Annotated in this window: 108 protein-coding genes, 1 tRNA gene and 2 pseudogenes (1 of these 111 cut by a window edge); 77 read left to right on the top strand and 34 right to left on the bottom strand. The window is 66.0% G+C overall.

Annotated elements, in window-relative coordinates; translation table 11 throughout:
- From DWA33_RS07570 to DWA33_RS07585, 4 genes and pseudogenes are all read left to right on the top strand, one after another.
- Positions 1–100, top strand: a pseudogene (locus DWA33_RS07570) (IS481 family transposase); the annotation flags it as partial.
- 552 nt (positions 101–652) lie between these two features.
- Positions 653–808: a DUF3096 domain-containing protein gene (locus DWA33_RS07575; protein ID WP_013500996.1), complete on the top strand. Its 156-nt coding sequence runs from the start codon at positions 653–655 to the stop codon at positions 806–808.
- A 91-nt stretch (positions 809–899) separates the two neighbouring features.
- Positions 900–3,914, top strand: coding sequence for a pyruvate, phosphate dikinase (gene ppdK / locus DWA33_RS07580; protein WP_167443148.1), 3,015 nt, complete (start codon positions 900–902; stop codon positions 3,912–3,914).
- A gap of 322 nt (positions 3,915–4,236) precedes the next feature.
- Positions 4,237–5,673: a cell wall hydrolase gene (locus tag DWA33_RS07585; RefSeq protein ID WP_114357497.1), complete on the top strand. Its 1,437-nt coding sequence runs from the start codon at positions 4,237–4,239 to the stop codon at positions 5,671–5,673.
- 187 nt (positions 5,674–5,860) lie between these two features.
- Here the strand turns inward: DWA33_RS07585 and nadC are convergent, their stop codons facing one another.
- From nadC to nadA, 3 genes are all read right to left on the bottom strand, one after another.
- Entirely contained in the window at positions 5,861–6,736 is an 876-nt protein-coding gene (nadC, locus tag DWA33_RS07590) for a carboxylating nicotinate-nucleotide diphosphorylase (RefSeq protein ID WP_114357498.1), read from the bottom strand.
- A 14-nt stretch (positions 6,737–6,750) separates the two neighbouring features.
- Positions 6,751–8,367, bottom strand: coding sequence for an L-aspartate oxidase (locus tag DWA33_RS07595; protein WP_114357499.1), 1,617 nt, complete (start codon positions 8,365–8,367; stop codon positions 6,751–6,753).
- Positions 8,368–8,460: 93 nt separating this feature from the next.
- On the bottom strand, positions 8,461–9,573 hold the full coding sequence (gene nadA, locus DWA33_RS07600; RefSeq protein WP_114357500.1) for a quinolinate synthase NadA: 1,113 nt from the start codon (positions 9,571–9,573) through the stop codon (positions 8,461–8,463).
- Positions 9,574–9,927: 354 nt separating this feature from the next.
- Between nadA and acuI the strand changes: the two genes are divergently transcribed.
- Together acuI and DWA33_RS07610 are read left to right on the top strand one after the other, a co-directional pair.
- Positions 9,928–10,914 carry an acrylyl-CoA reductase (NADPH) gene (gene acuI / locus DWA33_RS07605; protein ID WP_114357501.1) on the top strand — a complete coding sequence of 329 codons (987 nt, stop codon included), beginning with the start codon at positions 9,928–9,930 and terminating at the stop codon, positions 10,912–10,914.
- 114 nt (positions 10,915–11,028) lie between these two features.
- The gene (locus DWA33_RS07610) at positions 11,029–11,592 is read left to right on the top strand and encodes a hypothetical protein (RefSeq protein WP_114357502.1); all 564 of its coding nucleotides are present in this window, start codon (positions 11,029–11,031) and stop codon (positions 11,590–11,592) included.
- A 25-nt stretch (positions 11,593–11,617) separates the two neighbouring features.
- On the opposite strand, the gene DWA33_RS07615 is transcribed toward DWA33_RS07610, so the two are convergent.
- On the bottom strand, positions 11,618–12,988 hold the full coding sequence (locus DWA33_RS07615; protein ID WP_114357503.1) for an aminotransferase-like domain-containing protein: 1,371 nt from the start codon (positions 12,986–12,988) through the stop codon (positions 11,618–11,620).
- 438 nt (positions 12,989–13,426) lie between these two features.
- On the opposite strand from DWA33_RS07615, the gene DWA33_RS07620 reads away from it, so the two are divergent.
- Positions 13,427–14,359 carry a DMT family transporter gene (locus DWA33_RS07620; RefSeq protein ID WP_208639115.1) on the top strand — a complete coding sequence of 311 codons (933 nt, stop codon included), beginning with the start codon at positions 13,427–13,429 and terminating at the stop codon, positions 14,357–14,359.
- A gap of 143 nt (positions 14,360–14,502) precedes the next feature.
- Here the strand turns inward: DWA33_RS07620 and DWA33_RS07625 are convergent, their stop codons facing one another.
- From DWA33_RS07625 to DWA33_RS07650, 6 genes are all read right to left on the bottom strand, one after another.
- Positions 14,503–16,467, bottom strand: coding sequence for a TonB-dependent receptor (locus DWA33_RS07625; RefSeq protein WP_244601224.1), 1,965 nt, complete (start codon positions 16,465–16,467; stop codon positions 14,503–14,505).
- 462 nt (positions 16,468–16,929) lie between these two features.
- Positions 16,930–19,599 (bottom strand): DUF2339 domain-containing protein, encoded by a 2,670-nt coding sequence (locus DWA33_RS07630; RefSeq protein WP_114357506.1) that lies wholly within the window; start codon positions 19,597–19,599, stop codon positions 16,930–16,932.
- Positions 19,600–19,649: 50 nt separating this feature from the next.
- Positions 19,650–20,645 carry an NUDIX hydrolase gene (locus DWA33_RS07635; protein ID WP_114357507.1) on the bottom strand — a complete coding sequence of 332 codons (996 nt, stop codon included), beginning with the start codon at positions 20,643–20,645 and terminating at the stop codon, positions 19,650–19,652.
- Positions 20,642–21,148 (bottom strand): tyrosine phosphatase family protein, encoded by a 507-nt coding sequence (locus DWA33_RS07640; RefSeq protein WP_114357508.1) that lies wholly within the window; start codon positions 21,146–21,148, stop codon positions 20,642–20,644. Before DWA33_RS07640 ends, DWA33_RS07635 begins: the two co-directional genes overlap by 4 nt.
- Positions 21,149–21,215: 67 nt before the next feature.
- Entirely contained in the window at positions 21,216–21,833 is a 618-nt protein-coding gene (locus tag DWA33_RS07645; RefSeq protein ID WP_114357509.1) for a YfbR-like 5'-deoxynucleotidase, read from the bottom strand.
- A gap of 46 nt (positions 21,834–21,879) precedes the next feature.
- Entirely contained in the window at positions 21,880–22,737 is an 858-nt protein-coding gene (locus tag DWA33_RS07650) for a LysR substrate-binding domain-containing protein (RefSeq protein ID WP_114357510.1), read from the bottom strand.
- A gap of 124 nt (positions 22,738–22,861) precedes the next feature.
- Here DWA33_RS07650 and DWA33_RS07655 point away from each other — a divergent pair, with 124 nt between their 5' ends.
- From DWA33_RS07655 to DWA33_RS07675, 4 genes are all read left to right on the top strand, one after another.
- Positions 22,862–23,839 carry a sodium-dependent bicarbonate transport family permease gene (locus DWA33_RS07655; protein ID WP_114357511.1) on the top strand — a complete coding sequence of 326 codons (978 nt, stop codon included), beginning with the start codon at positions 22,862–22,864 and terminating at the stop codon, positions 23,837–23,839.
- Positions 23,840–23,850: 11 nt separating this feature from the next.
- Positions 23,851–24,030: a hypothetical protein gene (locus DWA33_RS07660; RefSeq protein WP_147270228.1), complete on the top strand. Its 180-nt coding sequence runs from the start codon at positions 23,851–23,853 to the stop codon at positions 24,028–24,030.
- Positions 24,031–24,436: 406 nt separating this feature from the next.
- Positions 24,437–24,652: a hypothetical protein gene (locus DWA33_RS07670; protein WP_114357513.1), complete on the top strand. Its 216-nt coding sequence runs from the start codon at positions 24,437–24,439 to the stop codon at positions 24,650–24,652.
- Positions 24,653–24,739: 87 nt separating this feature from the next.
- Entirely contained in the window at positions 24,740–24,949 is a 210-nt protein-coding gene (locus tag DWA33_RS07675; protein WP_114357514.1) for a hypothetical protein, read from the top strand.
- Here DWA33_RS07675 and DWA33_RS07680 read toward each other — a convergent pair.
- Complete coding sequence (locus DWA33_RS07680; RefSeq protein ID WP_114357515.1) at positions 24,946–25,584, bottom strand: DNA-3-methyladenine glycosylase I; 639 nt, start codon at positions 25,582–25,584, stop codon at positions 24,946–24,948. The genes DWA33_RS07675 and DWA33_RS07680 overlap by 4 nt on opposite strands.
- A complete protein-coding gene (ygfZ, locus tag DWA33_RS07685; RefSeq protein ID WP_114357516.1) occupies positions 25,581–26,462 on the bottom strand; it encodes a CAF17-like 4Fe-4S cluster assembly/insertion protein YgfZ in 882 nt (293 codons plus the stop codon). Before ygfZ ends, DWA33_RS07680 begins: the two co-directional genes overlap by 4 nt.
- Before the next feature lie 147 nt (positions 26,463–26,609).
- Between ygfZ and DWA33_RS07690 the strand changes: the two genes are divergently transcribed.
- Both DWA33_RS07690 and DWA33_RS25120 read left to right on the top strand, forming a co-directional pair.
- Positions 26,610–27,944 (top strand): dihydroorotase, encoded by a 1,335-nt coding sequence (locus DWA33_RS07690; protein WP_114357517.1) that lies wholly within the window; start codon positions 26,610–26,612, stop codon positions 27,942–27,944.
- 290 nt (positions 27,945–28,234) lie between these two features.
- Positions 28,235–28,390, top strand: a complete 156-nt coding sequence (locus DWA33_RS25120) for a hypothetical protein (protein ID WP_167443149.1) — start codon at positions 28,235–28,237, stop codon at positions 28,388–28,390.
- Between the two features lie 21 nt (positions 28,391–28,411).
- Here the strand turns inward: DWA33_RS25120 and DWA33_RS07695 are convergent, their stop codons facing one another.
- The 4 genes from DWA33_RS07695 to DWA33_RS07710 all read right to left on the bottom strand — a co-directional run bounded on the left by DWA33_RS07695 (position 28,412) and on the right by DWA33_RS07710 (position 30,186).
- Positions 28,412–28,675: a hypothetical protein gene (locus tag DWA33_RS07695; protein WP_114357697.1), complete on the bottom strand. Its 264-nt coding sequence runs from the start codon at positions 28,673–28,675 to the stop codon at positions 28,412–28,414.
- Positions 28,676–28,805: 130 nt separating this feature from the next.
- On the bottom strand, positions 28,806–29,183 hold the full coding sequence (locus DWA33_RS07700; RefSeq protein WP_114357698.1) for a TIGR02301 family protein: 378 nt from the start codon (positions 29,181–29,183) through the stop codon (positions 28,806–28,808).
- A 56-nt stretch (positions 29,184–29,239) separates the two neighbouring features.
- Complete coding sequence (locus tag DWA33_RS07705; protein ID WP_430707865.1) at positions 29,240–29,674, bottom strand: NUDIX hydrolase; 435 nt, start codon at positions 29,672–29,674, stop codon at positions 29,240–29,242.
- 5 nt (positions 29,675–29,679) lie between these two features.
- Positions 29,680–30,186, bottom strand: coding sequence for a hypothetical protein (locus DWA33_RS07710; RefSeq protein ID WP_114357519.1), 507 nt, complete (start codon positions 30,184–30,186; stop codon positions 29,680–29,682).
- Positions 30,187–30,238: 52 nt separating this feature from the next.
- Here DWA33_RS07710 and DWA33_RS07715 point away from each other — a divergent pair, with 52 nt between their 5' ends.
- The 3 genes from DWA33_RS07715 to DWA33_RS25680 are packed head-to-tail and all read left to right on the top strand — an operon-like array spanning position 30,239 to position 31,558.
- The gene (locus DWA33_RS07715) at positions 30,239–31,009 is read left to right on the top strand and encodes an SOS response-associated peptidase (protein ID WP_114357520.1); all 771 of its coding nucleotides are present in this window, start codon (positions 30,239–30,241) and stop codon (positions 31,007–31,009) included.
- A gap of 25 nt (positions 31,010–31,034) precedes the next feature.
- On the top strand, positions 31,035–31,265 hold the full coding sequence (locus tag DWA33_RS07720; RefSeq protein ID WP_114357521.1) for a hypothetical protein: 231 nt from the start codon (positions 31,035–31,037) through the stop codon (positions 31,263–31,265).
- The gene (locus DWA33_RS25680) at positions 31,262–31,558 is read left to right on the top strand and encodes a type II toxin-antitoxin system RelE/ParE family toxin (RefSeq protein ID WP_167443150.1); all 297 of its coding nucleotides are present in this window, start codon (positions 31,262–31,264) and stop codon (positions 31,556–31,558) included. The genes DWA33_RS07720 and DWA33_RS25680 overlap by 4 nt, the downstream gene beginning before the upstream one ends.
- Before the next feature lie 2 nt (positions 31,559–31,560).
- Here the strand turns inward: DWA33_RS25680 and DWA33_RS07730 are convergent, their stop codons facing one another.
- Together DWA33_RS07730 and DWA33_RS07735 are read right to left on the bottom strand one after the other, a co-directional pair.
- Positions 31,561–32,988, bottom strand: a complete 1,428-nt coding sequence (locus tag DWA33_RS07730) for an FAD-binding oxidoreductase (RefSeq protein ID WP_114357523.1) — start codon at positions 32,986–32,988, stop codon at positions 31,561–31,563.
- Positions 32,989–33,107: 119 nt separating this feature from the next.
- Positions 33,108–34,094 (bottom strand): L-threonylcarbamoyladenylate synthase, encoded by a 987-nt coding sequence (locus DWA33_RS07735; RefSeq protein WP_167443158.1) that lies wholly within the window; start codon positions 34,092–34,094, stop codon positions 33,108–33,110.
- Positions 34,095–34,335: 241 nt separating this feature from the next.
- On the opposite strand from DWA33_RS07735, the gene DWA33_RS07740 reads away from it, so the two are divergent.
- The 7 genes from DWA33_RS07740 (at position 34,336) to DWA33_RS07770 (ending at position 40,177) form a co-directional block, all read left to right on the top strand.
- Entirely contained in the window at positions 34,336–35,238 is a 903-nt protein-coding gene (locus DWA33_RS07740) for a helix-turn-helix domain-containing protein (RefSeq protein WP_114357525.1), read from the top strand.
- A 125-nt stretch (positions 35,239–35,363) separates the two neighbouring features.
- A complete protein-coding gene (locus DWA33_RS07745; RefSeq protein WP_114357526.1) occupies positions 35,364–36,650 on the top strand; it encodes an MFS transporter in 1,287 nt (428 codons plus the stop codon).
- Positions 36,643–37,545 carry an amidohydrolase family protein gene (locus DWA33_RS07750; protein WP_114357527.1) on the top strand — a complete coding sequence of 301 codons (903 nt, stop codon included), beginning with the start codon at positions 36,643–36,645 and terminating at the stop codon, positions 37,543–37,545. Before DWA33_RS07745 ends, DWA33_RS07750 begins: the two co-directional genes overlap by 8 nt.
- A gap of 123 nt (positions 37,546–37,668) precedes the next feature.
- Positions 37,669–37,745: transfer RNA gene (locus tag DWA33_RS07755), tRNA-Pro, on the top strand.
- A gap of 399 nt (positions 37,746–38,144) precedes the next feature.
- Positions 38,145–39,053: an LAPAL motif-containing putative phage structural protein gene (locus tag DWA33_RS07760; protein ID WP_114357528.1), complete on the top strand. Its 909-nt coding sequence runs from the start codon at positions 38,145–38,147 to the stop codon at positions 39,051–39,053.
- Positions 39,054–39,104: 51 nt separating this feature from the next.
- Entirely contained in the window at positions 39,105–39,602 is a 498-nt protein-coding gene (locus DWA33_RS07765) for a hypothetical protein (protein WP_114357529.1), read from the top strand.
- A gap of 338 nt (positions 39,603–39,940) precedes the next feature.
- Positions 39,941–40,177 carry a hypothetical protein gene (locus tag DWA33_RS07770; RefSeq protein WP_114357530.1) on the top strand — a complete coding sequence of 79 codons (237 nt, stop codon included), beginning with the start codon at positions 39,941–39,943 and terminating at the stop codon, positions 40,175–40,177.
- A 146-nt stretch (positions 40,178–40,323) separates the two neighbouring features.
- On the opposite strand, the gene DWA33_RS07775 is transcribed toward DWA33_RS07770, so the two are convergent.
- A complete protein-coding gene (locus DWA33_RS07775) occupies positions 40,324–41,382 on the bottom strand; it encodes a hypothetical protein (protein WP_147270229.1) in 1,059 nt (352 codons plus the stop codon).
- A gap of 453 nt (positions 41,383–41,835) precedes the next feature.
- On the opposite strand from DWA33_RS07775, the gene DWA33_RS07780 reads away from it, so the two are divergent.
- From DWA33_RS07780 to DWA33_RS07815, 8 genes are all read left to right on the top strand, one after another.
- Positions 41,836–42,375: a hypothetical protein gene (locus DWA33_RS07780; protein ID WP_114357532.1), complete on the top strand. Its 540-nt coding sequence runs from the start codon at positions 41,836–41,838 to the stop codon at positions 42,373–42,375.
- A 93-nt stretch (positions 42,376–42,468) separates the two neighbouring features.
- On the top strand, positions 42,469–42,729 hold the full coding sequence (locus tag DWA33_RS07785) for a hypothetical protein (RefSeq protein ID WP_114357533.1): 261 nt from the start codon (positions 42,469–42,471) through the stop codon (positions 42,727–42,729).
- Positions 42,730–42,912: 183 nt separating this feature from the next.
- A complete protein-coding gene (locus DWA33_RS07790; protein ID WP_114357534.1) occupies positions 42,913–43,587 on the top strand; it encodes a Crp/Fnr family transcriptional regulator in 675 nt (224 codons plus the stop codon).
- A gap of 101 nt (positions 43,588–43,688) precedes the next feature.
- Positions 43,689–43,877 carry a YgaP family membrane protein gene (locus DWA33_RS07795; RefSeq protein ID WP_114357535.1) on the top strand — a complete coding sequence of 63 codons (189 nt, stop codon included), beginning with the start codon at positions 43,689–43,691 and terminating at the stop codon, positions 43,875–43,877.
- A 78-nt stretch (positions 43,878–43,955) separates the two neighbouring features.
- Positions 43,956–44,333 carry a carboxymuconolactone decarboxylase family protein gene (locus DWA33_RS07800; RefSeq protein WP_114357536.1) on the top strand — a complete coding sequence of 126 codons (378 nt, stop codon included), beginning with the start codon at positions 43,956–43,958 and terminating at the stop codon, positions 44,331–44,333.
- Between the two features lie 131 nt (positions 44,334–44,464).
- On the top strand, positions 44,465–45,544 hold the full coding sequence (gene ribB, locus DWA33_RS07805) for a 3,4-dihydroxy-2-butanone-4-phosphate synthase (RefSeq protein WP_114357537.1): 1,080 nt from the start codon (positions 44,465–44,467) through the stop codon (positions 45,542–45,544).
- Positions 45,545–45,604: 60 nt separating this feature from the next.
- Positions 45,605–46,819 (top strand): acyl-CoA dehydrogenase, encoded by a 1,215-nt coding sequence (locus DWA33_RS07810; protein ID WP_114357538.1) that lies wholly within the window; start codon positions 45,605–45,607, stop codon positions 46,817–46,819.
- 185 nt (positions 46,820–47,004) lie between these two features.
- Entirely contained in the window at positions 47,005–47,940 is a 936-nt protein-coding gene (locus DWA33_RS07815) for an MBL fold metallo-hydrolase (RefSeq protein ID WP_114357539.1), read from the top strand.
- A 112-nt stretch (positions 47,941–48,052) separates the two neighbouring features.
- Here the strand turns inward: DWA33_RS07815 and DWA33_RS07820 are convergent, their stop codons facing one another.
- Together DWA33_RS07820 and DWA33_RS07825 are read right to left on the bottom strand one after the other, a co-directional pair.
- Complete coding sequence (locus DWA33_RS07820) at positions 48,053–49,648, bottom strand: DUF4142 domain-containing protein (protein WP_114357540.1); 1,596 nt, start codon at positions 49,646–49,648, stop codon at positions 48,053–48,055.
- Between the two features lie 403 nt (positions 49,649–50,051).
- Positions 50,052–51,803 (bottom strand): methyl-accepting chemotaxis protein, encoded by a 1,752-nt coding sequence (locus DWA33_RS07825; RefSeq protein ID WP_114357541.1) that lies wholly within the window; start codon positions 51,801–51,803, stop codon positions 50,052–50,054.
- Positions 51,804–52,000: 197 nt separating this feature from the next.
- Between DWA33_RS07825 and DWA33_RS07830 the strand changes: the two genes are divergently transcribed.
- The 15 genes from DWA33_RS07830 (at position 52,001) to DWA33_RS07900 (ending at position 64,084) form a co-directional block, all read left to right on the top strand.
- Positions 52,001–52,747, top strand: coding sequence for a YebC/PmpR family DNA-binding transcriptional regulator (locus DWA33_RS07830; RefSeq protein ID WP_114357542.1), 747 nt, complete (start codon positions 52,001–52,003; stop codon positions 52,745–52,747).
- 274 nt (positions 52,748–53,021) lie between these two features.
- Entirely contained in the window at positions 53,022–53,543 is a 522-nt protein-coding gene (gene ruvC / locus DWA33_RS07835) for a crossover junction endodeoxyribonuclease RuvC (protein ID WP_114357543.1), read from the top strand.
- A gap of 316 nt (positions 53,544–53,859) precedes the next feature.
- Positions 53,860–54,477, top strand: a complete 618-nt coding sequence (gene ruvA, locus DWA33_RS07840; protein ID WP_114357544.1) for a Holliday junction branch migration protein RuvA — start codon at positions 53,860–53,862, stop codon at positions 54,475–54,477.
- Positions 54,474–54,899, top strand: coding sequence for a cytidine deaminase (locus tag DWA33_RS07845; RefSeq protein WP_114357545.1), 426 nt, complete (start codon positions 54,474–54,476; stop codon positions 54,897–54,899). The genes ruvA and DWA33_RS07845 overlap by 4 nt, the downstream gene beginning before the upstream one ends.
- A gap of 180 nt (positions 54,900–55,079) precedes the next feature.
- On the top strand, positions 55,080–56,120 hold the full coding sequence (ruvB, locus tag DWA33_RS07850; protein ID WP_114357546.1) for a Holliday junction branch migration DNA helicase RuvB: 1,041 nt from the start codon (positions 55,080–55,082) through the stop codon (positions 56,118–56,120).
- Between the two features lie 58 nt (positions 56,121–56,178).
- On the top strand, positions 56,179–56,385 hold the full coding sequence (locus tag DWA33_RS07855) for a type II toxin-antitoxin system VapB family antitoxin (protein WP_047308980.1): 207 nt from the start codon (positions 56,179–56,181) through the stop codon (positions 56,383–56,385).
- Positions 56,385–56,753 (top strand): type II toxin-antitoxin system VapC family toxin, encoded by a 369-nt coding sequence (locus DWA33_RS07860; RefSeq protein ID WP_114357547.1) that lies wholly within the window; start codon positions 56,385–56,387, stop codon positions 56,751–56,753. Before DWA33_RS07855 ends, DWA33_RS07860 begins: the two co-directional genes overlap by 1 nt.
- 49 nt (positions 56,754–56,802) lie before the next feature.
- Positions 56,803–57,204, top strand: coding sequence for a tol-pal system-associated acyl-CoA thioesterase (gene ybgC / locus DWA33_RS07865; RefSeq protein ID WP_114357699.1), 402 nt, complete (start codon positions 56,803–56,805; stop codon positions 57,202–57,204).
- A gap of 76 nt (positions 57,205–57,280) precedes the next feature.
- Positions 57,281–58,198 carry a metallophosphoesterase gene (locus DWA33_RS07870; RefSeq protein ID WP_114357548.1) on the top strand — a complete coding sequence of 306 codons (918 nt, stop codon included), beginning with the start codon at positions 57,281–57,283 and terminating at the stop codon, positions 58,196–58,198.
- A 142-nt stretch (positions 58,199–58,340) separates the two neighbouring features.
- Positions 58,341–59,660, top strand: a complete 1,320-nt coding sequence (locus DWA33_RS07875) for an NAD(P)/FAD-dependent oxidoreductase (RefSeq protein ID WP_114357700.1) — start codon at positions 58,341–58,343, stop codon at positions 59,658–59,660.
- Positions 59,661–59,805: 145 nt separating this feature from the next.
- The gene (locus DWA33_RS07880; protein ID WP_430707866.1) at positions 59,806–61,002 is read left to right on the top strand and encodes an OpgC domain-containing protein; all 1,197 of its coding nucleotides are present in this window, start codon (positions 59,806–59,808) and stop codon (positions 61,000–61,002) included.
- Positions 61,003–61,081: 79 nt separating this feature from the next.
- Entirely contained in the window at positions 61,082–61,549 is a 468-nt protein-coding gene (locus tag DWA33_RS07885; RefSeq protein ID WP_114357701.1) for a nuclear transport factor 2 family protein, read from the top strand.
- A gap of 165 nt (positions 61,550–61,714) precedes the next feature.
- Complete coding sequence (locus tag DWA33_RS07890; protein ID WP_114357549.1) at positions 61,715–62,296, top strand: TetR/AcrR family transcriptional regulator; 582 nt, start codon at positions 61,715–61,717, stop codon at positions 62,294–62,296.
- A gap of 151 nt (positions 62,297–62,447) precedes the next feature.
- Positions 62,448–62,819 (top strand): YciI family protein, encoded by a 372-nt coding sequence (locus DWA33_RS07895; RefSeq protein ID WP_114357550.1) that lies wholly within the window; start codon positions 62,448–62,450, stop codon positions 62,817–62,819.
- Positions 62,816–64,084: an RNA polymerase sigma factor gene (locus tag DWA33_RS07900; protein WP_114357551.1), complete on the top strand. Its 1,269-nt coding sequence runs from the start codon at positions 62,816–62,818 to the stop codon at positions 64,082–64,084. The genes DWA33_RS07895 and DWA33_RS07900 overlap by 4 nt, the downstream gene beginning before the upstream one ends.
- A 125-nt stretch (positions 64,085–64,209) precedes the next feature.
- Here the strand turns inward: DWA33_RS07900 and DWA33_RS07905 are convergent, their stop codons facing one another.
- Positions 64,210–64,998 carry an SDR family NAD(P)-dependent oxidoreductase gene (locus DWA33_RS07905; protein WP_114357552.1) on the bottom strand — a complete coding sequence of 263 codons (789 nt, stop codon included), beginning with the start codon at positions 64,996–64,998 and terminating at the stop codon, positions 64,210–64,212.
- 207 nt (positions 64,999–65,205) lie between these two features.
- On the opposite strand from DWA33_RS07905, the gene DWA33_RS07910 reads away from it, so the two are divergent.
- From DWA33_RS07910 to DWA33_RS08030, 25 genes and pseudogenes are all read left to right on the top strand, one after another.
- Positions 65,206–65,382, top strand: coding sequence for a DUF2934 domain-containing protein (locus DWA33_RS07910; protein WP_114357702.1), 177 nt, complete (start codon positions 65,206–65,208; stop codon positions 65,380–65,382).
- A gap of 507 nt (positions 65,383–65,889) precedes the next feature.
- The gene (locus DWA33_RS07915; protein ID WP_114357553.1) at positions 65,890–66,306 is read left to right on the top strand and encodes a YciI family protein; all 417 of its coding nucleotides are present in this window, start codon (positions 65,890–65,892) and stop codon (positions 66,304–66,306) included.
- Positions 66,307–66,431: 125 nt separating this feature from the next.
- Positions 66,432–67,136, top strand: a complete 705-nt coding sequence (locus DWA33_RS07920) for a TetR/AcrR family transcriptional regulator (protein WP_114357554.1) — start codon at positions 66,432–66,434, stop codon at positions 67,134–67,136.
- Between the two features lie 142 nt (positions 67,137–67,278).
- Positions 67,279–67,746 (top strand): DUF2852 domain-containing protein, encoded by a 468-nt coding sequence (locus tag DWA33_RS07925; protein WP_114357703.1) that lies wholly within the window; start codon positions 67,279–67,281, stop codon positions 67,744–67,746.
- Between the two features lie 143 nt (positions 67,747–67,889).
- The gene (locus DWA33_RS07930; protein ID WP_114357555.1) at positions 67,890–68,357 is read left to right on the top strand and encodes a carboxymuconolactone decarboxylase family protein; all 468 of its coding nucleotides are present in this window, start codon (positions 67,890–67,892) and stop codon (positions 68,355–68,357) included.
- Positions 68,341–69,246, top strand: a complete 906-nt coding sequence (locus tag DWA33_RS07935; protein WP_114357556.1) for a sigma-70 family RNA polymerase sigma factor — start codon at positions 68,341–68,343, stop codon at positions 69,244–69,246. The genes DWA33_RS07930 and DWA33_RS07935 overlap by 17 nt, the downstream gene beginning before the upstream one ends.
- Before the next feature lie 303 nt (positions 69,247–69,549).
- Positions 69,550–70,260, top strand: coding sequence for a protein TolQ (gene tolQ, locus DWA33_RS07940; protein ID WP_011156681.1), 711 nt, complete (start codon positions 69,550–69,552; stop codon positions 70,258–70,260).
- A gap of 34 nt (positions 70,261–70,294) precedes the next feature.
- Positions 70,295–70,765, top strand: a complete 471-nt coding sequence (locus tag DWA33_RS07945; protein ID WP_011156682.1) for a biopolymer transporter ExbD — start codon at positions 70,295–70,297, stop codon at positions 70,763–70,765.
- Between the two features lie 50 nt (positions 70,766–70,815).
- A complete protein-coding gene (locus DWA33_RS07950; protein WP_114357704.1) occupies positions 70,816–71,799 on the top strand; it encodes a protein TolA in 984 nt (327 codons plus the stop codon).
- A gap of 57 nt (positions 71,800–71,856) precedes the next feature.
- The gene (gene tolB, locus DWA33_RS07955) at positions 71,857–73,206 is read left to right on the top strand and encodes a Tol-Pal system beta propeller repeat protein TolB (protein ID WP_114357557.1); all 1,350 of its coding nucleotides are present in this window, start codon (positions 71,857–71,859) and stop codon (positions 73,204–73,206) included.
- Between the two features lie 171 nt (positions 73,207–73,377).
- Positions 73,378–75,717: pseudogene (locus tag DWA33_RS07960) on the top strand (putative bifunctional diguanylate cyclase/phosphodiesterase).
- 154 nt (positions 75,718–75,871) lie between these two features.
- Positions 75,872–76,624 (top strand): N-acyl amino acid synthase FeeM domain-containing protein, encoded by a 753-nt coding sequence (locus DWA33_RS07965; protein WP_114357558.1) that lies wholly within the window; start codon positions 75,872–75,874, stop codon positions 76,622–76,624.
- 305 nt (positions 76,625–76,929) lie between these two features.
- Complete coding sequence (gene pal / locus DWA33_RS07970) at positions 76,930–77,427, top strand: peptidoglycan-associated lipoprotein Pal (RefSeq protein WP_114357559.1); 498 nt, start codon at positions 76,930–76,932, stop codon at positions 77,425–77,427.
- 156 nt (positions 77,428–77,583) lie between these two features.
- Entirely contained in the window at positions 77,584–78,615 is a 1,032-nt protein-coding gene (gene ybgF, locus DWA33_RS07975; protein ID WP_114357560.1) for a tol-pal system protein YbgF, read from the top strand.
- Positions 78,616–78,667: 52 nt separating this feature from the next.
- A complete protein-coding gene (gene tilS / locus DWA33_RS07980) occupies positions 78,668–79,705 on the top strand; it encodes a tRNA lysidine(34) synthetase TilS (protein WP_114357705.1) in 1,038 nt (345 codons plus the stop codon).
- 228 nt (positions 79,706–79,933) lie between these two features.
- Positions 79,934–81,850, top strand: coding sequence for an ATP-dependent zinc metalloprotease FtsH (ftsH, locus tag DWA33_RS07985; protein ID WP_114357561.1), 1,917 nt, complete (start codon positions 79,934–79,936; stop codon positions 81,848–81,850).
- Between the two features lie 71 nt (positions 81,851–81,921).
- Positions 81,922–83,181 (top strand): Acg family FMN-binding oxidoreductase, encoded by a 1,260-nt coding sequence (locus DWA33_RS07990; protein ID WP_244601226.1) that lies wholly within the window; start codon positions 81,922–81,924, stop codon positions 83,179–83,181.
- Between the two features lie 100 nt (positions 83,182–83,281).
- Positions 83,282–84,031: an AzlC family ABC transporter permease gene (locus tag DWA33_RS07995; protein WP_114357706.1), complete on the top strand. Its 750-nt coding sequence runs from the start codon at positions 83,282–83,284 to the stop codon at positions 84,029–84,031.
- Positions 84,028–84,345 carry an AzlD family protein gene (locus DWA33_RS08000; protein WP_114357563.1) on the top strand — a complete coding sequence of 106 codons (318 nt, stop codon included), beginning with the start codon at positions 84,028–84,030 and terminating at the stop codon, positions 84,343–84,345. Before DWA33_RS07995 ends, DWA33_RS08000 begins: the two co-directional genes overlap by 4 nt.
- A 184-nt stretch (positions 84,346–84,529) precedes the next feature.
- Positions 84,530–85,204 carry a TetR/AcrR family transcriptional regulator gene (locus tag DWA33_RS08005; protein WP_114357707.1) on the top strand — a complete coding sequence of 225 codons (675 nt, stop codon included), beginning with the start codon at positions 84,530–84,532 and terminating at the stop codon, positions 85,202–85,204.
- A gap of 124 nt (positions 85,205–85,328) precedes the next feature.
- Positions 85,329–86,822, top strand: coding sequence for an FAD-linked oxidase C-terminal domain-containing protein (locus tag DWA33_RS08010; protein WP_114357564.1), 1,494 nt, complete (start codon positions 85,329–85,331; stop codon positions 86,820–86,822).
- Between the two features lie 173 nt (positions 86,823–86,995).
- Positions 86,996–88,237: an FAD-binding protein gene (locus DWA33_RS08015; protein ID WP_114357565.1), complete on the top strand. Its 1,242-nt coding sequence runs from the start codon at positions 86,996–86,998 to the stop codon at positions 88,235–88,237.
- Positions 88,234–89,547 (top strand): glycolate oxidase subunit GlcF, encoded by a 1,314-nt coding sequence (gene glcF, locus DWA33_RS08020; RefSeq protein WP_114357566.1) that lies wholly within the window; start codon positions 88,234–88,236, stop codon positions 89,545–89,547. Before DWA33_RS08015 ends, glcF begins: the two co-directional genes overlap by 4 nt.
- On the top strand, positions 89,511–90,536 hold the full coding sequence (locus DWA33_RS08025) for a hypothetical protein (RefSeq protein ID WP_244601227.1): 1,026 nt from the start codon (positions 89,511–89,513) through the stop codon (positions 90,534–90,536). The genes glcF and DWA33_RS08025 overlap by 37 nt, the downstream gene beginning before the upstream one ends.
- A gap of 419 nt (positions 90,537–90,955) precedes the next feature.
- Positions 90,956–91,885 (top strand): TorF family putative porin, encoded by a 930-nt coding sequence (locus DWA33_RS08030; RefSeq protein WP_114357708.1) that lies wholly within the window; start codon positions 90,956–90,958, stop codon positions 91,883–91,885.
- Positions 91,886–92,184: 299 nt separating this feature from the next.
- Here the strand turns inward: DWA33_RS08030 and DWA33_RS08035 are convergent, their stop codons facing one another.
- Positions 92,185–93,948 (bottom strand): ABC transporter ATP-binding protein/permease, encoded by a 1,764-nt coding sequence (locus tag DWA33_RS08035; protein ID WP_114357568.1) that lies wholly within the window; start codon positions 93,946–93,948, stop codon positions 92,185–92,187.
- Positions 93,949–94,273: 325 nt separating this feature from the next.
- Between DWA33_RS08035 and DWA33_RS08040 the strand changes: the two genes are divergently transcribed.
- On the top strand, positions 94,274–94,687 hold the full coding sequence (locus tag DWA33_RS08040; RefSeq protein WP_114357569.1) for an META domain-containing protein: 414 nt from the start codon (positions 94,274–94,276) through the stop codon (positions 94,685–94,687).
- Here DWA33_RS08040 and DWA33_RS08045 read toward each other — a convergent pair.
- The 4 genes from DWA33_RS08045 to groES form a co-directional block, all read right to left on the bottom strand.
- Positions 94,684–96,195, bottom strand: a complete 1,512-nt coding sequence (locus tag DWA33_RS08045) for a phytoene desaturase family protein (protein WP_114357570.1) — start codon at positions 96,193–96,195, stop codon at positions 94,684–94,686. The two genes, DWA33_RS08040 and DWA33_RS08045, sit on opposite strands and share 4 nt — an antisense overlap.
- A 114-nt stretch (positions 96,196–96,309) precedes the next feature.
- Positions 96,310–97,500, bottom strand: coding sequence for a hypothetical protein (locus DWA33_RS08050; RefSeq protein WP_114357571.1), 1,191 nt, complete (start codon positions 97,498–97,500; stop codon positions 96,310–96,312).
- A 256-nt stretch (positions 97,501–97,756) separates the two neighbouring features.
- On the bottom strand, positions 97,757–99,400 hold the full coding sequence (groL, locus tag DWA33_RS08055; protein ID WP_114357572.1) for a chaperonin GroEL: 1,644 nt from the start codon (positions 99,398–99,400) through the stop codon (positions 97,757–97,759).
- Positions 99,401–99,439: 39 nt separating this feature from the next.
- A complete protein-coding gene (gene groES / locus DWA33_RS08060) occupies positions 99,440–99,736 on the bottom strand; it encodes a co-chaperone GroES (protein WP_013501087.1) in 297 nt (98 codons plus the stop codon).
- Between the two features lie 302 nt (positions 99,737–100,038).
- Between groES and DWA33_RS08065 the strand changes: the two genes are divergently transcribed.
- Entirely contained in the window at positions 100,039–100,557 is a 519-nt protein-coding gene (locus DWA33_RS08065; RefSeq protein ID WP_114357573.1) for a hypothetical protein, read from the top strand.
- A gap of 47 nt (positions 100,558–100,604) precedes the next feature.
- On the top strand, positions 100,605–101,813 hold the full coding sequence (locus tag DWA33_RS08070) for an MFS transporter (protein WP_114357574.1): 1,209 nt from the start codon (positions 100,605–100,607) through the stop codon (positions 101,811–101,813).
- Between the two features lie 12 nt (positions 101,814–101,825).
- Here DWA33_RS08070 and DWA33_RS08075 read toward each other — a convergent pair whose 3' ends face one another.
- The gene (locus DWA33_RS08075; protein ID WP_114357575.1) at positions 101,826–102,614 is read right to left on the bottom strand and encodes a protein phosphatase CheZ; all 789 of its coding nucleotides are present in this window, start codon (positions 102,612–102,614) and stop codon (positions 101,826–101,828) included.
- Positions 102,615–102,909: 295 nt separating this feature from the next.
- Between DWA33_RS08075 and DWA33_RS08080 the strand changes: the two genes are divergently transcribed.
- A complete protein-coding gene (locus tag DWA33_RS08080; protein WP_114357576.1) occupies positions 102,910–103,698 on the top strand; it encodes a L,D-transpeptidase family protein in 789 nt (262 codons plus the stop codon).
- Between the two features lie 78 nt (positions 103,699–103,776).
- On the opposite strand, the gene DWA33_RS08085 is transcribed toward DWA33_RS08080, so the two are convergent.
- From DWA33_RS08085 to DWA33_RS08110, 6 genes are all read right to left on the bottom strand, one after another.
- A complete protein-coding gene (locus DWA33_RS08085) occupies positions 103,777–104,616 on the bottom strand; it encodes a DUF2076 domain-containing protein (protein WP_114357577.1) in 840 nt (279 codons plus the stop codon).
- A gap of 115 nt (positions 104,617–104,731) precedes the next feature.
- Complete coding sequence (locus DWA33_RS08090) at positions 104,732–105,625, bottom strand: ChbG/HpnK family deacetylase (RefSeq protein WP_114357578.1); 894 nt, start codon at positions 105,623–105,625, stop codon at positions 104,732–104,734.
- Positions 105,622–106,668 carry a glycosyltransferase family 2 protein gene (locus DWA33_RS08095; RefSeq protein ID WP_114357579.1) on the bottom strand — a complete coding sequence of 349 codons (1,047 nt, stop codon included), beginning with the start codon at positions 106,666–106,668 and terminating at the stop codon, positions 105,622–105,624. The genes DWA33_RS08090 and DWA33_RS08095 overlap by 4 nt, the downstream gene beginning before the upstream one ends.
- A gap of 93 nt (positions 106,669–106,761) precedes the next feature.
- Entirely contained in the window at positions 106,762–107,739 is a 978-nt protein-coding gene (gene hisG, locus DWA33_RS08100) for an ATP phosphoribosyltransferase (protein ID WP_114357580.1), read from the bottom strand.
- Complete coding sequence (locus tag DWA33_RS08105) at positions 107,736–108,884, bottom strand: ATP phosphoribosyltransferase regulatory subunit (RefSeq protein WP_114357581.1); 1,149 nt, start codon at positions 108,882–108,884, stop codon at positions 107,736–107,738. The genes hisG and DWA33_RS08105 overlap by 4 nt, the downstream gene beginning before the upstream one ends.
- 125 nt (positions 108,885–109,009) lie before the next feature.
- A complete protein-coding gene (locus DWA33_RS08110; protein ID WP_114357582.1) occupies positions 109,010–109,783 on the bottom strand; it encodes a 16S rRNA (uracil(1498)-N(3))-methyltransferase in 774 nt (257 codons plus the stop codon).
- 192 nt (positions 109,784–109,975) lie between these two features.
- Here DWA33_RS08110 and DWA33_RS08115 point away from each other — a divergent pair, with 192 nt between their 5' ends.
- Positions 109,976–110,686 carry a hypothetical protein gene (locus DWA33_RS08115; RefSeq protein WP_114357583.1) on the top strand — a complete coding sequence of 237 codons (711 nt, stop codon included), beginning with the start codon at positions 109,976–109,978 and terminating at the stop codon, positions 110,684–110,686.
- Positions 110,683–111,325, top strand: partial view of a 4-hydroxybenzoate octaprenyltransferase gene (ubiA, locus tag DWA33_RS08120; RefSeq protein WP_114357584.1) — the 5' portion only. Its footprint extends 308 nt past the window's final position; 643 of the gene's 951 nt are visible here — the first part of the coding sequence; its start codon is at positions 110,683–110,685; the stop codon falls past the right edge of the window. Before DWA33_RS08115 ends, ubiA begins: the two co-directional genes overlap by 4 nt.

Raw genomic sequence — 111,325 nt, forward strand, 5'->3', positions numbered from 1 at the left:
TCGATACAATTGGCACCGGCCCCACGGCGGCATAAAGTCACAAATACCCATCAGCCGCCTCGGCCTGTCCGAGGACAACCTGTTGAGGCTCCACAGCTAGCTGCACAAAACGTCGCGGCGGGGAAAGCCGCGGACGACGGCACGCCAACCGCGCCGCAGCGGAACTCTAAAGCATTTCCGGGGCTGATAGAATCACAAGCGCAGCTCCCGATGCGCGCGTCGCGGCATTTTCCTCCGCAAACCGGCTTTTCTCGCAGCCCGAACAGGCTGGGGCAGACGGTTCGGGGACCAATGTGGCTGAGCAGGCGGCAGACGGAGAAGAGCCCCGCCCGGCGGGGGACGGGACGGGGCTCTCCGATCCGGTCGCGTCGGTAGCGCCCGGACCCACGTTCAAGCGACTTCGACGTCCACTCGAACGATCACGATCGGCGGCGGAATTGGCGAGGCGCTGCGCCGCACGTTCTGTGAAGGCAATGCCGCGGCGTCGGCGATGTTCCGTGCAAGGATGTCGCAGCGATCCGGATTTTTGCGCACAGGGAACCCCGGCGCGGGCCGCGGCGTCATCAGCCGCCGGTATCGCTACCCGCCCGTGTCGGTTACCAATCCTCATGCGATTCGATGTCGATCGCTTCCCCTCCGGAGACCGTCTGCCATGACAATCACCACTGCCCACATTCCCGCCATCGTTGCGCTGATCGCCGGTATCCTGATTCTGGTGATGCCGCGGCTCTTGAACTTCATCGTCGCGATCTACCTGATCTGCGTCGGACTGATCGGCCTCGGTGCGCTGCGTTTCCTGCATCTTTAGTCGTCTCGGGTTCCGCCGCCTTGCTTGCGACCGCCAAAACGTGGTCTAAAGCGCCCGTTTTCTGTTCCTCTTTCGCGGACCGTTGAGAGCCATGGCCAAAGCCGCTTCGAAGAAGAAGACCGCCCTGAAATCCAAGTCTGCCAAGACTGAGCGTGGAAAGGGCGCTGCCGCGTCGAGCGCACGCAAGGCAGTGGCGAAGAGCCCGCCGAAGCCGGCCAAGAAGGCAGTTAGCAAGCCGGCCGCCAAGTCCGCTGCAAAGCCTGCCGCGAAGTCCAAAGCCGTGACCAAGACGGTGAACAAGGCTGCGGCCAAGCCCGTCACCAAGGCGGCAGCGAAGCCAGCGACCAAGCCGGCCGCGAAGGCGGTGGCCAAGGCCGCTGCCAAGCCCGCCAAGAGGCCCGCCGCCAAGGCGGTCGCCGCGCCGAAGGCCGGCAAGTGGGTCTACACCTTCGGTGACGGCAAGGCCGAAGGCCGTGCCAACATGCGCGATCTGCTCGGCGGCAAGGGCGCCAACCTCGCCGAGATGGCCAATCTCGGCCTGCCGGTGCCGCCCGGCTTCACGATTCCGACCTCGGTCTGCACCTACTTCTATGCCAACGGCAAAACCTATCCGAAGGAGCTGCAGGCGCAGGTCGAGCGCGCGCTCGAACACGTCGGCAAGCTGACCGGCAAGAAGTTCGGCGACCCGAAGAATCCGCTGTTGGTGTCGGTGCGCTCCGGCGCCCGCGCCTCGATGCCGGGCATGATGGACACCGTGCTCAACCTCGGTCTCAACGACGAGACCGTCGAGGCGCTGGCCGAGAAGTCCGGCGACCGCCGCTTCGCCTATGACAGCTATCGCCGCTTCATCACGATGTATTCCGATGTGGTGCTCGGCTTCGAACACCACCACTTCGAGGAAATCCTCGACGCCTACAAGGATGCCAAGGGCTTCACGCTCGATACCGATCTCGACGCCGACGACTGGGTCGACCTGGTCGGCCAGTACAAGGACGCGGTGGCGCGCGAGACCGGCGAGGACTTCCCGCAAGACCCGCACGCCCAGCTCTGGGGTGCGATCGGCGCGGTGTTCTCGTCGTGGATGAACGCCCGCGCGATGACCTATCGCCGTCTGCACGACATTCCGGAATCCTGGGGCACCGCCGTCAACGTCCAGGCGATGGTGTTCGGCAACATGGGTGAGACCTCGGCGACCGGCGTCGCCTTCACCCGCAATCCGTCGACCGGCGAAAGCCGGCTGTACGGCGAATTCCTGATCAATGCCCAGGGCGAGGACGTCGTCGCCGGCATCCGCACTCCGCAGGACATCACCGAATACGCCCGCATCGAATCCGGCTCCGACAAGCCATCGATGGAAATGGCGATGCCGGACGCCTTCAAGGAGCTGACGCGGATCTACACCCTGCTGGAAAAGCACTACCGCGACATGCAGGACATGGAGTTCACGATCGAGCAGGGCAAGCTGTGGATGCTGCAGACCCGCGGCGGCAAGCGCACCGCCAAGGCGGCGCTGCGGATCGCGGTCGAGCTCGCCAACGAAGGCCTGATCAATCGCCAGGACGCGGTGACCCGGATCGAGCCGGGCTCGCTGGATCAGCTGCTGCATCCGACCATCGACCCGAACGCCAAGCGCGACGTCATTGCCACCGGCCTGCCGGCTTCGCCGGGCGCCGCCTCCGGCGAAATCGTGTTCTCGTCGGACGAGGCCGCCAAGCTGCACGCCGACGGCCGCAAGGTGATCCTGGTCCGGATCGAGACCAGCCCGGAAGACATCCACGGCATGCACGCTTCGGAAGGCATCCTCACCACCCGCGGCGGCATGACCTCGCACGCCGCGGTGGTGGCGCGCGGCATGGGCAAGCCCTGCGTTTCCGGCTGCGGCGCGATCCGCGTCGATTACGGCCGCGGCACCATGATGATCGGTTCGCGCACCTTCAAGGCCGGCGACATCATCACCATCGACGGCGGCACCGGCCAGGTGCTGGCCGGCAAGATGCCGATGATCGAGCCGGAACTGTCGGGCGACTTCAACACGCTGATGGGCTGGGCCGACGAGGTGCGCAAGCTCAAGGTCCGGGTCAACGCCGACACCCCGGTCGACGCCCGCACCGCGATCAAGTTCGGCGCCGAAGGCATCGGCCTGTGCCGCACCGAGCACATGTTCTTCGAGGACACCCGCATCCGCACGGTGCGCGAGATGATTTTGGCCGAGGACGAGCAGTCGCGCCGCGCCGCACTCGCCAAGCTGCTGCCGATGCAGCGCGCCGACTTCGTCGAGCTGTTCGAGATCATGAAGGGCCTGCCGGTGACGGTGCGCCTGCTCGATCCGCCGCTGCACGAGTTCCTGCCGCACAGCCAGGCCGAGATCGAGGAAGTGGCGCGGGCGATGAACGCCGATCCGCGCCGGCTCGCCGACCGCGCCCGCGAACTGGCCGAGTTCAATCCGATGCTCGGCTTCCGTGGCTGCCGGCTGGCGATCGCCTATCCGGAGATCGCCGAGATGCAGGCCCGCGCCATCTTCGAGGCGGCGGTCGAGGCCGAGAAGCGCACCGGTGAGCAGGTCGGTCTCGAAGTGATGGTGCCGCTGATCGCGACCCGCGCCGAATTCGACCTCGTCAAGGCGCGGATCGACGCCACCGCGCAGGCGGTGAACCGCGAGACCGGCAGCGATCTGAAGTATCAGGTCGGCACCATGATCGAACTGCCGCGCGCCTGCCTGATGGCCGGCGACGTCGCCGAGAGCGCCGAGTTCTTCTCGTTCGGCACCAACGATCTGACCCAGACGACATTCGGCATCAGCCGCGACGACGCCGCCAGCTTCCTCGGCACCTATATCGAGAAGGGCATCTTCACGGTCGATCCGTTCGTCTCGGTCGATCGCGACGGCGTCGGCGAATTGGTCAAGATCGGCGTCGATCGCGGCCGCAAGACCCGACCGAACCTGAAGGTCGGAATCTGCGGCGAACACGGCGGCGATCCGGCGTCGGTGGCGTTCTGCCACGAGGTCGGTCTCAACTACGTGTCGTGCTCGCCGTACCGCGTGCCGATCGCGCGGCTCGCCGCCGCGCAGGCCGCACTCGGCAAGGCGATCGCCAGCCAGGCGTAAGCCGCACTGCTCAAATCGGTCGAACTTCGAATGGCCGGGCATCGTCCCGGCCATTGGTATTTAGGGCTGCTCCCGATCCGTTCCCGGTTCCACGCGCAACGTGTCGTTAACGACGTTTCCCAACGCAATCTTTACCACCGCCGTGAAGCCGCGATTCACCATGCTGTCGCGTAGTTCCGCGAACTAACAGCTTGGCATTGCGTGTTGCGCGCGTGCATCGGCCATTAACGCACGGGCAACTTTAATCGGATAACAACGGAAACGATCAACTTGTCCGAAGCCCTCGGACTTGATCGCGAGTAAGCGTTGCGTGAGCGTATCGATGTCAGTCATGCGTAACCGGTCGAAGGGCGCGCGGATTGCGTCCTTCGGCCTCGGGGTCTGTGTCTTCGCGACGCTGCCCAACGAAATCGGACACCAGGATATCGCGTCGCTGCTGGTTCGGCAGACCGGCGTCACCGAGCGCTGGCAGAAGCGGATGTTCGCGTCCTCGCTCGGCTCGGTGCAGGTCGCGACATTCTCGTTCGGCCGGCCGATCGGAACCTGGATGCCGCAGCTCGGCGCCGCGCGCCTCGTCAGTATCGAGGGCCGCAGCGGCGGTCTCGGAGCCACCGGCAATCCGCTGCTACGGGCGCCGTCGCGCTACCAGGCGTCGGACTATCCCAAGGTCGACCGCACCCTGAAGGGCGACCGGCTCGCGCTCGCCAGGCCCGACCAGGCGCCACATCTCGAAGTCGCTCCCGCGTCCGACGAGACGGTGCCAACTCCTTCGAGTGTCGCCGGCGCCAAGACCGCCGAACAGGTCTCGGATGTCGATGTCCATGGCGCGGCAGCCTCGCCTGATGCTTCGCCGGCGCTCGATCCCGAGCTCGCCGAGGCGCTGCAGTCGGAGCCGCTGCCACAGTACGACGGCTCGCTGCCGCCGGATGCGCCGCACCAAGCAGCCACACCCACCACCGCTGCGCAGCCGCGCGATCCGTTTTCGTTCAAGACCGCCAGCCTGTTCTTCGGCACCGGGTCGCTCGGCGGCGCCGAGGAATCGCTGGAACAGTGGCAGCCCGGCGAAGAGCCGATCATCGTGTCGCCGAACGCCGCCGACCCGGACCTGAAATCGCCGGTGTCGCGATCGGCGTCGCTCGATCCATCGGCGCCGGGAGAGACGGTGGCGGGTAAGGGCCAGGTCAACACCGATCACCACGTCAAGACGCCGGCCGAACGGCTAGGCCTGGCCGCGGATGCCAAGCTGCGCGCCAAGCACGAGAAGTGCCTCGCCGAGGCGGTGTATTTCGAATCCCGCGGCGAGAAGGTGCGCGGCCAGATCGCGGTGGCGCAGGTGGTGCTCAACCGCGCGTTCTCCGGCTTCTATCCGACCAACGTCTGCGGCGTGGTTTATCAGAACAAGCACCGCCGCTACGCCTGCCAGTTCACCTTCGCCTGCGACAACGTCGCCGACGTGGTCCGCGAGCCGGAGATGTGGGACCGCGCCCGCAAGATCGCCCGTGCCATGCTCGACGGCAAGCTGTGGCTGCCCGAGGTCGGCAAGTCGACGCACTACCACGCCTATTGGGTGCGGCCGTCCTGGGTCCATGAGATGAAGAAGATGTACAAGACCGGCGTGCACACCTTCTATCGCCCGCGCGCCTGGGGCGACGGCAGCGACGCCCCGAGCTGGGGCACCGCCGCCGAAACCGCCTCGATCACCGCCCAACTCGCCGAAGCCGCCAGGAGCTCCGCGGAGATTCAGGCGAAGGGCAACTAACAGGACAATGGCGCGTGGGCATCGACCCCGCGGTCGGTGGTATCTTCCACATGTCCCAAGCAGTCATTCCGGGGCGCGCGTAGCGCGAACCCGGAATCTCGCGGTTTTGAAGGCGGCGCTTTGGGCGCAGCGCCTTCAGATAGTCGCTGTCTGGCTTTTGCCAAAAGCGTCTCGGCTAACCGTCTGCCTAAGCGTCGATGTCCAGCGCGACGTCGAAGTTGGGCGCCGAGTGCGTCAGCGCGCCGGAGGAGGCGTAGTCGACGCCGGTGGCGGCGATGCTGCTGATCGACTCGCGGGTGACGCCGCCGGAGGCTTCGAGCACGACGCGGCCGGCGCTGATCGCTACCGCCTGCTTCAGCGTGTCGAGATCCATGTTGTCGAGCAGCACGACGTCGGTGAGGCCGGTATCCAGCACCTCGCGGAGCTGATCGAGGGTGTCGACCTCGATCTCGATTTTGACCAGATGGCCGATCTTGGCCCGCGCGGCTTCCAGCACCGGCCGGATGCCGCCGGCGACCGCGATGTGGTTGTCCTTGATCAGGATGGCGTCGTCGAGACCGAAGCGGTGGTTGAAGCCGCCGCCGCAGCGCACGGCGTATTTCTCCAGCGCGCGCAGGCCGGGCGTGGTCTTGCGGGTGCAGCAGATCCGCATCTTGCTGCCGGCGGTGTGGCGGACGTAGTCCGCGGTCAGCGTCGCGATGCCCGACAGCCGGCCGACGAAATTCAGCGCGGTGCGTTCGCCGGTCAGCACGGCGCGGGCCGGGCCGGAGATCGTCAGCACCTGAATCCCCGCCGCGACCGTGTCGCCGTCGCGGGCATGCGCCGCAATGGTGATGTCCGGCGAGAGCTGGCGAAACGTCTCGACCGCCAGCGGCAGCCCGGCGATCACGCCGGCCTGACGCGCGACCAGAGTGGCGTGGGCCTGGGTTGCTTCCGGAATCGTCGCGATCGAGGTGACGTCGCCGGCGCGGCCGAGATCCTCGTCGAGCGCGCGGCGCACCGCGTCGGTGATCGCCAATGGCGACAGGAATGCATCGGGATGCAGCAAGGCAGACGGCAACATAAAGGTGGTCCTGATCAGGCGAGGGCGGATTGCGCAGAGGAGCGGGGCGCACGCGCGGCACCGCCGCCGAGCGCAGCGGCGCGCTCGTGGGCCTCGGCCAGCGAGGTGGTGGTGCGTTTCGCCAGCGCCGGGTTCTCGGCCGGGAAGTCGGCGCGGTAGTGCGCGCCGCGGCTTTCGCTGCGCGCCAGCGCCGCGGTGGCGACCAATAGCGCGCTGGTCGCCATGTTGGCGAGGGTGGTCGAGGAGGTCTCGGCTTCGAGCGCCGCGAACGTCCGCACCGCCTCGGTGAGCCCTTCACGATCCCGGATCACGCCGACCTTGCCGGCCATGGTCTGGCGCAACAGCTGCTCCTGCGCCGGATCGATCGGCGTGCTTGGCGTCTCGTGCACGTCGAGCCGCGACTTTGTGGTGACGAATTCGGTGTTGGCGATGTCCTCGGCAATCCGCGCCGCGTACACCACCGCTTCCAGCAGCGAGTTGGAAGCAAGCCGGTTGGCGCCGTGCGCGCCGGTGCAGGACACTTCGCCTGCCGCCCATAGCCCGCGCAGCGAGCTCCGGCCGTGCATGTCCACCGCGATGCCGCCCATATGGTAGTGCGCCGCCGGCGCGATCGGGATCGGCTGGGTCACCGGATCGATCCCGGCGGAGATGCAGCTCTCGTATACGGTCGGGAAATGCTCGGCGAAATGCGCGCCGAGCGCCTTGGTGGCGTCGAGATAGGCGCCGCGGCCGGAGGCGACTTCGGCGAATACGCCGCGGGCGACGATATCGCGCGGCGCCAGTTCGGCGAGTGGGTGCGCGGCGAGCATGAAGCGCTTGCCCTGGCGGTTGATCAAGATCGCGCCTTCGCCGCGCAGCGCCTCGGTGGCGAGCGGCGCCGGATCGCGGCCGACCATGATGGCCGTCGGATGAAACTGAACGAATTCCGGGTCGGCAATTCGCGCGCCGGCGCGGGCCGCGATCGCCAGCCCGACGCCGCGCGCTTCGATCGGATTGGTGGTGACGGCATAGAGATGGCCGATGCCGCCGGTGGCGAGCACCACGGCGCGCGCCGCGATGTGCATCGGCGCGCCGGCGGCGTTGCCGACCTTGCGCAGCCGCAGTCCGGCGACCGCATCGTCGTGCATCAGCAGCCCGTCGGCGAACCAGCCTTCGATCACCTTGATCGACGGTGTGGCGCGCACCGCTTCGGTCAGCGCGCTGATGATCGCCTGGCCCGCCATGTCGCCGCGGACGTGAACGATGCGCCGCGCCGAATGCGCCGCCTCGCGGGCGACCGCCAGCCGGCCTTCGAGGTCGCGGTCGAACGGTACGCCGTAGCTGAGCAGATCGTGGATGCGCGCGGCCGCTTCGCCGGCGAGGCGGTGCGCCACCGCCTCGTCGACCAGGCCGGCGCCGACCGCGATGGTGTCGGCCGCGTGCGATTCGGCGCTGTCGCCTTCGCCGACCGCGGCGGCGATGCCGCCCTGCGCCCAAGCGCTGGAGGCGCCTTCGCCGAGCGGCGCGGCGCTGATCACGGTCACCGGACGTGGTGCCAGTTTCAATGCACAGAACAGGCCGGCGAGACCGCCGCCGACGATGACGACGTCACCATGGACGCCAAGATGTGCGAACTCGGGCGTGGTGCTCATGCGGCGATCCAACTCTCACGCGATGTCCGCGAACGCCTTCGATGCACAGCGATGGCGGCACGGACGCCGTCATCGGTCACGAGCCGCGAGGGCTCAGTTGTTCAGGTTGATCATCCGTTCCACCGAGCGCCGGGCCGGCGCGACGATGGCGGGATCGACCGTGACCTCCTCGCGCAGATACACCAGGCTGTCGAGGATCTTCGCCAGCGTGATCCGCTTCATGTGCGGGCACAGATTGCACGGCCGCACCATCTCGACGTCGCGCAGCTCGGCCTGGACGTTGTCGGCCATCGAGCACTCGGTGATCATCACCACCCGCTTCGGGTGCTTGGTCTTCACCCAGTTGATCATGTGCGCGGTCGAACCGGTGAAGTCGGCTTCGGCCAGCACGTCCGGCGGGCATTCCGGATGCGCGATGATCTTCACGCTCGGATCGGCCTCGCGATAGAGGCGCAGCTCGTCGCCGGTGAAGCGCTCGTGCACTTCGCAGGCGCCCTTCCAGGCGATGATCTTCACCTTGGTCTGCGACGCGACGTACTTCGCCAGATACTGATCCGGCACCATGATCACGCGGTCGACGCCGAGGCTTTCGACCACCTGCACCGCGTTGGACGAGGTGCAGCAGATGTCGACCTCGGCCTTCACGTCGGCCGACGTGTTGACGTAGGCGACCACCGGCACGCCGGGGAACTTTTCGCGCAGCAGGCGGACGTCGGCACCGGTGATGCTGGAGGCGAGCGAGCAGCCGGCGCGGGAATCCGGGATCAGCACGCGCTTCTCCGGGTTGAGGATCTTCGAGGTCTCCGCCATGAAGTGCACGCCGCACTGCACGATGGTCGACGCCTTCACCTTGGTGGCTTCGATCGCGAGCTGCAGCGAATCGCCGACGATGTCGGAGACGCAGTGGAAGATTTCCGGCGTCTGATAGTTGTGCGCCAGGATCACGGCATCGCGCTCGCGCTTCAGCTCGTTGATCGCCTTGACGTAGGGCGCCATGAACGGCCACTCGACGGGCGGAATGACGTTCTGCACCTTGGCATAAAGATGCGCGGTCGCCGCCTCGACCTCCGGGGTCCAGTCGAGCGACGGCATCGGCAGTGCGCGCGCCTTCTCCGCAACGCTCAGCGGGGCGCGGGCCAGCGCACCCTGGCGTGCGTGCGGCGGCAGGCCGAAATTCTCCGGGCCATAGAGTTCAGCAAGCGGCATCGACGCCTCCCCTGGTACGCGATCCGAAATATACTCAATTTGAGCATATGTCGGATTTGAGAAATCCGGCCAGAACGGCCGGCACCTTTCAATGTGCTGCGTTGAACCGCTTCCCTGAGCCGTCTGCGTCGATCGCTTCCGCTGTCAGGAACTCAAGAGGACACGACTTATCCTCATTAAGAGCAAATCTAATATAACACGCGGCTCTTTGTTCCGCCAGAGGTCGAAAGGGCTAAATCGTCACAGCAGAGTCACGCAATTGCATCGCTGCAGTGCACCGTGACCTTTACAGCCGGCCCTCTGGTTCTCTAACTCAGGTCGGCACCGACAAGCACAATTCAAGGGGGGCGCGACATGGCGACGTTCAAGGCGATCAGGATCGACAAGGCCGAAAAGGGCACCGTTGCGGCGCTGACGCAATTCGACGACGCCGAGCTGATGGACGGCGACGTCACCGTCGCGGTGGAATGGTCGACCCTCAACTACAAAGATGGCCTCGCTCTCACCGGCAAGGCGCCGGTGGTGCGCCGCTTTCCGATGATCGCCGGGATCGATTTCGCCGGCACCGTGATCGAGTCCTCGCATCCCGACTGGAAGGCCGGCGACAAGGTGGTGTGCAACGGCTGGGGCATGGGCGAAACCCATCTCGGCGCCTACGCGGAAAAGGCCCGCGTCAAGGGCGACTGGCTGGTACGCCTGCCGGAGTCGCTCAGCGCGCGTGACGCGATGGCGATCGGCACCGCCGGCTACACCGCGATGCTCAGCGTGCTGGCGCTGGAGAAGCACGGCCTGACCCCGAAGGACGGCCCGGTGGTCGTCACAGGCGCGGCCGGCGGCGTAGGCTCGGTCGCGATCGCGCTGCTCTCCAAGCTCGGTTATCAGGTCATCGCCTCGACCGGCCGGGCGTCCGAAGAGGCTTACTTGCGCCAGCTCGGCGCCGCCGAGATCATCGACCGTAACGAGCTGTCCGGTCCAGCCAAGCCGCTGGCGAAGGAACGCTGGGCCGGCGGCATCGACAGCGTCGGCTCGACCACGTTGGCCAATCTGCTGTCGATGACCAAGTACCGCGGCGCGATCGCGGCCTGCGGCCTCGCCGCCGGCATGGATCTGCCCAGCTCGGTCGCCCCGTTCATTTTGCGCGGAGTGTGTCTTTACGGCATCGACTCGGTGATGTGCCCGCTGCCGGAGCGCAAGCGTGCCTGGGAACGGCTCGCAACCGACCTCGATCCGGCAAAACTGGCGGAAATCACGCAGGAAATCAGCCTGGACCAGGTCATCGACGCCGGCGCCAAGGTGCTGGCCGGCCAGGTCCGCGGCCGGATCGTGGTGAAAATTACGTAGGGGATCGGTTAGTTCGTTCAGACTTTACCAACCAAGCTGCGCCATTCTTGCCTCAGTTTGTATGGTAAGGATCGGGTTAAACGAGTTCCACCCGCTCCCAGTAGGAGTACAGGCATGTTTGCGCGCTTCGTATTCGGCGCCTTGGTTTCAGGTGCCGCGGTCCTTCCGGCGATGGCCGGTTCGATGAATGCGGACGAGGCACGCAGATTCGTCGCCAACAAGGTGTTCGCCTTCACCTGCTTCGACGGAACCCGCGGCGCAGGCCGCGTGTTCGACGACGGCGGTGCCGCCGGCCAGGTCCAGTTCTCCGGCTCCGGCCCCAACCGCTTCATGCGTCTGCCGGGCAATACGTTGCAGGTCCGCGGCGAGGCGATCTGCGCGTCGATCAAGGGCATTCCGTTCGAGCCCTGCTTCAATCTCACCAAGACCAGCGAGCGCAGCTTCCGCGGCTCGGTGTCCGGCATGGGCTTCGCGTATTGCGACTTCCGCCATTCCGGCCGGATCCAGCTCGCCCGTGCGATCTCGCATTCGCATTCCCGCCCGCGGTCGTTGCATCCGCCCGGCACCCAGCAGCGCGCCGAAGTCACCGCCAGCGTGCCGGTGCCGCGCGTCGAATCGGCCCGGCTCGATCCGCCCAAGGTCGAGGCCGCGCCCGAGCTGCGCCGCTCCACGGACTAAGTCGGATCGCGTCGCGCCGTCCACGTCAAGTTTCCGAATCCGCCGGCCATGTCACGCCGATGGCTGCGAGTCGCTGTAATGCGCGGCCGAGCTCGGCGCGCGTTTCCGCTGCTGTCAGGCTGATCCGGATCCGGGCAGGCGGCTCGCGGGTCACCGCGAAGGTCGCGGCCGAGACGATATCGACGCCGACTGCTCGGCATGCCGCGATCGGGTCCGCCATCTCCGGCGGCACGGCGAGCCACGCGTGCGGCGACGGCTTGGAAGGCCCCGTCCGAGCATTCGGCAACAGTCGGCAGGCGAGCCGGTGACGAACCGCCACCTCATCGCGCTGCCACTTCGCCCGGCGCGCGGCGGTGCCGTCTTCGATCCAGCGGCAGGCGATCTCCGCCATCAATGGCGCCAAAGGCCAGAGTGTCGTCTGCGGCTCGGCCGCGACGGCGCGTGCGACCGGTCCGGCCCCCGCAACTAATCCGAAGCGCAAGCCCGCGGCGACCGACTTCGAGAAACTCGTCACCAGCGTGCAGCGGTTCGGAATCAGCGCCGCGAGGGGCGGCGTCGCCGCCAGGGCGCCGTAGACGTCGTCCTCGATGATCTGCAGATCGCGCCGCTCGGCGACCGCGGCCACGGCGGCGCGCCGTGCTTCGCTCATCGTCGCGCCGGTCGGGTTCTGCAGCGCAGGAACCAGCACCACGACCCGCGCCGACGTCGCCCGCGCCGCACGGTCGAGCGCCTCTGGGACGATTCCCTGCGCGTCGATCGCGACGCCGTGTAGCGGCAGGCCGAGCTGGCGAGCCAACGCCTTGATACCCGGAAAGGTCAGCTCTTCGACCAGCACCGGCTCGCCGGTCGTACGGATCGCGAGCAGCACCGCCAGCAGCGCCTGCTGCGCGCCTGCCGTCGGTACGATGTCGGCGGGACGCAATGCGAGACCGCGCGCAGCGACCCAGCTCGCTGCGGTCGCGCGGGTGCGGGCAATCAGAGCCGGTGTCGGATGGTCGAGTGCGGCGGCGAGTCCTCCATCGCGCGCGATGTCCGCGAGGGCCAGATCCAGATCGGCACTCGACGGATCGATTGCCGGAACGTTGGTGGAGAGGTCGATGAAGCGGAGAGCGGAGTTATCGATCGGCTCCTTCAGCACGAACAGGACCGCTTCGCGGCTCTCGGACAACACATAGGTCCCGCGGCCGACCTCGCCGGAAACCAGATGTCTCCGGCTTGCCTCGGCATAAGCCCGGGACACGGTGCTGACGTTGACCTTGAGGCGCCAAGCCAGCTCACGATGGGTGGGGAGCTGGTCTCCCGGCCGCAACACGCCGGTCGCGATCGCCTCGGCCAAGGCTTCGACGATGGCGACGTAGCGAACGGGATTTCTGCCGGTAAGGTCGGGCGTCCACATTGTTTGCCAGACAATGTTTCGATTGACCCAAACAATGCGCCTGCAGATGATGCAAATCAACCTCTGGCCGCATTGTTAGTTCGGCCGAGAGGGATGCGTGGTGACGAGACCGATGAGCAGGAGGTCGCATGGCAACATCCTGGCCGTCTTCTGACGAGAAGACACTTACCACGCTCGAGCGGCGTTCGCGGGTAGTCCCGGTCTGACCCGCCACTGACACCAACGATCTGAGCACAACGAGATCCGGAGCAGGATTGCATCTCCGGCGGTGACCGCACTCTGCGCGATATCGCCAGAGCACGGCTGTCGCTTGCCTGGCGACCACGGCGCGGGTCGGTGAGCTGATCCTGTTGTCTCCGGCGGTAAGACCCGACTGCAACGAACCCGATGGTCCGCAACGCGGACGGTCCGACCTCAACCCACTTCGACGGTTCACCAATGACTCTGTTCGAGATCGCTTCTGCGACCATCACCAGTATTCGAATCGAGGCGACAAGATCCAGCGTCGCGCTCGCGTTCATCGGCATCATCGTGGCGGTCTGCTGTCTGGCGACCGGCGGAATATTCGTCAAGCTCAGCGCTCTTGATCCGATCGCGACCGGCGCCTGGCGCATCGGTCTCGCCTTGCCGATCGCCTATGCATGGCAGGCACTGGAACGGCGACGTGACCACGCTCCCGAGCACGCACGCGACGCCAGGCAGATCCTGCTGCTGTGGCTGGCGGGTGCCTGCCTCGGTCTCGATCTGGCGCTCTGGAATGTCTCTTTCCACTACACGACCGTGGCGAATGCCAATCTGCTTGCCAATCTGGTTCCGTTCGTCGTCGTGCCCGTGGCGTGGCTGGTCTATCGCGAGACCATCAGTCGGCTGTTCGTCGCCGGGTTCGCGATCGCTCTTTGCGGCGTCACCATCCTGCTGTCTCCCAAGTTAGGCGCCAGCAGCGGCGCGTTGTTCGGCGACGCGCTGGCTCTGATGACGGCGCTGTTCTACGGCTCCTATCTGCTGTTGGTGAGCGGCTTACGACGCACGATCTCGTCCGGCCGGATCATGTACCTGACGAGCTTCGGCAGCCTGTCGATCCTGGTGCCGCTGGCGCTGCTGTTCGAGCATCGCCTGTTTCCTGTCCGCCTCTCCGACCTCTGGCCTCTGATCGGGCTCGCACTACTGGCGCATCTCGGCGGGCAGGGACTGCTTGCAGCGTGCCTGCGCTACATTCCGGCCGGCCTGTCTTCGGTGCTGGTGTTGATGCAGCCGGTCGTCGCGGCGCTCTACGCCTGGATGCTGTTCGGCGAGTCCCTGGGACCTGTCGAGCTTCTGGGCGTCGCGGTCTGCCTGACCGGGATCTATGTGGCGAAGCTCGGCCAGCGATGACGTCGATCATGCGCCGGTCGCACGGGCCGCGTGCTCGTCCGCAGCCGAGGCGACACGACAGTCGTAGCTTCGGCCCCCTGGCGCGTCGACCGGATGTTGCCGCCCCGCGTGTCGGGGGGCGGTCACCCGTTGCGGGGCCCGATTCAGAAATCGGTCGTCATCGAGAATCGGAACGTCAGCGGTCTGCCCTGGGCGATGGTGCCGTAGCTCGCGACGCCGGACCAGTAGTCCTCGTTGAACACGTTCTGCACGGCTGCCCGGAAGGTGACCGGCCGTGCGTTGATCGTGGTGCGGTAGCGCGCGCCGAGATCGAGCCGTGTCCATGCCGGGATCATCTGCGTGTTCGCCGCATTGACGTATTGCTGGCCGGTATGGATGGCGGTGGCGGAGAGCGTGAGGCCCGTCGCGAACGGCGTATCCCATTCCGCACCGAGATTGGTCTGCACCGTCGGAACGCCGACCGGTCTGTTGCCCAGCGTCGCCGCGCTGTTGGTCTTGGTCAGTTCGCCGTCGATCAACGTCACGCCGCCGAGCACGCGAACGGTCTGGGTGACTTCCCCGAACACGCCCAGTTCCAGGCCGCGATTGCGCTGCTCGCCGCCTCTCGCGAACACCAGGTTGGTGCCGTTGCTTTCGAGTTGGCCGAACGGCCTTTCGATCTGGAAGGCGCTGAGCGTCAGGCCGATGCGGCCGAGATCGAACTTGGTGCCGACCTCATATTGCTTGGTCTTGTAGGGAGCCAGCGTCTCGCCGGCGTTGACGGCGTTCGCCGGAGCGGTCTCGCCGATGCTCAATCCTTCCGCGTAGTTGGCGTAGATCGACATCATGCTCCACGGCCGGATCACCAGGCCGACCAGCGGCGTGACTGCGGATTCGTCGGACGACGAGGTGCGGGCGCCGGTCGTGAAGTTGTAGTTCTTGGAATCGATCTGCTGGAACCGGCCGCCGACGGTGAGCTGCACGCGCTCGTTCAGCATCGACAACGTGTCGGACAGCGCGACGCCCGACAGGGTGTTTTCCGAGGCCCTGCCGATCAGCGTCGGGTCGGCGACCGACAGCTCGGGGCGATACGCCGGGTTGTAGATGTTGCTGAGCTGGGTCGTGCCCGCCACCGAGCCGCGATCCAGCGTCTGGTTCAGATAGCTCGATTGCAAGGTCATCGTGTGCGAGATCGCGCCGGTCTCGAACCGGGAGCGGACGCCGGTCTCGGCGGTCATGCGCCCGACGTCGAACAGCGCGTTCTCGGTGCGGATGCTGACGTCGCCGGACGAGTTGAGCAGAGTCGGCAGGCCGAACAGCCGATGCACGCGCGAATTGCCGCCGCCGACCGCGCCGAACCAGGTGACGTTGTCGGTCAGATCGTACTCGACCTTGCCGAGAACCGATTTGTCCTCGCTCTTCGACCACTCCCACGGAGCTTGCACGTTGCGCGCGCCGTTCGGTGCGGCGGGAACCGCGAAATTGCCCGACGACGGATAGAACGGCCGCTGCGGCGCGTCGAGGTTCTCCCGCTGACCGATGAAGTCGAGCGTGGCGCGCAGACGTTCGCCGCGATAGTCGAGCGCGAGCGAGCCGACGAAATTGCTCTGTTGCAGATTGTCGACTGGCGGTTGTCCGCCGTGAGCGCTGCCGTTGAAGCGGATGCCGAATTCCTTGTGGTCGCCGAAGCGGCGGGAAATATCCACGCTGGCTCCGCCCTGGGCCTTGGTGGCGAAGTCGGTGGTGAGACGTGTCAGATCGGTGTCCCCGGCCCGCTTCGGCACGATGTTGATGGTGCCGCCGACGCCGCTGTTGGGCGACAGCCCATAGAGAAACGCCGTTGGTCCCTTCAGCACTTCGATGCGTTCGGCGTAGTCGGTGAACACCTGATAGGTCGGGGCGATGCCGAAGATGCCGTCGAACGCGATCTCGCCGAAATTGCCTTCGCCGATCGGAAAGCCGCGGATGTAGAACGAATCCAGCAGTCCGCCTGACGAATGCGTACTACGCACCGATGGATCCGCATCGAGCACGTCGGCGACGGTCTGGGCGCCGCGATCACGGATCATCTGGGACGTATAGGCGGTCGCCGCGAACGGCGTGTCCATGAAGTTGCGATTTCCCAGCATGCCGATGCGCGCGCCCTGCGCGACCTGACCGCCCGGAAATGCGGCCGGCAGCGTCCCAATCGTCTGCGTCGCCGAGTTCGGCGCCGCAGTGACGGGTTGGGGCGGTGACGGCGGTTCGGCCGAGCGCCGCCGGACGGTGCGTGTGGATCGCTGCGGCGCGCTTTGCGACCGCGCGGCTTGCGCGGGCTTTGCGCGCTGACGCGGCTGATCGACCGAGATCGAAGGCAGCTCGTGAGGGTTTGCGTGCTGCGCGCGGCTTTCGGACGCGCCGGTCCCGACAAGAACCGCCGACAGCACGGTTGTGGCGACGCCGGCGAGTAGTCTGGTCCTGTCGGTGTGGTCGATACGCACGTCGTTCCCCCAGTCGTAACATTCGACTTTTGACTAGGGGGCGCCTGACGAGATGACAATCGAAGCGGATTAGAAAGTGTATAGATGCGTGCGCAAACGCGTAGAACCAATCTAACGATTCAAATCGACGGTTGCGTCGCTCGTCCGCGATGCGGGCGGCCGGAACAGAATGCGTTGATACAGCCAGCCGATCGTCACCAGCACGACGCCGAGGCCCATGAACGACAGCGCCCGGTACACGCCGGTCAGCGTCGACATGTCGATCAGGAAGGCCTTGCCGATGGTGAGGCCGATCACCACGGCGGAGGCGAGCCGTGCGCGCTGCGAGTTGAACAGCAGACCTGCGCCGAGCAGCAACACGCCGCAGATCAGCCACGCCACCGAATAGGTGTATTGTTCGGCATCGGTGGTCGGCCCGTACGCCAGGATCGGGCCGTGATACACGCGCTGCACCTGCAGCGTCACGTAGGCCAATCCCATGATCAGCGCCAATGCGGCGAAGCCGTTGCCGTAGGCCGGGCGCCGCATGCCCGCCACCGCGTAGGACAGCAGCAGCGCCAGCACGGCCGGCAGCGCGTAGCCGAGCAGCAGGCTATTGATCACGAGCCCGCCGACATCAGTGGCCCAGAACGTTGGATTCTCCCACAACAGCAGGCCGAACACGCTGCCCAGGCCTCCGAACACCGCCAGCAGGACCGCGGCGACGTTGTGCACCGGGCTGCGGCTGCGCAGCCGCAGCCGTTCGAGGCCGATCGCCATCGCCAGCGTGACGCAGACCTGCAGCGCGACTTCGGTAAGGCCGGCGCTGTCGCGATAGACGTCGCCGGCGTTGACGGCGTGGCGGATCTCCATGAAAGCCAGCAGCACAGTGAACAGGATCGCGGCGGATTCCATCATCCGCAACGGAACGTCGTCGCCGCGCTTGCGCATCCACCAGCTCGCCAGCCAAAACGAGGCCGCCGGCACGCCGTAGCCCCACAGCAGCCAGTTGAACACCGGCGTGGTGCCGACCGCGTCGCCGACGATCCGCGGCTCCCAGCCGATCCGCGCCACCACGATGCCGGCGAGGATCGCGGCGAGCCAGCGCAGGAACGGGATCGGCCGCTGCAGCGAGATCCATGCGGTGGCCGCGGCCATCAGCGCCAGCGCGATGGTGAGCCAGCCCTTCTCCAGCGCAAAGGTCAGCGCCAACGCCAGCGCGCCGAGCGTTCCGGTGGCGAACAGCGCGATCGAAATCTGCAGCCCGGGCCGGTTGTCGCGCTTGCCGAGACGTTCCGTCGCAAGGCCGAACGCAGCGGCCAGCACGACCGCGAGAATCGCGAACGGGATCGAGCGGTCGAGATGCGCGATCCGTGCATACAGCGCAATTAGCAGCGCCAGCGGCGTGAACACGCCGGCCGCCGCCCAGATCACAGGCACCGAGGCGCTGACCGCGCGGCCCTGCATCAGTACGCCACCGCCGGCGAAACCGATCGCGAACACCGCGGCGGCGATCAGATGGGTGGTCACCGGCCCGGCGAGCGGATCGGCGCCGATGCCGGGCAGTGCGCCGCCCGGCAGCACCAACAGGGCGGGATCGCTGCGGAGTACCCACGACAGGAACACCAGCGCGACCAGCACCGCGCCCGCACCGACGGCCGCGGTCGCCGCCGCCGCGCGCCAGGCGATCGCCAGCGTGGCGGCGATCAGCAGCGCGAACGCCGCCATCGCCGCGTCGGCATGCCAGCTTGCGATGACGATCAGCGCGGCGCCGAGCAGATAGGTGGCGAGTGCCGCCGACGACACCGGCTCGATCCGGCCCGGTTCGATCGGCGGCCCGAACAGCAGGCCGCAGACGACCAACAGGGCCGCGAGCACGAAGCCGGCGATGACGTGGAAGGCGTGCGGCGCCACCAGCGTCTGCGGCCCTTCGAGGCCCGGCAGCGTCCACAACAGCGCCAGCACCACCGTCGTCACCGCCAGCCATCGCCACAGCCGGATGCGCGCAAGCCCGAACGAGGCGGCAGTTACCACGGCAAGATAGATGTACAGCGCCCAGTAGTCGGGCTCGCCCGACGACACCAGCACCGGCGTCGCAAAGCCGGCGACGACACCGAGCCCGGCCAGCGCCGGGCCGTGCAGCAGTGCGGCGGCCAGCGTGCCGAGCGCGACCAGGCCGAGCAGAATGAATGCGGTCGCAGGGACGAGAAAATCGTACAGCGCGTAGGCCGCATAGACGGTCGCGAACGCCACCGCGGTGCCGGCCGCGGTAAGGATCGCCGGAATGTTGGCGATCGGCAGCGCGGCGAGCTGCGCGACGCTCTCCTTGCGACGCGTGGCTTCGCCGGCAATCAGCAGCGCCAGCGCGAAAAGCCCGCCGAGCAGCACCCGCACGCCGGGGCCGAGCAGGCCCTGCTCGATCGAATAGCGCACCATGAAGAAGCCGCCGAGCGCCAGCGTCAGGCCGCCGACCCACACCACCCAGCGGGTGCCGATCCGTTCCTCGAAGCCGGGCTTGGCGGCTTCCGGCGCCGCCTCGACGGCGGCGGCGGCGGTCGTTTCGGCGGCTGGTGCTTCGGCCGTAACTGTCGCCGCAATCTCCGGCACTGGCTCGGCCGCAGGAGCCAGCGGAGCTTCTTTGCTCGCGGTGGGCGGAGCCGTGGCGGCTTCGGGCGATGCGGGGAGGGGGGGGCCTACAGCCAGGGCGTCGAGCCGGGCCCGGAGCTCGGCGATCTGGGTCTGCCCCTTGCGCGCGATGATCAAGGCGACAACGGCGAGTGCGAAAGCGAGTAGCTCGAACATCCAACCTCCAGGCGAGCGGCCCGGATCGTGGGGCGTTTCGCTTTGACCAATTACCGCCGGCCGCGCACGCGCAGGCCGGGGGCGGGGCGTTCCTGCAGCACCTCGCGGCGGAAGCGGAACAGCGCGGCGGGGCGCCCGCCGGTTCGTGTCGACATCTCGCCGGTCGGTTCGACCAGCGCGCCGGCTTCCACCAGGCGGCGGAAATTCTGCTTGTGCAGATGCCGGCCGGAGATTGCCTCGACGGTGTGCTGCAATTCGGTGAGTGTGAACTCGGGGGGAAGAAGTTCGAACACCACCGGGCGGTATTTCAGCTTGGCGCGCAGCCGCGCGATCGCTGTGGCGAGGATGCGGCGGTGGTCGAACCGCATCGCCACGCCGAGCGCCGGCATCTTGCTGCGCGACAGCGCCGCCGGGCGGCCGTCGCGACGTGCCTCCTCGATCAGGCCGGCTTCGTACAGCAGCTCGTAGCGGTCGAGCACGCGCTCCTCGTCCCAAGGCGCGCCGTCGACCCCGAAGAACAGCCGCACCCGATCCCTGCGCGCCAGCGCCCGCGCCGTCCCCGGCTCCTCGGCCTGGACCGCCCAGGCGGTGAGTTCCGGGATGATGTCGCGGGCGATGATCGCGGGCTGCTGCTCGCGCCAGTCTTCCCAGGGGAAGAAGCGGTACCACGGCTCGAAGGTGGCGCCCGCGGCGCGGGCCGCGTTGTCGGCGGCGCGGGTCAGCGCCAGATAGCCGATCGAGGCGACGTGGACTTCGGTGTCGCCGAGCCGGGCGTGGCGGCCGCGATCGCCGAAGGTATAGAGCTGCTCGACATAGCCGAGCCGCAGCCCGGTCTGCTCTTCCACCCAGGCGCGCAGCCCGATTTCGAGCGTGCGGTGGGTGATGGCGTCGAACGGACCGTAGGGCAGGCCGGCGAGGCCGCCGCCGCCATCGCCCGAGGCGGTCAGGATCATCGGCTCGTTGGCCTCGATCGCGACGATCGCCGCGGTCAGGCCGATCTCGATCGGAACCTTCGCCTTGTCGCTCATCTCGGCAGCCAGGCTCATTCCAGGTCGACCCGGAACGGCACGCCCTCGATGCTGAGATCGCCGGGCCCGATCACGTCGAGCGCGCGCAGCATCCGGCCCTGCCGCCCCAGCGCCCGATCGGCCAGCGCCACGATCAGCCGATTCGGCGACGCGCAGGGCGAGGCCCGCCGGATCTGGCGGGCGATCGTCACCTCGTCGCGATGCGGATTGAGCGCGCAGGCGGCCGCGAAGGCGCTGGCGGTGGAGCGGCTGATCCCGGCGTAGCAATGCACCACCAGCGGGGCCGCGCGATCCCAGCTCCGGACGAAATCCAGCACCTGGCTGATATGCTGGAGGTTCGGCGCGTTGAAACCGTCCATCGCCTCGGTGATGTCGTCCATCTCAATCCGCAGGTGATTGGCTTCCCGCACGGTGGCCGGGCGCTGCACCTGGCGGACATTGGCCATCACCGAGAGCACATGGCTGGCCTCGGTCGCCGCAACGGTCGGATGCAAGGCTGCAAGCGAGCAGACGTGAATCATGGGCCTTTCCGAGGTTGGCACGATCTTAATCCTGCGCCGCGGGCGGTGAAAGCGCGATGACGGAGGCTCAATCCTGCAGGCTCTGGAATCGCGCAAGCAGCCGCTTTTCGGCCTTCCCGGCCGGCCACGGCGTCAGATAGTCCTCGACCATCGCCTCCGGCAGGCCCGGATCGCTGCCGAACAGCCGCTTGGCTTCGGCCTTGGTGAAACCGGCCAAATGGGTCGCTTCGAGGTAGGCGGAGCCGCGGTCGGCAGCCTTGATCTGGCGTTCGATCGCCTCGTCGAGCACCGCCGGCAGGCCGAACCGGATGTGGATCGCCCCGAGCAGGCGCTTTTCGACCCGCTTGTAGGATTCGCCGATCACCGCCTTGAACGGCGAGATCATGTCGCCGATCACATATTCCGGGGCGTCGTGCAGCAGCGCGGCGAGCCGCAGTCTGGCGTCGATCCGCGGGTTCTTCTCGCGCATCACCGCCTCGACCAGCAGGGTGTGCTGCGCCACCGAAAAAATGTGCGCGCCCGAGGTCTGTCCGTTCCACCGCGCCACCCGGGCGAGACCGTGGGCGATGTCGGCGAATTCGACGTCGAGCGGCGAGGGGTCGAGCAGATCGAGTCTGCGGCCGGACAGCATGCGCTGCCAGACGCGCGGGGAAGCTGAGAGCGTGGCGGAAGACGACTTCGTCATGGTTTCCTTGCAGCAGGTGGCGTGCCGTTCGCCGCTTCTTACGCTGTCAGCCGAGACAGCGCACGATGTGTTGGCTCAGCCGCTGCGCCGGCGGCGACAGATCGGGCGCATGCAGCAGCGCGATCTCGGTGTCTTTGAGATTCGGGAGCGGCGCGCCGTCGATCGTGTCGAGATCGGCCGGCACCATGTCCTTGGGCAATACGGTGACTCCGAGGCCGGCCTTGACGGCGGCCAGCGAACCGGCGAGCGAACCGCACGTATAGGCCACCCGCCACGGCCGCCGGGCGCGATCGAGCGCGTCGACGGCGCGCTTGCGGTAGACGCATGGCGTCGGTGACACCACCAGCGGCAGCGGCCGGTCGGTATCGATCGCCTGGCGATCGACCATGACCCAGACCAGCGGCTCGCGCCAGACGCGGATGCCGCCGCCGTTGCCCGTGCGCTCGCGCTTGACCAGCGCGAGGTCGAACGCGCCTTTGCCGAACTTGTCGAGCAGATTGAGCGTGAGGTCGCAGGTCACCTCGAGCGCCACTGCCGGATAGGCATGGGCGAACCGCGCCAGCACGTCCGGCAGATGGCGGGTGGCGAAATCCTCCGGTGCGCCGAGCCGGACCACGCCGCGCATCTGCGGCTCGACCACGCGCGCCACCACTTCGTCGTTCAGTTCGAGCATCCGCCGCGCGTAGCCGAGAAAGATCTCGCCCTCCGCGGTCAGTCGCACGCCCTGCGGGCTGCGCTCCATCAGCTTTTGGCCGAGCGCGTCCTCGAGCCGCTGCATCTGCAGCGACACGGTGGACTGCTGCAGGCGGAGCGACTGCGCGGCGCGGGTGAAATTTCCCATCCCTGCGATGGCCACGAAGGTGCGGACGAGGTCGAGGTCGAGATTGGTCAGTCGGCGGGGCATGGCTCATCATCAAATTCAACAATGGAACAAGTTTACAATATCAATTTCAAAAATCATAGCGCCGCCCTTAAGGACGCTCCGGTCGCGGCCTCCCGCCGTGCCGGACAACAAAGGGGATCGCCGCGTGCAAATCTTCGACCTCGCCTCCGCCAACCTGCTGTCGCCGATGGTGCTGTTCTTCGGGCTCGGCCTGATCGCCGCGCTGCTGCGCTCCGATCTCGGCCTGCCCGAGCAGATCACCAAATTTCTCGCCCTGTATCTGTTGATGTCGATCGGCTTTCGCGGCGGCGCCGAAGTCGCCCACCACGGCATGAGCTCGCAGCTCGTGCTCACCATGGCGGCGGGCGTGCTGCTGTCGGCCACGGTGCCGTTCATCGCCTACGCGATTCTGCGGCGGGTCTGCGGCATGAACCAGATCGACGCGGCCGCGGTCGCCGGACACTACGGCTCGATCTCGGCGGTGACGTTCCTCGCCGTCACAGGCGCGCTCACCCAGTTGTCGATCCCGTTCGACGGCTGGCTGGTGGCGGTCGCCGCCGCGATGGAGACCCCGGCGATCTTCACCGCGCTGATGATCGCGCACGGCCGCAACAAAGATGCCGGCGCCTCCGAGCAGCGCAACCTGTTCCGCGAGATCGCGCTGCACGGCTCGATCGTGATGCTGATCGGCGCTTTCGCGATCGGCGCCATCAGCGGTCCGAAAGGCATGACGCTGCTGAAGCCGTTCGTCGGTGATCTGTTCCCGGGCCTGCTTTGCCTGTTCCTGCTCGACCTCGGTCTCGTCGCCGGCCGGTGGCTGGCGCGGGGCTGGCGCGAGCTCTCGCCCGCCACCACGGCCTTCGGCTTGGTGATGCCGCTGATCGGTGCGGCGTTGGCGAGCGTGGTGGCGATGGCGCTGGGGCTGTCCAGCGGCAGCGCCGCGGTGCTGATCACGCTGACCGCGTCGGCGTCCTACATCGCAGCGCCGGCGGCGATGCGGCTGGCGCTGCCGCGCGCCAATCCGGCGATCGCGCTGACGCTGTCGCTCGGCATCACCTTTCCGTTCAACCTCATCGTCGGCATCCCGCTCTACATCGCGCTGGCGACTCATCTGACGAAGTGAAGGAGGCTGCGATGCAGACCCATCTGAAGAAGCGAGTCGAAATCTTCATCGAGGCGCCGCTGCTGCGGCGGGTCGTGGCGCGCTTCGACTCGCTGCGCGTCTCGGGCTACAGCGTATTGCCGGTGCTGGCAGGTAACGGTCACGAAGGCGCTGGGAGGCGAACGGCCTCGTGGGCGACGCCGGCAAGATGATGGCGGTGATTTGTATCCTCGATCCGCCGACCTGCCGCTGCTGCTCGACGGCATCTACCCGATCGTCCAGCGCCAGATCGGCATCCTGGCGATCAGCGACGTCGAAGTCGTGCGCAACGCGCATTTCTGAGGTCGTCTTTCGGACGAGCCGCGCGGGGCTGCCGGCGTGGCGGCGAATTCGACGTCGAGCGGCGGTGGGCGAGCAGATCGAGCCTGCGGCCGGACAGCATCCGCTGCCAGACGCCGGGAGAGGCTTGCGGCAATTTACTCGGCGAAGACTGCATGATTCGAACGAGATGAAGCTGAAGCGAGGGCCGCCAAGGCGGACGATGTGAGCGCCATATGGGCAGCCTTGCCCGAACTAAGCCACCGTCTCGGCCCAGTTCTGTACGATCTCGTGGGTACGATGAGCGACCTTGTGCTGGTGGGCGTGATGCAAGGGGGACGCGCGATGGGGATATCGGATCGTCGCAATGGCGAGCGGTTGCAGTGCGGTGATGCGGACGATCGAGCCGCCCCCGCGATGGCGCTGCAGGATCTGCAAAAGGAAAACGAATCGTTAAAGGAACTGGTCGTCAGCCTGTCCGCGCTGGTGATCAAACGTATCGCCGACCCGCGCTGACCTGGCAGGCTCGCGGGCGGAGGAATACCTTCTGATTGGGCGGTCGTACTAAGCCTTTGTTGGCGGTCCGGGTCTACCCTGTCGGCGATGTTCAATCTGCTTCCCAATGCAGACGCGCCGCTTGCCGGATGGGCGATCGAAAACGTCGGTCCGCTGCTGCTGATCGCAGCCGCAGTGCTGTTCGCCTGGTTCGTCTTCAGGCGCGGCGACGGCACACCGTTCATCGACTTCGGCAGCACCAACGAAAGTGACTCGGGCGATAGCTGCGGCGACGGCAGCGGAGGGGGTGGCGACTAAAGCTGCCGGCTCGGCTGCCTTCGCCGCGCCGGTTTCTTGATCTGCCCGCAGGTCGCGTGGCAGTGGCAGTCGACCAGATGGTCGTTGACCATCCCGACCGCCTGCATGAAGGCGTACACGATCGTCGGGCCGACGAACTTGAAGCCGCGTCCCGCCAGCTCCTTGGAGATCTTCACTGACAGGGGCGTCGACGCCGGCACGCCCGCGGTGGTATTGAAATTGTTCACCTTCGGCGCGCCGCCGACGAAGTCCCACAGCAGTTTCGAGAAGCCCGGGCCTTCTTCCTGAATCTTCAGCCACGCTTTGGCGCTGCCGATCGTGCCTTCGATCTTGGCGCGATTGCGGACGATGCCGACGTCGTTCATCAGCGCCGCAACTTTGCCGGCGTCGTAGCGCGCGATCTTGGCCGGATCGAAATCGTCGAAGGCGCGGCGGAAATTGTCGCGCTTGCGCAGGATGGTGATCCACGACAGCCCGGCCTGGAAACCGTCGAGGATCAGCTTCTCGTACAGCGCACGGTCGTCGTATTCCGGCACGCCCCATTCGGTGTCGTGATAGGCGACGTAAAGCGGATCGTCGCCCGGCCACGGGCAGCGCATCAGTCCGTCGGCACCGACGCGAGGTCCGCGGCTCATGTGCCGGTTTTCCGTTGCGTCGGGGTCAGCTCGTTCGGATCGGCGATCAGCAGCGGGACGCCGCCGGCACTGAGCGGTACCGACGCCTCGCGCGCCTCGGCGACGCGGTCGATGCGCAGCAGCGCCAACCCGCGGCCGGTCGCCGACGATCCCATCGTGCCGACGCTCTTTTCGCCGGCAGTGATCTCGCTGCCGGGCTGCGGCGCTGCACCGTCGAAGGTGACGCGCACGATCCGGGTGCGCGCTGTGCCGCGGTGGTGCATTCGCGACACCACTTCCTGGCCGATGTAGCAGCCTTTGTTGAAATCGACGCCGGACAGGCGATCCATGTTGGCTTCGTGCGGAAACGCGTCGGCATAACCGAAGTCGAGGCCGCCGGCCGGGACGCCGCAGGCGATGCGATGCGTCTCGTAGTCGTCCGCCGCGACCATCGTGGCACCGAGCGCCTCGGCGGTCGCGGTGGCCAGGATCTCCGGCACCAGGATGCGCCAGCCGAGCTGCTCGCCGCGCGGATCGCGGAAACCCATCTCCGGCGGCTGCGGCGGTTCGCCGCCCCACAGCGCCAGCACGCCGAGCCGGTCGGACAGGTTCTCGATCAGCACCTTGGCGCGCAGCTTGTAGAATTTCAGCTTGGTGGCGAGCGCTTCGGTGAGCGGTTTCGGACAATCCAGCAGGAAACCGCCGTCGTCTTCGGCCGGCAGCTCGGTGATCAGGAAATCGGTGACGATTTTGCCCTGCGGAGTCAGCAGGGCGCCGAATCGGCCGGCGCCGGGCTCGAGCCTGGTCAGATCGGTGGTGACCAGGCCGTTCAGCAGGTGCCGCGCATCCGGTCCGCTGATCTTGAGAACGCCACGGTCGGCGAGGAAGGCTGCCTTCATTGATCTCTCTCGTGACGCCGGCCGGAAACATCCTTGCGTTAACGGTCCGGCCGACTAAGACATCCCAAGTTAGGCGGCCGGGCGCTGGTCAACAAGGCTTTGCAAGACTCGCGCCGCTTCGCTCCAAAACGGGCACCCGAGGACGTCATGACCGGCACATTCGACACCATTCTGAAGGGCGGCACCATCGTCAACCAGGACGGCGAAGGCGTCGGTGATATCGGCATCAAGGACGGCCGCATCGCCGCGCTGGGCTCGCTCGGCGCCGAAAAAGCCGGCGAGACCATCGATTGCCGCGGCCTGCACGTGCTGCCGGGCGTGATCGACACCCAGGTGCATTTCCGTGAGCCCGGCCTGACCCACAAGGAAGATCTCGAAACCGGCTCGCGCAGTGCGGTGATGGGCGGCGTCACCGCGGTGTTCGAAATGCCGAACACCAATCCGCTGACGATCACCGAAGAGACCTTCACCGACAAGGTGAAGCGCGCCGAGCATCGTATGCACTGCGACTTCGCGTTCTTCATCGGCGGCACTCGCGACAATGTCGAGGACCTGCGGAAGCTCGAGCGCGCCCGTGGCTGCGCCGGCGTCAAAGTGTTCATCGGCTCGTCGACCGGCAGCCTGCTGGTCGAGGACGATCCGAGCCTCAAGCGCATCCTGTCGGTGATCCAGCGCCGCGCCGCGTTCCACGCTGAGGACGAGTACCGGCTCAACGACCGCAAGGGAGAGCGCATCGAGGGCGATCCGCGCTCGCATCCGGTGTGGCGCGACGACGTTGCCGCCCTGCAGGCGACGCAGCGGCTGGTGGCGATCGCGCGCGAGACCGGCAAGCGTATCCATGTGCTGCACGTCTCGACCCGGCAGGAGATGGAGTTTCTGCGTGAGCACAAGGATGTCGCGTCGGTCGAAGTGACGCCGCATCATCTGACGCTGGTGGCGCCGGAGTGCTACGAGCGGCTCGGCACGAGAGCGCAGATGAACCCGCCGGTGCGCGATGCCTGGCACCGCGACGGCATCTGGCACGGGCTGGCGCAGGGCGTGGTCGACGTGCTCGGTTCCGATCACGCGCCGCACACGCTGGAGGAAAAAGCCAAGACCTATCCGGCCTCGCCCTCGGGCATGACCGGCGTGCAGACCTTGGTGCCGACCATGCTGGACCACGTCAATGCCGGCCGTCTGTCGCTGGCGCGCTTCGTCGATCTCACCAGCGCCGGCCCGGCGCGCTTGTTCAATATCGCCTGCAAGGGCCGCATCGCCGCCGGCTACGACGCCGACTTCACGGTGGTGGATCTGAAGCGCAGCGAAACCATCACCAACGACTGGGTCGCCTCGCGCGCCGGCTGGACCCCCTATGACGGCGTCCGCGTCACCGGCTGGCCGGTCGGCACCTTCGTGCGCGGCGCCAAGGTGATGTGGCAGGGCGAACTGACCACACCGTCGCGCGGCGAGCCGGTGCGGTTTCTCGAGACGCTGAAGCCGTAACAGCGACGGACGCAACGTTTGCGCACCACCGCCGCACTGCTGCGCGCGCCGCATGCGGGCGACCTGCCGCACCTCTGCGACGTTTGTCCCGCCTCCGTGGAACTCCGGTGGGGTATTTCGCGTATCCCCTGCGCGATCATCCTTGGCGATGATGGCAGCCGAGCGATTCGGCTCGCCGGAGCCTGCGGCCGGCGGTGGTTAACAGGAAAGCAACCGAACAGGCGCAGCATTTCACGTCGCACGATCGCCGGGATCGTCGATTGACCGATACGCCGAAAAGGGGATTCCAGATGGAAGCTCAGAAGACTGCGGTCGAAGCGATCGTCGCGTTGACCGGCTACGACCGCGCCGTGGTGGCCGAATTCATCCGGCGGTTTTATCTCGCCGGCGTCCGCGATCCGAAGCGACTCACGTTCAAGGGACTGCAGGCATTCGCCCGCTCCTGAGTCGCAGTCGAGCGGTTCGCGTCACTGCTTTGCGAGGCCGACCGAAAACTCGCCGTTGAGCACGCGGCCGGGCAGGCCTTCGACGAATTTGGCGACCGCATCTTCGCCGTAGGTGGCGACCAACTCGGCGAAGGCGGTGAACAGGCTCGCCTGCGCCAGACAATCGCCGTCGACCCCGTCGTGCAGGGCCTCGGCCCATGCCTCGCTGAGATAGGTGAGCGCCGTTTGCTTTTGCTCGCGGTCGGATGGAACGTCGCAATCGATGGGGAACGTCGTCAGGCTCATGAACTTCAGCACGCTGGACGCGCTCCACAGCGAAGCGCGGTGAGCTAGTGTTAGCATGCGTCTGCCGATCGCCTAGGCAGTTCTTTAGGAAAGGTTAACGGCCTGGGATAAACCCGCAGCCGCCAAGCGCTCAGTTCGCGTATCGAGCGGTGAGATCGCGCGACAGCTTCGATCCCTCCTCCAGGTACCGGCGAATCGCCACGGTCGCGGCCGGGGTACAGGTCCGGTAGGTCTGCTGGAACCCGTTGTAGCCGCGGTTGAACGCCGCGATCAGCCGGGTCCGCCGCTCCCCCGACGGGGTTTCGGCGTCGATCAGCGCTTGCATCTCGTTGCGCCATTTGGGGCCGTCGTTGCCGCCGCAGATTCCGCGCAGATAGTGCAAGGTGCCGAGAATTTCGGCCAGCCGCTGCAACTCGGCGTCGAACGGGGCCGCACCGTCCTGCGCCCGCGCCGGGGCGAGCCCGCAGCAGGCGAGAATGATCAGAACGGCGATGGAGCGCTTCAGCATGGCCGGCCTGATAGGCCGTTTCAGAGGCTGCAGCAAGGCGGTGCCGGCTGCCGAGGTCAACGGTCGATCAGAGGGCGGGCGCCGGCGACCAACTCCGCCAGGCCCTCGGTGGTCGGGAAGTCGGACAACTCGTCCGGCGCGATCCAGCGGGCGTCGTCGAGTTCGTCGTTGAGCCGCGGCTCGCCGGCCGTCCAGCGGGCGGCGAACATCATGATCACGTAATGCCCGGCTGCGCTGGCGGCGGACGGCAGCACCTCGCGCCGGCCGGCAAAGCCGACGATCTCGATGGACAGCCCGGTTTCCTCGGCGACTTCCCGCGCCACCGCCTGCTCCAGCGTCTCCCCGTATTCGACCCGTCCGCCGGGCAACGAATACAGCCCCTTGGCCGGCGCCCGCGCCCGGCGGACGAGCAGCAGCCGGCCGTCGCGGAAGATCGCGGCGCTGACGGCGAGCTGTGGATGGTGCGGCTGCGCCGGTGCGGCTTCGGTCACGGCGATCAATGCGACATGATGTAGTCGACGTCGGCTTCGCTGCCCTGGCCGTTGATGATGCCGCCGGCGCGGCCGATCAGCGGCTTGATCCAGCCGACCGCGCTCTCCGCCAGCTTGGCCCTGGTGTCGTCCTGCGAGGCCTGGCGCATTGCCTCACCGATCGCGGTGAGAATCGTCGTCATGTTGTTGGTGATGTCGTCGAAATCCGATCTAATCCCCGGATCGGCCGTGTCATAGGCTTCGATCGCCAGATCGCGGGCCTTGAAATTCGACGCTCTGAAGTGTTCCGCGTAGGAGAGGGGATGCCACGACAGGAAGTCTTCCGAGCACTCGGGCATGTCCGGGATCATTTCGAGCAGCATCACGGCTTCGTTGAAATGATTCAGATAGTCGGTCGCGAGGCCGGTCTTCGGGTTGATATTGGCCGCGGCAAGCTGAGCGGCGCGCGCCTCGTCGTAACGGGAGGGCGCAGTTTGCGCAGCTGTGGATTCACTCGACGCCATCGGCGGCATTTTTGTTTACCGAAGTTAACAAGCACTGAACACGCCACCGGGTCCTGACAGCATGTGCGGACGCTTCGTGATCACCTCGGCTCCCGCCGCTATCCGACAGCTCTTTGGCTACGCCGATCAGCCTAATTTTCCGTCACGCTACAACATCGCCCCGACCCAGCCGATTCCCGTGGTGATCGTCGAGGAGGGCGCCCGCCGATTCCGGCTGATGCGCTGGGGGCTGATCCCGTCCTGGGTGAAGGACCCGCGGACGTTCTCGCTGCTGATCAACGCCCGCGCCGAAACGGTCCAGGACAAGCCGGCGTTCCGCAATGCGTTCAGGCGCCGGCGCTGTTTGGTGCCGGCCGATGGCTACTACGAATGGAAGGCACGGGGAGCCCGCAAGCAGCCGTATTTCATCCATCCGGCCGGCGGCGGGCCGATCGGATTCGCGGCGCTGTGGGAGACCTGGACCGGCCCAAACGGCGAGGAACTCGACACCGTGGCGATCGTCACCACCGCGGCGCGCGGCGGCCTCGCCGAGCTGCACGACCGCGTTCCGGTGACGATCGCGCCGCATCACTTCGCGCGCTGGTTGGATGCGGACGAAACCGATGCCGAAGCTGCGGCGGCGCTGCTGCGGCCACCGGCAGAGGGCGAGTTCGTCTGGCACCCGGTGTCGACCGCGGTCAACCGCACCGCCAACGACAATCCGCAACTGATCCTGCCGGTCGCCGCAGAAGAGGTCGAGGCTCCGTCGCCAGTTGCGAAGCCGGCGCCACCGAAGCGCGCGGCGCGGCCCAAGATTTCGGCGGATGACAGCGGGCAGGGCTCGTTGTTCTGAGCATCCAACATGGTAGAATAGGGCTATGACAGACGAGCAGGTCAAAGAAATTTTGAATCGCGTGCTCACTTGGCCCCGCGAACGCCGCGAGGATGCGGCGCAGTTGCTGCTCGCCTTGGAAGCGCGCGAGGGCGAGTTTTATCAGCCTGACGACGACGAGTGGGCCGCGATTGAAGAAGGATTGGCGCAAGCCAGCCGCGGCGAATTCGCTTCTGCCGACGAAATAGCGGCGCTGCTGTCGCCGCCCCGCCCGTGACCGTCCGGTTCACCCGGCGAGCAACCGAAGATCTTCGTGAAATTCTCGACTACTTGAATGCGCGCAATCCTGCTGCGGCCGATCGGGTTCGACAGTCCATTGCGGCGACGGTCCGATCGATCGCGGACCGTCCTCATATCGGACTACGCAACGCCAGAGCGCCGGCGCTGCGAAGCTGCCTCGTCGGTCGCTATCCCTACCGCGTTCACTATTCGGTCGAGAACGCGGAGGTTTGGATCATTCACATCAGGCATTCGGCGCGACGTCCATTTGACCCGGACCGTTCCGACTGAAGCTACACGACCTTGCCGGGATTCATGATGCCGTGCGGGTCGAGCAGCGCCTTGATCGACCGCATCAGCTCGATCGCGGTCTTGTCTTTCACTTCGGCAAGCTCGTCGCGCTTCATCACGCCGATGCCGTGTTCGGCCGAGATCGAACCGCCGAGCCGGAGCACTACGTCGAACACCACTTTGCTGACGTCGTGCCAGCGCGCCAAGAACTCGGCCTTATCGGCGCCGACCGGTTGGCTCACATTGTAGTGGATGTTGCCGTCGCCGAGATGACCGAACGGCACCGGCCGCGCACCCGGGATCAGGGCGACCACGGCGGCGTTGGCTTGTTCGATGAACTGCGGCACCGCGGCGACCGGCACCGAGATGTCGTGCTTGATCGAGCCGCCCTCCGGCTTCTGCGCCGGCGAGATCTCCTCGCGCAGCTTCCAGAACGCCTGCTGCTGCTGCACCGAGCTGGCGATCGCCGCGTCGACCACGATGCCGTCTTCGAAGCCGCGCTCGAGGATCGATTCCAGTGCGGCGCGGGCGTCGTCACGCGGCGACGACAATTCGATCAGCACGTACCACGGATAGCGCGCTTCGAGCGGGTCGCGGTTGTTGGCATGACGCACCGAGAAATCGAGCGGCGTCTCGGCGATCAGTTCGAAGCTGGTCAGATTGCCGGCCGCTTCGGCCTGCGCGATGCCGAGCAGTTTCAGCGCGTCCTCCGGCGACTGCAGGCCGACGAACGCGGTCTCGACCGCGCGCGGCTTCGGAAACAGCTTCAGCGTCGCTGCCGTGATGATGCCGAGCGTGCCTTCGGCGCCAATGAACAGATTGCGCAGGTCGTAGCCGGTGTTGTCCTTCTTCAGCTTCGACAGCAGGTTCAGCACCCGGCCGTCGGCGAGCACGACTTCGATCCCGAGCGCCATGTCGCGCGCAAGCCCATAGGCGAGCGCGGCGGTGCCGCCGGCATTGGTGGAGAGATTGCCGCCGATGGTGCAGCTTCCCTGGGCGCCGAGCGACAGCGGAAACAGCCGGTCGACCTCCGCGGCCTTCTCCTGCACCCGCTGCAGGATGGCGCCGGCCTCGACCGTCATGGTGTTCGACGAGGTGTCGATCTCGCGGATCTTGTCCATCCGCTTCAGCGAAATCACTACCTCGCCATTGTGCGGCGTCTGGCCGCCGACCAGGCCGGTGTTGCCGCCCTGCGGCACCAGCGCGACGCGCGCCTCGTTCGCCAGCTTGCAGATCGCAACCACCTCGTCGGTGGAACCCGGCCGCAGCACCAGCGGCGAGTTGCCGCGATACAGATTGCGTTCCTCGGTGATGTAGGCTTCGAGCTCCAGAGGATCGGTCAGCGCGTGCTTGTCGCCGACGATCGCGGTGAAGCGCGCGATCAGTTCGGGCGAGAGAGAGGCGGGCGAGAGCGGGCTGACGATGTTCATGGTGTTTCCTCTTCCCTGTCGTTGCGAGGAGCGAAGCGAACGAATCCGAAGCGCGTCTCAGACGCTTTTGGATTGGTTCGTTGCGCTGGCGACGACGTCGCTATCTGCTTGTTCGTTGGTCATGGGCGCGGCGCCGCTGCGCGGCGCAGGCGATCGTTGATCGCTTCGCCGAGCCCGTGATGCGGGATCGGCATCACGGCAATGCGATGCGCGCCGCAACCGTCGAGCGTGCGTAACGCGCCGAACAGATGCGCGGCGGCTTCGGTGAGATCGCCGCGCCGCGACAGATTGTGCACGGCGACCGCCGTTTCGGCGCCCGGCAGCGAATCCGGGCCGAATGCGAGCAGCGCTTCGCCCGGCTTCACCTCGGCCGCATTCAGCCGAACCAGCGCGCGCGGCGCGTAGTGCGACGCCAGCATCCCCGGAGCGACTGGCGCGTGATGGTCGGCTCTGTCGGTCGTCGCCGGCGCGCCCAGCTGGCCGCCGAGCACCCGTTCGATCGCTTCGCGCGGCACGCCGCCGGGCCGCAACAGCACAGGGTCGCCGAGGCAGCCGACGATCGTCGACTCGACCCCGACCGTCACTGCTCCGCCGTCGACGATCACATCGATCCGGCCGCCAAGATCGGTCGCGACATGTGCCGCAGTGGTCGGCGACACGTGGCCGGACCGGTTGGCGGACGGTGCTACCACGGGGCCGCCGAAGGCGCGCAGCAGCGCCTGCGCCACCGGATGCGCCGGGACCCGCAGCGCAACGCTGTCGAGTCCCGCGGTGGCGAGATCGCACACCGAACAGCTTGCCGCCTTCGGCAGCACCAGTGTCAGCGGCCCCGGCCAGAATGCCTCGGCGAGGCGCAGCGCGACCGAGTCGAACCGCGCGATCGCGCGCGCCGCGTCCAGATCCGCAACATGCGCAATCAGTGGGTTGAACGACGGCCGGCCCTTGGCGGCGTAGAGCCGCGCCACCGCTTCCGCATTTACCGCATCGGCACCGAGCCCGTACACGGTCTCGGTCGGGAACGCGACCAGCCCGCCGCCGCGCAGCGCGCGCGCAGCTTCGTCCGCGTCGGTCGCGGCGAGCCTCTTGGTGATCAGGTCGAGCATCATTTCGGGTTTCATATCGCAATTCGTGCGGATGCGAAGTAGCAAAGTCGACGCGCTGTATTGCATCGCGGTGCAGCTACGTGGCACGATCTTGCAGCCCGAGCCCCTGCAAATCTCCGAAACCGGCCTCTCCGCGCGCGAAAACCCAAGGAAAATCGTGGGTTGGAACTGATCCGCGGTGCCGCGGCTTGCAAGCTACTCTGATATGGAGTGAGGTGGTCCGTTCAAACAGGCGACCCATCCGATGCAGCTCAATCCCCTCCGTCATGCCGAACGCGTCACCGGCCGAAGGCAATCGGCCCTGATTGATCTGTGGTCGACCACGGGCTTCGCCGCCGCGGTGAGCGAGGTGACGGGGCCGCATATCTACGAGTTCGGCGAACTGCCGGTGCCGACCGTCGCGATCACGCTGTACGACGTCCGCCGTCACGTGCTGATGGAAAACGGCAAGGTGCGCCGCGACGCGCCGGTCCGCTCCGGGCGGTTCCGTATCGGACAACCGGGCCGCCGCGTGGTGGTGGACGCGATTCCGGACACTCAGTGGGGCAAGCTGCTGCTGCTGTATCTCGGCGAGCCGTTGCTCAAGGAGGTCGGCGCATCACTCGGCTCAGCCGGTCCGATCAGTTTACGCGACACCGCTTGGGAGGTCGACGATCCGCTGCTGGAAGTCTCGGCCAAACGTCTGGTCGAGGCCAGCGACAGCGGCGACCGGCCGAACGCGCTGCTCGCCGAGCAATTGGCCTATACGCTCGCGCTGCATCTGACGGATCGCTATTCGGCGCCGCGCGCCGCGACGGCCGGTCAGTCCGCGCCGCTGGAGGCGCCGGTGCGCGACCGTATCGCCGAGTTCGTCCGGTCCGATCTCGGCGCGCCGATCACCTTGGCGGCGATGGCCGAGGTCGCGGGCATGAGTCCGTCCTGCTTGATCCGCAGCTTCAAGCGTTCCACCGGAATGACCCCGCATCGCTTCGTGGTGGAACAGCGCGTCGCCGCCGCCCGCCGGCTGCTCGAGAGCTCGGACCTGCCGATCGTCGAGATCGCGCTCGGCGTCGGGTTCTCGTCGCAATCGCATTTCGGCGTCGCGTTCCGGCAGGTGACCGGCGAGAGCCCGGCGCGGTATCGCCGGCTGCAGCGCGGGCGCGGCTAATTTTTCGACAAACAGCCGCGAACTCTGCGACTACCTGAAAATTTTCCGGCAGACGTCGTCTCACGATTGCGAAATTTGTCGCCGACGAGCGGTCGCCCGGTGAAGGCGAGCGAGGGAGGATACGCATGACGACATCTTCGAGCACGGTCGCGCCGATCACGGACACCAGCCTGACCGGCTTCTACAAGGACATGACCGTCACCGAGAAGCGAACGTTCTGGGCCTGTGCGACGGGCTGGGCGCTCGACGGCATGGATTTCATGATCTACCCGCTGGTGATCGGAACGATCATCGCGCTGTGGCAGGTCGATGCCGGCTCGGCGGGGCTTGCCGGCACTGTGACGCTGCTCGCATCGGCGGTCGGCGGCTGGGCCGCCGGTTATCTCGCGGACCGGATCGGCCGCGTCCGCACGTTGCAGCTCACCATCATCTGGTTCTCGCTGTTCTCGCTGTTGTGCGCGTTCGCGCAGAACTTCGAACAGCTCCTGATCCTGCGCGCGCTGCTCGGCTTCGGCTTCGGCGGCGAGTGGGCCGCCGGCGCCGTGCTGATCGGCGAGACGATTCGTCCGCAGTATCGCGGCCGGGCGGTGGGCTCGGTGCAGTCGGGCTGGGCGGTGGGCTGGGGGCTGGCGGTGCTGGCGCAGGCCGCGCTGTTTTCGCTGCTGCCGGCCGAGCAGGCATGGCGCTGGATGTTCGCGATCGGCGCGCTGCCGGCGCTGCTGGTGCTGTATCTGCGCGCCTACGTGAAGGAACCGCAGGTCGCGGTCGAAGCCCGCGCCAAGGTCACCGCGGCGGGCGGCAGCCGCTCGATCCTGGCGATCTTCCAGGGCCGGATCCTGAAGACCACCATCCTGGCCTCGCTGGTCGCGACCGGCTGTCAGGGTGGTTACTACGCCATTACCTTCTGGGTGCCGCGCTTCCTCACCACCGAGCGCAAGCTGTCGATCGTCGGCTCGACCGGCTATCTGGCGACGTTGATTATCGGTTCGTTCGTCGGCTATCTGGTCGGGGCCTGGTTCGCCGATCGGTTCGGCCGCCGCAGCCTGTTCCTGACGTTCTCGCTGGGCGCGATGGTGGTGGTGCTGGCCTATACGCAGCTTCCGCTGTCCAACGAGATGCTGTGGGTGCTCGGCTTCCCGCTCGGCTTCTTCGCCTCGGGTTACTTCTCCGGCATGGGGGCGTTCCTGACCGAACTGTTTCCGACCAGCCTGCGCGGCTCGGGTCAGGGCTTCTGCTACAATTTCGGCCGCGGCGTCGGCGCGCTGTTTCCGTTCCTGGTCGGCTACCTGTCGCAGGTCACCACGCTCGCCAACGCGATCTGCCTGTTCGCGGTGTTCGCCTACGTGCTGTTCTTCGCGGCCGCCTACGCGCTGCCGGAAACCCGCGGCAGGGTGCTGAGCGCCGATGAGTAACGCTGATCGATCCAAGGATCCGGCTCCGGCGTGTCCGGGGCCGGATCCCGCCCCGCGCCGGCCGACCCGCTACGTGGTGCCGCCCGGCGCGGTCGACACCCACGCCCACGTCATCGGATTGCCGCCGGCCTATCCGTTCGTCGAGGCCCGTAGCTACACGCCGCCGGCGGCGACGCCTGAATCGTATCTGGCGATGCTCGACGCCACCGGCATGACCTACGGCGTACTGGTGCAGGTCAGCGTGCACGGCACCGACAACCGCCTGATGCTGGAGACGCTGCAGGCCCACCGCGAGCGGCTGAAGGGCATCGCGGTGATTCCGCTCGGGCTGCCGGACAAGGAGCTGGCGGCACTGAAGGACGCCGGCGTCATCGGGCTGCGGCTCAACATCCTGTATGGCGGCGGCATCGGGTTCGAGCGCGTCGGCGAATACGCAGCGCTCGCCAAGGAGCTCGGCTGGCATCTGCAGTTCCTGATCGACGCCAAGGACCTGGTACCGCTGGCGCCGCAGCTCGGCGATCTGCCGGTGCCGTTCATCGTCGACCACTGGGGGCACTTTCCGGTGTCGCGCGGGATCGACGATCCCGGCTTCCAGACGCTGGTGTCGCTGGTGCGCGACGGCGGCTGGGTCAAGCTGTCGGGCGCCTATCGGAATACGGTCGAGGGATTTCCTTATCTGGACACCATTCCGTTCGCCCGCCTGCTGCACCAGACGGCGCCGGACCGCTGCGTCTGGGGCAGCGACTGGCCGCACGTGGCGACCTGGACGCACATGATGAACGTCGGCGAACTGCTCGATCTGCTCGCCGACTGGGTGCCCGATGCGGCGGCTCGCGACCGTGTGCTGACCGACAATGCCCACCGCCTGTATGGCTTCACGCCCGTTCAGGGCTGAGCTTTCATGCGCGCGACCGCCGTCCCGACCGAGGGCGGCGGTCGGACAACATTCCTGCTCAATATCCACACGGGAACGCTTGCGGAGCCGGAAGGTCGACGCTATAAGCCGGACCTCGCTTGTCGGAGTGTGGCTCAGCCCGGTAGAGCACTGCGTTCGGGACGCAGGGGTCGCAGGTTCGAATCCTGCCACTCCGACCACTTAAACCGCTGATTTCATTGGATTTTTTAAAACATTCATTTTCTGCCCTGACTCTGGGGTACAGATTGGGTACAGAAATGCCGCGTCGGACTTTCCTCAGAGCATAAAAACGGTCTCGTAATCGAAAGTTTTGCTCGATTTGGCCATCTCTCTCTATGCCGCCAGCCGCAGTTAAGGCGGACTTCGGCGCGCAAAACGCAGGGTGCTCAGGTTCTCCAAAATATCTCGTGGAAGTCTAACGAGCCAAGTTTGCAATTGCTCGGAACCCGCCGACGTGAATTCGTTTGCTTGAATTCGAGCAAGCCGTTTGCTTTTTCATGCTTGCGTCGATTCGTATGAGACGAGTGTAGGTCTTGTAGCGCGCTGGTTGTGCCCCTAGGATTTTTCCCGGGGGGAAGATGGCTACCATTCGGCTCGACGCCTTTTCTCAAGACACTATTGTCCTGCACTTCGGTGGTCCGGAGGGGGCCATCGATGCATACACGCTGGCGAACGCTCTAATTGGCTTCGCTGACACGGCCTACGCCGTTAACGCCGCGATCGATCCTGGCCAAGAAATCGAGATCATCGTCGAGGCGACGGGGCCGGGCAGCTACCGAACTGTACTTCGGAAACTGAGGAAGGGTTTCACCGGTGGTGTGCTGTCTGGCATTGCTGGCACCATCCTGTGGAACGTCGTGTCGAACGTCATTTATGACGCTACACTAAAGGGCGCGGATCCAAAGCCCCAGATCATTATCAACACGACAGAAGTCATCATTAAGCACGGGAGCGACACGATCATCGTCCCACGAGTTGTCCATGATGCGACCGAGAACGTGAAAAAGAATCCTGCGGTTCAAGAAGGAGTCAGAAAAACTTTCGACAGCCTTGAGGCGGATACTCACGTCAAGGAGTTTGGCATCACCGGCGGCATCTCTGATCCGCGCCCCCTTATCTCGATCCCACGTTCCGAATTTCGATTCGTGGTGACACCTATCGTGGAACTGGAAGAGCAGCCGCTGGAGCGCATTAGAAAAGAGCGCGCTCGCCTTATCATCTTGAAGGCTTGGCTGAATCACGCGCGACGCAAATGGTCATTTGAATGGAACGGTGTGCCCCTGTCTGCGCCTGTCGCAGATAAGGAGTTTCTCGATAAACTAGACCGACGCGAGCATCTACTGGGTTCGGGAGACGCGCTGGACGTTGAGATCACTTATCGTCAAAGGTTCGAAGCAGCCCTTGGCGTTTACGTGAATGATTCCGCCTCTTTCGTGGTCTCCCGCGTCATACGTCCTGTGCCTCGCGAGATGCAGAAGAGGCTGTAAGTTATTGCAGTTTGAGAATGATCTTCAGGATTAGACTTTAGGAGAGGGGATATGGTGGCGGCGCCAGCGGGGGGACAACAGCCAGACCCTAATCAAGCATATTACGATAAGGCCAAACGCGCGCTCCAAGAACTGTTTGAGAAAGCGAAGGCGAAGAACGAACTGCATTTCGTTATGGCATTGATGCCCGAGTTTCGCGGCATGCAGGACGGCGGCTGGAATACGGGTGAAGAAGCCGTGCAAGCGTTCGATCAGTTCACGGACCACATAAAGTCGCTTGACCAAAACAGCGTCGTTCGTGTTCGCATCATTCTGGCGTTCTACCTGATGCTTTCGGAGTGCAGCGGATTCTATGAGATACCCAAGAAACTGATGCTTACCGCGGAAGGGAAGGGCAACAATATCTGGCCTTTTCAGTCGCTCGTAAAGAAGCATGAGAAGACAGGTCGAGCTATCGACCCCAACGCCAACGCCATCATGAAGAACATGATGGGTCATGCCTACGACATCCAGCTTTTTGAGTTGTCTGAAATTCAGAGAGGCATTTGATCCCGACCTGAGAAACGCGATTGCACATGCGGACTACATTCTAGCTGCAGATGGAGTTCGCATCCGGAAGCGGAACGGTGGTCAACCTCGCGTTATCTCTTGGAACGAGTTTGATGCCCTCTTTTGTAAGGGGGCCAATCTATTCAGCTTCATTCGTCAATATGTGGATCAGTATGTGAAAAGCTACGACCGCCTAAGAAGATCCAAGCACAACTAAATCACAACGAGCCGTTGACCGACTACACACTGTACTATGTTCCTCGGTCCGGCGCCTTCGGTTTTACGACTGGTGCTCCGCCGACGTAAAGCTGGCGTCATTTTGCCTGAAAGATTGGCCAATGCCTGTTTCCCGGATCGAACAAATCGTCGGCGGCAAGGTGATGAAGTGTGTCGTTCCGAGCAAGGCTGGAAAGTTTCGCTGCTTTCCTAAGGGGATGAACACAGACCCGGTCTGGTTCACCACATTGGACGAAGTGGCCGATTATCTGCGAACGAACCTGCACTCAGGTGTACGGATGCAGCCAGGCGACAGCAAAATTGTCGACCATATCCATATCGATGGCCTGCCAAGATAGCACGCAAGTTGGCGAGTTTATCGCGCTGGACAGGGTGTGCCGTGGCGCTCTTTCAATCATGCCAGAGCTATCGCAGCGCGTGACCACACGATAACGGAAACAAATATAGCACAGTTCGACAGCTCCACACGCGTGGGGAGCGGAGGCTACTTTTTCGTACGCGATTTTGCTCGCTGTCCTTTCAGCTTGCCGTAGGCAGATAGAATTTGCGCGGTGTCGGCTCCGTCGATTATGCAGTACCGCCGCGGCCGGCGCGGATCATAGGCAAGGCCCTCGGTCATTCGAACGACGGTGTTCTCTATTTTGTTGCAGTGCTGCACGACGATCAAGTCGACCGGTTCTTCGAACGCGCGGATGAGTTGATCACCACGCTTGCCCATGTTTGCGGGATGTAGCGGGCCTGGCACGGACGGTCCTTTAAAGATGAACGCCGTCGACGTTGGCTCTCCGTCGATCGTTAGGCGCGTGGTCTGAAGATCAGATTTTTCGCCGCCCCAATCCTTCGGCACATAGGGCTCCCCAACAATGTCGGCGAACGCTTGCTTGACGTCCGCCTCGGGCATGGCCTCGATCGCTTTGAGTTCGGCCGCTGTTGGCTGAGGACTGCGCTCGATCCGTGCGAACGCATCAATCTGCTGCGGATACACGCGAATTGAGGTCGCGATGGGCATTGGAAGCGTTCCAGCGCCTTCAATCTCTTCGCCGATAATGTAGGGGAAGATCGCAACCTTTTGGCCATGAAATTCGAAGTGGCCGGCAACAAGCATGCGCTTCCTCCCTTTCAAGACCGAGATCGAGGTTGATGAATAGAAATGATCGTTGCTCAACTCGCCGGCCATTTCGTATTCGACGGCTGCTAGGGGGATGGTCGCTCTAAGCGTGGCATTTTTAGCGGGCTTTCGTTCTTGCGCCCGTCTGAGGGCCTCAACTGCGCCGGAAAAGGTAAAGACGCCCCATAAGAACCCTAAGATGCGCTCACCCTCGACGTCTCTCTTGGCAACAATCTCGGTGAGGTTCGGAAACTGGCCAGATCGCAATAGGTCTTCGGCCGTCGCTGCGACGTCCCTCATGGCATCGGCACGCTCGCCTGAACTGTGAACGAGCGGTTCTTGCGCCTGGGTCGGGAATTTGATGTTGGCGAGGAGACCCAAGCGCCGGCTGTTGAGATAGTATGGAAAAAGTCTGAGGCGCGCAAAGGCCGCCATGTAGATGCCTCCTAAAACCATCGCGGCAAACACTTGACTCGTTCGGAACTTCGAACGCCCGTTGCCGGTCCCGTCGGAGATAATATCGGGTACAGTTTGGGTACAGAATGAACGTGAACGAACCAAGAAAGGTGTACCCGAAGCGTGGCAAAAAGTGCTGCAATTACAGTGTTATATCGGTCGCCATTCTATTTCGGGACGCAGGGGTCGCAGGTTCGAATCCTGCCACTCCGACCATTCAGCCTGACCCGACAGGCATTTTCCCGCAATTCTGACTCTCGACGGTCGGCGCTGGTGCCGGAGCGATGCGCGTGGCCGATTGACGCTGGTCAAATTGCTGCCGGGCAGCGTATTCCGGGTTTCGGGTTCGCAGGCAGTTTTGCTAGGACGCTGCCCGCCGGTTCCAGGATGGACCCCGGACCTGTCGCCCTCCTGCCGAATTGCCGAGGACCGATGCTGAGGGACTACCGCGCTTATCTGTTCGATCGCGACGGCAATATCTTCGCGATCGAGACGTTTCGGGCTGCCGACGATGCTTTCGCGCTGCTGAAGTCGAAACAGATCAGTGGGCGCGGCGGCTTCGAGTTGTGGCGGAGCGGCGATTGGATCGCCCGCGTCGATGCCGAGGGCCGAGCCTGGACCCCGCCGAGCCCTGCCGAGCGCGAGGCGGCGCTGAACGGCCTGTACAAGGTCGAGGTTGCAGGGGGCGAACTGCAGATGACCGGAACGCTGAGTCTGCTCGACGGCGTGGTTCGTGGCGGTCAGGAAACTTTCGCGATTACCGGCCGATATCATTGCAGCGGAGATGCGATCAGCGGGATGGTGCTGGGGCGGCGTCACAGCCCGCAGCAACGCGGCTATGTGTTTCCGCTCGACGAGGTCCGGCTGCAACTCGATGGCTGGGTGTTCGCCGACCACATCGCCGGCAGCGCACGGGCCGCAGAATTGCCCGATGCCCGCTTCGAGGTTCGGCTGACGCGGCTCGGCGGCTAGCCGATCGGGGCTTCCCGTTGCGGCGCCGCCTGGACGCGGTTCCCGCGGAACCAGGCGGTTTGCGCGACATTGAACCCGCAACAGGAGGGTCAGATGTCCAATCGGTTTCGCATCGCTTCGCTCGTCTACATGATGACCAACGCCGTGCTGTTCGGCATCGGCCTCGTGGCCGTGCTGACCATCCCGGCGCTGGCACAAAACGCGATGGCGTGGGTCCCGGCGGCGGTGGTGGCGAGCTTCGTGCTGGCGGCGCCGATCGCCTGGTGGATTGCGCCCCGGTTGCGTGCGCGGTTTTGGCGGCACCGCGACGGCGACGTCATTTCCGGTCCCTCGACCGCCACCGACAACCCCTGAGGCTTGTCGGACGGGGTGAGCGGATCGGAGGCGCGAAGCTGGCTTCGAGCCATTCTGCGCCGCGTTCGAGATACGCTTCCGAACGCGGCTGTTCGCCGCCCCCGGCGGTTGATAAAGATCAACTGTGTACTGCTGGGTCGAGCCCATATCTCGGCAGGTCCAGCGTGAACCCGGTTGGTCGCGATGAGCTTGCCAGAGATCGATTGGTTGCGGGGCTTCCCGGCGCTTGCCGAGTTGCCAGACGCGGAGCGGAGCCCGCTCGCGGGTGCGGCGATGGCGATGAGCCTGCCGGCCGGCGCGTCGGTGTTCGCACCCGATCAGCCCTGCGGCATGTTCATCCTGGTCTGTCGCGGCACCGTCCGGGTGTTTCAGCTCGATGCCGAAGGCAACGAGATCGTGCTGTACCGGCTCGGCCCCGGCAGCATCTGCATTCTCACGACGCTGGCGCTGCTCGCATCCGACAATTACAGCGCGTTCGCAGTGACCGAGAGTCCAGTCGAGGCGATCGGTCTCCCCGCCGCGACCTTCCACGAGCTGATGGGCAGTTCGGCGCAATTCCGCAGCTTCGTCTTCCACGCCCAGGCGGCGCGGATGGCGGATCTGATGGCGGTGATCCAGAACGTCGCGTTCGCCTCGATCGAGACCCGGCTGGCATCGCGGCTGCTGGCGCTGGCGGCCGACGATCGCGAACTGTCGATCACCCACGCCCAACTCGCGGCTGAAATCGGCACCGCGCGCGAAGTCGTCAGTCGGCACCTCAAGACCTTCGAGCGCCGCGGCTGGGTCAGCCTCGGCCGTGGTCGCGTCGAATTGCGTAACGCAGCACCGTTGCGAGCGGCGGCGCGGACTGGCCGTTGAACGTTGGATGGACCGCGCGGCGGCCGGTGACTTGGTCACAGACCGTGACCCTCGCACGCCTTAGAACGAACCTGTCACTCAACCGAGCGAGGGGAACGAAGATGACTGTGAACATGGGAATGATCGATCGCGTGCTGCGTGCCATCGTCGGCGCCGGCCTGATCTATTGGGCGTTGACCGGCGGTCCGATCTGGGCCTGGTTCGGCGTCGTGCCGCTGCTGACCGCTGCGATCGGTTTCTGCCCGGCCTACACGCTGTTCGGCATCAAGACCTGCTCGACCAAGTCCTGACGCCTCGGCTTTCTCGAATAGCTCCCGGGATCAGGCACAGCCTCGGTCCCGGGAGCGTTGTTTTGCACAGGTGAGATCATGCACAAGAACTGGATCGACATGACGGGCGAGCTCTCGGTGGCGCTGCGCGAAGTGCGCGGCGGCGCCCCGGACGTCATGAAGGGATTCTCCGCGATCGCCCAGGCCGCCCTCAAGGCCAACGCCCTCGACACCAAGACCAAGGAGCTGATTGCGCTCGCGATCTCGGTGGCGACGCGCTGCGACGGCTGCATCGGCTTCCACGCCGAGGCCGCGGTGAAGCAGGGCGCCACCCGCGACGAGATCATGGAGACGATGGGCATGGCGATCTACATGGGAGCCGGCCCGAGCGTGATGTACGCCGCCCAGGCGGTCGAGGCCTACGATCAGTTCGTCGCCAAGAAGGCTGCTGCGGCCTCGCCGCCCGCCGCGGAGTAACCGCTGACGGCCCCCGGGTGAATTCCGCTCTGCGGTAGAGCGTTTCGCCTCGGCCGCCACGCAGCCCCGGCTGCCTTGCGTCGTCGCCCGCGCTGCGTCATATGGTCGGGTCTTGTCCACGAGATCCGACCATGGCGCATCAAATTCAAGAAGTCCTGCAAGCTTTTGCCGCCGGTGAAATCGTCGTCGTCACGGACGACGACGACCGCGAGGGCGAGGGCGATCTGGTGGTCGCCGCCTCGCTGTGCACCGCTGAGAAGATGGCGTTCATCATCCGCCACACCTCCGGTATCGTCTGTGCGCCGATCACCATGGACGATGCGCGGCGGCTGCGGCTCGATCCGATGGTGGCGCACAACGACTCCAATCACACCACCGCCTTCACCGTCTCGATCGACTACAAGCCCGATGGCGGCACCGGGATCTCGGCGGATGAGCGCGCCTCGTGCTGCCGCGCGCTGGCCAATCCGAACGCCGGCGCCAACGACTTCGCGCGCCCAGGTCACATCTTCCCGCTGATCGCCCGCGAGGGCGGGGTGCTGCTGCGCTCCGGCCACACCGAGGCTGCAGTCGATCTGTGCAAACTCGCCGGCCTGCCTCCGGTCGGTGTCATCAGCGAGCTGATGAACGATGACGGCACCGTCACCAAGGGCTCCCAGGTCGTCGAGTTCGCCCAGAAGCACAATCTCAAGCTGGTCACCATCGCGGATCTGATTTCGTATCGTCAGGCGCGCGAGAAGCTGATCGAACGCGTCGCCACGTTTCCGATCGACAGCCCGATCGGCCCGATGCAGGGCTATGCGTATCGCTCGCCGTTCGACGAGATTGCCCACGTCGCCTGCGTCTTCAACGGCATCGGTGACGGCAAGAACGTGCTGACCCGGTTCCACAAGCCGAACATCGTCAAGGAGATCTTCACCGGTCCGCGGCGGATGCAGGCGGTGCTCGATCATTTCAAGGCCAACGGTTCCGGCGTGCTGATCTATCTGCGCGACGGCGCCGCCGGCGTCCCGGTCGCGCCGCTCGACGAGCAGAAGACCGCCGAAGCCGACCGGCATCGGCAATGGCGCGAGATCGGTGTCGGTGCGCAGATCCTGCGCGATCTCGGTGTGACCTCGATCCGGCATCTCACCACGTCGCAGATCGACTACAAGGGGCTGTCCGGTTTCGGCATCGAGATCGTCGGCAACGAGCACCTTGAAGGCACCTGACCGAGGTCTTACCCTCCCCATCAACGTCGCCCGATGCGGCAAGGTCTGAAAGGACAATCGATGAGCGTGCGCGCGCAAACCAAGGACAAGCCGGCTGCGGCGAGCTTCAAGTGGGACGATCCGCTGCTGCTGGAAGATCAGCTCACCGAAGACGAGCGGATGATCCGTGACACCGCGCGCGCCTACGCCCAGGACAAGCTGCTGCCGCGCGTCAACCAGGCGTATCTCGAAGAGAAGACCGACCGCGAGATTTTCAACGAGATGGGGTCGCTCGGCCTGATCGGCGTCACGCTGCCGGAGGACTACGGCTGCGCCAATGCCAGCTACGTCGCCTACGGCCTCGTCGCGCGCGAGATCGAGCGGGTCGACTCGGGCTATCGCTCGATGAACAGCGTGCAGTCGTCGCTGGTGATGTATCCGATCTACGCGTACGGCGACGAGAACCAGCGCAAGAAGTATCTGCCCAAGCTCGCCTCCGGCGAATGGGTCGGCTGCTTCGGCCTGACGGAGCCGGACGCCGGCTCCGACCCCGGCGGCATGAAGACCAAGGCCGAGAAGGTCGCCGACGGCTATCGCCTCACCGGCAGCAAGATGTGGATCTCGAACGCGCCGATCGCCGACGTGTTCGTGGTGTGGGCGAAGTCCGCCGCGCACGACAACCAGATCCGCGGCTTCGTCCTCGAGAAGGGCATGAAGGGCCTGTCGGCGCCGAAGGTCGGCGGCAAGCTGAGCCTGCGCGCCTCGATCACCGGCGAGATCGTGATGGACGGCGTGGTGGTGCCGGAAGACAACCTGCTGCCCAACGTTGCGGGCCTCAAGGGTCCGTTCGGCTGCCTCAACCGCGCCCGCTACGGCATCTCCTGGGGCGCAATGGGCGCCGCCGAGGACTGCTTCCACCGCGCCCGGCAGTACACGCTCGATCGCAAGCAGTTCAACCGTCCGCTCGCCGCCACCCAGCTGGTGCAGAAGAAGCTCGCCGACATGGAGACTGAGATCACCCTCGGGCTGCAGGCGTCGCTTCGCGTCGGCCGGCTGATGGACGAGGGCAAGATGGCCCCGGAGATGATCTCGATCGTCAAGCGCAACAATTGCGGCAAGGCGCTGGACATCGCCCGGATGGCGCGCGACATGCACGGCGGCAACGGCATCCAGATCGAATACCACGTGATGCGCCACGCCCAGAACCTCGAGACCGTGAACACCTACGAGGGCACCCACGACGTCCACGCGCTGATCCTCGGCCGGGCGATCACCGGTCTGCAGGCGTTTTCGTAAGGCGTGGCGTAACGGCGCGCCCTTCGTTCCGCGCTCTGCCGTCGTCGCCCACGAAAGCGGGCGACCCAGTATCTCAGGGCGTTCGCCATATGCGATGGCGGTGAGTACTGGATCCCCGCATGCGCGGGGATGACCACCCCGGTGAGGGGTAAGAACAAACAACAATCAAACTGGTTGGAAACGCCATGAGCGACGAGAATCGCCCCGAGGACGACGTTCCGTTCAATCGCGAATTCGCGTTGCAGCCGGGCGTCGTCGAGGAGATCCGTCCCGGCCTGCGCCGGGTGCTGTGCAACAACCCGTCGCCGTTCACTTTCACCGGCACCGTCAGCTACATCGTCGGCCGCGGCAAGGTCGCGATCATCGATCCCGGGCCGGCGGATGAAGCGCACGCCGCCGCGCTGCTCGATGCCGTGAAGGGCGAGACCGTCACCCACATTCTAGTGACCCACACCCACAAGGATCACTCGCCCGGCACGCCGCTGATCAAGCAGGCGACCGGTGCCACGGTCTACGCCGAGGGGCCGCATCGGGCGTCGCGGCCGTATTTCGAGAGCGAGACGGTATCGACCGAATCCGGCGCCGACCGCAGTTTCAAGCCGGACGTCGAGATCCGCGACGGCGATGTGATCGAAGGTGACGGCTGGACCATCGAGTCGGTGGCGACCCCCGGTCACACCGCCAACCACATGGCGTTCGCCTGGCGCGAGGGCGATGCGCTGTTCGTCGGTGATCACATCATGGGCTGGTCGACCACCATCGTGGCGCCGCCGGACGGATCGATGCCGGACTACATGGCGTCGCTCGACCGGCTGATCGGCCGCGACGAACAACTCTATCTCTCCGGCCACGGTGCCGAGATTCCCGAAGGGCCGCGCTACTCGCGTTTCCTGAAGCGACACCGCCTGGCGCGCGAAGCCTCGATCCTGCACCGGCTCGGCAAGGGCGAAACCGACATTCCCAGCATGGTGCGGGCGATCTATATCGGCATCGACCCGCGGCTGGTGGGCGCTGCCGGCTATTCGGTGCTGGCGCATCTGGAAGACCTGGTGATGCGCGGCGTCGTCGCCACCGAAGGCGACCCGGTGATCAGCGGGCGATATCGGCTGGCCCGGAGTTGACGGCGGGGCTGCAGCCGTAGTCGATCGGACGCGCGAGCAGGAGCGCGCATCGTCTGTGCGCTCCTGCTCTCGTCGGCCGTCACGGCGCTCGCAAGGCTGTTGCCAATTTGGGCTATTGCCAGTTTCGGAGATCGATCGTCCCGTCGACTTCGGCGTAGTTGGTTGCCTGGTTGCGATAGTCTGCGAGGTTGTCGAGGTCGTCCGCGGTGACGCCCCGGATGACCAGATGGTCGCCGCGTCGCCAGAAGCGGTCGGTCGGGAACGCGACCTTGTCCTCGCCAAATCCCAGGAAGCCGCCGTCGGTGATCACCACATAGTTGCGGCCCGTGCTGTTGCGGACCACGGCGTCGACTTCACCGACATCCTCGCCGCGCACGTTCAACACCTGCATTCCCTCCAACGTGCTGACTGCGACCGGATGCCGTTGCGCACGGTCCGTCGCTCCGGCGGAGCCTTCGGTCTGCCCGCTCGGAGAGGCGGCGAGCCTGCGGCCGGCGTTATCGCGTTCCTCACTGGTCGCCTCGCCGCGCGCAGTCTGCTGCGAGGTGTTCGACCGAGAGGCCGACCGGCTCTGCTCGTCCGTCATCGCGCGGTCACGTCCGGTGTCTTCCTGGTCGGTGGCTCGTCCTTGACCGGCAGCCATCCGCTCGACCCGGACCTTCGGTTGCCCTTCAGCCCGGTTGATGACGACCCGCGGATCTTCGCGTTCGTAACGCACCGAGGGCTGGCCCTGTGCGCGTTGGACGTCCACTCTGGCCTGCTGACGCTGGATATTGACGTCCGCCTGGTCGCGCTCGACCTGGACCTGGGCCTGCTGGTCGGAACGCTGCAGGCGTACCTGAGGCTGCTGTTGCTGCACCTGCACCTCTGGCTGAGCCTGACTGACGTCGACCTGCGGAGCAGGCATGCGGAGCGTGATTTCAGGCTGCGGGATGTCGATCCTGACCGTGGGCTGCGGCTGCCGCACGATGATCTCTGGCCGGGACTGATCGACCGAGACGTTAGGGCGAGCCTGGCGAACCGTGACTTGCGGCGAGCCCTGTTCGATCCGGACCTGGGGCGGGGTGCGCTGAATCTGGACCTGAGCGCCGGTGCCGGACCGCCGGTCCGCCGACATGTTGGGGAACATCTCGTCTCGGATTTCGAGGATCGATTGCTGATGCTCGCGCAGGGTCGGCAGGGTCTGCTGAGCGAACTGCAGCAGCGGGCCCTGAGCGCCGGAATCGACGAAGCGCTGGAACAGATCGACCGCACGTTGGTGCGCCTCGATCTGCATCCGGACGTAAGTGCGATCGAACCGCTTTCCGTCCATGCGCTGCAACCGGTTGATCTTGCGCTGGTGCTTGGTGTCCAGCCGATCCTGCACGGACAGGTCGGCCCCCTGCGTCTGCTGCGCTGCCTGCTTCATCCGGTCGGCTGCCTTGCCGTGATCGTTCACCATCCGGCGTGCGAATTGTTGCAGGCGTCCGTTGTCACTCTTGTCCTGCACCAACCGACTGGATTCGATCTCGAACATGTTGGAGACGGCGGCCTGGTCGAGGAAATCCTGCGGACGGACCGACGACTGCTGCCGATCGGCATCGTTGGTCGAACGGGTCTCGGCGGCCGGGTTGCCTGTGTTTGTATTTCGTTGTTGCTGTGCCCAGCTATGAACCGGTACCAGCGCGCTGGTCGCAAGTGCAACGGCCGCTATCAGATACAATCTCATCGCTCACCTCCTTGTTTGTTGCAGAAGAACAAGACGGAGCTGCACGCAGCTTGGCTGCGTCAGGTCGGCCGCCTTACCCCGCAAATCGTCTCCGCGAACACCGTTCCTGTGCGGGGTCGCGACAATTTGGACGATTAGTTTCGGACGCGGCGGCTGCTGACCGAAATCGGGCGTGGCCGGTGGCTCAGGTTTCGACGCGCGCTGCCGAAGACCGACATCGGTTCAAGTAGTTCTTTGGATCCGCGTGTTCGTCCGGTGCCGCGCCATCGCGCACCGGTTGACCGGCCGGTCGATCGAGCCGTGTTCCCCGCCGGATCGGGACGAGCGTTCAGCGTCCGCTACCGTGCGATGGAGGACTGCGGCCAGCACAACGGCTGCCGCCGGCGGCGATTAGCAACTGCGGTTACAGCTTGTAGGCGGTGCGGAAGCCGCCCCAGTGGCGACCGCGGACCCGCACCGGCACGTCGATCTCGCGCATCATCACGGTCTGGCCGCCGCCCATGTCGCGGGCGTAGCTCTGGATCAGGAACGAGCGGGTATTGCGACCGGCCGCGAGTCCGGCCGGATCGTTGAAGATCCGGCGATTGCGTGAGTTGGCGGTGTTGAAGGTGACGTCGCCTGGCCGCTGCGGCTGCGAGTACAGTTTGTTGTGCACCGGCAGATAGCCGTTGCGGTCGATCATCACGCAGAACGCCATCCGCGGATCCTTGGCCAGGAACGCTTCCTGGAACGGCGGTAGTGCACGGTCGGCCCAATCGAGATATTGCGTGCGGTACTGCTTCGGATCGGTGCCGGGGATCTCCGCGTAACTCTCGTCGAACATCTGCTCCATCGTCAGCGCGCCCGACGCGATGCCGCGTTCGAAGATCTTGGCCAGTTCGTGCCCGGCTTCGATCGCGCGGGTGACGAATTCGGTGTTTTCGTCGCGGATCGCCCACAGCCGGTCCTCGATCCGCTCCTGCAGGCCGGCGTCGGGTGCGACGAACCGCGCCACGACGCCGGCCTTGCCGTGCTCGGCGATCCGAACGCGGCAGGCTCCGATATCCTGCAACTCGGCGGAGAGCTGCTGGCCCGTCACCAGAGCGGCGGCGGCCGGGCCGCTGATCAGCACGCCGTCCATCGAGATTTCGTACACCGGGGCGGCGACCCTGCCGCGCTGGGTGTCGAGCTCGATCTGCAGGTGGCACGGCAGCTTCTCGCGCCGCCGTGCGTCCTCGCGGTCGCCGAGCTTGAGCAGGACCGCGGTTCTGGCTCGCAGCTTCTCGGCGAAATTGGTGACGTTCTGGCCGGCGCGCGCGACCTCGTCGCCGTGCTGTTCGGCCTCGCGGGTGGCGCTGTCGATCTCTGCGGCGCTGTCGCCGACCGAGGCGATGAAGGTCGATGCCGAGGTCGCATTGTCGGCGATGTCGCCTGTGGTGGCATTCTGTTCGGCCACCGCGCCGTTGACGTTGTCGAACACCGGCCGGATCGCCGCGATCGCGCTGGTGATGCGGTGGACGGCATCGGCCGAACTGGAGGCGTCGCGCTGCAGCGCGTCGATCTTACGCTTGATCTCCTCGGTGGCCTCCTGGGTCTGCACCGCCAGCGCCTTCACTTCGGTCGCCACCACGGCGAAGCCTCGCCCCGCCGCGCCGGCGCGGGCCGCCTCGATCGTCGAGTTCAGCGCCAGCAGCGTGGTCTGCCGGGCGATCTGGGAGATCAGATTGACGACGTTGCCGATCGCCGCGGAGGAGTCGCGCAGCCGCTCGACATTGGCGGTCGCCTCGTCCGCTGCGGCGCTGGCGTCGTCGGCGAGCTGCGAGGCCTGACGGACCTGGGCGCCGATGCCATGAGCCGAATGGGTGAACTTGTCGGCAGCCTGGGAAAACGAGCTGGCGGTCGCCTGCGCGGCGCTGGTCCGGCCCGTCAGAGCGTCGGTGCGCTCGCGGATCGTATGCAGCGTGGCGGTGGTGGATTGCACGCCGGTCGTCACCGAATGGGCGGCACGCTCGAGCTGGCGAATCAGCGAGCCGAGCTCGAGTTCCAATAGCTCCAGCATCTCGCGGGCCGAATCGGCCTCAATGGCGGCGGACTCCGTTCCGGCCGGCGCCGCTATGGCGACGTCCGGCGCCGGCGCCGGGTCCGGCAGCCGCTTGCGAAATAGGCCGAGGGCCATGGTTCCTCCCGCAGAACTAGAATCTGGCCGGCTACTCTCGCGTTCCCTCGTGAAGTTACGGTTAAATTTTCTTTTGGTGGAATTACGGGTATTGCGCCGGATCAACGCGGCAAGTCTTTGATTTTGGCGGGTGTGCCGCTTATAACCCCGCGCCGCAGCCCGAAATTCAATCTGGATCGACCCGCGAGAGAGAGCGCATGGCCGGACATTCGCAATTCAAGAACATCATGCACCGCAAGGGCCGGCAGGACGCGCAGCGGTCCAAGCTGTTCAGCAAGCTCGCCCGCGAAATCACGGTGGCGGCCAAGCTCGGCACGCCGGACCCGGCGATGAACCCGCGGCTGCGGGCCGCGGTGCTGGCGGCACGCGCGGAAAACATGCCGAAAGATAATATCGAGCGCGCCATCAAGAAGGCGATCGGCGGCGACTCTGAGAACTACGACGAGATCCGCTACGAGGGTTATGGCCCCGGCGGCGTCGCGGTGATCGTCGAGGCGCTGACCGACAACCGCAACCGCGCTGCGTCCGACATCCGCTCGTTCTTCACCAAGTCGGGCGGCAATCTCGGCGAAACCGGCTCGGTGTCGTTCATGTTCGACCGCACCGGCATCATCGAATACGACGCCGACAAGGCTAGCGCCGACGACATGCTCGAGGCGGCGATCGAAGCCGGCGCCGACGACGTGGTCTCGTCCGAGGCCGGCCACGAGATCTATGCCTCGCAGGAGACTTTCCGCGACGTCGCCAAGGCGCTGGAAGCCAAGTTCGGCGAAGCCCGCAAAGCCGCGGTGATCTGGAAGCCGCAGAACACCATCGCGGTCGACGACGAGACCGGCGAGAAGCTGTTCAAGCTGATGGACAACCTCAACGACCACGACGACGTCCAGAACGTCTACGCCAATTTCGAGGTCTCGGACGCCCTGATTGCGAAGATGGCGGGGTGAGGCTGCCATCTGAGACTTGCTTTGGCGGGGTGCGTTCGCCCCAAATTCTCCCGTCATCGCCCGGCTCGACCGGGCGACCTAGTATCCCAGTGCGTTGCTGATAGAGCGGGGCCGTCGCTGCGGCCAAATGCCAGTGCTTCTGGAATACTGGATCCCCGCCTGCGCGGGGATGACGGCTGAGAGTGGGGCTGTGGCAGTGCCTCACGCTGGGGACGGCGTTTCCCCCGTCCCCGTTTCTGTTTCGTTCACGTCTATCTGGCGTTATCACTGCGCCATGAGCCAGCCGCCGATTCGCAGCGTCCGCATTCTCGGGATCGACCCCGGCCTCCGCCGCACCGGCTGGGGGGTGGTCGAGAGCGAGGGCAATCGACTGGTCTATGTCGCCTGCGGCTCGGTCGAGCCGAAGGACACGCTGCCGCTGGCCGAGCGGCTGCTGGCGATCCACGATGGGCTGACCAAGGTGCTGGCCGAACACGCGCCGGCCGAGGCCGCGGTCGAGCAGACCTTCGTCAACAAGGACGGCGCCGCTACGCTGAAGCTCGGCCAGGCGAGGGGCGTGGCGATGCTGGTGCCGGCGATGCACGGCCTGCTGGTCGCCGAATACGCGCCCAACCTCGTCAAGAAGACGGTGGTGGGCGCCGGCCACGCCGACAAGACCCAGATCCAGATGATGCTGAAGATCCTGCTGCCCAAGGCGGAGCCGAACAGTGCCGACGCCGCCGACGCGCTGGCGATCGCCATCACCCACGCCCACCACCGCGTCGCCGCGCAGCGGCTGAAGGCGGTGGGGGCATGAGGATGTTTGCTTGTGTAAGAGGGGCGCAGCCTCTCCCCGCTTGCAGCCCGCCCCCTCTCCCGCTTGCGGCAGAGGGCTGGGGTGAGGGCGACGCCGGCACCGTGCTCGGGGACCCCCACCCCCGGCCCCTCCCCGCAAGGGGGAGGGGAGAAGGGCACAGCGCGCTCCCTCTCCCGCTTGCGGGAGAGGGTTGGGGTGAGGGCGACGCAAGCACAGTGCCTGTGAACGACGCGGGCACCGTGCTCGGGGCCCCCCACCCCCGGCCCCTCCCCGCAAGGGGGAGGGGGGAAGAGGCGACGTGCCGCGGAGCCGCGCCATGATCGGCAAACTCAAGGGAGTCATCGACAGCTATGGCGAGGACTATGTGATCCTCGACGTCCACGGCGTCGGCTATCAGGTGCACTGCGCCAGCCGCACTCTGCAGGCGCTGCCATCGCCGGGCGAGGCGGCGGTGCTGTCGATTGAGACCTATGTGCGCGAGGACCAGATCAAGCTGTTCGGCTTCCGCACCGACACCGAGCGCGAGTGGTTCCGGCTGCTGCAGACGGTGCAGAGCGTCGGCGCCAAGGTGGCGCTGGCGGTGCTGTCGACGCTGCCGCCGCACGACCTCGCCAACGCCATCGCGCTGCGCGACAAGGCCGCGGTGGCGCGCACGCCCGGCGTCGGGCCGAAGGTCGCCGAGCGCATCGTGTCGGAATTGAAAGACAAGGTGCCGGCGCTCGGCAACGTCGATCCGGCTGTCGTGCATCTGTCCGGCGCGATCGACGACAACACCGCGCCGCGCGCTGTCGCGGATGCGATCTCCGCACTGGTCAATCTCGGCTACGGCCAGCCGCAGGCGGCCGCGGCCGTCGCCGCCGCCTCGCGCGCCGCCGGCGAAGATGCGGCGACCGCGCAACTGATCAAGCTCGGCCTGAAGGAGCTGTCGAAGTGAGTATCACCGACACCGACCGCGCGCTGATCGATGCCGCGATCGAAGCGATCACCAAACGCTACCGCAACGACTGGCAGGAGGTCGGTGCCGCGCTGCTGACGCGCACCGGCCGACGCTACGTCGCGGTCAATCTCGACGCCTATCTGGGCCGGATGGCGGTGTGCGCCGAGGCGGTCGCGCTCGGCCAGGTGATCATGGAATTGGGCGACGCCGGTATCGACACCATCGTGGCGGTGCGCCACCCCAAGCCGCACGACACCGACCGCACCGTCCGCGTCGTCTCCCCCTGCGGCGCCTGCCGCGAACTGATCTGGGACTACGACCGCAATGCGCGGGTGTTAGTGCCCGGCCCGGACGGCGTTGAAGCGGTCGGCATCAGTGAGCTGCTGCCAAACAAATACAGCCGGGAGCGGGTGTTGTGAGCGCAGCGCTGATGTTAGCCGCTGCGCCCGCTCCCCGCACGGCCCGCTCCCTCTCTCGCCTGCGGGAGAGGGCTGGGGTGAGGGCGACGCGGGCACAGTGCTCGGGGACCCCCACCCCCGACCCCTCCCCGCAAGGGGGAGGGGAGCGCTCAGTGCTCGGCGCCATGGTACACTCCGCCAATGACTGACCCCCGCCTCGTCACCCCCGAGCGCCGCGGCGATGATCTCGGCGATGCGGCGCTGCGGCCGCAGAATCTGTCCGAGTTCGTCGGCCAGCAGCAGGCGCGCGCCAATCTGCAGGTGTTCATCGACGCGGCGAGGAAGCGCAAGGAAGCGCTCGACCACGTGCTGTTCGTCGGTCCCCCTGGACTCGGCAAGACCACGCTGGCGCAGATCGTCGCGCGCGAGCTCGGCGTCGGGTTCCGCGCCACGTCCGGGCCTGTCATCGCCAAGGCCGGCGATCTCGCCGCGCTGCTGACCAATCTGGAAGAACGCGACGTGCTGTTCATCGACGAGATCCACCGCCTCAGCCCGTCGGTCGAGGAGGTGCTGTATCCGGCGATGGAGGACTTTCAGCTCGACCTGATCATCGGCGAGGGCCCGGCGGCGCGCTCGGTGAAGATCGACCTGTCGAAGTTCACGCTGGTCGGCGCCACCACGCGGGCGGGCCTGCTGACCAATCCGCTGCGCGACCGTTTCGGCATTCCGGTGCGGTTGAATTTCTACACCATCGACGAGCTGGAGAGCATCGTGCGCCGCGGCGCCCGCGTGCTTGGCACGCCGATCACCGACGACGGCGCCAACGAGATCGCTCGCCGTGCCCGCGGCACGCCGCGCATCGCCGGCCGGCTGCTGCGCCGGGTGCGCGACTTCGCCTCGGCGGCCGATGCCGAAGCGATCGACCGCGCCATCGCCGATCATGCGCTCGGCGCGCTGGAAGTCGACAGCGCCGGGCTCGATGCGATGGACCGGCGCTACCTCACCACCATCGCGCTGAACTATGGCGGCGGCCCGGTCGGCGTCGAGACCATGGCCGCGGCGTTGTCGGAGCCGCGCGACGCCATCGAGGACATCATCGAGCCGTATCTGATCCAGTGCGGCTATCTGCAGCGCACCCCGCGCGGCCGCCTGCTCACCGACCACGCCTTCCGTCACCTCGGCCTCGCCGCCCCATCACGCGATCCGGCGCAGTTCGGGCTGTTCGGCGGGGAGGAGGAATAAAGGCGCCATAGAAATCGGCATCAGATGATGCTATATTTGATGCCGATGGAGGAGCCTCATGAGGACGACGATTGCCATCGACGATGAGTTGTTTGCGAAAGCTCAGAAATTCGCAGGCCTCGACGAAAAGTCCGCGGTGATCAAGACGGCGCTGCAGGCCTATGTCGAACGTGAAGCAGCGAGGCGACTTGCGCGCATGGGTGGGTCGATGCCCGATGCCAAGGCGCCCCCGCGTCGGCGCTCACCCAAATTCACCAACGACTGATGCTCCTGGTCGACACATCGATCTGGATCGACCATTTCCGCAAGGGAGACTCGACGCTCAGCGCCGCTCTTGGTCGGGAAGAGGTCCTGGTCCATGCTTTTGTTCTGGGCGAGTTAGCGCTGGGCCATAACGTTCAATTTGAGACGATCGCGGCCGACCTTTCGGACCTTCCTCAAGCGACGATTGCGGTGCCTGGTGAGGTACTGCGGCTCATTTCGCGCGCCGAGCTGGGCGGCTCGGGAATCGGCTACGTGGATGCACATCTAGTCGCTTCGACGCTGCTGACGCCTGAGGCGCAGCTATGGACGCGCGATAAGAGATTAAAAGCGGTGGCCGATCGACTATCGATCTCCGCCCAAGTGGAGTGACGAGTTGTCCCACCCCCTCGACGGCGCCATCATCGATGGCGCGCATCATATGCAGGTCCGGGTCTATTACGAAGACACCGACTTCTCCGGCATCGTCTATCACGCCAATTATCTACGCTTCATGGAGCGCGGACGGACCAATTATCTGCGGCTGCTCGGGGCGGCGCAGAGCGAGTTGTTCGCGGAGGCGGAGAGCGAGACGCCGGGCTTCGCTTTCGTGGTGCGGGCGATGCAGCTCGACTTTCTTAAATCCGCCAAGATGGACGATCTGCTGGAGGTGATCACCCGGCCGGTCGAGGTTCGCGGCGCCTCGATTACCATGCAGCAGCAGATCAAGCGTGGCGATCTGGTGCTGATGGAGGCCAAGGTCAAAGTTGCGTTCGTGTCGGGCGGCCGCGCCAAGCCCATTCCGGCCCCGCTTCGCGTGGCGATGAAGGCCGACGTCGCCTGATCCTGCGCGCCCGACCAAGATCGAGGCGTTCGAGCCGGATAGAATTGCTGTCATCATTCGATGCGATTTGACCGGGATGATCACGCGGCGTCGGTTTCTGAAATGGTTGGCAGGGCTGGGGCTGTCCAGCGCGGCGCTGCTGGCCTACGGTTTCGTTGTCGAGCCGCTGCGCTGGCCGGCAATCACCCGTTATCGGGTGACGCCGCGCCGGTGGCCCGCGGGCCTGCATCTGAACATCGCGGTGGTCGCGGACATCCACGCCTGCGATCCCTGGATGACCGCCGAACGGATTCGCTCGGTCGTCGCCACGACCAACGGCCTCGGCGCCGATCTCGTCGTCCTGCTCGGCGACTATTCGGCAGGGCATCGTTGGATTCTTGGCCCGGTCGAGTCGCAGGATTGGTCGTCGGCGCTGGCCGGGCTGCAGGCGCCGCTCGGCGTGCATGCGATCCTCGGCAATCACGATTGGTGGGACGACCGGACCGCACAGGCGGCCGGCGCCGGTCCGACCTATGGCCGCTTGGCGCTGGAACGGGTTGGCATTCCGGTCTACGAGAACGATGTGGTGCGCCTGAGCAAGGGCGGACAAAGCTTCTGGCTCGCCGGGCTCGGCGACCAGTTGGCGTTCTGGCCGTCGCGACATCGACGGCCCGGCCGGCGCGGCGGCGCGGACGACCTGCCGGCGACCTTGGCCAAGATCTCGTCGGACGATCCGGTGATCCTGCTGGCGCACGAGCCCGACATCATGACGCAGGTTCCTGACCGGGTTGCCCTGGTGCTGAGCGGACATACCCATGGCGGACAGGTCCGCCTGTTCGGCTGGTCGCCGGTCGTCCCCTCCCGCTACCGCAATCGCTATGCCTACGGCCACGTCCGCGAACAATGCGACCTGATCGTATCGGGCGGTCTGGGCTGCAGCATCGTCCCGTTCCGCCTCGGCGTGCCCCCGGAGATCGTCCTGGTCACGGTGGGTGAGCCGGCCGCGGCCGCCTGACCACGCGTGCCTGAGCCGCGCCTCGCGCGGTCCCGCGGCGGCGCGGCGCCGGCCCAGCAAACTTACCAGCGGAGCTCGCGATATCCATATTTCCGTTTTGATGTTATCGAGGAAGCGATCTTCAACCTCCGACGCGAGCATGATGGACTCAGTTCAAGCAACGCCCCACAGGATCGTCATCGTCGGCGGCGGCGCCGGCGGCCTCGAACTCGCCACCGCGCTGGGCGACAGATACGGCAAGTCGGATGCCGTTCGTATCACCCTGGTGGATCGCAGCCGCACCCACATCTGGAAGCCGCTGCTGCACGCGATCGCGGCCGGCTCGCTGCGGCGCTCCCAGCACGAGCTGAACTACCTGGCTCAGGCGCATTGGCACGGCTTTCACTACCGGCTCGGCGAGATGAGCGGTCTCGACCGTGCCCGCAAGGTGATCAAGCTGGCGCCGGTGATCGACGACGAGGGGCGCGAGATCAATCCGGAAAGCGAGCTCGGCTACGATACGCTGGTGATCGCAGTCGGCAGCGTCACCAATGATTTCGGTACCCCCGGGGCGCGCGAGCATGCGGTGCCGCTGGAGACGCCGGAGCAGGCTTCGCGCTTCAACAAGCGCATGGTCAATGCCTGCCTGCGCGCTCAGCATCAGCACAGCCCGATCGAGCCCGGCCAGCTCCACGTCGCGATCATCGGCGCCGGTGCCACCGGCACCGAACTCGCCGCCGAGCTGCATCATACCGCGCGTGAGATCATCGCCTACGGGCTCGACAAGATCGATCCGGAGCACGACCTCAAGATCGTGCTGATCGAAGCGGCGCCACGAATCCTGCCGGCGCTGCCGCCGCGGATTTCAGAGGCGACGCTCAAGCTGCTGGACGATCTCGGCGTCGAGGTGCGGACCGGTGCACGCGTGGCGGAAGTGCTCGACCATGCGGTGCGGCTCGCCGACGGCGAAGTGATCCCCTCCGAGCTGGTGGTGTGGGCCGCCGGCGTCCGGGCCCCGGACTTCCTCGAGGGCATCGACGGGCTCGACACCAACCGCATCAACCAACTCGTCGTCCGCCCGACGCTGCAAGCCACCCGGGACAACGATGTGTTCGCGATGGGTGACTGCGCCGCCTGTGCCATCCCCGGCTACGAGAACGGCGTGCCGCCCCGGGCGCAAGCCGCTCACCAGGAAGCGGAGTTCATGTTGGAGCAGATCGAGAAGCGGCTGAAGGGCGAGCCGCTCGGCGAGTTCCGCTACCGCGATCTCGGTTCTCTGGTCTCGCTCGGCAAGTATTCCGCAGTCGGCAATCTGATGGGGTCGCTGGTCGGCAAGAGCTTCCTGATCGAGGGCTATTTCGCCCGCTTCATGTACCGCTCGCTGTACAAGATGCATGAAGCCGCGCTGTACGGCCGCGGCCGAACCCTGCTCAGCGTGCTGTCCGGCGCGACGCGCCCGACCCCGACGGTGAAGCTGCATTAGGACGCAGGCTGCTCTCGCGTCCCCCGGTGTCCCCCGGACAGCCGTCATCGCCGCCATCGGCTAGATTGGCGGCGATGACGATTGATTCGGGCGTGCCGGGAGACGAGACGTGACGAAGGGAGTGCGGTCTCGCGAGGTGCCGCTGATGGGGCAGGGCGAGCGCGATCTGCGGCTCGATTTCCTGCGCGGCGTCGGCCAGTGGATGATCTTCGTCGATCACATCCCGTACAACTTTCTCAACTGGTTCACGCTGCGCAATTACGGCTTCTGCGATGCCGCCGAGTTCTTCGTCTACATCTCCGGCTACTCGATCGGCTTCGCCTACGGCCCGGCGGCGCGCGCCGGCGAGATGGTGGCCGCGACGAAGCGGCTGTGGACTCGCGCGACGCAGCTCTACGTCGCGCACGTGTTCCTGTTTCTGTTCTTCACCGCTCAGGTGTCGCGCGCCGCGCGGCGCTTCGACAATCCGATGTACAAGGACGAGTTCAACGTCGCGCAGTTCCTCGCCAATCCCGACGTGATGATCCAGCAGGCGCTGCTGCTGACCTACAAGCCGGTCAACCTCGACGTGCTGCCGCTGTATATCGTGCTCGTCGTCGCCGCGCCGCTGATCTTGTGGGGCCTTCTGCGCCGCCCGCATCTGACGCTGGTGTGCTCGGGTCTGCTGTACGTCGTCTCCCGCTACTTCGGCTGGAATCTGCCGTCGTTTCCGGACGGCCACTGGTACTTCAATCCGTTCGCGTGGCAGTTTCTGTTCGTGTTCGGCATCTGGTGCGGCTTCGGCCACGGTCCGCAGATCCGCCCGTGGGTGAAGTCGCTGCCCAATCAGCTCCTGAGCTGGACCATCGTGGTGGTCGCCTTGGTGATCGCGCTGTCGTGGAATTTCGAACCGCTGTACGGCCTGGTGCCGGAATCGATCGGCAAGATTCTGTACCCGATCGACAAGACCAGCCTGGCGCCGGTGCGGCTGATCCATTTTCTCGCGCTGCTCGCGATCGTCGTAAAGCTGCTGCCGCCGGACCTGCCGGCGCTGCGGTCGGAGTGGCTGCGTCCGATCGTCCTGTGCGGCCAGCGCTCGCTGCCGGTGTTCTGCATCGGGGTGATGCTGGCGTTCACCGCGCACTGGATTCTGGTCCAGGTGTCGGGCGGCATCGCGATGCAGATCCTGGTCAGCGTCGGCGGCATCGGTCTGCTGACCGGCGTGGCCTGGCTCGCGACTTGGTATCGAACGTTGCCCAGTCTGGTTTCGGTGCCGGCGACGGTGCCGGTCGAGCATGCTCATCACCGTCGCGCTGCGGACGACGATGTCGCCACTGCCGGCCCGCCGCGATCGGATCGCTGACCCATCGACGGTGCGTGCTTGACTCGTTGTACCAATCGGTACAATGTCGCTGCGGTTCAGCCGCAGTGGAGAAGCTGTCATGTCGCGCCCGCCGTTGCCGCCCTTTACCCGCGAGACCGCCGCCCAGAAGGTGCGGATGGCCGAGGACGCCTGGAATTCGCGTGACCCGGTCCGGGTGTCGCTGGCCTATACGCCGGACAGCCGCTGGCGAAATCGCGCCGAATTTCTGCAAGGCCGCGACGCCATCGTCGAATTCCTCACTCGCAAATGGAACAAGGAACACGACTATCGGCTGATCAAGGACCTTTGGGCGTTCGAAGACAACCGCATTGCGGTGCGGTTTCAGTACGAATGGCGCGACGATGCCGGCCAGTGGTACCGCGCCTATGGTAACGAGCAGTGGGAATTCGACGCCGACGGGTTGATGTGTCGCCGCGAGGCCAGCATCAACGACGTCGCGATCAGCGAGAGCGACCGCCGCTTCCATTGGCCGGCGCCGGGCCCGCGTCCTGACGATGCGTCGGGTCTTGCCGCGGAGCCGTTCTGAGACCTACCCGAATTGATCACACCGACGCGACAACCACTCCGCCATGCCCGGGCCTGTCCCGGGTATCTGTGACCAGGGCCTCACCGCGCAACGAGACGTGGATGGCCGGCGCGAGCCCGGCCATGACTGGGGTAGGACATTTGCATCGTTGAGGAATGGGCCGTTGTGAACACCCGCCGACCATCCGCCGCGAAAGCAACGACCGACCGCGCCGCCCTGCTGCCGCTGCTCGGCGAAGTGTTTCGGACCCACGGCTACGAAGGCGCATCGCTGGCGCTGATCACCGAGGCGACGGGGCTCGGCAAGGGAAGCCTGTATCACTTCTTCCCCGGCGGCAAGAAGCAGATGGCCGAAGAGGTGCTGGCCGAAATCGATGGCTGGTTCGAAGCGAACATCTTTGCGCCGCTGCGCGATCCGTCCGATCCGATGGCCGCCATCGCGGTAATGATCACGGGCGTCGATGCGTATTTCCGCTCTGGGCATCGCGTTTGCCTCGTCGGGGTGATCGCACTCGGCCATGCGCGCGACGAGTTCGCCGCCCAGGTGAACGACTACTTCGCCCGCTGGCAGGAGGCGCTCGCCGTTGCGTTGCGCCGCTGCGGGGTGTCGGCTGTCGCAGCCCGACGCCGCGCCGAGGATGCGGTGCTGTCGATTCAGGGCGCCCTGGTTCTCGCGCGCGCCCGCAATGACGCGGCGGTGTTCACGCGTGCGTTGTCCGAATTGAAGGCGCGATTGCTCGCGGCCTAGCGCGCACCCCCGAGCACCCTCTGTTCCGTCTCGCCGCCTCACCGTTCTCCGGAAGGCGCTCAGGTTTCCGGCTTGGACAGCCGAACTTTGTTGGGCATGGTGTCGGCCAGGGACGAAGACAATCGTCTTACAGCCGAGGGAGACGCACGCCATGCTCTACGCCATCCTCTGCTATCACGACGAAAATTTCGTCGGTTCTTGGAGCCGCGAAGAAGACGCCGCCGTGATGGAGAAGCTCAAGGCCGTCCACGGCAAGCTCGCCGAGGCCGGCCGGCTCGGTCCGGTGGCACGGCTGCTGCCGACCACCGCGGCCACGACGCTGCGCAAGGATTCGGAACCGCCGGTGGTGATTGACGGCCCGTTCGCCGAGACCAAGGAGCAGTTGCTCGGTTTCTACGTCGTCGAGTGCGACGATCTCGACGCTGCGCTCGATGTCGCGCGCGATCTCGGCCGCGTCAATCCAGGCGGCGCTTACGAGATCCGCCCCATCGGATTGTTCACGCCGGGGACGGCGCTGCCATGACCGACCTCGCCTGGATCGAAACCGCGATCATCGCCGCGCGGCCCCAGGCGATCGGCGCTCTGCTGCGCTACTTCCGCGATCTCGACACCGCCGAGGAGGCGTTCCAGAACGCCTGTTTGCGGGCGCTGAAATCCTGGCCGCAGAACGGGCCGCCGCGCGACACGGCGGCGTGGCTGATCATGGTCGGCCGCAATGTCGCGATCGACGATCTGCGCCGCGGCAAGAAACAGCAGCCGCTGCCCGATGACGCGGCGATCTCCGATCTCGAGGATGCCGAGGATGCGCTGGCCGAACGGCTCGACGGCTCGCACTACCGCGACGATATCCTGCGGCTGCTGTTCATCTGCTGCCATCCGGAACTGCCATCGACCCAGCAGATCGCGTTGGCCCTGCGGATCGTGAGCGGGCTGACCGTGCCGCAAATCGCACGGGCGTTTCTGGTGTCCGACGCCGCGATGGAGCAGCGCATCACCCGCGCCAAGGCCAAGGTCGCGCGTGCCGGCATGCCGTTCGAGACACCCGGCGCGGTCGAGCGCGCCGAGCGGCTCGGTGCGGTCGCAGCGATGATCTATCTGGTATTCAACGAAGGCTATTCGGCAGCCGGCGAGACCGCGGGGGTGCGCGCTCCGCTGTGCGAGGAAGCGATCCGGCTGGCGCGATTGCTGCTGCGGCTGTTCCCGTCCGAACCGGAAATCATGGGGCTGACGGCGCTGATGCTGCTGCAGCACGCCCGGGCGCCGGCACGATTCGATCCCGGCGGCGAGATCGTGTTGCTCGAGGATCAGGATCGCAGCTTGTGGAACCCGACGTTGATCGCCGAGGGGCTGTCGCTGATCGACAAGGCAATGCGTCACCGCCGCACCGGGGCGTATCAGATCCAGGCGGCGATCGCGGCGCTGCACGCGCGCGCGGCCCGCTACGAGGACACCGATTGGCAGCAGATCGATCTGCTGTACGGCTCGCTCGAAATCCTCCAGCCATCGCCGGTGGTGACGCTCAATCGCGCGGTCGCGGTGGCCAAGCTGCGCGGGCCGGAGGCGGCACTGGCGATGATCGAGCCGCTGGAATCGCGGCTCGGCAGCTACTTCCACTACTTCGGCGCCAAAGGCGCGCTGTTGCTGCAGCAGGGGCGCTGCGACGACGCGCGCACCGCCTTCGATCGCGCCATTGCGCTCGCCCGGACACCGGCCGAAGCCGCTCATATTCGCATGCATCTCGACCGGCTGATGCTGGACAGCGAGGCATCGGCGCGTTCGAGCGCGTAGGGCAATTCCGGTTCCGATCGAAGTAGAACCGCAGCTCTGGCCTTGTGCTTGGGCGCGTTCCGTTCACGCGGACCGCGCTCCACGTCGCTCGACAACGCTGCAAGCCATCACCCGCAGGAAACCGCCTAGCCGTTCTTGCGTTCGCCGCGCAAGGTCGGCAGGCCGATGCCGGCGGCGTCGAAACCGCCATCGACGGCGAGGATCTGGCCGGTGATGTAGCTGGCGCGATCGCTGCACAGGAAGAAGATCGCCTCCGCCAGTTCCTCCTCGAGGCCGTAGCGCGCCATCGGAATCGCGTCGCGATAGTCGGACCGGATTTCGGTGGTGTGCACCTGTTTGGCCATCGCGGTGTCGACCGGGCCGGGCGCGACGCTGTTGACGCGAATGCCGAGCTGCGCCAGCTCGACCGCGCATTGCTTGGTGAAATGCGCCAGCCCGGCCTTGCTCGACCCGTAGGCGACGCGCAGCGTCGAGGCGCGCAGCGAGGAGATCGACGTGATGTTGACGATCGCGCCGCCGCCGGAATCCCGCATCAGCGGCACCGCGGCCTGGGTCATCAGGAACGGTCCGGTGAGGTTGACGTCCATCACCCGCTGCCATTCGTCGGGAGTCGTGTCCATCAGCGGCTTGAACACCGCGATACCGGCGTTGTTGACCAGCGCGTCGAGCCGGCCGAAGCGTTCGCCGACCGCGGCGATATCGCGGGCGATCGACTGGCGATCGGCGACGTCGCAATGCAACGCGATCGTCCGATCCGGCACCGCCAGAGTCTCCATCGCTGCTCGCAGCCCGTCGTCGTCCATATCGAGCAGCGCTACCGACCAGCCGTCGGCGAGGAAGCGTTGGGCGGCGGCGAGTCCGATTCCGCGAGCGGCTCCGGTCACCAGCGCGACATTGGTCGGGGATGCGATCATGCGTGTTCCAGTCATGCGAATGTCATCGAAGGTATGAACGAACAGTCGAGCCCTCCACATGCCAGCGCCGTGCCAAAGCTGTCCAGCGCGGCGCGCCGTCGCGGCGACGGCGGGAACGAGTCGACGACATCTGTTTTACATCGAACTGAAATACGACTTCGCGTCGAGGCGGGCATGACCACGCCTCAGCGGTTTGGGAGGTTTAGGATGCAAGACGAACTCGAAGAGCGAATTCGCCACCGCGCCCGCGAGCTCTGGGAAGCTCAAGGCCAGCCGGAGGGACGCAGCGAGGAATTCTGGCTGCAGGCGGAACAAGAAGTTCGGGGCGAGAAGGAAACCTACGACAAGCTCCAGTCGGATCCGAGCATCACGACCAACAGCTGACTTCTGTGAAGAAGGGCCGCCGGCATCTCTTTGCCGGCGGCGCTCGGCTATGTTCGCTCGATCGTGCTGCGCCCGACCAGCGTCAACGGACGTAGAACACCACGCCCGCGATCGTCAGCAGCGCCGCGGCGGCGAGCAGATGCGCGAGCGCGCGCGAGGCGGCGAGTTTGGTGGTGTCGTTCATGCGAATCTCTCCCCAGTCTGCAGAGCCGTTGCTGCGGCCCGCGGGCACCTCGATCGGAGATCGCCTGTTTGGCGCAGGCAGACCTGGCGACGGATCGCCGAATACGATCGATGGTGAGATACGCTGAACACCCCGCGACGACCATTCGCACTTAGAGTCCCCACTCTGCGAATAGTGACGACGTCAGGCTGACGGCCTAATGAGGCGGCAATTTGTCGGCGAAATTGTGCGCTGCCGTGCGCTGCGCTGCAAATCTCTTGCACAATGTCGGAGCGGGGCACCACCGATCGTCTTCAAGCTGCCAATCGAGCAGGAGAGCGACGATGCGTTTCATGATGCTGATGATCCCGAAAGGTTACGAGACGGCCGAGCCGGGCGTGATGCCGCAAGCCGATGCCGTCGCCGCGATGATGAAGTACAACGAGGCGCTGCAGCAGTCGGGCGTACTGATTACTTGCGACGGATTGCATCCGCCGTCGATGGGGGCCCGCGTCAGCTTTGGTACCGGCAAGCCGGTGGTGACTGACGGTCCGTTCGCCGAGGTCAAGGAAGTGCTCGGCGGCTATTGGATGATCGACGTCGCCTCGCGTCAGGATGCCATTGCCTGGGCGACGCGCTGCCCGGCGGGGCCGAACGAGATCATCGAGGTTCGTCAGGTCCAGGAGATGGCCGACTTCCCCGACGAGGTGCGCAGCGAACTCGCCGGCTTCGAAGCCATGCAGGCGGCCGGGCGGCGCTGAGTCGGCAGGCATTCTGTCGGATGGGGAGGGCGTCCCCGCCGCGGTGGTCTTCCCCCGGGCGGGCGCCGCTGCGGGGGCAATTGTGTTAGTGACCTTTACATCCAGCTCATGTAAGACGCCTTCACATGAGCTGGCGCAAGGAAGAGCGCCGCGCCGAGCGCGGCTACCATCACGGCAATCTGAAGGAAGCGCTGCTGCAGGCGGCGCTCGGCCTGATCGCCGAGAAGGGCCCGGGCGGCTTCACCTTCGCCGACGCCGCCCGTATGGCCGGCGTCAGCCCGGCGGCGCCGTACCGCCATTTCCGCGATCGCGACGAGCTGCTTTCCAACATCGCCCAACGCGGCTTCGAGCTGTTCGAGCAGGTGCTGGCCAAGGCCTGGGACGACGGTCGTCCGGACACGGTTGCGGCCTTTATGCGGGTCGGCCGCGCCTACCTCGCTTTCGCCCGCACCGAGCCTGCCTACTACGCCGCAATGTTCGAATCCGGTGTGCCGATCGACGTCAACCCGATGCTGCTGACCTCGTCGGAACGCGCCTTCAACGTGATCCGGGCCGCCGCCGAACGGCTGGCGGCGCTGACCCCGCCCGGCGTGGTGCGGCCGCCGGCGCTGATGATGGCGCTGCACATCTGGTCGATGTCGCACGGCATCGCGTCGCTGTTCGGCCGCGGCGACGGCGCCCGGCGCAAGCTGCCGATGGCGCCCGAAGAGCTGCTCGAAGCCGGCGTGCTGATCTATCTGCGTGGGCTCGGGTTCCCGACCGATCATCCGGTCGAAGCCGAAAATCCCAAGGAATCGAAGCGCACCGGGCCGTGGGGCAGCTCGACCTGACGGCGGCATCCACCGGCAACCGCGCCCTGCGGCGAAAAATCACCCAAACCCCGATCCGGTCTTGCTTGACAAACCGATAGAACCGCCCAAGTATGTAAATGTTATTTACATTCACAACGGCACCGAGCCGATGGAGAAGCAAATGGCCAACGCCGCTGACTATGATCGATGGGGTCCTTCCGGGGCGCGCTACCAGCCCGCGCTACGGTCGTCCTGGAGTCCAGGCTGGATCCTGCTGACGGTGGCCGGCTTCATCGTCTGGTGGCCGATCGGACTCGCACTTCTCTTCTACACACTCTGGAGCAGAAACATGGGTTGCTGGGATCGCGATCGCTTCGCCAACAAGATGGAGCGGATGCAGTGGAAAATGGAGCGGATGCGCAACCGTATGGATCGCGGCGGCTTCGGCTTCGGCCCGCCGTCGAGCGGCAACCGCGCCTTTGATGAATACCGGATGGAGACGCTGCGCCGGCTCGAAGAGGAGCAGGTCGAGTTCAAGGAATTCCTCGAGCGCCTGCGCCACGCCAAGGACAAGGAAGAGTTCGACGCCTTCATGGCGCAGCACCGGACCAAGCCGGCGCCGTCGCCCGACAATTCGGCGCAGGGCTGATCGCGCCTGATCCGACCCTCAGCGCCAACCGCCGCCCGCCTGTGCCCCCAGGCGGGCGGCTTCTTTTTGCGAGCTTTGCTCGCCGCAATGTCACACCGCGCGACGCTGTCTCGTCCTATGTTCGTCAACCAAGGGAGACGACCATGACACCGCGCCTCAACCCCGCCACTGCCGCACCCGACGCCTACAAGGCGATGGTCGCGCTGGAGACCTACATCCAGGGCAGCGGCCTCGAGCCGAGCCTGATCGAACTGGTCAAGATGCGCGCCTCGCAGATCAATGGCTGCGCGTTCTGCCTCGACATGCACAGCAAGGACGCCCGCGCCCATGGCGAGACCGAGCAGCGACTGTATCTGCTCAACGCCTGGCGGGAATCGCCGCTGTACACCGATCGGGAGCGCGCCGCGCTCGGCTGGACCGAAGCCCTGACATTGGTCGCGCAAACCCAGGCGCCGGACCACGACTACGCCGCGCTGAAGCAGCATTTCAGCGACGCCGAGCAGGTCAAGCTGACGCTGCTGATCGGTGCGATCAACACCTGGAACAGGATCGCCATCGGCTTCCGGCTGCTGCATCCGACCGCAGCCGTCGCACATGCCAAGGCCTCCTGATCCAGAAACGTCCGACGCGGCCGCAGCGAGCTTCGCGCCGCTGCGGCCGCGGCTGCTGCGCGTCGCCTATCGGATGCTGGGTTCGATCAGCGAAGCCGAAGACGTGGTGCAGGACGCTTACTTGCGCTGGCACCGCGCCGATCGAACCGAGGTGCGCGACCCGGCAGGCTTTCTGACGCGAACCGTCACCCGCCTGTGTCTCGACGTGCTGAAATCGGCGCGGCAGCGGCGCGAGACCTATGTCGGGCCGTGGCTGCCGGAGCCGATCATCGCAGCGGAGCCCGAGCCGGACGGCGACGACATCACGTTGACGTTGATGCTGGCGTTGGAACGGCTGTCGCCGCTGGAGCGCGCCGCGTTCCTGCTGCACGACGTGTTCGGCGTCGGCTTCGACGAGATCGCCGCGACGCTCGGCCGCGATGCCGCCGCCTGCCGCCAGCTCGCGGCGCGCGCCCGCGCCCATGTGTGCGCCGAACGGCCACGGTATCCGGTGTCGGCCGAGCAGGGGCAGGCGATGGCCGCCGCATTCTTCCAGGCCTCGCGCAGCGGTGATCTCGCGGCTCTGACGTCGCTGCTCGCGGACGAAGTCGAGTTCGTCAGCGATGGCGGCGGCAAACGGCCGGCGGCGATCAACCCGGTCCGCGGCAGCGACCGGGTGGCGCGGCTGCTCGCCGGGATCGCGCGCAAGATGCCGGCGGGAGCCAGTTCGCTGCTCGCCGTCCAGGTGATCGACGGCCTCCCCGGCTTCGTGTCGCGCGAGTCGGACGGACTGATCCAGACCACGGCGCTCGACATCGCCGATGGTCGGATCGTTGCGATCTACGTGGTCCGAAACCCCGACAAGCTCCGGCATCTGACCCCGGCGCCGCCGTTTGCCGGTCTGCACTGACCGCAACCCGCGATCATCACCGCCGCCCGGGAGCCGGCCGCCGGCCGATCATTGGTATTTTCCCTGTTATAGTAACCCCTTATTAACCCTGATGAGGGTTTGGTGAGGGACGTCAAAATGCGGCATCAGCCCTTGTTTTGACACGTTGACAGGGGATTGAGGGGCCGGCTTCGGACGGGCCATCCCCTGCGACAACTGAAGGCTCCCACGGTGGCGCTTGGCCAGATCGCGGCGCGTGGCCGCGGGGAGCCGGAGCCTTTGGCGGAATCGGCCGATGCCGACACGTGTGAGAGGATTGCGACCATGAACCCGGCCGACGTGACACAGCTTGCTCCGGCGGTTTCCACCGACGTGTCGCTGCTGTCACTGTTCTGGCACGCCCACTGGGTCGTGAAGTCGATCATGCTCGGCCTGCTCGGCTGTTCGGTCTGGGTCTGGGCGATCGCGATCGACAAGCTGCTGTTGTTCTCGCGCACCAAGCGCGCGATGGATCGCTTCGAACAGGCGTTCTGGTCCGGCGAGTCGATCGACGAGCTGTACCGCGCGCTGTCGGCGAAGCCGACGCATTCGATGGCGGCCTGCTTCGTCGCGGCGATGCGCGAGTGGAAGCGCTCGTTCGAAAGTCATTCGCGCTCGTTCGCCGGCCTGCAGATGCGGATCGAGAAGGTGATGAACGTCTCGATCGCCCGCGAGGTCGAACGGCTGGAACGCCGCCTCCTGGTTCTGGCGACCGTCGGCTCGGCCGGCCCGTTCGTCGGCCTGTTCGGCACCGTCTGGGGCATCATGTCGAGCTTCCAGTCGATCGCCGCGTCGAAGAACACCTCGCTGGCGGTGGTCGCGCCCGGCATTGCCGAGGCGCTGTTCGCCACTGCGATTGGCCTGATCGCCGCAATTCCGGCGACAATTTTCTACAATAAGTTCACGTCGGAAGTGAACCGGCAGACCCAGCGGCTGGAAGGCTTCGCCGACGAGTTCTCGGCGATCCTGTCGCGGCAGATCGACGAGCGCACGTGAACGGAGGCCAGGTGAGCACAGCGGGCATTCGATCATGGGAATGAACGTAGCCACTGGCGGCGGAGGCGGCCGGCGTCGCGGCGGGCGGCGCCCGGTGATGGCGGAGATCAACGTCACCCCGATGGTCGACGTGATGCTGGTGCTGCTGATCATCTTCATGGTCGCGGCGCCGCTGCTCACGACTTCGATCGACATCGATCTGCCGGTCGCCCGCGGCGGCAATCAGATTCAGTCCAACTCGCCGCCGTTGACGCTGTCGGTGAAGCGTACCGGCGGCACCTGCAATTCGCAGGTCGAGTTGTATCTGGGTGATAGTCCGATCGCGGCGTCCGAGTTGGAGGCCAAGATGAAGGCGATCCGCGAGACCCGGTCGGAGACCGACAACGTGGTGTATCTGCGGGGCGACAAGGACGTCTGCTATACGGACATGATGAAGCTGCTCGGCAACATCCGGACCGCCGGCTTCAAGGCGAACATCGTCATCGTTCCCGAACAGGGGAGTTGAGCCGGCACCGCGCTGGCGCCGGCCGCGAAGGTGGAGCAGGAATTCTGAAGGTGAAGATCGACAAGACATGGGCTGCGTCGGTGGCGTTGCACGTTCTCGTGCTCGGCTGGGCCATGCTGTCGTTCACCTCCAAGGCATTCGAGCTCGAGCCGCAGGATTCGGTGGCGGTCGACACCATCTCCGAAGATCAGCTCGCCAAGGTGATGGCCGGGATGCGCACCGGCAAGAAGGAAAATCCCAAGCCGCTGGTCGAGAAGGTCGCCGAGGCCAAGCCGGTCGACGACACCGTCGGCAAGATCAGCGAAAAGGCGCCGGTGGTGACGGACACCTCGCCGCCGCCTCAGCCCAAGCCGAAGCCCGAGGAGAAGCCGGTCGAGAAGAAACCCGATCCGCCCAAGCCGGTGGTGAAGGAAGAGCCGAAAAAGGAAGAGCCCAAGAAGGCGGAGAAGAAGCCGGAGCCGGCGAAGGAAGAAACCAAGGAAGCCGAGAAGAAGCCGGAGCCGAAGGTCGACCCGATCGCCGAGGCGCTGAAGAAGGAAGAGAAGAAAAAGCCGCCGCCGAAACCGACCGAAACCGCCGCCAAGCCGCCGGAGCCGACCAAGCCGAAGGCGGAGCGGGTGTTCGACCAATCCAAGATCGCCGCGTTGCTCGACAAGCGCGACCCGACCCGCAACGCTGTCGCCGGCGATGTGTTGAACTCCAACGCGGCGCTCGGATTGTCTAAGGGTAAGTCCGCCGACAACTCCGCGACCTGGGGTGCGATGTTCCAGTCGCAGGTCGAACGCTGCTGGAAGAAGCCGTATGGCGGCATCGAGGCGCAGCGCGCCGAGGCGGCGTTCGTGATCCGGCTGAAGCGCGACGGATCGCTCGAGGCCATGCCGCAGCCGGAAGGTCATCCGGCGACGCCTTATTTGCGCGTGTATCAGGAGAGTGCGCTACGCGCGATCATCGAATGCCAGCCGTACAATCTGCCGGCACAGTTCTTCGACGAATGGAAGTTCTTCGCACCCGTGTTCACCGACCGGCGTCCCTGATGCGAAGCCGGAGTCCCGATTTCACGCGCCTCGCGGCGCAGATCACCTGACAGACCGATGGATTGCCCGCCCATGCCGTTTCATCTCAACCGCCGCCAATTGATGATCTCCGCCGCGACGGCCGCCGGTGCGCTCGCGTTCGGCCGCGCCGGCGACGCGTTTGGCCAGGCCCGGGTGCAGATCACCGAAGGCAACGTCGCGCCGCTGCCGATCGCGATCCCGAATTTCGTCGCCGGCACGCCCTCCGACGGCGAAGTCGGGGTCGGCGTCTCGCAAGTGATCACCAACAACCTGAAGCGCAGCGGCCTGTTCGCACCGATCGATCAGGCGGCCTACTTGGAAAAGATCACCAACATCGACGTGCCGCCGCAGTTCAAGAGCTGGGCCAGCATCAACGCCCAGGCGCTGGTGACCGGGCGGATGACGCGGCAGGGGGACGGCCGGCTGAAGGCCGAGTTCCGGCTGTGGGATGTCGCCACCGGCCAGCAGCTCGCCGGCCAGCAGTATTTCACCTCGCCGGAATACTGGCGACGGATCGCCCACATCATCTCCGATCAGATCTACGAGCGTCTCACCGGCGAGAAGGGCTACTTCGACAGCCGGGTGGTGTTCATCGACGAGAGCGGGCCGGCGGAGCGCCGGGTCAAGCGGCTGGCGTTGATGGATCAGGACGGCGCCAACGTGCGCTATCTCACCCGCGGGAGCGATCTGGTGCTGACCCCGCGGTTCTCGCCGACCACCCAGGAAATCACCTACATGGAGTTCGGCCAGGGCGAGCCGCGGGTGTATCTGTACAATGTCGAGACCGGCCAACGTGAAATCGTCGGCAACTTCCCCGGCATGTCGTTCGCGCCGCGGTTCTCGCCGGACGGCCAGAAGATCATCATGAGCCTGCAGCAGGGCGGCAACTCCAACCTGTTCGTGATGGATCTGCGCTCCAAGGCGACCACCCGGTTGACCGATACGCCGGCGATCGATACCTCGCCGTCCTACGCGCCTGACGGCAGCCGGATCTGCTTCGAGAGCGACCGCGGCGGTAAGCCGCAGATCTACATCATGCCGGCGGGTGGCGGTCAGGCGCAGCGGATCTCGTTCGGCGATGGCAGCTACTCGACCCCGGTGTGGTCGCCGCGCGGCGACTACATCGCCTTCACCAAGCAGGGCGGTGGCCAGTTCGCGATCGGGATCATGAAGCCCGATGGTTCCGGCGAGCGGATCTTGACTTCCGGGTTCCACAACGAAGGGCCGACCTTCGCGCCGAACGGCCGGGTGCTGATGTTCTTCCGCGATCCCGGCGGTAAGAGCGGGCCGTCGCTGTTTACAGTCGACGTCTCGGGCCGCAACGAGCTGCGGGTTCCAACTCCGGGCTATGCGTCGGATCCGGCCTGGTCGCCGCTGCTGTCCTGATCGTCACGGAATCTACCGCGGTTGCAACGTCCGTTTTCCCGGGCGGGTCCAGACATGGAACCCGAGACGTCTGGATTCTGAGCATAAGAACACCTTCCGCTAACGATGTTCGCTCAGAATTACTTCATTCCATCGCGTTAAATGTAGATGGACATAGGACCCCGCGCCCGTATGCAACTCGTCGAATACGCCAAGAGCCGGTCCAGGGAAAAGCTGCCGCCGAAAATTTACGCGGCGCTCGTTCGCTCTATGGCTCAGAACTTCTGGGCGATGCTGTCCGGCGCAGTATGCTCGGCAGCCGCGGCCTTGATGACGGCGCTCAAAACGGGCGACGTTTGGATCTGGCCTTGCGCGGCGGCCATCATCATCATCGGAACGTTGCGCGCCTTTCAGATGCGGGCGTTCGAGAGGCGCCATCCGACCCTGACCGCGGAAGAAGCTTCTGAATGGGAGCCGGAGTATCTGGTTGGCGCCGTTGCCTATGCTTGCGCGCTGGGAATCTGGAGCGTCGTGGTGCTGCTCGGCACCGATGATCCTGTTGCGCATATGCTTTGCACGACCGTCACCATTGGCTACGCCGCTGGTGGCGCGGCGCGCAATTACGGCCGGCCCTGGATAGTCCAACTGCATCTGCTGTTTTCGTGCGGTCCGATGTCAGTGGCGCTTCTGATCCACGGCAATCCATATTAAATTGGCCTAGCCGGCCTGCTGTTGCTGTCCTTCCACGGCCTGCGTGCCATCAATCTCACCCTGCATTCGCTCTTCGTCGAAGCTCTGCTGACCGGGGAGCGCGAGGCCGCGCTCGCCAACCAGTTCGACACCGCCCTGAACAACATGCCGCATGGGCTGTGCATGTTCCGCGCTGACGGTCGCCTTGCCGTGATGAATCACCGCTTCTCCGAGATGATGCGGCTGCGCGACGAGCTCGTCAAAGGGTCACCCACCGCGATCGAAATCGTGTCCGCTTGCGTCGCGATCGGCGCGATCTCGGCGGCGAACGGCCGCTTGATCCTCGCCGAGATCGAAAACTCTCTCGCCGGCGAGATCGTGACGGTCGGCGACGAGGCGGTGCCGCGGTCGTTGTGCTGGACCTTCCAGCCGATGGCGGATGGCGGTGCGGTGGTGTTGATCGAAGACATCACCGAACGCCGCAACGCCGAGGCCCGGATCGTTCATCTGGCGCGCTACGACGAACTGACGGCGCTGCCGAACCGCGTCAACTTCCGCGACGAGATCGAGCGGATTCTCGAAACCGAGCATGGTGGCGGCAAGACCCGGCTGTCGGCCCTGCTGTTCATCGACCTCGATCAGTTCAAGCAGATCAACGACACGCTCGGCCATCCCTGCGGCGACCGGCTGTTGTGCTCGGTGGCCGAGCGGCTGCGCGACATGCTGCGGCCGGAAGATCTGGTGGCCCGGTTCGGCGGCGACGAATTCGTGGTGTTCCAACAGAACATCGCCTCGAACGAGGACGCCGCGGCACTGGCGCGCCGCATCGTCGATCGCCTCAGCGATCGCTATCTGATCGATCACCACGTCGTCGAGATCGGCGCCTCGATCGGCATTGCGGTGACCTTCCCCGGCGTAAAGGCGGATATTCTGCTCAAGAACGCCGACATGGCGCTGTATCGCGCCAAGGCCGACGGCCGTGGCACCTACTGCTTCTTCCGCGAAGAAATGGCACACACCGTCGAGGCCCGGCGCATTCTCGAACTCGACCTGCGCAAGGCGCTCGCCAACGAAGAATTCGAACTGTACTACCAGCCGCTCGTCAATCTGAAGACCGGCAAGATCACCACTTGCGAAGCGCTGCTGCGCTGGAACCATCCGGTGCGCGGCACCGTCTCTCCGGTCGACATCATTCCGGTGGCCGAGGAGATGGGACTGATCGTCGATCTCGGTCGCTGGATCCTGCGCAAGGCCTGCATGGAATGCATGCTGTGGCCGGAACAGGTGAGCGTGGCGATCAATTTTTCGTCGCAGCAATTCCACCAGCGCGACGTCCTCACCGAAGTGCGCTACGCGCTCGAAGTCTCCGGGCTGCCGGCGAGGCGGCTGGAGATCGAGATCACCGAATCGTCGTTGCTGCGCAACACGCAGTGGACCCACGATGCGTTGCAACAATTGCACGCCGAGGGCGTCAGGATCTCACTCGATGATTTCGGCACCGGCTATTCGTCGCTCAGCTATCTGCACAGCTTCCCATTGCAGAAGGTGAAGATCGATCGCTCCTTCCTCGAAGGCATCGACAGCGATCGGCCGCTGACTCTTCTGCGCGGTGTCGCCCGGCTGAGCACCGATCTCGGCATGTCGGTGGTGGTGGAAGGTATCGAGACCAACGAACAGCTCGAACTGATCAGCGCCGACGGCACTGTGACCGAAGCGCAGGGCTATCTGTTCAGCCGGCCGGTGCCGGCGATCCGGATCCGCCAATTGTTGGCCGCCTCGCATGGCCGCCGCGGGGCAAAGGACGGCGACGCCATCGTGCTCCCGATTCGTTCGATCGCCTGAGCGAAGTTCTTCTCCGAGCCATCCTCGACATACGGAATTCACATGACAGCATTTAAAGGGTAATGTATTAACCTTAATGATTTGAATGCTTTGTATCGTGATTAAGAGTCCATTAACGTCTTCGCGTCGCTTGGATCAGCGTTCGGGGTGGGCAATGAGTGCTGCTCGACAAGAGCAAGGTACCGCAGGTGTGTCGTCGCGCGGCCTGGACTTGCTGGATAAGGTCGACTATCGACTCGCCAATTCCGCCGAGGAACGCGACGAAATCTATCGCCTTCGGTATCGCGCTTACCTAAGGGAAGGCGCGATCGATCCCAATCCGGCCGAGCGGGTGACCGACCGCTTTGATGAGCTACCGAACTCATGGGTTTTCGGCGTTCATCTCGACGGAGTGCTCGTGAGCTCGCTCAGGATAACGGTTGCGTCTCCGCAGTTCCGCGATTGCCCGTCGATGGACGTGTTTCCGGAGCAGCTCGGCGCGGAGCTCGATCAGGGCAAGGTCGTGATCGATCCAACTCGCTTCGTCGCCGATCCGACGGTGGCGGGCCGGGTCACAGAACTACCCTACATCACGTTGCGTCTGGCCTTTGTCGCTTGTGCTTACTTCAATGCGGACATCGGGTTGGCGACTGTCCGCGCGGAACATCAGGCATTCTATCGGCGTCTGTTCATGCACCAGCCGGTCTGTGCGCCAAGGGATTACCCCGGGTTGAAGAAGCCGATCGCACTGATGGCGGTCGATTTCCCGGCGATGCGAGACAAGGTGTTCGCCCGTTATCCGTTCTTGCGATCGACCTTGTTCGAGAGACGAATGCTGTTCGAACGCCCGGATGATCGGGCAGCGAGTCTACACCTTGCTGAAATCTCTGACAGCGCTCCGATCGCAGCAGAGCATATCTGCGTGTAAGGACTGACCCAAGGCTATCAGAGTCCACTCTGCGGTCCGGAGGCTACTGGGCCGCGTTGTTGTGTTTTGGCTCAGCCCGCATCCGTGGCGTCGCTGCAACGGAAGCGGGAGATCGGGCCGATTGCTCCACGGCTTCACTCTGGCGCCACATTTGCACCTCATTAACCATCGCGATTGCTTTCGGCCGACCGGGGGCATTTGATCGATGTCGGCAACACCTCGTCAAGGTTGACGGAACGTTCGCTTAACCATCGCCCTGTAGACCGAAAAGACAGTCGGAATATCGCGAGCGTGGAGGCTCCGGAATGACCAATCACAAGCGAATCCTCCAGGGATTGAAGGTGGCCGCGGTGCTCGCGGTGGCCCTGTCGATGGGGGCTTGCGCCAACAAGAACGGGCTCGGTGGTGCCGACGGTGCGATGGCCGGCGCGGCGGCGCCCGGCAGTCAGCAGGATTTCGTCGTCAACGTCGGCGACCGTGTGTTCTTCGAGAGCGATCAGTCGGATCTGTCTCCGCAGGCGGTGGCGACGCTCGACAAGCAGGTGCAGTGGCTGCAGACCTACAATCGCTACACCTTCACCATCGAAGGCCACGCCGACGAGCGCGGCACCCGCGAATACAACATCGCGCTCGGCGCGCGGCGCGCCCAGTCGGTGCGCAACTATCTGGTGTCACGCGGTATCGACGCGCAGCGGATGCGCACCATCTCGTACGGCAAGGAGCGTCCGGTCGCGGTCTGCAACGACATCTCGTGCTGGTCGCAGAACCGCCGCGCCGTCACGGTGCTGAACGCCGGCGCCTGAGCGAACGCATCGACCTGAATTCGCGAACGGTGCCCGCTGGGCACCGTTTTTGTTTGCGCGGCGGTTTCTGCCGTCGCCTCAGTCACATTTTTGGCGTAGTACGACGATCAATCCAGCGCCGTTCGCTCGGTGCGCCCTCCAACTCGTCGGACTGTCATGTCATCAGGTTTTGCCGTCTCCGCACGCAGCCTCGCCTTGATGGCGACGCTCGTCTTCGCCGCGCCCGCGCTGGCCCAGCAATACGGTGGCGAGGTCGATCCCGAGATCCGCATTCAGCAGCTCGAGGACCGGCTGCGGATGCTGACCGGCCAGAATGAAGAGCTGCAATATCGCAATCGCAGGCTCGAGGAACAGCTCCGGCAGTTGCAGGGCAGCGCCGGTGCGCCGGGCGCGCAGCAGCCGTCGACGCCGGCCTCGCCCGGCGCGGTGCCGCCATCGCCGCAACCGTCGCCGTCCTATGGTCAGCCGCAGCAGCCTGGCTACGGCCAGCAGCCTGGCTACGGCCAGCAGGCGCCGATGGTGCAGCCGCAACCGACCGCGCCGCAGCAGGGCGGTCGCCGCGGTGACGCGTTCGATCCGTCGCAGAATCCGAACGCCCCGGGCGTGCCGCGGCCGCTCGGCGGCGGGCAGATGCCGATGGAACAGGGCGGGGGCGCACCCGCCGGTCGCACGCCGGGAGCGCCGATCGATCTGTCGAACGGCAGCGGCGGCTACGTTCAGGGCGGCTACCCGCAAGGCGCGCCGGCGACGCAGCAGGCGCCTGCGGCTGCGACCGGCGGTGCCTTGACGACGCTGCCGCCATCGCAGTCGCCGCGCGACGAGTTCGACCTCGGCATCGGCTACATGCAGCGCCGCGACTATGCGCTGGCCGAGGAGACGATGCGCAACTTCACCCAGAAGTATCCGGACAATCCGTTGGCCGCCGATGCACAATACTGGCTCGGCGAGAGCTTCTTCCAGCGCCAGATGTATCGCGACTCCGCCGAAGCCTTTCTCGCAGTGACCAGCAAGCACGAGAAAGCCGGCAAGGCGCCGGACGCGCTGCTGCGGCTCGGCCAGTCGCTGGCGGCGCTGAAGGAGAAGGAGGCCGCTTGTGCCGCGCTCGGCGAAATCGGCCGGAAGTATCCGCAGGCCTCGTCCGGCGTGAAGAAGGCGGTCGACCGCGAGCAGAAGAAGTTGAAGTGCTGAACCCTGGCGGCCTCGGCGGCGCCGAGGCTTGACCACCGGCAGGCGGGTGCCGATGTCCGGGACCGACGACGAGCCGATCTCCCGAGGTGAAGCCGGCCTGCTGTTCGCCGACTGGAAGGCCGCGCCGGCGATCGTGCTGGCGGTGTCCGGCGGCCCCGATTCGCTGGCGCTGATGTGGCTCGCGGCGCGCTGGCGCCGTTCGCTGAAGCGCGGCCCGAAGCTCTCGGTCGTCACCATCGATCACGGCCTGCGTCCGGCGGCAGCGCAGGAAGCGCGGGCGGTCAAGCTTCTGGCAGGCTCGCTCGATCTGCCGCATCGGACGCTGCGCTGGCGCGGCGACAAGCCGACCAGCGGGATCCAGGCGGCGGCGCGGGCCGCGCGCTATCGGTTGTTGGCACAGGCCGCCAGGAGATTCGGTGCCTCGCATGTGATGACCGCGCATACCCGCGACGACCAGGCCGAAACCGTGCTGATGCGGCTGTCGCGCGGCAGCGGCGTGGCGGGATTGGCCGCGATGGCGCGCGAAACCGAGCGCGACGGTATGATGCTGGCGCGGCCGCTGCTGGAGATTCCGAAGGCGCGGCTGATCGCGACGCTGGCGAAGGCCAGGATCGGCTTTGCGAGCGACCCGAGCAATGTCGATCCGCGCTTCGCCCGGCCGCGGCTGCGCGAGCTGATGCCGCTGTTGGCGGCCGAAGGCTGTGATGCGCGCGCTTTGACCCGGCTGGCGGCGCGGGCGGCACGGGCCGATGCCGCCCTCGAACGGATGACGGATGGCGCCGAACAGTTTCTCAGGTCGTTGGACCATGGATCGGCGCGGCCAGGCGTGGATGCCGCCGCGTTCCTGAACCTGCCTGCAGAAATCGGGATTCGATTGTTGCTGCGGACACTCACCCAGCAAGGTTACGAGGGGCCGCCCGAACTCGGCAAGGTCGAAACGCTGGCCGCGTCCCTGCAGCAGGCCATGGCCCGGGGCGCTACGGCCGGCAAAGTCCGGCTGAAACAGACGCTGGCGGGCGCGGTGGTGACGCTCACAAGCGATCGTCTGGTGATCGCTCCGGCTCCGCCGCGGCGCGGCCGCAGCCGCTGATCGGCGCTCACCTAGGTTTAATCACCGGAAGAGAGCGGACCGAATTGCCACGATTTGAGCGAGAAACCGGTTAGAATGCGCCAAATAGTCCTGTGCGGTTCTCTTGGCAGGGGCTCGGCTCACACCTAGATTAGGCTGGCCGGCTCCGGGGAAGCTCCCCGCAGGGCCATTCGTTTCGGCGCCGCAGGGCCCACCGGTCGCGATCCGCGCGACCCATAAGGAAGATCGATGAACGCCAATCTGCGCAATTTCGCCCTCTGGGTCATCATCGTGCTGCTGCTGTTGGCGCTGTTCACGCTCTTCCAGAATCCGGGCCAGCGCACGGCGTCTCAGGAAATTCCGTTCTCCCAGCTGCTCAGCGAGATCGATCAGAACCACGTTCGCGACGTGGTAATCCAGGGCCAGGAAATCCGCGGCACCTTCACCAACGGCTCGACCTTCCAGACCTACGCGCCGAACGATCCATCGCTCGTCACCCGCCTTTACAACGGCAAGGTGTCGATCACCGCCAAGCCGCCGGGCGACAACGTGCCGTGGTTCGTGTCGCTGCTGGTGTCGTGGCTGCCGTTCATCGCGCTGATCGGCGTGTGGATTTTCCTGTCGCGGCAGATGCAGGGCGGCGCCGGCAAGGCGATGGGCTTCGGCAAGTCGCGCGCCAAGATGCTGACCGAGGCGCACGGCCGCGTCACCTTCGAGGACGTCGCCGGCGTCGACGAGGCCAAGCAGGACCTGCAGGAGATCGTCGAATTTCTGCGCGACCCGGGCAAATTCCAGCGCCTCGGCGGCCGCATCCCGCGCGGCGTGCTGCTGGTCGGCCCTCCCGGTACCGGTAAGACCCTGATCGCGCGTGCGGTCGCGGGCGAAGCCAACGTGCCGTTCTTCACCATTTCGGGTTCGGACTTCGTCGAAATGTTCGTCGGCGTCGGCGCCTCTCGTGTGCGTGACATGTTCGAGCAGGCCAAGAAGAACGCGCCGTGCATCATCTTCATCGACGAAATCGACGCGGTCGGCCGTCATCGCGGCGCCGGCCTCGGCGGCGGCAATGACGAGCGCGAACAGACCCTCAACCAGTTGCTGGTCGAGATGGACGGCTTCGAGGCCAACGAGGGCGTGATCCTGATCGCCGCCACCAACCGGCCCGACGTGCTCGACCCGGCGCTGCTGCGTCCCGGCCGCTTCGACCGCCAGGTCGTGGTGCCGAATCCGGACGTCGTCGGCCGCGAGCAGATCCTCAAGGTGCATGTCCGCAAGGTGCCGCTGGCGCCGGATATCAACCTGAAGAACATCGCGCGCGGCACCCCGGGCTTCTCCGGCGCCGACCTGATGAACCTCGTCAACGAAGCGGCCCTGATGGCGGCCCGGCGCAACAAGCGCATGGTCACCCAGACCGAGTTCGAGGACGCCAAGGACAAGGTGATGATGGGCGCCGAGCGCAAGTCGCTGGTGATGACGGAGGAGGAGAAGCTCCTCACCGCCTATCACGAAGGCGGCCACGCCATCGTCGGTCTCAACGTTCCGGCCACCGACCCGATCCACAAGGCGACCATCATTCCGCGCGGCCGTGCGCTCGGCATGGTGATGCAGCTCCCCGAGCGCGACAAGCTGTCGATGTCGCTCGAGCAGATGACCTCGCGCCTCGCCATCATGATGGGCGGCCGCGTCGCCGAAGAGATGATCTTCGGCCGCGAGAAGGTGACCTCGGGCGCCGCCTCGGACATCGAGCAGGCCACCAAACTGGCCCGGATGATGGTGACCCGCTGGGGCCTGTCGGAAGAGCTCGGCACCGTCGCCTATGGCGAGAACCAGGACGAGGTGTTCCTCGGCATGTCGGTGTCGCGCACCCAGAACGCGTCCGAGGCGACGATCCAGAAGATCGACGCCGAGATCAAGCGGCTGGTCGAAGAGGGCTACAACGAGGCCAAGCGCATCCTCACCGAGCGCCGCGCCGACCTCGAAGCGCTGGCCAAGGGCCTGCTCGAATACGAGACCCTGACCGGCGACGAGATCACCGACCTGATCAACGGCAAGAAGCCGAATCGTGAATCGGTGCTGGAGCCGTCGGGACCGCGCACCTCGGCCGTGCCGCCCGCCGGTAAGCCGCGGCCGCGGCCCGATCCGGGCCTGGAGCCGCAGCCCCAGGCGTGATCCGGCCTTGATCATCACGTATGTTCTGAAAACGCGGCCCCTTGGGGCCGCGTTTTTGCTGAGCGGCATGATTGAGCAAAGACAATTCAGCCAGGGATGAACTGTGCTGCTGTTCGGCGTCGAGCGCGTCCGGATCTGATCGGGGCCGAGCCCGCCTCGGCTCGCTGCGCCAAGCGCTTTTGCTCGCACGAGCCCGCCTCGAGTTGTCTCGACGACGCGGATCGGAACATGCGATGAATCGCCGGTCGGTTTTGATGGCTGGAGCTGCCGCGCTGGCGACGAGCGCCAGTGGTGCCGTCCTGTGGGCGAGGCAGGACATCGGCCGCTGGCGCGCCGCGGCCGATGCGATAAGGCAGCCTTTGAACCCGGAGCTCACCGGTCGAGCTGCGATCGCCGAACTGGTCCGTTGCGCCACGCTCGCTGCTAACAGCCACAACACGCAGCCATGGCGGTTCGTCGCCCGGGATGCCGACATCACCATCGCGCCGGATTTTTCCCGGCGTTGTCCGGTGGTTGATCCGGACGACCACCATCTGTTCGCAAGTCTCGGTGCGGCTGCCGAGAACATCGTGCAGGCGGCGCCGGTGTTCGGTCTGTCTGCGACGGTGAGAGCCGTGGGAGAGGACGGCCGGGTGAGGATCGATCTGGTGCCGGGCGCCCCCGAGCCCTCGGAGTTGGCGGCCGCAATCGTCAAGCGGCAATGCTGCCGCGGTTTGTACGACTCGCGGCCGGTCCCGGCGGACGAGCTGCAGAGGCTCGCCTCGGCTGGCCGCGGCGACGGCGTCGACATTCTGTTGCTGACCGAGCCTGCGGCGGTCGACGCGGTTGCGTCCCTGGTCATCGCCGGCAACACCGCCCAATTCGCCGATCCGAGCTTCCTCGCAGAACTCAAACACTGGCTCCGCTTCGGATACGCCGATGCGGTGGCGACTGGCGACGGGCTGTTTGCAGGCGTGTCCGGCAATCCCGCCTTGCCCGCCCCGGTCGGGCGGTTGCTGTTCGACCGCGTCGTCTCGGCGGACTCCGAGAACGCCAAATGCCGGGCCCAGATCGCCAGTTCGGCGGGCCTTGCCGTGTTCGTTTCGGACCACGACGACCGCGGACATTGGCTCGCCGCCGGGCGGGCGTATCAGCGCTTCGCGCTGTGCGCGACCGCGCTCGGTATCAAGCATGCCTTCCTGAATCAGCCCGTCGAGGTGCCGCAGCAGCGACACCGTCTCGCCGAACATCTCGGTCTCGGGTTGCGCCGTCCGGATTTCATCGTGCGCTTCGGCTACGGAGCCGACATGCCCCGGTCGCTGCGGCGCCCGATCGCCGATGTGCTGGTGTAGTTCGGTCGAGCGCGGCGCTGTCGCATAGCCCCATGAGCTGTGATTGCTTGACCTGGCGCTGCGCAGCCATCACGCCATGGTCGGCAACGCGGACCAGACCATGACCACGCATATTCAGAAAGCTCCCGCCTATTGGTCGCGCGACGCGATCTGGCCCGGAATCGTCGCGATCGGCCCGATGCTGCCGGGGACGCTGGCGTTCGGGATGGCGTTCGGCGCGCTCTGCGCGCAGAAGAACTTCACGCTGGCCGAAGTCGAAGTGATGATGGCCACCGTCTATGGCGGACTGTCGCAATTCGTCGCGGTCCAGGCCTGGCCGGATCGGCTGACGCCGTCGACGATCGCGGCGCTGGCGCTGCTCACCACCACCGTCAACATCCGGTTCTTCCTGATGACGGCGTCGATGCGGCCCTGGCTCGGCACGCTGCCGGCGTGGCAGGTCTATCCGCCGCTGCTTTTGGTCACCGATGGCGGCTGGCTGGCGGCGATGCGCTATCGCGAACATGGTGGCGCCAACGCCTGGTTCTACACCGGCGGTGCGGTGGTGCTGTATCTGGTGTGGCTGGTGTCGGCGATCCCGGGATTTCTGCTGGCCGAGCAGCTCGCCGATCCGAAGAAATTCGGCGTCGACATCGCGATGCCGGCGTTCTTCGCAGCGCTGCTGGTGCCGGCCTGGAAGGGAGCACGCCGCGCGATACCTTGGGTCGTATCGGGCGCCGTCGCCTTGATTGTGCACTGGTTGGTGCCCGGATATTGGTTCATCATCGCCGGCGCCCTGTCCGGCGCGATTACCGCCGGGCTGATGGACGAGCCGCCCCCGCACGCAGCGCAGCCGGGGCAGGCGTCATGACCGACATGCTCCGCGGCGATGTGATGATCGCCTTCGCGGTGATGACCGTCGTGACGGTGGCCTCGCGGCTCGGCGGTTATTTCCTGATGCGCTATGTCGAGGTCACGCCGCGGGTGCGCCGGATGTTCGAGGCGCTTCCGGGCTCCATCATCGTGGCGGCGGCGCTGCCGGTCGCGGTCAATGGCGGTCCGATCGTGATGGTCGCACTCGGAGCGGCGATCGCAGTGAGCGTGTTGCGCCGCAACGATTTCCTGGCCGTGATGACTGGTATGCTAGTAGCGGCTTTGGCCCGCGCGGCCGGGTTGCCGGGCTAGTTTCCAGTAATGCTATTCATTTCATCGCCGTAAGGGCTTGCCATCGGTTCTGAATAAGTGTTCACTTTTTTCACTGATTTGGCGAGGGTGTTGCATTGGTTTCTCTCGCTACTCCAGCAGCTTGATGAGCGATTCCAGGCCGGTGAAGCGGCTGCGGAAGCTCGCTTCCGGGAACGACAGCGCAATGGTTTACCGGCGGACCCATCAGGTCGTGAAGCGCTTGGCGGCCCGCCGCAGCGCAATTCTCTCTGCGGCGCGTGAGACCGCCGCGGAGGGCGGCATGGCCGCGGTGCAGATCGCGCCGGTCGCTGCGCGCGCCAAGGTCGCCGCCGGAACCGTGTATCGCTACTTCCCGTCCAAGGCCGACCTGATCTCCGAACTGATCGCCGACGTCTCGCGCGACGAACTCGCTGCGATCCGTCGCGCAGCCGATGCAGCGCCCGGGCCCTCTTCGGCGCTCGCCGCCGCCGTGACCACGGTGGCGGTGCACGTGCTGTCGCACCGCAAGTTGGCCTGGGGAATCCTGGCGGAGCCGGTCGATGTCGACGTGTCGGCGTCCCGGCTCGCCAGTCGTCGTGAAATCGCTGGTGAGATCGAATTGCGGATCGAGGCCGCGGTCCGCGCTGGGCATCTGCCGGCACAGGACACGGCGCTGGCCGCGACTGCGCTGCTCGGCGCCGTCCACGAATCCCTGGTCGGACCGCTTGCGCCCGACAATCTCGACGACCCGGCGAAGCTGCGTGATGCGGTGCAAACGGTGACGCTGCTGGCGCTGCGCGCGGTCGGCGTGATGGACGCCCGCGCCCGCGGCTTGGTGGTGCAGGCGGTGGTGCCGCCGCGTAGTCTGGTCGGAGCGTGATCAGTTCCCGTTTGCCCTCGGCAAACGCTGTGGTTATGACAACTCACGTGTCCTGATCCGACCGTTCCCGCTCGCCGGAGACGCGACCAGCTCGAGCGCAGCAGTCCGCGCAGGAGTATCTCGCATGACCATTCTGATGCCGGAGCCGGATCAGTCCGTGCTGGCGCGCCGCGACGAAATCATCGCGGCCTTGCGCAAGATCGTGCCGGGCGAGGGGGTGATCTCCAGCGCCGCCGAGATGAAGCCCTACGAGTCCGACGGGCTGATGGCGTATCGCCAGCCGCCGATGGTGGTGGTGCTGCCGAGTACGACCAGACAGGTCTCCGAGGTGCTGCGCTATTGCCACCAGAACGGCATCAAGGTGGTGCCGCGCGGCTCCGGCACGTCGCTGTCCGGTGGCGCTCTGCCGCTCGCCGACGGCGTGCTGCTGGGCCTCGGCAAGTTCAAGCGGATCCGCGAGATCGACTTCGACAACCGCGCCGTGGTGGTCGAGCCCGGCGCGACCAACTTGGCGATCAGCCAGGCCGTGGACCATGCCGGCTTCTACTACGCGCCCGATCCGTCGTCGCAGATCGCCTGTTCGATCGGCGGCAACATCGCCGAGAATTCCGGCGGCGTGCACTGCCTGAAATACGGCATGACCACCAATAACGTGCTCGGCTGCGAGATCGTGCTGATGACCGGGGAGATCCTGCGGATCGGCGGCAAGGCGGCGGAATGCGCCGGCTACGATCTGATGGGCGTGATCACCGGCTCCGAAGGTCTGCTCGGCGTCATCACCGAGGTCACCGTGCGGATCCTGCGCAAACCCGAGACCGCGCGGGCGCTGATGATCGGGTTCCAGAGCGTCGAGGCCGCCGGCCAGTGCGTTGCCGACGTGATCAGCGCCGGCATCATTCCGGGCGGCATGGAGATGATGGACCGGCCCGCGATCCACGCCGCCGAGGCCTTCGTCCATGCGGGCTATCCGCTCGACGTCGAGGCGCTGCTGATCATCGAACTCGACGGACCGCAGGTCGAGGTCGACGAGCTGATCGGCCGGGTCGAGGCGATCGCGCTCGGCTGCGGCTCGACCACCTGCCAGATCTCCACCAGCGAGCAGCAGCGGCTGCTGTTCTGGTCCGGCCGCAAGGCGGCGTTCCCGGCGGTGGGCCGGATCTCCCCGGACTATCTGTGCATGGACGGCACCATCCCGCGCGCCCAGCTGCCGCTCGTGCTGCGGCGGATGAACGAGATGTCGGAGAAATACGGCCTGCGCGTCGCCAACGTGTTCCACGCCGGCGACGGCAATCTGCATCCGCTGATCCTGTACGACGCCAACAAGCCGGGCGAGCAGGACGCCGCCGAAGCCTTCGGCGCCGACATCCTCAAGCTGTGCGTCGAGGTCGGCGGCGTGCTCACCGGCGAACACGGCGTCGGGATCGAAAAACGCGACCTGATGCCGGAGATGTTCTCGGACATCGACCTCAACCAGCAGCAGCGGCTGAAATGCGCGTTCGACTCCGAGGGACTGCTCAATCCCGGCAAAGTGTTTCCGACGCTGCACCGCTGCGCCGAGCTCGGCCGGATGCATGTGCACAAGGGGCAGTTGCCGTTCCCGGACATTCCGCGGTTCTGACCGAGCAGTGTAATCGCCGATGCACGAAGTAGAGCCTTTCACCGTCATTGCGAGCGAAGCGAAGCAATCCAGGGCTCGGCGCACGGCGCTCCTGGATTGCTTCGTCGGCTTCGCCTCCTCACATTGACGCGGGGGAGGGGCAATGCCTCGCATTCTGAAGGACGAAATTTGCCGTGGACACGCTGAAAGTACGCGACGCGCAGGAGGTCGAGGACGCGGTGCGCGCCGCGATCGCCAATGAGCAGCCGATCGAGATCGTCGGCCATGGCAGCAAACGCACCATTGGTCAGCCGATGGCGACCAATGCGGTGCTGGAGCTGTCGGCGCTCAACGCCGTCACGGCTTACGAGCCTAACGAACTGATCATCACCGTGCAGGCCGGCGCGCCGATGTCGGACGTGCTGTCGCTGGTCGATTCCAAGAACCAGCATTTCGCGTTCGAGCCGATGGACAGCGCGGCGCTGCTCGGCACCGCGCCGGGGGCGGGCACGGTGGCCGGGATGATCGCTGCTGGTCTTGCCGGGCCGCGGCGGATCAAGGCCGGCGGGGCGCGCGATCATCTGCTCGGCGCCCATGCGGTGTCGGGCTTCGGCGAGAGCTTCAAGGCCGGCGGCAAGGTGGTGAAGAACGTCACCGGCTACGATCTGTGTAAGCTGCTCGCCGGCTCCTGGGGCACGTTGGCGGTGATGACCGAGGTGACGCTGAAGGTGACGCCGCGGCCGGAGAGCGAGCGGACGCTGGTGCTGCGCGGGCTCGGCGACGTCGCCGCCAACAAGGCGATGACCGCGGCGCTGGGCTCGCCCTACGACATCACCGGCGCCGCGCATCTGCCGGGCTCGGCACTGCGCACCACCGCCGGCGCACTGGCCGACATCGCCCAACCCGATCAGGCCCTGACGCTGCTGCGGCTCGAGGGCATCACCTCGTCGGCCAGCCACCGCGCCCAGTCGCTCCGTGCGGCGCTGAAGAGTTTCGGCGACGCCGAACTGATCGAGGACGACGCCTCCGCGGCGCTGTGGCGCGCGGTGCGCGATGTCGAACCGTTTGCGGCCTCCGGCCCGCGGGCGCTGTGGCCGGTGTGGCGGATCGTCTGCCCGCCGGCGTCCGGCGGCGCGTTCGGCGAGCAACTCGCCCGCGAGAGCGGCGGCGAAGTGATCTACGACTGGGGCGGCGGCCTGATCTGGGCGGCGCTGCCGCCGGCGGCCGATGGCCACGCCAAAGCGCTGCGCCAGCGCGTCGAGAAGATCGCCGGTCATGCCACCCTGATCCGCGGCAACGACGCGGTACGGGCGACGATCGACGTGTTCCATCCGCAGCCGGCCGGCCTCGCCGCGCTCGGCGACCGCGTCAAGCGCAGCTTCGATCCCACCAACATTCTCAATCGCGGCCGGATGTCGCGAGGATCCGCGACATGAAGACCGAATTCAGCCCGACCCAGCTTGCCGATCCAGACATTGCCGAGGCCGACAAGATCCTGCGCGCCTGCGTGCATTGCGGCTTCTGCACCGCGACCTGTCCGACCTACGTGCTGCTCGGTGACGAGCTCGACAGTCCGCGCGGCCGCATCTACTTGATCAAGGAGATGCTGCAGAGCGACAAGCCGCCGACCGCCGACGTCGTCAAACACATCGATCGCTGCCTGTCGTGCCTCGCCTGCATGACCACCTGCCCTTCGGGCGTGAACTACATGCATCTGATCGATCAGGCCCGCGTCCGGATCGAGCAGCAGTACAAGCGGCCGTTCTGGGACCGCGTCGTGCGCGAGGCGCTGTCGTGGATGATGCCGCATCCGGGCATGTTCCGGCTCGGGATGTGGGCGGCGCGGATCGTGCGGCCGGTCGCGGCGCTGTTGCCCGGTTCTCACGATCTGACTCATCCGACGGTGCTGAGCCGGGTCAAGGCGATGCTGTCGCTGGCGCCGAAGCATCTGCCGGAACCGGGTCCGGATTCCGGCACGACGTTTCCGGCGGTCGGCCCCAAGCGCGGACGGGTGGCGCTGCTGCACGGCTGCGCCCAGCAGGTGCTGGCGCCGCGGATCAATCGCGCTGCGATCAATCTGCTGACGCGCCACGGCATCGAGGTGGTGCTCGCGGCCGACGAGGCTTGCTGCGGTGCCCTGATCCATCACCTCGGCCGCGATACCCGCACGCTCGAATACGCCCGCACCAACATCAAGGCGTGGCTGGCCGAGATCGAGCGCGGCGGTCTCGACGCCATCCTGGTGACCACGTCCGGCTGCGGCACGGTGATCAAGGACTACGGCTACCTGCTGCGAGAAGATCCGGAGTATGCGGCGGCGGCCGCAAAGGTTTCGGCGCTCGCCAAGGACATCAGCGAATATGTCGGCGGTCTTGAACTGTCGTCGCCGCGTGCGCGCGACGATGTCGTGGTCGCTTATCACTCCGCCTGCTCGTTGCAGCACGGCCAGAAAATCACGCAGATCCCCAAAGAATTGCTTTCCAAGACTGGATTCGTGGTGAAAGATATTCCGGAGGGTCATTTGTGTTGTGGTTCGGCGGGCACGTACAACATTCTCCAGCCTGACATCGCGACCAGATTGCGCGACCGCAAGGTCGCCAACATCGCTTCCGTCAAGCCGGACATGATTGCCGCGGGCAATATCGGCTGCATGGTGCAGATCGCCAGCGGAACGGAAGTCCCTGTGGTGCACACGATTGAACTTCTCGATTGGGCGACGGGCGGGCCCCGTCCTGCTCCGCACTGATTGGAGCTTGGTACGCTCGTCGCTGCGCGCGTGATCGCTGGCCGAACGGCGATCCGCACAACAGGAGGACGACGATGGCGAAAGGCAAGAAGTCCAAGAGCAAGGACAAGGCCGACAAGAAGGCCGAAAAGTCCAAGGCCAAGAAGAAGTCCAAGCTGCTGTTGGCGGGGAAGAAGGGCAAATCCGCCGACAAGGCATCGGTCAAGAAGGACAAGTCGAAGCCGAAGGCCAAATCGAAAGCCAAGCCGGCCCCCAAGTCCAAGTCCGCGTCCAAATCCAAAGCCGCCGGCAAAGCTGCCAAAAAGGCCGTGAAGAAGGCTGCAGCCAAACCCGGCAAGAAGGCAGCGAAGCCGGCAGCCAAGCTGGCAGCTAAGGCACCCAAGTCGGCAGCCAGGCCCTCGGCTAAGTCACCAGCCAAGCCGGCCGCAAAGAGCGCCGCCAAGTCGGCGACAGGCAAGCCGGCCAAGGTCAACACACCGAAGGCGCCGGCCGCAAAGGGCCCTGCTGCCAAGAAGAAGGCAGCCAAGGCACCGGTCGCCAAGACGTCAGCGAAGGCGCCCGCAAAGCCGGCCAGAACCAAGCCGGCTCCCCGCAAAGCGCCGAAGCCGATCGAAGCTGCGCCCACCCCGGTAGAAGAGCAGGCTGCGCCGCCACCGCCCGCTGCCCCGAAGAAGCCTCGCAAGCCGCGCGCCAAGAAACCGGCACCCGTTGTCCTTGAGCCGGACGAGACCGAGCGCGAGACAACGTCGGAGCCGGTCGCCGAAGCGGCGCCGGAGACCGATGACACCGTGCCGGCCGAGCCGTTTCCGTCCGACGGGACCACATCGGCCGCAGACAACGAGCCGGTGGAATCGTCCGTAGAGACCGATTCGATCGAGACGTCGGATGAGTCCGCGCGGCATTCCACCGCGCCGGCCGGAGAGGAGGAGGCTCCCGATCAGGAGTTCGATCACGCCGACCCTGCCAAGCCGGCGCCCGACCCGATGTAACTTCCGGTGGTAATCTGATCCTGTCCTGGAAGGCCGCGGTTCTGGACCGCGGCCTTTGTCGTCGTGGTCATCGAGCACAGCAGGAGAGGCGCGTCGGCGCTGCAGCGATCCGGCCCGCGGCGCGCCGCTGCGATTCGACCCCGCCGGTGTACTTGTTACTTAGCCAAAAGTGTTGCTCTAACCACCATGTTTGGTGGATTTGGCCTGGGAGTCATTCGCAAAGTAGTGATCTTCCTGCAACACTCCCCAACAACGAATGGTTGAGTGAGCGGGATTGCACAAAAAGTCGGCATCTGCATGTGTTTTTTGCTTCACGGTTTTCGTGTGGCGCCGCAGATTGCTGTCACATTTGGTTTGTGCAGGTCGATGTCGCGTCCTTGAACTTCGGTCCGGCTGACTTGGAAACGATGGGGATCAAAATGAAGAAGACACTCTTGTCGGTCGCGGCAGTGCTCGCAGTCGGCGCCGGCTCGGCCCAGGCGGCCGATCTGCCCGCCAAGGTCTACACCAAGGCTCCGCCGGTCGTGGTGTTCAATCCGTGGGACGTGGCGTTCGGTACCTCGGTTTCGAGCGACTACGTGTTCCGTGGCATCACCCAGTCGAACCACCAGCCGTCGGTGAGCGGTTACATCGAGCCGCGCTACAACATCAATCCGGATCTGCAGCTCTATGCCGGTGTGTCGGCCTCGAGCATTTCGTTCGCCAACCGCGCCGCGGCTGAGATCGACGGTTACGTCGGTATCCGTCCGACCTTCGGTCCGGCCGCGTTCGACTTCGGCTTCTGGTACTACGGCTATCCGGGCGGCCAGTGCATCGATACCGTTCAGGGCGGCGGCAACCTGTGCCCGCTCGGCTCGAGCGCGATCGCCAACGGCAACGTGATGAAGAAGGACGTGTCGTTCTACGAAGTCTACGGCAAGGTGAGCTACACCTTCAACGACGTGTTCACCGCTGGCGCCAGCGTGAACTACTCGCCGGACTTCCTCCGCTTCGGCACCTCGGGCACCTACGCCGCGGTGAACGCGAAGATCACCATGCCGGGCACCTTCTTCGGCACCAGCGGCATCGGCTCCTACATCTCGGGTGAATACGGCCATCAGTGGCTCGGCACCACCGACGCGTTCTACGCGTTCACCGCTCTGCCGGACTACAACACCTGGAACGTCGGCGTGGGCTTCACCTACAAGGTGTTCACCCTCGATCTGCGTTACACCGACAGCGACCTGTCGAAGGCCGGATGCCAGGCGATCACGTCCGACTTCACTTCGAACGGCGTGACCTCGGGCTGGTGCGGCGCCCGTTTCATCGCCAAGCTGTCGGCTGACGTGACGCTGGGCGCGCTGAAGTAAGACATTCCTTCCTTTGGGGGGCTGAGGGCGGCAGAGCGATCTGCCGCCCTTGTTTTTTGCTCGCGACGTTGTTGGTTCTCCGCGAGCTTGAAAGCGCTTGTGGTTGCAGCAAGCCTGCAGGCCGATCAGACGGATCGGCATCCCACCTTTCGGTAGATCGGTTGCATCGTCGATACGTCGGCGCCGATCAGCAGGACCCACTGGCTTTGACCGCTCAGCGCCGGCTGGTCTGGTGTCGTCCGATCGCGGCGGCGTGCGCTGCTGCCGCTGTCGGAAGCTGAGCCGAAACGCGACGTCGCTCAGCCTCCCGCCAGACCGACTTCCGGAGCGGCTGCCCTGACTCGATCCTGCAAGGCGAAGCCGTTGTCCGAGGGAGTCAGCATCGCGCCGCGCTGGTGGAAGGCTTCCAGCGTCGAGCGGTGGCCAATCGAGACAATTGTGGTGTCGGGCAGTTTGCGGTCGAGCAGTTTGTACAGCATCGCTTCCGACGGCTCGTCCAGCGACGCGGTTGCTTCGTCGAGGAACAAGTATTGCGGCGCGTGCAGCAGCGCGCGGGCGATGCCGAGCCGCTGCTGCTCGCCGAGCGACAGCGTCCGATTCCAATGGCCGTGCTGATCCAGCTGCTCGGCCAGCGCCGGCAGTCCGACGTCGCGGAGCGCCTCGGCCACCTGCTCGTCGCTGAACGCATCGGCCTCGGCCGGATACACGATCGCGGCGCGCAGTTCGCCGACCGGGAAGTACGGTCGTTGCGGCAGCATCATCAGCGTCGCTTCTGCCGGGATCGCAATCGAGCCGGAGCCGAACGGCCAGATTCCCGCGATCGCGCGGAACAGCGTCGACTTGCCGGCACCTGATGGACCGACGATCAGCGTGTGTTCGTTGTCACTGAATCTGAAGCCATCGGCGCTGATCAGCGGCGATCCGCTCGGTCGTGTCAGATTCAGATCCTTGAATCCGATCCCGCCGGCCGCCGGTGAATGTACCCGCGCCACGCCCGGGTTGTCGCGGGAGGCTGTGGCGTTCTCGACGGATCGCTCGAAGCCATCGAGCCGCTCCACCACCGATTGCCACTCCGCGAGGGTGCGATAAGCGCTGATGAAGAACGAAAGCGAGTCCTGCACGCTGTTGAAGGCGGAAGCGGTTTGCATCATGCCGCCGAGCTGGATCTTCTGCGCGAAATACGCCGGCGCTACCAGGATGTAGGGAAAGATGATCGACGCTTGCGAATAGCTGGCGGTGAATGCGGTCAACCGCTTGGTGCGGACCATGATCCGCATGAAGTTCTCGGCGACGCGGCCGAACCGCTCCGACAGCTCGCCGCGCTCGGCCGGCTCGCCGCGCAGCAGCGCGATCTGCTCGGCATTCTCACGGGCCCGCACCAAGTTGAAGCGGAAATCGGCCTCGTAGCGCTGCTGCCGGAAATTCAGGTCGACCAACGGCCAGCCGATCCAATGGGTGAGAGCGGTGCCGATCACGGCGTAGATCAGCGCGCCCCAGACCAGATAGCCCGGGATTGCGATATCCTGGCCGAACAGATGCAACGGTGCCTGGTTCGACAGCCCCCATAGGATCACCACGAACGACGCCAGCGTCACCACCGCGTTGAGCAGCCCGATGCTCAGCGCCAGCGTGCGCTCGACGAACAACTGCGTGTCCTCGGCGATCCGCTGGTCGGGGTTGTCGGCGGCGTCGCCGGTGAGCTGCATCTGGTAGTGGTTGGCGTCGTGCAGCCAGCCGCCGAGATAGCGCTCGGTCATCCATTGGCGCCACCGGATCTGCAGCCACTGATTGAGATAGAGCTGATAGACCTTGAGCGCGATCCAGATCGCCGCCAGCACGCAGAAGTAGACGATCTGGAAAGTGAAGACGTCGCCGTTCCGCTCCTGCAGCGCGTTGTAGAAGTCGTTATTCCAGCGGTTGAACAGAACAGTGAGGCCGACCACGGCGAGTTCGATGACGACCACCGCTGCGAGCAGTCCGCGGCCCATCCATTTGTCTTCGGCATTGAAATACGGCACGGCGATCCGCCAGGCGGTCGCCAAGGTGGTTCGAATAGCTTTCACAGGGAAGGGTCTCCGGGTGGGAGGCTCCGCCGGGCGGAGGCCTGGGACGGAAGTTGCAGGTTCATTCACCCGCTGTCTCGTGTCGCGCCCTCTTGTCGCACCCTAGCACGGTGTGGTGGCCGGCGGACTGCGGCGGACCGAGTTCGCGTGTTTGTGAGCGAGCGATGTGGGTCACGACCGGCGCACGGCCGTCTGGCCAAGGCGGGGTCGTTCGCCCTATAGCGGGAGAGCTGGTGGTGCAATCGCCGGGCCCTGTCCGCTCGCGCCTCCACCTGCCAGCGGCGCTCGGGTACAAGCCCGCGATCCGAAACACGACCGAGGTCAAATGCGATCCATCTATCTGCTGCAAGCAGCCGCGCTCGCCGCGGCGATCCTGTCCGGCGCAACCACCGCTTCGCTGGCGCAGTCCGACCAGGAGTTTCCGTTCGGCCTCGAAGTGACGCTGGATGCGCCGCCGAAGCCGGGCTCCAAGCGAATCCCCAATCTCGAGATCGGCGACAAGGGCGGCGTGCGGCTGGAGCTGTGGTGCAAAGGCGGTACCGGGCAATTCTCGGTCGCTGGTAACACCGTGATCTTCGTGCCCGGAGCAATCGAGGATCGCAACTGTCCGGCGGATCGCGCCCAGGCCGACGACGCCCTGGTGGCGGCGCTCGCGGCGGTGACGACGTGGAGCCGGCAGGGTGACATCGTCAGCTTCGCCGGTCCGCAGCCGCTGCGGTTCCGGCTCAATACGAACTAACCCTGCGGCTGATCCTGCAGGATCAGCTCGGCGCATCCCTCGGCGGCCTGCACCACGCCGCTGTAGCCGCCGATGCCGGCATAGGCCGAGGCGAGATACAGGCCGGGCAGTGTGGTGCGTGGTGCGCGATAGGGCGCGTCGGAGCTCGGCAGCAATGGCGCGAAGCCGTAGACCGCGCCTTGCGGCGCGCCGAGGTATTGCTGTACCGAATAGGCGGTGTTGAACGCCGCCGCCGTCACCGCACCGGCGAGACCGGGATAGCTGCGGTCGAGATGCGCGAGCAGCGCCTGCTGCCAGCGCTCGCGCTTGGCCCGGTAGGCGTCCTGATCGAGACCGTCCCAGTTCGACACCCGATCCGGACCGACCACCGACAGCACGTAAGGCGGCGACGGCACGCCGGAATCGATCGCGGTGTAGTCGGCGATCGCCAGCGGCGGCATCCGCGCGCCGGGCTCGTCCGCCATCAGGGTCTTCGCCTCGGCATAGGACGCCAGCGTCGTCATCCAGTCCGGCAGCAATTGCGTGGCGTAGCTGCTGACGCCGAATTCGCGCGGCGGCCGGGACAGGCCGAGCGTCAGCGCGAACAGCGATAGCGACGGGGCGCGAGCGGCGTAGCTGTCGCTGAGCAGCTTTGCCTGGTCGGCGGGCAGCAGGCTCGCCAGCGTCGCCGGCGCGGCATTGCCGATCACGGTGGCGGCTTCGACGGTCTGCGGATCGCCGCCGTCGCGGGCGACGTGGGTGACCTGATGCGACCCGCCGTGACCCGCCATCACCACACCGGAGACGACGCGGCGCAGCAGCACCTCGCCGCCGGCCTTGCGCACCGCGCGGGCCAGCGCGCTCGACAGCCGCTGCGAGCCGCCCTGGATGAAGCGCGCGCCACTGAGCAGGAAGCTGCCCTGCACCATCGCGAACGGCACCCACCACAGCGCCGCGATATCGTCGTGAACGTAGGACAAATTGCCGGCGACCGCGCACTTCACCGCTTCGTCGTCGCCGAACAGCGCCTGCAGCCTGTCGTCGAGCGAAGCGTGCCAATCGGGATATTCCGGTGCCAGTGCCAGCACCGCGTCGAGCCCGCCGGTGCCGAGCGCGCCGGCGAGCCGTTCGAGGTCGCCGAGCCATCGCGCGATCCCGGCGCTGGCCTGCGGAAAGCGCCGGTTCAGCGCGTCGCGCGCGGCAGCGAATTCGTCCGGCAGGGTGAACGGAGCGCCGACCGGGCCGCCGCGCATCTCATACAATGCGCCGGCCGGAATCCATTGCACCGCGTCGAGCACCCCGGCGCGACTGAGGGCGCGGTGCTTGGGATCGCGCCGATGCTGCGGATTGCCGGTGACGTGCAGCGAGCCTTCGACGAACAGTTCGCCGGCCTTGTAGCTCGATGCCGCGCCGCCGACCGAGTTGCCGCGTTCGATCACCAGCACCTTGCGGCCTTCGCGGGCCAGGATCGCGCCCGCAGTCAGGCCGCCGAGCCCGGCGCCGATCACCACCGCATCAAAGCGCGTCATTCAGCCAATCATCCCTGCCGTGAAAAGGAAGCGCTTCATTGCCGCATCGCAGCGGCATGTCAAATCGCGGTTCCATGATCCGGTTCGGGCGGATACCGCGCCGGGGCGGTCCGGCTATTGCCAGGTCGCGCTTTCCGAATCCCAGCGCTGGCCTTTGAGTTCCTTGGCCAGGGCCGCGACCGCGCCGCCGTCGCTGCGCGGCTCGGCTTCCTCCTCGCCGGAGGCGTCGTCGTTCAGGCCGAGCCGGGGCGGGGCGTTCTCGTCGACCGTGGTGTCGCTGGGATTGCCGAGCCACAGCATCAGTCTGTCGCTGCCGCCCGGTCTGTCGGCGCTGACCAGCGCCTCGACGCTGATGACTTCGGTGAGCTGCAGTGCCGGGAAGGTCTCGCTCGGCCGCTTGAACGTCATCTTCAGCTTGCCGGTCACCTCGTCCCAGCTCGCTGTGGCCAGCTTGGCTTCCAGCGTCTGCGCCAGCGTGCCGGTCACGGTGGCGGCGATCTTGGCACGATCGAGCTTGCCGCCGTCGCGCCAGCCGGCGGCCGGAAACAGGATGGCACGATCCATATCGACGAGGCCGTTGGTCCAGCCCGCCGCGGTGACGCCGGGGAACGCCTTGGCCTTGGCGATCACCGAAGCGGCGCGCTCCGGATCGACGCTGAGGTTGATCACCAGCTTGCCGGCGCGCAGCGCGTCGCAGCCGATGCCGAGGCTGGACAGCGACACTTCGACATTCTCGGTCTTCAGCGTCTTCAGAAAATCGGACGCCGCCTCGAGCGCGACCCGGACGCCGACCGCTTCCGGCGACACCGCGGTGAAGTCCTTCGGTGCCTGCGCGATGCTGTCGTCGACCGCTTGGGTCTCCTCGAATTCCTTTTCGCTCAGGTCGGAATTGTCGGTCGAGTTGATCTCGTAGGTCGCGGTGCCGATGCCGACCACGCCCTTGAAATCGAAGGTCTCGCCGTTCGGCTTCTGCTGCAGATTGACCGACACCGGGGTCTTGCCGCCGAGCGTCTGGCTGGTGCCGGTCAGCGTCTGGCCGTCGGCGGTGAGGTTGACGACGAAGCGGTCCTTGCGGTCGGAATCCTTGGACGGCGAGAAGCAGACGTCGAGCACGGCCGAGGTCGCCGTCTTGCCCTGCCGGGTCTGCTTCAGGATCACGTCGGCGCCGTCGATGAAACCGTCGAGGGTGGCGAAGTAGCGCGTCTCGGTGGCGGGCGGCGCCGATTTGGTCGCCGCCTTGGATTGGGCGAGGGCGAGATCGGTCGCCGGCAGCAGCGCCAGCAGGCTGAACAGAAACGCGCGCATCGGAAGTTCCTCGCAGGGCACGGCAGCTTTCGCAGCCTTGTCGATTCGAATTGAATCCGAACCAAGGCCCTGACTAGCAAATCGCGGAGCCCGCGCCAAAAAAACCAGCGCTAGTATACCGACAGCCGTCATCCTCGCGAAGGCGGGGATGACGGCGGCGGTGGAGCGAGCGCCTCAACCGCAATCCATCTGCAAACGCAACAAGGCCGCCCGGAGGCGGCCTTGCGTGATCGATGTCGGTGCGACGAGCGCGGGCTCAGAAGCCCATGCCGCCCATTCCGCCCATGCCGCCGCCGGCCGGCATCGCCGGCGCGTCGGCCTTCGGCAGTTCGGCGACCATCGCTTCGGTGGTGACCAGCAGCGAGGCGACCGACGAGGCGTCCTGCAGCGCGGTGCGCACGACCTTGGCCGGATCGACGATGCCCTTGGCGAGCATGTCGACATATTCCTCGGTCTGCGCGTCGAAGCCGAAGGTCTCGGTCTTGTTCTCGAGGATCTTGCCGACCACGATCGAGCCCTCGACACCGGCGTTCTCGGCGATCTGGCGGATCGGAGCTTCCAGCGCCTTCAGCACGATGTTGATGCCGGCCTGCACGTCGGCATTGTCGTTGCTGATGCGGCCGACCGCCTTCTTGGCGCGCAGCAGGGCGACGCCGCCGCCCGGCACGATGCCTTCCTGCACCGCGGCGCGGGTCGCGTTCAGCGCGTCCTCGACGCGGTCCTTCTTCTCCTTGACCTCGACCTCGGTCGCGCCGCCGACGCGGATCACCGCGACGCCGCCCGCGAGCTTGGCCAGGCGCTCCTGCAGCTTCTCACGGTCGTAGTCCGAGGAGGTCTCCTCGATCTGCGCCTTGATCTGCGACACGCGGGCTTCGATCTCCGGCTTCTTGCCTGCGCCGTTGACGATGGTGGTGTTCTCCTTGTCGATCACCACCTTCTTGGCGCGGCCGAGCATCTTCAGGTTGACGCCCTCGAGCTTGATGCCGAGCTCTTCGGAGATCAGCTGACCGCCGGTCAGGATCGCGATGTCTTCGAGCATCGCCTTGCGGCGGTCGCCGAAGCCCGGCGCCTTCACGGCCGCGACCTTGAGGCCGCCGCGCAGCCGGTTGACCACCAGCGTCGCCAGCGCTTCGCCTTCGACGTCCTCGGCGATGATCAGCAGCGGCTTGCCCGACTGCACCACCGATTCGAGCACCGGCAGCATCGCCTGCAGGCCCGACAGCTTCTTTTCGTGCAACAGGATGTAGGCGTCGTCGAGTTCCGCCGTCATCTTCTCGGCGTTGGTCACGAAGTAGGGCGACAGGTAGCCGCGGTCGAACTTCATGCCTTCGACGATGTCGACTTCGGTCTCGAGCGACTTGTTCTCTTCGACCGTGATGACGCCCTCGTTGCCGACCTTCTGCATCGCCTGGGCGATCATCTTGCCGATCGGCGCGTCGCCGTTGGCCGAAATGGTGCCGACCTGCGCGATCTCGGCCGAGGAGGCGACCGGCCTGGCGCGCTTCTGGATGTCCTTGACCACGGCCGCGACCGCGATCTCGATGCCGCGCTTCAGGTCCATCGGGTTCATGCCGGCCGCAACGGCCTTGGCGCCTTCACGGACAATCGCCTGGGCCAGCACGGTGGCGGTGGTGGTGCCGTCGCCGGCGAGATCGTTGGTCTTCGAGGCCACTTCGCGCACCATCTGGGCGCCCATGTTCTCGAACTTGTCCTCGAGCTCGACTTCCTTGGCGACGGTGACGCCGTCCTTGGTGATGCGCGGGGCACCGAAGCTCTTCTCGATCAGCACGTTCCGGCCCTTCGGACCGAGCGTGACCTTCACGGCGTTGGCGAGCACGTCCACGCCACGCAGCATGCGGTCGCGGGCCTCACCGGAAAACTTGACGTCCTTGGCTGCCATTCATTCGCTCCTGATGTCTCGATGCTGTCGCGATGCGGCTCAGCCGACCACGCCCATGATGTCCGACTCCTTCATGATCAGGAGTTCCTCGCCGTCCAGCTTGATCTCGGTGCCCGACCACTTGCCGAACAGCACGCGGTCGCCGACCTTGACGTCGATCGGGGTCAGCTTGCCGGTCTCGTCGCGGCCGCCCGGGCCGACGGCGACCACTTGACCTTCCTGCGGCTTCTCCTTGGCGGAGTCCGGGATGATGATGCCGCCCTTGGTCTTGGTTTCGGCGTCGATGCGCTTCACCACCACGCGGTCATGGAGTGGACGAAAATTGAGCTTAGCCATGGGCTGTCCTGTGCTGTTACTGAGGGACCTCGGCATGCAAGTGCCGGTTCGTGATCCGCGGCCCGGGTTGCGTGTCCGCGTGTTGGCAGTCTTACTGCGAGAGTGCTAATTGAGTGCCCGGGAATATGGCCTGATGCTGTTCCTGTCAAGTTGAGGGCTTAAGGGCTTAGTGATCTGGCTGTAAGATGCTCCGGCCGCCAGACCGGGGCACCGGCATCATCGTTGTGACCGCATTGCCTGACGGCGTGATTTGCGGTTGTCTGGCGCAAGGGGCAGACGGGGCGTTCGCTCGGGGAGAAATCATGGTCAATTCACGCAACGCACGCGCGTCGCTCAATCTGGGGATGGCGTCGCTGATGGCGCTGGGTCTCGGCGCGTGCGGCAGCATGGGAGGCGGCTTCAGCCTCGGCGGTTCGCAACCGGCCCAGGTGCAGGAGCCGGCGCCGCCGCCGGATCTGCCGGCCACCATCCGCTCCGAAGAGATCGTCGGTCGCTGGGGGCTGGCGTCGTATCTCAATCCGTCGGATCGCGCCCGCACCGAGAAGGCCGCGCAGGCGCAGTGCAAGAATCCCTACGTGATCGGTGCCGGCTCGACCGGCGGCGTCATCATGCATCTGGCCGACCAGGCCACCCCGCAGGAACTGCGCCTGAAGGGATCGCCGAGCGGCAAGAACTATATCGGCCCCGCCGGCCCGATCACCGAACAGGATCGCGAGATCATTTCGTTCGACGGGCGGGTGATGGTCACGCGCTTTGTCGACAAGGACGCCGCCACCCGCTACGGCAACATGGTCTACGTCCGCTGCGCCCCGCGCGCCTGAGTTTGCGGTCACCAACAAGATCGGGTCGAACCTGACGCCATGACGACATGACCGCGCTGCGGAGACTGGCGCTCGGACCGGAACGCGCGGTCGGAGTTCTCGCAGTCACCCAGATCCTGTGCTGGGGAATGCTGATCTACCCGCCGGTGCTGACCATGCCGTACCTCGCAGAGGCACACGGCTGGTCGCTGGCGTTCGGGATGTCCGGCTTTTCGCTGGCGCTGGTGATCTCCGGCATTCTGTCGCCGACCATCGGCGGGCTGATCGACCGCCACGGCGGAAACGTCGTGATGGCGCCCGGTGCGCTGGTCGGCGCGATCGGCATGGTGCTGCTCGCGAGCACCGACCAGCGGTCGCTGTATTTCCTCGGCTGGGCGCTGCTCGGCGTCGCCATGGCTTCGAATCTTTACGATCCGGCCTTCGCGACGTTGGCGCGGTTGTTCGGAGCCACCGCGCGGCGACAGATCACCTTCGTCACCTTTGCAGGCGGCTTCGCCTCGACGGTGGGATGGCCGGCGACGCATCTGCTGCTCGAAACGGTGGGCTGGCGCGGCACCTATCTGGTGTTCGCCGCGGTTCTCGCCTGCGTGGTTGCGCCGCTGCATGGTCTGGCCCTGCCGCGCAAGGCCGCGCCGGTGATCCCTGCGCCCAGCTCTACTCCGCATCCGAGGCCGGCCGAGCCGCTGCGTCCGGAAGGACGCCCGTTCGTGCTGATCGCTGCGGCGTTTGCGATCTACGCCTTGATGCTGTCCGGGGTGACGTCGAATCTGCTGGCGATGTTCCAGCGCGGCGGCATCGACCCCGGCACCGTGGTGACGCTCGGCGCGCTGTTCGGCCCGGCACAGGTCGCAGCGAGGTTTGCGGATTTCCTGCTCGCCGGCCGCACTCATCCGTTGTGGATCGCGCGCGGCGCGGTGGCGCTGATGGCGTGCTCGTTTGCGATGCTGGCGTTCGCCGGCCCGTCGATCCTGGTCGCCGGCGTGTTCTGCGTGGCGTTCGGTGCCGCCAATGGCGTGATGACGATCGCGCGCGGCAGTCTGCCGCTGCTGATGTTCGGACCCCAGGGCTATGGCCGTGTGATCGGCCGGATCGCGCGCCCGGCGCTGTTCGTGCAGGCGTCGGCGCCGTTCGTGGTCGCGGCTGCGGTCGAGCGGTTCTCCGACGCCACGGTGGTCGAGGCGGGGATGGTCTGCGCCGTGGCGACGCTCGGCTGCTTCCTGGCGCTGCGGCCGCCACGCACCGTCGAGCGGAGCTGAGGCGGCCGGCGATCAGTTGAACATCGCGTCGATGTCGTCCTGCGAGGCGTGACCGTCGTCGCCGAGGGCGCGCGGACCGTTGAGCAGCCTGTCGTCGCCTTCGCGGGTGTCGACCACGGGCGGAGCATGGGCCTTGATCTCGTCGACGCCGCCCCAGATCTCCATCATCGCCACGATGTGATGCTCGATGAACTTCATCGTGTTCATCACCTTGCTGATGCGCTGGCCGGTGAGATCCTGGAAGTTGCAAGCCTCGAAGATCGAGATCACCCGCTCCTGGATTTCCTCGCTCAGCGCCTGCTGCTGATCGGCGGAGTTCACCTTGCCGAGCGCGGTGGCGGCCTGATCGATCGCTTCGGCGGCTTCGAGAATCTGCTGGGTGGCTTCTTCGGTGCCGCCGACCACGGCGCCGAGTTCGCCGTTGACCTTGGCCATCTCCTCGCCGCTGAAGCTCTTGGAGTGCAGCACCGCGATCTCGCGCTTGGTCTGGTCGATCGCGTTGTGGATCAGGTCAAGTTCGACCTTCAGCTTTTCGCACTGCTCGACCTGGGCCTTGTAGCTCGCCAGCAGCGCCTTGGCTTCGGCGGCCTCCGCGGCCAGCGAGGCGTCGATCTCCTGCTTGCTGCCGGACTCGCCGACGGCCACAGGATGCACGCCGTTGACGATCTGGGCGCGGATCGCACGCAATTCGGCCATCAGGTCACGGTTGGTCGGACCAGCTTCGAATTCGATCGGTGCGAGCATCGGCGCTGCTCCAAGCGTCAGTTCTTCAATGCGGAAACGCTTACGTGGAAGTGACATCGGCTGATCCCGTGAGTTGGTACCTCGCTCTCCTACAGCGATCTCTTTAACGACGCGTTGAGCACCGGAACCGCGTTCGCCTCAACTAACAGCCATTCGAACACGGCGCGTTAACCATGAGGCCGTGCCGTTCATTGAAAATAAACGCTGAGAACAGGAATAGCGGCGCGACCGCGACGTGGTGAATCGAAACGGCGTCCGCGTTTACCAAACCGATCCGGTTTTGGTTTCTGATCCGTTGCGTTCACCGCCGCATCTTCGGCGCATCCACGACGAAACAGTGCAGAGTACGTCGATGTTCAACAAAACCACCCTCGCATTGCTGACCAGCGTGTCCTGCCTCGCCGCTGGCTATCATCCCGCTATCGCTGACGATTTCTCGTCCGAACCGGAGCCCGCAGTGATCTACGCGACGCAGCGTCAGGTCGCACCGGCGCCGGTGCGCATCGCCCACGCCGACCGATCGAACCTGGGCGGCGGCTTCATCGAATTCCTGTTCGGCGACGCGCCGCCGCCGCCGTCCTCGCGGTATTATCAACGCGAGCCGGCCTATGAACAGCGCCCGGAGTACATCGCGCCGACCGCCCCGCAACTGATGCAGGAGCAGGAGGCGGCGATCGAGCCGGCCCGTCCGGCGTTCGATCCGCGTTTCGAAAAGCAACTGGTTGATTACCATGGCGGCGAAAAAGCCGGCACGATCGTGATCGATACCCCGAACAAGTTCCTCTACCTGGTGCAGAGCGACGGCAAGGCGCTGCGCTACGGCGTCGGCGTCGGTCGTCCCGGTTTCACCTGGTCGGGCGTGAAGACGATTACCGCCAAGCGCGAATGGCCGGCCTGGACGCCGCCGAAGGAGATGCTGGCGCGCCGTCCGGACCTGCCGCGGCACATGGAGGGCGGTCCGCAAAACCCGCTAGGCGCGCGGGCGATGTATCTCGGCTCGTCGCTGTACCGCATCCATGGTTCGAACGAGCCGTGGACGATCGGCACCAACGTCTCGTCCGGCTGCATCCGGATGCGCAACGAAGACGTCATCGACCTGTACGGCCGGGTCGGCGTCGGCACCAAGGTGGTGGTGATCTGATCGGGCGTGATGCAGCCGCCGAACGATGACGGCCGCCCGGGTGGGCGGCCGTTGCACGTCGATCGGTGACGGCGGGTCTCAGGCGAAGTCGCTGTCGCCGTCGAAGTCGTCCGAGTCCATGTCCATGTCGTCGCGGTCGTAGCCGGCGTCGGCGACCTGATCGTGGTCGTTCTGATCCATCATGCCGTAGCGCGAATTGTCGTCGCCGCCGCCGCGTTGCGAGCCGATGTCGCCGAGGCCGGCTTGCTGAGCGAGATTGCCGCCGGACGAGTCACCGCCGCCCCACGGGCTTTGGGTGCCGCCGCCCAGGCCGTTCTGGTCGGCCACGCTCTGTTGCGAGCCGCCGCCCATCATGCCGCGGATACTGGAAAGCAGCAGTGAGCCGCCGACCACGCCGGCAGCGGCGGCCGCCGCGGTGCCGAGAAACGAACCGCCACCGCCTCCACCGCCGAACGGCGATGCACCCTGCCCGCCGAACGGTCCACCATATTGGCCCTGCGGCTGGCCGTAAGACGGTTGCGCCGGCTGGCTGTAGGGCGGTGCGGCGGATTGCTGACCGATCACCTGCCCGGTGTTCCAGGCCGGCCGGCTGCCGGTGCCGGGCGGCGGCACGTTCGGCACCGAGCCGCGCTGCGGCTGGCCCTGGCCGAAGATCGCATCCCGCATCGAGTCGAGGAAGCCGCCGCGCTCCTGCGCGGGCTGCATGTCGTCGGCTTCCAATTCCTGGATTCGCTCGTGCGCTCGTTTCAGCGCTTCGTCCTGCACCAGCACCGTCTGGACCAGCCCGTAGATCGCATTCGGCGCAATCCGCAGTCCCTGCGAGATGGCGGCGGCAGCTTCGGGATCGCGAGGAGTGGCTTCGAGGCGGGCGAGCCGTTCGAACAGATCGTCGACAAGCTGGCGTTCCTGCGGTGTCATGATGATCTCCCTGAGCGTCGCTCGATTCCGCGCCGCAGCGTTCGCCGGCGGCGATCACGGGCGAGGTATCGGCAGATTTAGGGAACCTTTGGGCGGCAGTAAGTCCGCCCCCGGATTAAATTTCGGTATGCGACGAGATCGCAGGGCCGGCGGTCCGGGGAGCCGCGGCGACCAGGGTGACGTTGCGCGCCGCGAGCAGCTCCGGGAAGCGCTCGCTGCCGAGATACGCGTATTCCCGTTCGCGCTGATCGGTGAACGGATCGAGGCTGATCAGCGTCTCGTCGACCTCACCGGGATGACACATCACCAGGCCGCCGTCTGGCAGGCCGTCGAGGAAGGAGTCCATCAACGCTTCGAAGTCGGTTTCGCGCAGGAAATCATAGGCGCCGGCGAAGCCGGAATTGAAGGCGACGCCGGCTCGGGCGGCGCGGCTGCGAAACGGTGCGCTGAGCGCATCGAGCAGCAGCGGCTTGGGATCGCCGAGGCGACGCGCCAGCGGCACGCTGCGCCCGCATTGCCGCACCCAGGCGTTCGGCGCCAGCGCCTTGACCACGCCGAGGAACGCGTCGCGGACCTGCGGAAACAACTGCACGTGCTGGTGTCCGTCGAGGTAGTCGGGCGTGCGGCCGAACCGTTCGACGAAGGCTTCGATCTGCGCGCTCAGTTCGGTGGCGATGACATGGCGGTCGTGACGGCGCAGCAGGGTGCCGCGCAGCTTGCGCCCGAGCGGCAGAAACTGTCCGCCGTGCACAGGATGATAGTGCATCGTCAGCGGGGCGAACGGCGCCGTCAGCGTCGCGTGCAGACCGATCGCGGCGTTCGGATTGGCGGCGGCCGCGTTCAGCAGCGCGGCGGCGTCGTCGCGGCCGATCGCGGGGCCGACCATCATCACCGACGTGGCGTTGATGCGGCCGCGCCCGATCAGGTCGCAGATCGCGCGGTTGACCCCTGGGCTGATGCCGTAATCGTCGGCGACCAGCCAGATCCGACGCTGGCCCGAGTCGCTCATTCGGCGGCGGACCGCTTCGCCGGATCGGCGCCGGCATCGAGCTCGGCCCGCTTCACCGTATGTTCGGCGACGAAATAGATCGGCCGCGCTTTCATCTCGGACAGGATCTTGCCGATATATTCGCCGACGATGCCGATCATCAGCAACTGCACGCCACCAATCGTCATCATCCCGACGATGATCGATGGATAGCCGGGCACTGATTTGCCGCCGATCCAGGTCTCCCACAGGATCGACAGGCCGAACAGGAACGCGCTGATCGCCAGCACGACACCGAGCAGGCTGGCGATCCGCAGCGGTGCCACCGAGAACGAGGTCAGGCCCTCGATCGACAGTCCGATCAGCCGTGCGGTGGAGAATGTGCTGAAGCCGTGCGCGCGCGGCTCCGGCTCGTAGTCGACCCGCTTCTGGCGGAAGCCGATCCAGCTCGCCAGGCCCTTGAAGAACCGGTTGCGTTCGGGCAGTTGCCGCAGCGCCTGGGCGGCGCGCGGCGACAGCAGGCGGAAGTCGCCGGCGTCTTCCGGGATCTTCTGCCGCGCGCCCCAATTGATCAGCGCGTAAAAGCCGCGCACCGCGGTCCGGCGTAGCGCCGGCTCGTTGTCGCGATGCGCCTTGGCGGTGTAGACGACGTCGAATCCGTCGTCGATCCAATGCGCCACCAGCGTCTCGACCAGTTCGGGTGCGTGCTGGCCGTCACCGTCCATGAACAGCACGGCGCCGCGGCTGGCGTGGTCGAGCCCCGCCATCAGCGCAGCTTCCTTGCCGAAATTGCGCGACAGCGACACCACCTGAACGTCAAGCATGGTGGCCGGCAAATTGCGGGCGATGCTGAGCGTGGTATCGGCACTGCCGTCGTCCACATACACCACCTCGCAGGCGAGGCCGTAGCGCTGCCGCAGCGTGGCGGCGAGCGTGATCAGCCGGCCGTGCAGCGCCTGCAGCCCCCCCGCCTCATTGTAGGCCGGCACCACGATGGACAGCCCGAGCGCGGCGGCTGAACCCGCTTCGGTGGACAATCCCGAGACGTCACTCCCCAGCGTCATTGCTTCGATCCGGCCTTGCAGTCGCCTTGTTGATCTTCCGACTATATGGTGGTGAACGGCGCCGTCGCTACTGCGGCGCGCGTGCGACCGGGATTATTGGCCGAGAAACGCTGCAAGTTTGCTGAACAGCGGATTTTCCTTGTCGAACACGTAGTCGAGCGGGGCCACCGAGACGGTGTCGGCGCCGTGCTGGCGCAGGAAACTACCGAGCGCATAGATCTGCGCCGGCGGGCAATGCAGCGTCAGCATCCCGGACGAGGTCGGGCCGCCGAACGGCGACACCACGCCGAACCGGGTGTGGGCCTCGGCCAGCAGCGCGTCGTTGCAGCCCTTGAACCGGGTGCGGACTTCCTTGTACTTGCCGGCACGGGCGCGCGAGGCGATGTGATCGAGGATCACACGCGCGGTTTCGCGGTTCGCCTCGCTCCAGTCGGCCTCGCGCGAGGCCACCAGGTTGGCCTGGCTGCGCAGCATCACGCCGTCGTCGAGCACCTTCAGCCCGTTGGCGGCGAGCGTCGCCCCGGTGGTGGTGATGTCGACGATCATCTCGGCGGTACCGACCGCGGGCGCGCCTTCGGTGGCGCCGGCGCTCTCGACAATGCGGTAGTCGACGACGTTGTGCGCGGCGAAGAAGCCGCGGGTCAGGTTGATGTACTTGGTCGCGACCCGCATCCGGCGGTTGTGCTGGGCGCGGAAGCCGGTGGTGACGTCGTCGAGGTCGGCCATGGTGCGGACGTCGATCCAGGCCTGCGGCACCGCCACCACGACGTTGGCGTAGCCGAATCCGAGCCCGTCGATCAGCAGCACCCGCTTGTCGGCCTCGGCGATGTTCTCGCGCACCAGGTCTTCGCCGGTGACGCCGAAATGCACCGAGCCGCGCGCCAGATTGGCGGCGATCTCGCTCGCCGACAGATAGGCGACCTCGACATTGTCGAGGCCCGCAATGGTGCCGCGATAATCGCGGGCGCCGCCCGGCTTGCTCAGCGCCAGTCCGGCGCGAGCGAAGAAGGCTTCGGCGTTTTCCTGCAGGCGGCCCTTGGACGGGACCGCGAGAACGAACGGCGCGCTCATGCGGCACCTCCGGCGCTGGTCTGTTTCATCGCCTCGATCCAGATCGAGAAGCCGACCGCGGGGATCGGCGAGGCGGCGCCGAGCTGACTCATCAGCCCGTCGTAGCGGCCGCCGGCGACCAGCGGCTCGTCGCCGTTGCCGACGCGGTGCAGCTCGAATTCGAAGCCGGTGTAGTAATCGACGCCGCGGCCGAACGCGGTGGAGAACCGCACCGTGTCGAGGTCGATGCCGCGATCGGCCATGAAGCCGATCCGCGCCTCGAACTGATCGATCGCCGCATCGATCGACAATTTCGCATCGGCGGCGAGTGCGCGCAGCGCCTTCAGCGCGTCGGTCGGCGCGCCGGCGATCGCCAGGAAGCGCTTGATCTTGTCGAGCGCGTCGCGTGGCAGCGCGCCGCTCTTCAGCGTCGACTGCTCGAGGAAGCGATCGGCGATCTCGGCGACCGAGCGGCCGCCCAACGTGGTGGCGCCGGCGATCGACATCAGGTCGGTGACCAGCGCCAGCGCCGCCTTGCGGTCGGAGCCGGCGAGCGCGGCGAGCACGCCCTCGTATTCGTTGCTGGTCGAGGGCGCCAGCGTCAGCCGTTCCAGATCGTGCGCCAGGCTGGCCTTGCGGTGAAAATCCTTCATCAGCCGCCGCCGCCACACCGGCATCAGGTCGAGCGCGTCGATCAATGCGGCGAACAGCGCGACGTCGCCGGTGCGGATCTCGACCCCGCCCGCCTTGAGCGCCGTGGTGGCACCGAGCGCCAGCGCCAGCATCTCGGCATCGGCCGCGGCGCGGTCCTGGCGGCCGAACGATTCGATGCCGGCCTGCAGGAATTCACTCGGCTTGCCGCCGCGCTGCCGGAACACCGGGCCGAGATAGCAGAACCCGACCGGCTGCCCGACGGCCTGCGATGCGAGGTATTCGCGCGCCACCGGGATCGTCAGGTCGGGGCGCAGGCACAGCTCCTCGCCGCTGCCGTCGGTGGTCAGATACAGGCTCTTGCGGATGTCCTCGCCCGACAGGTCGAGGAATGGTTCGGCGGGCTGCAGGATCGGCGGCGTGGCCTGGGCGTAGCCGGCCTCGGCGAAAGATTGCAGCAGCGCCTCCGCCCACGCGGCGGATCCGGTCGCGCGAGCGGCGGCGGTGTTTGTCATGATCGGTCAGTCCTGCGGTCCCGGGCAGGGAGGGTGGAACAGAAAACGTTGGTCGGCGCAGCCCTTAACACGGGCGGATGACAGATTCGACCGTCATCAGCCGGCAGGCTGGAAAGGCGATGGCTTCAATGGTCGAATATTGTTCCGGCATCCTTCCAGTCACCCACCACCGCCTGAACCAGCGCCAGAGCCGCGACCGCCGCGGTATCGGCCCGCATGATCCGCGGGCCGAGCGCCAGCCGCAGGATATTCGGCTGTTTCAGCAGCACGCCTCGCTCCTCGGTAGAAAATCCGCCTTCCGGCCCGACCAGCAGATCGACGCCCTTCGTTGCCGCATCCCGCGCGGCCGTGAGCGCCGCGACCGGATCGGCGATTTCTGCGTCTTCGTCGCAGAACACCAGCAGCCGTTCGCCGCCGGCGCGGCCGGCCAGGAACCGGTCCAGGCCGATCGGTTCGCCGACCTCGGCGAGGCTGAGGATGCCGCATTGCTCGGCGGCTTCGACCACGTTGGCGCGCATCCGCTCGGTGTTCAGGCGGTGCACCTGGGTGTGCTGGGTGAGCACCGGCTGCAGCCGGCCGGCACCCATTTCCACAGCCTTTTGAGCCATATAGTCGAGCCTGGCGTGTTTCAGCGGGGCGAACACATAGGCGACGTCGGGCAGGCGGTCCTGCGGCCGGATCTGCTCCGCCACCTCCAGCGCTTCGGGGCGCTTGCGGCCCGCGATGGTGGCGCGCCATTCGCCGTCGCGGCCGTTGAAGGCCAGCACGGCGGCGCCAGCCCCGAGCCGTAGCACATTACCGAGATAGTTGCCCTGGTCGCGCCCAAGCGGCACCTGTGCACCAGGTGCCAGGGCAGCCTCGACGAAAAGGCGGGGGCTGCGGAAGTCGTATCTGCTCATCGGCGGGTTCTCACGAGCCGCTTCTAGCCCAATTTTTCAAGAATATCAGCCGCCTGTGGGGCGAAGCGCCGCGCTGCCGCCCCAATCACCGGGTTGTTAAGGGCGATCCGGAATCGTAAAAGGCCCTGAGCATCGCTATTTCTCGATGTGGACGGGCGAGTGGGACCATCGAACCTTGCCGGAGGAGCAACCTTGATCATCCGACGTTTGATCGTACCGGCGTTAGCCGCCGCATTCGCCGTCCCGGCGGCGCCGGCGCTCGCCCAGGGTGCGTTTCCCGCGCCGCTACCGAGCCAGTCGGCCGCCTCGCCATTTCCGGCACCGCTGCCGAACCAGTCGTCATCATCGTCCACCGCGTCGAGCAACAGTTCGGTGTTCCCGCCGGTCAACGGCTCGGGCGGATCGTTTCCGGCCGCGGGCGCCGCCCCGATCGCCGGTGGTGGCGGCGCTTTCGGTCCGCCGCCCGGCGCTGCGCCGATGGGGCAGCAGGCCGGCGGTGAGGCCTGCATGAACGACTTCCTCAAGCTCCGCAAAGAAGCCGAGAAGCGCGGTCAGGCGATCCAGGCCGCCGGCAAGCGCAAAGCGCCGGCGACTGAGGCCTGCAAGCTGATCGGCGCTTTCGCCAGTTCCGAAGTGGCGATGATCAAATACGTCGTCAGCAACGCCAAGCGTTGCGGCATTCCAAACGACATCGCCGACCAGCTCAAAACGGGTCACAAGCGGACCGAGCAGATGCAAAAGCAGGTCTGCAACATCGCCGAGCAGCAGCAGCGCGGTCCGGCCGGACCGAGCTTCGCCGACGTGCTCGGCTCGTCGACCGCTGCGCCGGAAGCCAATACTGCGGCCAAGAAGTTCGGCGGCACCACCTTCGACACCCTCAACGGCAACGTGCTGGCGCGATGAGCGGCGTTCCGGCCAGCGGCGCGGCCGGGCGGGTCGCCGACTCCACCGGAAACTGGGTCGACAACCACGCGCCGTTATGGACGCGGCCGTATTTGCGGCTGGCGCGGTTCGATCGTCCGATCGGCTCCTGGCTGCTGCTGATGCCGTGCCTGTGGTCGGCGGCGCTTGCCGCCGGCATCGCCCACGACCTCAGCCGTCTGCCACTGTTCTGCGCGCTGTTCTTCATCGGCTCGTTCGTGATGCGCGGCGCCGGCTGCACCTGGAACGACATCACCGATCGCGATCTCGACGACAAGGTCGAGCGCACCAGGTCGCGGCCGATTCCGGCCGGACAGGTCACCGCCAAGCAGGCGGCGGTGTTCATGGTGCTGCTTTGCCTGACCGGTCTAGTCGTGTTGCTGCAGTTCAACAGCTTCGCGATTGCCACCGGCATCGCTTCGCTGATCATCGTCGCGGCCTATCCGTTCATGAAGCGGATCACCTACTGGCCCCAATTCGTGCTCGGACTGGCGTTCTCATGGGGCGCGCTGATGGGCTTCGCCGCCACCTTCGAGCGGCTCGATCTGGTGGCGTTCGTGCTGTATGCCGGCTCGATTTCCTGGGTGATCGGCTACGATACGATCTATGCGCATCAGGACG

The sequence above is a fragment of the Rhodopseudomonas pentothenatexigens genome (assembly GCF_900218015.1).
GTDB classification, from domain to species: Bacteria; Pseudomonadota; Alphaproteobacteria; order Rhizobiales; family Xanthobacteraceae; genus Rhodopseudomonas; species Rhodopseudomonas pentothenatexigens.

Excerpts from the sequence above, each read along its gene's own strand:
- pal (WP_114357559.1), top strand. The coding sequence starts at position 76,930 with ATGACCAATCACAAGCGAATCCTCCAGGGATTGAAGGTGGCCGCGGTG.
- DWA33_RS07830 (WP_114357542.1), top strand. The coding sequence starts at position 52,001 with ATGGCCGGACATTCGCAATTCAAGAACATCATGCACCGCAAGGGCCGG.
- DWA33_RS08070 (WP_114357574.1), top strand. The coding sequence starts at position 100,605 with ATGACCGCGCTGCGGAGACTGGCGCTCGGACCGGAACGCGCGGTCGGA.
- DWA33_RS07740 (WP_114357525.1), top strand. The coding sequence starts at position 34,336 with ATGCAGCTCAATCCCCTCCGTCATGCCGAACGCGTCACCGGCCGAAGG.
- ruvB (WP_114357546.1), top strand. The coding sequence starts at position 55,080 with ATGACTGACCCCCGCCTCGTCACCCCCGAGCGCCGCGGCGATGATCTC.
- DWA33_RS07680 (WP_114357515.1), bottom strand. The coding sequence starts at position 25,584 with ATGAGCCGCGGACCTCGCGTCGGTGCCGACGGACTGATGCGCTGCCCG.
- DWA33_RS08080 (WP_114357576.1), top strand. The coding sequence starts at position 102,910 with ATGTTCAACAAAACCACCCTCGCATTGCTGACCAGCGTGTCCTGCCTC.
- DWA33_RS07820 (WP_114357540.1), bottom strand. The coding sequence starts at position 49,648 with ATGAGATTGTATCTGATAGCGGCCGTTGCACTTGCGACCAGCGCGCTG.
- DWA33_RS08010 (WP_114357564.1), top strand. The coding sequence starts at position 85,329 with ATGACCATTCTGATGCCGGAGCCGGATCAGTCCGTGCTGGCGCGCCGC.
- ygfZ (WP_114357516.1), bottom strand. The coding sequence starts at position 26,462 with ATGAAGGCAGCCTTCCTCGCCGACCGTGGCGTTCTCAAGATCAGCGGA.
- DWA33_RS07710 (WP_114357519.1), bottom strand. The coding sequence starts at position 30,186 with ATGCCGCCGATGGCGTCGAGTGAATCCACAGCTGCGCAAACTGCGCCC.
- tolQ (WP_011156681.1), top strand. The coding sequence starts at position 69,550 with ATGAACCCGGCCGACGTGACACAGCTTGCTCCGGCGGTTTCCACCGAC.
- ftsH (WP_114357561.1), top strand. The coding sequence starts at position 79,934 with ATGAACGCCAATCTGCGCAATTTCGCCCTCTGGGTCATCATCGTGCTG.
- DWA33_RS08040 (WP_114357569.1), top strand. The coding sequence starts at position 94,274 with ATGCGATCCATCTATCTGCTGCAAGCAGCCGCGCTCGCCGCGGCGATC.
- tolB (WP_114357557.1), top strand. The coding sequence starts at position 71,857 with ATGGATTGCCCGCCCATGCCGTTTCATCTCAACCGCCGCCAATTGATG.
- DWA33_RS07760 (WP_114357528.1), top strand. The coding sequence starts at position 38,145 with ATGGCTACCATTCGGCTCGACGCCTTTTCTCAAGACACTATTGTCCTG.
- DWA33_RS07715 (WP_114357520.1), top strand. The coding sequence starts at position 30,239 with ATGTGCGGACGCTTCGTGATCACCTCGGCTCCCGCCGCTATCCGACAG.
- DWA33_RS07595 (WP_114357499.1), bottom strand. The coding sequence starts at position 8,367 with ATGAGCACCACGCCCGAGTTCGCACATCTTGGCGTCCATGGTGACGTC.
- DWA33_RS07645 (WP_114357509.1), bottom strand. The coding sequence starts at position 21,833 with ATGACGAAGTCGTCTTCCGCCACGCTCTCAGCTTCCCCGCGCGTCTGG.
- DWA33_RS08045 (WP_114357570.1), bottom strand. The coding sequence starts at position 96,195 with ATGACGCGCTTTGATGCGGTGGTGATCGGCGCCGGGCTCGGCGGCCTG.
- DWA33_RS07810 (WP_114357538.1), top strand. The coding sequence starts at position 45,605 with ATGAGCGTGCGCGCGCAAACCAAGGACAAGCCGGCTGCGGCGAGCTTC.
- DWA33_RS07995 (WP_114357706.1), top strand. The coding sequence starts at position 83,282 with ATGACCACGCATATTCAGAAAGCTCCCGCCTATTGGTCGCGCGACGCG.
- DWA33_RS07795 (WP_114357535.1), top strand. The coding sequence starts at position 43,689 with ATGACTGTGAACATGGGAATGATCGATCGCGTGCTGCGTGCCATCGTC.
- DWA33_RS08110 (WP_114357582.1), bottom strand. The coding sequence starts at position 109,783 with ATGAGCAGATACGACTTCCGCAGCCCCCGCCTTTTCGTCGAGGCTGCC.
- DWA33_RS07860 (WP_114357547.1), top strand. The coding sequence starts at position 56,385 with ATGCTCCTGGTCGACACATCGATCTGGATCGACCATTTCCGCAAGGGA.
- DWA33_RS07780 (WP_114357532.1), top strand. The coding sequence starts at position 41,836 with ATGCTGAGGGACTACCGCGCTTATCTGTTCGATCGCGACGGCAATATC.
- DWA33_RS07875 (WP_114357700.1), top strand. The coding sequence starts at position 58,341 with ATGGACTCAGTTCAAGCAACGCCCCACAGGATCGTCATCGTCGGCGGC.
- glcF (WP_114357566.1), top strand. The coding sequence starts at position 88,234 with ATGAAGACCGAATTCAGCCCGACCCAGCTTGCCGATCCAGACATTGCC.
- DWA33_RS07750 (WP_114357527.1), top strand. The coding sequence starts at position 36,643 with ATGAGTAACGCTGATCGATCCAAGGATCCGGCTCCGGCGTGTCCGGGG.
- DWA33_RS07910 (WP_114357702.1), top strand. The coding sequence starts at position 65,206 with ATGCAAGACGAACTCGAAGAGCGAATTCGCCACCGCGCCCGCGAGCTC.
- tilS (WP_114357705.1), top strand. The coding sequence starts at position 78,668 with ATGTCCGGGACCGACGACGAGCCGATCTCCCGAGGTGAAGCCGGCCTG.
- DWA33_RS07745 (WP_114357526.1), top strand. The coding sequence starts at position 35,364 with ATGACGACATCTTCGAGCACGGTCGCGCCGATCACGGACACCAGCCTG.
- ybgF (WP_114357560.1), top strand. The coding sequence starts at position 77,584 with ATGTCATCAGGTTTTGCCGTCTCCGCACGCAGCCTCGCCTTGATGGCG.
- DWA33_RS07630 (WP_114357506.1), bottom strand. The coding sequence starts at position 19,599 with ATGTTCGAGCTACTCGCTTTCGCACTCGCCGTTGTCGCCTTGATCATC.
- DWA33_RS07800 (WP_114357536.1), top strand. The coding sequence starts at position 43,956 with ATGCACAAGAACTGGATCGACATGACGGGCGAGCTCTCGGTGGCGCTG.
- DWA33_RS07660 (WP_147270228.1), top strand. The coding sequence starts at position 23,851 with ATGCAGACCCATCTGAAGAAGCGAGTCGAAATCTTCATCGAGGCGCCG.
- DWA33_RS07915 (WP_114357553.1), top strand. The coding sequence starts at position 65,890 with ATGCGTTTCATGATGCTGATGATCCCGAAAGGTTACGAGACGGCCGAG.
- DWA33_RS07635 (WP_114357507.1), bottom strand. The coding sequence starts at position 20,645 with ATGAGCCTGGCTGCCGAGATGAGCGACAAGGCGAAGGTTCCGATCGAG.
- DWA33_RS07895 (WP_114357550.1), top strand. The coding sequence starts at position 62,448 with ATGCTCTACGCCATCCTCTGCTATCACGACGAAAATTTCGTCGGTTCT.
- ruvA (WP_114357544.1), top strand. The coding sequence starts at position 53,860 with ATGATCGGCAAACTCAAGGGAGTCATCGACAGCTATGGCGAGGACTAT.
- acuI (WP_114357501.1), top strand. The coding sequence starts at position 9,928 with ATGGCGACGTTCAAGGCGATCAGGATCGACAAGGCCGAAAAGGGCACC.
- DWA33_RS07790 (WP_114357534.1), top strand. The coding sequence starts at position 42,913 with ATGAGCTTGCCAGAGATCGATTGGTTGCGGGGCTTCCCGGCGCTTGCC.
- DWA33_RS07885 (WP_114357701.1), top strand. The coding sequence starts at position 61,082 with ATGTCGCGCCCGCCGTTGCCGCCCTTTACCCGCGAGACCGCCGCCCAG.
- ybgC (WP_114357699.1), top strand. The coding sequence starts at position 56,803 with ATGCAGGTCCGGGTCTATTACGAAGACACCGACTTCTCCGGCATCGTC.
- DWA33_RS08105 (WP_114357581.1), bottom strand. The coding sequence starts at position 108,884 with ATGACAAACACCGCCGCCGCTCGCGCGACCGGATCCGCCGCGTGGGCG.
- hisG (WP_114357580.1), bottom strand. The coding sequence starts at position 107,739 with ATGAGCGCGCCGTTCGTTCTCGCGGTCCCGTCCAAGGGCCGCCTGCAG.
- groES (WP_013501087.1), bottom strand. The coding sequence starts at position 99,736 with ATGGCTAAGCTCAATTTTCGTCCACTCCATGACCGCGTGGTGGTGAAG.
- nadA (WP_114357500.1), bottom strand. The coding sequence starts at position 9,573 with ATGCCGCTTGCTGAACTCTATGGCCCGGAGAATTTCGGCCTGCCGCCG.
- DWA33_RS08000 (WP_114357563.1), top strand. The coding sequence starts at position 84,028 with ATGACCGACATGCTCCGCGGCGATGTGATGATCGCCTTCGCGGTGATG.
- DWA33_RS08050 (WP_114357571.1), bottom strand. The coding sequence starts at position 97,500 with ATGCGCGCGTTTCTGTTCAGCCTGCTGGCGCTGCTGCCGGCGACCGAT.
- DWA33_RS07775 (WP_147270229.1), bottom strand. The coding sequence starts at position 41,382 with ATGGCGGCCTTTGCGCGCCTCAGACTTTTTCCATACTATCTCAACAGC.
- groL (WP_114357572.1), bottom strand. The coding sequence starts at position 99,400 with ATGGCAGCCAAGGACGTCAAGTTTTCCGGTGAGGCCCGCGACCGCATG.
- ribB (WP_114357537.1), top strand. The coding sequence starts at position 44,465 with ATGGCGCATCAAATTCAAGAAGTCCTGCAAGCTTTTGCCGCCGGTGAA.
- DWA33_RS07935 (WP_114357556.1), top strand. The coding sequence starts at position 68,341 with ATGCCAAGGCCTCCTGATCCAGAAACGTCCGACGCGGCCGCAGCGAGC.
- DWA33_RS08085 (WP_114357577.1), bottom strand. The coding sequence starts at position 104,616 with ATGACACCGCAGGAACGCCAGCTTGTCGACGATCTGTTCGAACGGCTC.
- DWA33_RS07785 (WP_114357533.1), top strand. The coding sequence starts at position 42,469 with ATGTCCAATCGGTTTCGCATCGCTTCGCTCGTCTACATGATGACCAAC.
- DWA33_RS07585 (WP_114357497.1), top strand. The coding sequence starts at position 4,237 with ATGTCAGTCATGCGTAACCGGTCGAAGGGCGCGCGGATTGCGTCCTTC.
- DWA33_RS08065 (WP_114357573.1), top strand. The coding sequence starts at position 100,039 with ATGGTCAATTCACGCAACGCACGCGCGTCGCTCAATCTGGGGATGGCG.
- DWA33_RS07675 (WP_114357514.1), top strand. The coding sequence starts at position 24,740 with ATGTTCAATCTGCTTCCCAATGCAGACGCGCCGCTTGCCGGATGGGCG.
- DWA33_RS07720 (WP_114357521.1), top strand. The coding sequence starts at position 31,035 with ATGACAGACGAGCAGGTCAAAGAAATTTTGAATCGCGTGCTCACTTGG.
- DWA33_RS25120 (WP_167443149.1), top strand. The coding sequence starts at position 28,235 with ATGGAAGCTCAGAAGACTGCGGTCGAAGCGATCGTCGCGTTGACCGGC.
- DWA33_RS08005 (WP_114357707.1), top strand. The coding sequence starts at position 84,530 with ATGGTTTACCGGCGGACCCATCAGGTCGTGAAGCGCTTGGCGGCCCGC.
- DWA33_RS07625 (WP_244601224.1), bottom strand. The coding sequence starts at position 16,467 with ATGCTGGGAAATCGCAACTTCATGGACACGCCGTTCGCGGCGACCGCC.
- DWA33_RS07825 (WP_114357541.1), bottom strand. The coding sequence starts at position 51,803 with ATGGCCCTCGGCCTATTTCGCAAGCGGCTGCCGGACCCGGCGCCGGCG.
- DWA33_RS07670 (WP_114357513.1), top strand. The coding sequence starts at position 24,437 with ATGAGCGACCTTGTGCTGGTGGGCGTGATGCAAGGGGGACGCGCGATG.
- DWA33_RS07700 (WP_114357698.1), bottom strand. The coding sequence starts at position 29,183 with ATGCTGAAGCGCTCCATCGCCGTTCTGATCATTCTCGCCTGCTGCGGG.
- DWA33_RS07900 (WP_114357551.1), top strand. The coding sequence starts at position 62,816 with ATGACCGACCTCGCCTGGATCGAAACCGCGATCATCGCCGCGCGGCCC.
- DWA33_RS07735 (WP_167443158.1), bottom strand. The coding sequence starts at position 34,094 with ATGATGCTCGACCTGATCACCAAGAGGCTCGCCGCGACCGACGCGGAC.
- DWA33_RS07925 (WP_114357703.1), top strand. The coding sequence starts at position 67,279 with ATGGCCAACGCCGCTGACTATGATCGATGGGGTCCTTCCGGGGCGCGC.
- DWA33_RS07615 (WP_114357503.1), bottom strand. The coding sequence starts at position 12,988 with ATGTGGACGCCCGACCTTACCGGCAGAAATCCCGTTCGCTACGTCGCC.
- DWA33_RS07855 (WP_047308980.1), top strand. The coding sequence starts at position 56,179 with ATGAGGACGACGATTGCCATCGACGATGAGTTGTTTGCGAAAGCTCAG.
- DWA33_RS08090 (WP_114357578.1), bottom strand. The coding sequence starts at position 105,625 with ATGAGCGACTCGGGCCAGCGTCGGATCTGGCTGGTCGCCGACGATTAC.
- DWA33_RS07870 (WP_114357548.1), top strand. The coding sequence starts at position 57,281 with ATGATCACGCGGCGTCGGTTTCTGAAATGGTTGGCAGGGCTGGGGCTG.
- DWA33_RS07930 (WP_114357555.1), top strand. The coding sequence starts at position 67,890 with ATGACACCGCGCCTCAACCCCGCCACTGCCGCACCCGACGCCTACAAG.
- DWA33_RS07640 (WP_114357508.1), bottom strand. The coding sequence starts at position 21,148 with ATGATTCACGTCTGCTCGCTTGCAGCCTTGCATCCGACCGTTGCGGCG.
- DWA33_RS07730 (WP_114357523.1), bottom strand. The coding sequence starts at position 32,988 with ATGAACATCGTCAGCCCGCTCTCGCCCGCCTCTCTCTCGCCCGAACTG.
- DWA33_RS07920 (WP_114357554.1), top strand. The coding sequence starts at position 66,432 with ATGAGCTGGCGCAAGGAAGAGCGCCGCGCCGAGCGCGGCTACCATCAC.
- DWA33_RS07765 (WP_114357529.1), top strand. The coding sequence starts at position 39,105 with ATGGTGGCGGCGCCAGCGGGGGGACAACAGCCAGACCCTAATCAAGCA.
- DWA33_RS07905 (WP_114357552.1), bottom strand. The coding sequence starts at position 64,998 with ATGATCGCATCCCCGACCAATGTCGCGCTGGTGACCGGAGCCGCTCGC.
- DWA33_RS08095 (WP_114357579.1), bottom strand. The coding sequence starts at position 106,668 with ATGACGCTGGGGAGTGACGTCTCGGGATTGTCCACCGAAGCGGGTTCA.
- DWA33_RS07695 (WP_114357697.1), bottom strand. The coding sequence starts at position 28,675 with ATGAGCCTGACGACGTTCCCCATCGATTGCGACGTTCCATCCGACCGC.
- DWA33_RS07620 (WP_208639115.1), top strand. The coding sequence starts at position 13,427 with ATGACTCTGTTCGAGATCGCTTCTGCGACCATCACCAGTATTCGAATC.
- DWA33_RS07965 (WP_114357558.1), top strand. The coding sequence starts at position 75,872 with ATGAGTGCTGCTCGACAAGAGCAAGGTACCGCAGGTGTGTCGTCGCGC.
- ppdK (WP_167443148.1), top strand. The coding sequence starts at position 900 with ATGGCCAAAGCCGCTTCGAAGAAGAAGACCGCCCTGAAATCCAAGTCT.
- DWA33_RS07880 (WP_430707866.1), top strand. The coding sequence starts at position 59,806 with ATGGGGCAGGGCGAGCGCGATCTGCGGCTCGATTTCCTGCGCGGCGTC.
- ruvC (WP_114357543.1), top strand. The coding sequence starts at position 53,022 with ATGAGCCAGCCGCCGATTCGCAGCGTCCGCATTCTCGGGATCGACCCC.
- DWA33_RS07610 (WP_114357502.1), top strand. The coding sequence starts at position 11,029 with ATGTTTGCGCGCTTCGTATTCGGCGCCTTGGTTTCAGGTGCCGCGGTC.
- DWA33_RS07575 (WP_013500996.1), top strand. The coding sequence starts at position 653 with ATGACAATCACCACTGCCCACATTCCCGCCATCGTTGCGCTGATCGCC.
- DWA33_RS07945 (WP_011156682.1), top strand. The coding sequence starts at position 70,295 with ATGGGAATGAACGTAGCCACTGGCGGCGGAGGCGGCCGGCGTCGCGGC.
- nadC (WP_114357498.1), bottom strand. The coding sequence starts at position 6,736 with ATGTTGCCGTCTGCCTTGCTGCATCCCGATGCATTCCTGTCGCCATTG.
- DWA33_RS07770 (WP_114357530.1), top strand. The coding sequence starts at position 39,941 with ATGCCTGTTTCCCGGATCGAACAAATCGTCGGCGGCAAGGTGATGAAG.
- DWA33_RS07690 (WP_114357517.1), top strand. The coding sequence starts at position 26,610 with ATGACCGGCACATTCGACACCATTCTGAAGGGCGGCACCATCGTCAAC.
- DWA33_RS07650 (WP_114357510.1), bottom strand. The coding sequence starts at position 22,737 with ATGCCCCGCCGACTGACCAATCTCGACCTCGACCTCGTCCGCACCTTC.
- DWA33_RS08075 (WP_114357575.1), bottom strand. The coding sequence starts at position 102,614 with ATGTCACTTCCACGTAAGCGTTTCCGCATTGAAGAACTGACGCTTGGA.
- DWA33_RS08030 (WP_114357708.1), top strand. The coding sequence starts at position 90,956 with ATGAAGAAGACACTCTTGTCGGTCGCGGCAGTGCTCGCAGTCGGCGCC.
- DWA33_RS07815 (WP_114357539.1), top strand. The coding sequence starts at position 47,005 with ATGAGCGACGAGAATCGCCCCGAGGACGACGTTCCGTTCAATCGCGAA.